At 60.0% G+C, this 115,343-nt stretch carries 99 protein-coding genes (2 of these 99 running past the window's edge); 45 read left to right on the top strand and 54 right to left on the bottom strand.

Annotated elements, in window-relative coordinates:
- On the top strand, positions 1–4,446 hold the 3' portion of the coding sequence (locus QYQ93_RS12990; protein ID WP_338477127.1) for a hypothetical protein. 345 nt of this gene lie to the left of the window's left edge; 4,446 of the gene's 4,791 nt are visible here — the last part of the coding sequence; its start codon lies beyond the left edge, outside the window; it ends in the stop codon at positions 4,444–4,446.
- A 125-nt stretch (positions 4,447–4,571) separates the two neighbouring features.
- Positions 4,572–4,790 (top strand): DUF2970 domain-containing protein, encoded by a 219-nt coding sequence (locus tag QYQ93_RS12985; RefSeq protein ID WP_043050272.1) that lies wholly within the window; start codon positions 4,572–4,574, stop codon positions 4,788–4,790.
- Here the strand turns inward: QYQ93_RS12985 and QYQ93_RS12980 are convergent.
- Positions 4,787–5,854, bottom strand: a complete 1,068-nt coding sequence (locus QYQ93_RS12980; RefSeq protein WP_338477126.1) for an ABC transporter substrate-binding protein — start codon at positions 5,852–5,854, stop codon at positions 4,787–4,789. The genes QYQ93_RS12985 and QYQ93_RS12980 overlap by 4 nt on opposite strands.
- 425 nt (positions 5,855–6,279) lie before the next feature.
- Between QYQ93_RS12980 and QYQ93_RS12975 the strand changes: the two genes are divergently transcribed.
- The 3 genes from QYQ93_RS12975 (at position 6,280) to poxB (ending at position 10,553) form a co-directional block, all read left to right on the top strand.
- Positions 6,280–7,938, top strand: coding sequence for a nitrite/sulfite reductase (locus tag QYQ93_RS12975; protein WP_043050274.1), 1,659 nt, complete (start codon positions 6,280–6,282; stop codon positions 7,936–7,938).
- Complete coding sequence (locus QYQ93_RS12970; protein WP_043050275.1) at positions 7,922–8,416, top strand: DUF934 domain-containing protein; 495 nt, start codon at positions 7,922–7,924, stop codon at positions 8,414–8,416. Before QYQ93_RS12975 ends, QYQ93_RS12970 begins: the two co-directional genes overlap by 17 nt.
- 412 nt (positions 8,417–8,828) lie before the next feature.
- A complete protein-coding gene (poxB, locus tag QYQ93_RS12965; RefSeq protein WP_338477125.1) occupies positions 8,829–10,553 on the top strand; it encodes a ubiquinone-dependent pyruvate dehydrogenase in 1,725 nt (574 codons plus the stop codon).
- Between the two features lie 113 nt (positions 10,554–10,666).
- Here poxB and QYQ93_RS12960 read toward each other — a convergent pair whose 3' ends face one another.
- Positions 10,667–11,224 (bottom strand): NAD(P)H-dependent oxidoreductase, encoded by a 558-nt coding sequence (locus tag QYQ93_RS12960; protein WP_338477124.1) that lies wholly within the window; start codon positions 11,222–11,224, stop codon positions 10,667–10,669.
- 228 nt (positions 11,225–11,452) lie between these two features.
- On the opposite strand from QYQ93_RS12960, the gene QYQ93_RS12955 reads away from it, so the two are divergent.
- Positions 11,453–11,689: a hypothetical protein gene (locus QYQ93_RS12955; RefSeq protein ID WP_338477123.1), complete on the top strand. Its 237-nt coding sequence runs from the start codon at positions 11,453–11,455 to the stop codon at positions 11,687–11,689.
- Between the two features lie 61 nt (positions 11,690–11,750).
- Here the strand turns inward: QYQ93_RS12955 and QYQ93_RS12950 are convergent, their stop codons facing one another.
- Complete coding sequence (locus QYQ93_RS12950; RefSeq protein ID WP_043050279.1) at positions 11,751–12,089, bottom strand: hypothetical protein; 339 nt, start codon at positions 12,087–12,089, stop codon at positions 11,751–11,753.
- Positions 12,090–12,273: 184 nt separating this feature from the next.
- Here QYQ93_RS12950 and QYQ93_RS12945 point away from each other — a divergent pair, with 184 nt between their 5' ends.
- Positions 12,274–13,191, top strand: coding sequence for a LysR substrate-binding domain-containing protein (locus tag QYQ93_RS12945; protein ID WP_043050280.1), 918 nt, complete (start codon positions 12,274–12,276; stop codon positions 13,189–13,191).
- Positions 13,192–13,346: 155 nt separating this feature from the next.
- Positions 13,347–17,582: a glycosyltransferase gene (locus QYQ93_RS12940; RefSeq protein WP_338477122.1), complete on the top strand. Its 4,236-nt coding sequence runs from the start codon at positions 13,347–13,349 to the stop codon at positions 17,580–17,582.
- Here QYQ93_RS12940 and QYQ93_RS12935 read toward each other — a convergent pair.
- The 5 genes from QYQ93_RS12935 to QYQ93_RS12915 form a co-directional block, all read right to left on the bottom strand.
- Positions 17,577–18,158 (bottom strand): GNAT family N-acetyltransferase, encoded by a 582-nt coding sequence (locus QYQ93_RS12935; RefSeq protein ID WP_043050282.1) that lies wholly within the window; start codon positions 18,156–18,158, stop codon positions 17,577–17,579. The two genes, QYQ93_RS12940 and QYQ93_RS12935, sit on opposite strands and share 6 nt — an antisense overlap.
- An 8-nt stretch (positions 18,159–18,166) precedes the next feature.
- Positions 18,167–20,422 (bottom strand): Orn/Lys/Arg decarboxylase N-terminal domain-containing protein, encoded by a 2,256-nt coding sequence (locus QYQ93_RS12930; protein WP_338477121.1) that lies wholly within the window; start codon positions 20,420–20,422, stop codon positions 18,167–18,169.
- Between the two features lie 138 nt (positions 20,423–20,560).
- Entirely contained in the window at positions 20,561–21,301 is a 741-nt protein-coding gene (gene dnaQ, locus QYQ93_RS12925; RefSeq protein ID WP_164484475.1) for a DNA polymerase III subunit epsilon, read from the bottom strand.
- A gap of 70 nt (positions 21,302–21,371) precedes the next feature.
- A complete protein-coding gene (gene rnhA, locus QYQ93_RS12920; RefSeq protein WP_003173571.1) occupies positions 21,372–21,824 on the bottom strand; it encodes a ribonuclease HI in 453 nt (150 codons plus the stop codon).
- Positions 21,825–21,910: 86 nt separating this feature from the next.
- Positions 21,911–22,669 carry a class I SAM-dependent methyltransferase gene (locus tag QYQ93_RS12915; RefSeq protein ID WP_043050285.1) on the bottom strand — a complete coding sequence of 253 codons (759 nt, stop codon included), beginning with the start codon at positions 22,667–22,669 and terminating at the stop codon, positions 21,911–21,913.
- A 65-nt stretch (positions 22,670–22,734) separates the two neighbouring features.
- Between QYQ93_RS12915 and gloB the strand changes: the two genes are divergently transcribed.
- The 9 genes from gloB (at position 22,735) to QYQ93_RS12870 (ending at position 37,396) form a co-directional block, all read left to right on the top strand.
- Positions 22,735–23,502: a hydroxyacylglutathione hydrolase gene (gene gloB / locus QYQ93_RS12910; RefSeq protein ID WP_043050286.1), complete on the top strand. Its 768-nt coding sequence runs from the start codon at positions 22,735–22,737 to the stop codon at positions 23,500–23,502.
- A 98-nt stretch (positions 23,503–23,600) separates the two neighbouring features.
- Positions 23,601–25,001, top strand: a complete 1,401-nt coding sequence (locus QYQ93_RS12905) for a transglycosylase SLT domain-containing protein (RefSeq protein WP_043050287.1) — start codon at positions 23,601–23,603, stop codon at positions 24,999–25,001.
- Between the two features lie 209 nt (positions 25,002–25,210).
- Complete coding sequence (locus QYQ93_RS12900) at positions 25,211–27,046, top strand: extracellular solute-binding protein (RefSeq protein ID WP_043050288.1); 1,836 nt, start codon at positions 25,211–25,213, stop codon at positions 27,044–27,046.
- The gene (locus tag QYQ93_RS12895) at positions 27,043–28,881 is read left to right on the top strand and encodes an extracellular solute-binding protein (RefSeq protein ID WP_338477120.1); all 1,839 of its coding nucleotides are present in this window, start codon (positions 27,043–27,045) and stop codon (positions 28,879–28,881) included. The genes QYQ93_RS12900 and QYQ93_RS12895 overlap by 4 nt, the downstream gene beginning before the upstream one ends.
- Positions 28,882–29,955, top strand: a complete 1,074-nt coding sequence (locus QYQ93_RS12890) for a microcin C ABC transporter permease YejB (protein WP_046072314.1) — start codon at positions 28,882–28,884, stop codon at positions 29,953–29,955.
- A 1-nt stretch (position 29,956) separates the two neighbouring features.
- Positions 29,957–30,976 (top strand): ABC transporter permease, encoded by a 1,020-nt coding sequence (locus tag QYQ93_RS12885; protein ID WP_043050291.1) that lies wholly within the window; start codon positions 29,957–29,959, stop codon positions 30,974–30,976.
- A 1-nt stretch (position 30,977) separates the two neighbouring features.
- On the top strand, positions 30,978–32,579 hold the full coding sequence (locus tag QYQ93_RS12880; RefSeq protein ID WP_217882876.1) for an ABC transporter ATP-binding protein: 1,602 nt from the start codon (positions 30,978–30,980) through the stop codon (positions 32,577–32,579).
- A 383-nt stretch (positions 32,580–32,962) separates the two neighbouring features.
- Positions 32,963–36,451, top strand: a complete 3,489-nt coding sequence (locus QYQ93_RS12875; protein ID WP_338477119.1) for a hypothetical protein — start codon at positions 32,963–32,965, stop codon at positions 36,449–36,451.
- A 69-nt stretch (positions 36,452–36,520) separates the two neighbouring features.
- Positions 36,521–37,396 carry an AraC family transcriptional regulator gene (locus QYQ93_RS12870; RefSeq protein WP_043050294.1) on the top strand — a complete coding sequence of 292 codons (876 nt, stop codon included), beginning with the start codon at positions 36,521–36,523 and terminating at the stop codon, positions 37,394–37,396.
- Here QYQ93_RS12870 and QYQ93_RS12865 read toward each other — a convergent pair.
- The 3 genes from QYQ93_RS12865 to QYQ93_RS12855 form a co-directional block, all read right to left on the bottom strand.
- A complete protein-coding gene (locus tag QYQ93_RS12865; RefSeq protein WP_043050295.1) occupies positions 37,338–37,925 on the bottom strand; it encodes a LysE family translocator in 588 nt (195 codons plus the stop codon). The two genes, QYQ93_RS12870 and QYQ93_RS12865, sit on opposite strands and share 59 nt — an antisense overlap.
- A 117-nt stretch (positions 37,926–38,042) precedes the next feature.
- Complete coding sequence (locus QYQ93_RS12860; RefSeq protein ID WP_338477118.1) at positions 38,043–38,672, bottom strand: ribonuclease T2; 630 nt, start codon at positions 38,670–38,672, stop codon at positions 38,043–38,045.
- Positions 38,673–38,718: 46 nt separating this feature from the next.
- Complete coding sequence (locus QYQ93_RS12855) at positions 38,719–39,696, bottom strand: Gfo/Idh/MocA family oxidoreductase (protein WP_338477117.1); 978 nt, start codon at positions 39,694–39,696, stop codon at positions 38,719–38,721.
- 128 nt (positions 39,697–39,824) lie between these two features.
- Between QYQ93_RS12855 and QYQ93_RS12850 the strand changes: the two genes are divergently transcribed.
- Complete coding sequence (locus QYQ93_RS12850) at positions 39,825–40,187, top strand: NUDIX hydrolase (protein ID WP_043050299.1); 363 nt, start codon at positions 39,825–39,827, stop codon at positions 40,185–40,187.
- Positions 40,188–40,491: 304 nt separating this feature from the next.
- Here the strand turns inward: QYQ93_RS12850 and QYQ93_RS12845 are convergent, their stop codons facing one another.
- Together QYQ93_RS12845 and QYQ93_RS12840 are read right to left on the bottom strand one after the other, a co-directional pair.
- Positions 40,492–40,749, bottom strand: a complete 258-nt coding sequence (locus tag QYQ93_RS12845; RefSeq protein ID WP_217882869.1) for a hypothetical protein — start codon at positions 40,747–40,749, stop codon at positions 40,492–40,494.
- A gap of 3 nt (positions 40,750–40,752) precedes the next feature.
- Entirely contained in the window at positions 40,753–41,199 is a 447-nt protein-coding gene (locus tag QYQ93_RS12840) for a GNAT family N-acetyltransferase (RefSeq protein WP_338477116.1), read from the bottom strand.
- Positions 41,200–41,415: 216 nt separating this feature from the next.
- Here QYQ93_RS12840 and QYQ93_RS12835 point away from each other — a divergent pair, with 216 nt between their 5' ends.
- The gene (locus tag QYQ93_RS12835) at positions 41,416–45,300 is read left to right on the top strand and encodes a hypothetical protein (protein ID WP_338477115.1); all 3,885 of its coding nucleotides are present in this window, start codon (positions 41,416–41,418) and stop codon (positions 45,298–45,300) included.
- Between the two features lie 95 nt (positions 45,301–45,395).
- Here QYQ93_RS12835 and QYQ93_RS12830 read toward each other — a convergent pair whose 3' ends face one another.
- The 11 genes from QYQ93_RS12830 to QYQ93_RS12780 all read right to left on the bottom strand — a co-directional run bounded on the left by QYQ93_RS12830 (position 45,396) and on the right by QYQ93_RS12780 (position 60,374).
- Complete coding sequence (locus tag QYQ93_RS12830; RefSeq protein ID WP_043051415.1) at positions 45,396–45,725, bottom strand: hypothetical protein; 330 nt, start codon at positions 45,723–45,725, stop codon at positions 45,396–45,398.
- Positions 45,726–45,845: 120 nt separating this feature from the next.
- A complete protein-coding gene (locus QYQ93_RS12825) occupies positions 45,846–46,919 on the bottom strand; it encodes a class I SAM-dependent methyltransferase (RefSeq protein WP_043051406.1) in 1,074 nt (357 codons plus the stop codon).
- A 37-nt stretch (positions 46,920–46,956) separates the two neighbouring features.
- Positions 46,957–48,405 (bottom strand): adenylosuccinate lyase family protein, encoded by a 1,449-nt coding sequence (locus QYQ93_RS12820; protein WP_338477114.1) that lies wholly within the window; start codon positions 48,403–48,405, stop codon positions 46,957–46,959.
- Entirely contained in the window at positions 48,405–49,820 is a 1,416-nt protein-coding gene (gene purB / locus QYQ93_RS12815) for an adenylosuccinate lyase (RefSeq protein WP_338477113.1), read from the bottom strand. The genes QYQ93_RS12820 and purB overlap by 1 nt, the downstream gene beginning before the upstream one ends.
- A gap of 30 nt (positions 49,821–49,850) precedes the next feature.
- Positions 49,851–50,837, bottom strand: a complete 987-nt coding sequence (locus QYQ93_RS12810; RefSeq protein WP_338477112.1) for an HOASN domain-containing protein — start codon at positions 50,835–50,837, stop codon at positions 49,851–49,853.
- Positions 50,838–50,877: 40 nt separating this feature from the next.
- Positions 50,878–51,873 carry an HOASN domain-containing protein gene (locus QYQ93_RS12805; protein ID WP_338477111.1) on the bottom strand — a complete coding sequence of 332 codons (996 nt, stop codon included), beginning with the start codon at positions 51,871–51,873 and terminating at the stop codon, positions 50,878–50,880.
- A gap of 258 nt (positions 51,874–52,131) precedes the next feature.
- Positions 52,132–53,583 carry an efflux transporter outer membrane subunit gene (locus tag QYQ93_RS12800; protein WP_338477110.1) on the bottom strand — a complete coding sequence of 484 codons (1,452 nt, stop codon included), beginning with the start codon at positions 53,581–53,583 and terminating at the stop codon, positions 52,132–52,134.
- Entirely contained in the window at positions 53,580–56,756 is a 3,177-nt protein-coding gene (locus QYQ93_RS12795; RefSeq protein WP_338477109.1) for an efflux RND transporter permease subunit, read from the bottom strand. The genes QYQ93_RS12800 and QYQ93_RS12795 overlap by 4 nt, the downstream gene beginning before the upstream one ends.
- Positions 56,753–57,919 carry an efflux RND transporter periplasmic adaptor subunit gene (locus QYQ93_RS12790; RefSeq protein ID WP_338477108.1) on the bottom strand — a complete coding sequence of 389 codons (1,167 nt, stop codon included), beginning with the start codon at positions 57,917–57,919 and terminating at the stop codon, positions 56,753–56,755. The genes QYQ93_RS12795 and QYQ93_RS12790 overlap by 4 nt, the downstream gene beginning before the upstream one ends.
- A gap of 503 nt (positions 57,920–58,422) precedes the next feature.
- Entirely contained in the window at positions 58,423–59,598 is a 1,176-nt protein-coding gene (locus QYQ93_RS12785) for an IS481 family transposase (protein ID WP_338474990.1), read from the bottom strand.
- A 338-nt stretch (positions 59,599–59,936) separates the two neighbouring features.
- Complete coding sequence (locus tag QYQ93_RS12780) at positions 59,937–60,374, bottom strand: DUF3995 domain-containing protein (protein ID WP_043050587.1); 438 nt, start codon at positions 60,372–60,374, stop codon at positions 59,937–59,939.
- A 93-nt stretch (positions 60,375–60,467) separates the two neighbouring features.
- On the opposite strand from QYQ93_RS12780, the gene QYQ93_RS12775 reads away from it, so the two are divergent.
- Together QYQ93_RS12775 and QYQ93_RS12770 are read left to right on the top strand one after the other, a co-directional pair.
- Complete coding sequence (locus QYQ93_RS12775) at positions 60,468–60,857, top strand: DUF2946 domain-containing protein (RefSeq protein ID WP_043050586.1); 390 nt, start codon at positions 60,468–60,470, stop codon at positions 60,855–60,857.
- Positions 60,858–60,951: 94 nt separating this feature from the next.
- A complete protein-coding gene (locus QYQ93_RS12770) occupies positions 60,952–63,078 on the top strand; it encodes a TonB-dependent receptor (protein ID WP_338477107.1) in 2,127 nt (708 codons plus the stop codon).
- Positions 63,079–63,157: 79 nt separating this feature from the next.
- Here the strand turns inward: QYQ93_RS12770 and QYQ93_RS12765 are convergent, their stop codons facing one another.
- Together QYQ93_RS12765 and QYQ93_RS12760 are read right to left on the bottom strand one after the other, a co-directional pair.
- Complete coding sequence (locus QYQ93_RS12765) at positions 63,158–64,165, bottom strand: ABC transporter substrate-binding protein (protein WP_043050584.1); 1,008 nt, start codon at positions 64,163–64,165, stop codon at positions 63,158–63,160.
- Positions 64,166–64,295: 130 nt separating this feature from the next.
- The gene (locus tag QYQ93_RS12760; protein ID WP_043050583.1) at positions 64,296–64,745 is read right to left on the bottom strand and encodes a hypothetical protein; all 450 of its coding nucleotides are present in this window, start codon (positions 64,743–64,745) and stop codon (positions 64,296–64,298) included.
- Positions 64,746–65,134: 389 nt separating this feature from the next.
- Between QYQ93_RS12760 and QYQ93_RS12755 the strand changes: the two genes are divergently transcribed.
- The 3 genes from QYQ93_RS12755 to QYQ93_RS12745 all read left to right on the top strand — a co-directional run bounded on the left by QYQ93_RS12755 (position 65,135) and on the right by QYQ93_RS12745 (position 66,063).
- Positions 65,135–65,410 (top strand): hypothetical protein, encoded by a 276-nt coding sequence (locus QYQ93_RS12755; RefSeq protein WP_052501165.1) that lies wholly within the window; start codon positions 65,135–65,137, stop codon positions 65,408–65,410.
- Between the two features lie 110 nt (positions 65,411–65,520).
- Positions 65,521–65,751 (top strand): hypothetical protein, encoded by a 231-nt coding sequence (locus QYQ93_RS12750; RefSeq protein WP_034120023.1) that lies wholly within the window; start codon positions 65,521–65,523, stop codon positions 65,749–65,751.
- Between the two features lie 69 nt (positions 65,752–65,820).
- Positions 65,821–66,063, top strand: a complete 243-nt coding sequence (locus QYQ93_RS12745) for a DUF2789 domain-containing protein (RefSeq protein WP_043050582.1) — start codon at positions 65,821–65,823, stop codon at positions 66,061–66,063.
- Position 66,064: 1 nt separating this feature from the next.
- Here the strand turns inward: QYQ93_RS12745 and QYQ93_RS12740 are convergent, their stop codons facing one another.
- The 13 genes from QYQ93_RS12740 to QYQ93_RS12680 form a co-directional block, all read right to left on the bottom strand.
- Positions 66,065–66,268, bottom strand: coding sequence for a hypothetical protein (locus QYQ93_RS12740; protein WP_338477106.1), 204 nt, complete (start codon positions 66,266–66,268; stop codon positions 66,065–66,067).
- Between the two features lie 199 nt (positions 66,269–66,467).
- The gene (locus QYQ93_RS12735; RefSeq protein WP_003191666.1) at positions 66,468–66,872 is read right to left on the bottom strand and encodes a TraR/DksA family transcriptional regulator; all 405 of its coding nucleotides are present in this window, start codon (positions 66,870–66,872) and stop codon (positions 66,468–66,470) included.
- Positions 66,873–67,295: 423 nt separating this feature from the next.
- Positions 67,296–68,318 carry an ABC transporter permease gene (locus QYQ93_RS12730; protein ID WP_003191668.1) on the bottom strand — a complete coding sequence of 341 codons (1,023 nt, stop codon included), beginning with the start codon at positions 68,316–68,318 and terminating at the stop codon, positions 67,296–67,298.
- A 26-nt stretch (positions 68,319–68,344) separates the two neighbouring features.
- The gene (locus tag QYQ93_RS12725; RefSeq protein ID WP_043050581.1) at positions 68,345–69,898 is read right to left on the bottom strand and encodes a sugar ABC transporter ATP-binding protein; all 1,554 of its coding nucleotides are present in this window, start codon (positions 69,896–69,898) and stop codon (positions 68,345–68,347) included.
- A gap of 65 nt (positions 69,899–69,963) precedes the next feature.
- Complete coding sequence (locus tag QYQ93_RS12720) at positions 69,964–70,899, bottom strand: sugar ABC transporter substrate-binding protein (RefSeq protein ID WP_043050580.1); 936 nt, start codon at positions 70,897–70,899, stop codon at positions 69,964–69,966.
- 49 nt (positions 70,900–70,948) lie between these two features.
- On the bottom strand, positions 70,949–71,125 hold the full coding sequence (locus QYQ93_RS12715) for a hypothetical protein (RefSeq protein ID WP_164484431.1): 177 nt from the start codon (positions 71,123–71,125) through the stop codon (positions 70,949–70,951).
- Positions 71,126–71,253: 128 nt separating this feature from the next.
- Positions 71,254–72,282, bottom strand: a complete 1,029-nt coding sequence (locus QYQ93_RS12710) for a Gfo/Idh/MocA family protein (RefSeq protein ID WP_338477105.1) — start codon at positions 72,280–72,282, stop codon at positions 71,254–71,256.
- A 155-nt stretch (positions 72,283–72,437) separates the two neighbouring features.
- Positions 72,438–73,463, bottom strand: a complete 1,026-nt coding sequence (locus QYQ93_RS12705; protein ID WP_043050578.1) for a Gfo/Idh/MocA family protein — start codon at positions 73,461–73,463, stop codon at positions 72,438–72,440.
- Between the two features lie 19 nt (positions 73,464–73,482).
- Complete coding sequence (gene iolD / locus QYQ93_RS12700) at positions 73,483–75,414, bottom strand: 3D-(3,5/4)-trihydroxycyclohexane-1,2-dione acylhydrolase (decyclizing) (protein ID WP_338477104.1); 1,932 nt, start codon at positions 75,412–75,414, stop codon at positions 73,483–73,485.
- A gap of 10 nt (positions 75,415–75,424) precedes the next feature.
- Complete coding sequence (locus tag QYQ93_RS12695) at positions 75,425–76,240, bottom strand: TIM barrel protein (protein WP_043050576.1); 816 nt, start codon at positions 76,238–76,240, stop codon at positions 75,425–75,427.
- Between the two features lie 25 nt (positions 76,241–76,265).
- Positions 76,266–77,054, bottom strand: coding sequence for a 5-deoxy-glucuronate isomerase (iolB, locus tag QYQ93_RS12690; RefSeq protein ID WP_338477103.1), 789 nt, complete (start codon positions 77,052–77,054; stop codon positions 76,266–76,268).
- Between the two features lie 3 nt (positions 77,055–77,057).
- Positions 77,058–77,945, bottom strand: coding sequence for a myo-inosose-2 dehydratase (gene iolE, locus QYQ93_RS12685; protein WP_043050574.1), 888 nt, complete (start codon positions 77,943–77,945; stop codon positions 77,058–77,060).
- A 165-nt stretch (positions 77,946–78,110) separates the two neighbouring features.
- Positions 78,111–80,048 (bottom strand): bifunctional 5-dehydro-2-deoxygluconokinase/5-dehydro-2-deoxyphosphogluconate aldolase, encoded by a 1,938-nt coding sequence (locus tag QYQ93_RS12680; protein WP_338477102.1) that lies wholly within the window; start codon positions 80,046–80,048, stop codon positions 78,111–78,113.
- Between the two features lie 284 nt (positions 80,049–80,332).
- Here QYQ93_RS12680 and QYQ93_RS12675 point away from each other — a divergent pair, with 284 nt between their 5' ends.
- A complete protein-coding gene (locus tag QYQ93_RS12675) occupies positions 80,333–81,241 on the top strand; it encodes a MurR/RpiR family transcriptional regulator (RefSeq protein ID WP_043050572.1) in 909 nt (302 codons plus the stop codon).
- A 106-nt stretch (positions 81,242–81,347) separates the two neighbouring features.
- On the opposite strand, the gene QYQ93_RS12670 is transcribed toward QYQ93_RS12675, so the two are convergent.
- On the bottom strand, positions 81,348–82,760 hold the full coding sequence (locus QYQ93_RS12670; RefSeq protein WP_338477101.1) for a PLP-dependent aminotransferase family protein: 1,413 nt from the start codon (positions 82,758–82,760) through the stop codon (positions 81,348–81,350).
- Positions 82,761–82,853: 93 nt separating this feature from the next.
- Here QYQ93_RS12670 and QYQ93_RS12665 point away from each other — a divergent pair, with 93 nt between their 5' ends.
- On the top strand, positions 82,854–84,089 hold the full coding sequence (locus QYQ93_RS12665; protein ID WP_338477100.1) for a multidrug effflux MFS transporter: 1,236 nt from the start codon (positions 82,854–82,856) through the stop codon (positions 84,087–84,089).
- A gap of 101 nt (positions 84,090–84,190) precedes the next feature.
- Here QYQ93_RS12665 and QYQ93_RS12660 read toward each other — a convergent pair whose 3' ends face one another.
- Entirely contained in the window at positions 84,191–85,096 is a 906-nt protein-coding gene (locus tag QYQ93_RS12660) for a hypothetical protein (protein WP_043050569.1), read from the bottom strand.
- A 410-nt stretch (positions 85,097–85,506) separates the two neighbouring features.
- Between QYQ93_RS12660 and QYQ93_RS12655 the strand changes: the two genes are divergently transcribed.
- Both QYQ93_RS12655 and QYQ93_RS12650 read left to right on the top strand, forming a co-directional pair.
- Entirely contained in the window at positions 85,507–86,190 is a 684-nt protein-coding gene (locus QYQ93_RS12655; protein ID WP_005787712.1) for a response regulator transcription factor, read from the top strand.
- A complete protein-coding gene (locus QYQ93_RS12650) occupies positions 86,168–87,559 on the top strand; it encodes a HAMP domain-containing sensor histidine kinase (RefSeq protein WP_338477099.1) in 1,392 nt (463 codons plus the stop codon). The genes QYQ93_RS12655 and QYQ93_RS12650 overlap by 23 nt, the downstream gene beginning before the upstream one ends.
- A gap of 123 nt (positions 87,560–87,682) precedes the next feature.
- On the opposite strand, the gene QYQ93_RS12645 is transcribed toward QYQ93_RS12650, so the two are convergent.
- Positions 87,683–89,284 (bottom strand): L,D-transpeptidase family protein, encoded by a 1,602-nt coding sequence (locus QYQ93_RS12645; RefSeq protein ID WP_338477098.1) that lies wholly within the window; start codon positions 89,282–89,284, stop codon positions 87,683–87,685.
- Positions 89,285–89,324: 40 nt separating this feature from the next.
- Here QYQ93_RS12645 and QYQ93_RS12640 point away from each other — a divergent pair, with 40 nt between their 5' ends.
- Together QYQ93_RS12640 and QYQ93_RS12635 are read left to right on the top strand one after the other, a co-directional pair.
- Positions 89,325–90,053, top strand: a complete 729-nt coding sequence (locus tag QYQ93_RS12640) for a murein L,D-transpeptidase catalytic domain family protein (RefSeq protein WP_338477097.1) — start codon at positions 89,325–89,327, stop codon at positions 90,051–90,053.
- A gap of 30 nt (positions 90,054–90,083) precedes the next feature.
- Positions 90,084–90,830 (top strand): creatininase family protein, encoded by a 747-nt coding sequence (locus QYQ93_RS12635; protein ID WP_043050566.1) that lies wholly within the window; start codon positions 90,084–90,086, stop codon positions 90,828–90,830.
- A gap of 137 nt (positions 90,831–90,967) precedes the next feature.
- On the opposite strand, the gene QYQ93_RS12630 is transcribed toward QYQ93_RS12635, so the two are convergent.
- Both QYQ93_RS12630 and QYQ93_RS12625 read right to left on the bottom strand, forming a co-directional pair.
- Positions 90,968–91,309: a hypothetical protein gene (locus QYQ93_RS12630; RefSeq protein WP_043050565.1), complete on the bottom strand. Its 342-nt coding sequence runs from the start codon at positions 91,307–91,309 to the stop codon at positions 90,968–90,970.
- Positions 91,310–91,354: 45 nt separating this feature from the next.
- On the bottom strand, positions 91,355–91,999 hold the full coding sequence (locus tag QYQ93_RS12625) for a hypothetical protein (RefSeq protein ID WP_043050564.1): 645 nt from the start codon (positions 91,997–91,999) through the stop codon (positions 91,355–91,357).
- Positions 92,000–92,136: 137 nt separating this feature from the next.
- On the opposite strand from QYQ93_RS12625, the gene QYQ93_RS12620 reads away from it, so the two are divergent.
- On the top strand, positions 92,137–92,421 hold the full coding sequence (locus QYQ93_RS12620; protein ID WP_043050563.1) for a hypothetical protein: 285 nt from the start codon (positions 92,137–92,139) through the stop codon (positions 92,419–92,421).
- On the opposite strand, the gene yfcF is transcribed toward QYQ93_RS12620, so the two are convergent.
- The 3 genes from yfcF to QYQ93_RS12605 all read right to left on the bottom strand — a co-directional run bounded on the left by yfcF (position 92,380) and on the right by QYQ93_RS12605 (position 95,019).
- On the bottom strand, positions 92,380–93,006 hold the full coding sequence (gene yfcF / locus QYQ93_RS12615) for a glutathione transferase (RefSeq protein ID WP_338477096.1): 627 nt from the start codon (positions 93,004–93,006) through the stop codon (positions 92,380–92,382). The two genes, QYQ93_RS12620 and yfcF, sit on opposite strands and share 42 nt — an antisense overlap.
- A 109-nt stretch (positions 93,007–93,115) precedes the next feature.
- Positions 93,116–94,234: an MFS transporter gene (locus tag QYQ93_RS12610; protein WP_338477095.1), complete on the bottom strand. Its 1,119-nt coding sequence runs from the start codon at positions 94,232–94,234 to the stop codon at positions 93,116–93,118.
- Positions 94,235–94,476: 242 nt separating this feature from the next.
- Positions 94,477–95,019, bottom strand: coding sequence for a DUF924 family protein (locus QYQ93_RS12605; RefSeq protein WP_043050588.1), 543 nt, complete (start codon positions 95,017–95,019; stop codon positions 94,477–94,479).
- Positions 95,020–95,091: 72 nt separating this feature from the next.
- Between QYQ93_RS12605 and QYQ93_RS12600 the strand changes: the two genes are divergently transcribed.
- Complete coding sequence (locus tag QYQ93_RS12600) at positions 95,092–96,246, top strand: DUF1624 domain-containing protein (RefSeq protein WP_338477094.1); 1,155 nt, start codon at positions 95,092–95,094, stop codon at positions 96,244–96,246.
- A 118-nt stretch (positions 96,247–96,364) separates the two neighbouring features.
- Here QYQ93_RS12600 and metE read toward each other — a convergent pair whose 3' ends face one another.
- Positions 96,365–98,653, bottom strand: coding sequence for a 5-methyltetrahydropteroyltriglutamate--homocysteine S-methyltransferase (metE, locus tag QYQ93_RS12595; protein ID WP_338477093.1), 2,289 nt, complete (start codon positions 98,651–98,653; stop codon positions 96,365–96,367).
- A gap of 252 nt (positions 98,654–98,905) precedes the next feature.
- On the opposite strand from metE, the gene QYQ93_RS12590 reads away from it, so the two are divergent.
- Entirely contained in the window at positions 98,906–100,003 is a 1,098-nt protein-coding gene (locus QYQ93_RS12590) for a carboxynorspermidine decarboxylase (protein ID WP_338477092.1), read from the top strand.
- A 28-nt stretch (positions 100,004–100,031) separates the two neighbouring features.
- Complete coding sequence (locus QYQ93_RS12585) at positions 100,032–101,276, top strand: saccharopine dehydrogenase family protein (RefSeq protein ID WP_338477091.1); 1,245 nt, start codon at positions 100,032–100,034, stop codon at positions 101,274–101,276.
- A 428-nt stretch (positions 101,277–101,704) separates the two neighbouring features.
- Here the strand turns inward: QYQ93_RS12585 and QYQ93_RS12580 are convergent, their stop codons facing one another.
- Positions 101,705–102,484, bottom strand: coding sequence for an IclR family transcriptional regulator (locus QYQ93_RS12580; RefSeq protein WP_043051691.1), 780 nt, complete (start codon positions 102,482–102,484; stop codon positions 101,705–101,707).
- A 214-nt stretch (positions 102,485–102,698) separates the two neighbouring features.
- Here QYQ93_RS12580 and QYQ93_RS12575 point away from each other — a divergent pair, with 214 nt between their 5' ends.
- The 7 genes from QYQ93_RS12575 to QYQ93_RS12540 all read left to right on the top strand — a co-directional run bounded on the left by QYQ93_RS12575 (position 102,699) and on the right by QYQ93_RS12540 (position 108,309).
- Positions 102,699–103,481, top strand: a complete 783-nt coding sequence (locus QYQ93_RS12575; protein ID WP_338477090.1) for an ABC transporter substrate-binding protein — start codon at positions 102,699–102,701, stop codon at positions 103,479–103,481.
- Positions 103,478–104,146, top strand: coding sequence for an amino acid ABC transporter permease (locus QYQ93_RS12570; protein WP_043051693.1), 669 nt, complete (start codon positions 103,478–103,480; stop codon positions 104,144–104,146). The genes QYQ93_RS12575 and QYQ93_RS12570 overlap by 4 nt, the downstream gene beginning before the upstream one ends.
- Complete coding sequence (locus QYQ93_RS12565) at positions 104,143–104,895, top strand: amino acid ABC transporter ATP-binding protein (RefSeq protein WP_338477089.1); 753 nt, start codon at positions 104,143–104,145, stop codon at positions 104,893–104,895. Before QYQ93_RS12570 ends, QYQ93_RS12565 begins: the two co-directional genes overlap by 4 nt.
- Positions 104,892–106,160 (top strand): FAD-binding oxidoreductase, encoded by a 1,269-nt coding sequence (locus tag QYQ93_RS12560; RefSeq protein WP_338477088.1) that lies wholly within the window; start codon positions 104,892–104,894, stop codon positions 106,158–106,160. Before QYQ93_RS12565 ends, QYQ93_RS12560 begins: the two co-directional genes overlap by 4 nt.
- 127 nt (positions 106,161–106,287) lie before the next feature.
- Positions 106,288–107,055 carry a methanethiol S-methyltransferase gene (mddA, locus tag QYQ93_RS12555; protein WP_338477253.1) on the top strand — a complete coding sequence of 256 codons (768 nt, stop codon included), beginning with the start codon at positions 106,288–106,290 and terminating at the stop codon, positions 107,053–107,055.
- Positions 107,056–107,485: 430 nt separating this feature from the next.
- Complete coding sequence (locus QYQ93_RS12545) at positions 107,486–107,725, top strand: DUF6124 family protein (protein ID WP_043051697.1); 240 nt, start codon at positions 107,486–107,488, stop codon at positions 107,723–107,725.
- Between the two features lie 209 nt (positions 107,726–107,934).
- Positions 107,935–108,309, top strand: a complete 375-nt coding sequence (locus QYQ93_RS12540) for a hypothetical protein (RefSeq protein ID WP_043051698.1) — start codon at positions 107,935–107,937, stop codon at positions 108,307–108,309.
- 48 nt (positions 108,310–108,357) lie between these two features.
- Here QYQ93_RS12540 and glsB read toward each other — a convergent pair whose 3' ends face one another.
- The 3 genes from glsB to QYQ93_RS12525 all read right to left on the bottom strand — a co-directional run bounded on the left by glsB (position 108,358) and on the right by QYQ93_RS12525 (position 110,150).
- The gene (gene glsB / locus QYQ93_RS12535; RefSeq protein ID WP_338477087.1) at positions 108,358–109,266 is read right to left on the bottom strand and encodes a glutaminase B; all 909 of its coding nucleotides are present in this window, start codon (positions 109,264–109,266) and stop codon (positions 108,358–108,360) included.
- Between the two features lie 55 nt (positions 109,267–109,321).
- Positions 109,322–109,666: a hypothetical protein gene (locus QYQ93_RS12530; RefSeq protein WP_338477086.1), complete on the bottom strand. Its 345-nt coding sequence runs from the start codon at positions 109,664–109,666 to the stop codon at positions 109,322–109,324.
- A 73-nt stretch (positions 109,667–109,739) separates the two neighbouring features.
- Positions 109,740–110,150 carry a hypothetical protein gene (locus QYQ93_RS12525; protein WP_043051701.1) on the bottom strand — a complete coding sequence of 137 codons (411 nt, stop codon included), beginning with the start codon at positions 110,148–110,150 and terminating at the stop codon, positions 109,740–109,742.
- 109 nt (positions 110,151–110,259) lie between these two features.
- On the opposite strand from QYQ93_RS12525, the gene QYQ93_RS12520 reads away from it, so the two are divergent.
- Together QYQ93_RS12520 and QYQ93_RS12515 are read left to right on the top strand one after the other, a co-directional pair.
- Positions 110,260–111,114, top strand: coding sequence for an AraC family transcriptional regulator (locus tag QYQ93_RS12520; protein ID WP_043051702.1), 855 nt, complete (start codon positions 110,260–110,262; stop codon positions 111,112–111,114).
- A 165-nt stretch (positions 111,115–111,279) separates the two neighbouring features.
- Positions 111,280–112,362, top strand: a complete 1,083-nt coding sequence (locus tag QYQ93_RS12515; RefSeq protein ID WP_338477085.1) for an LLM class flavin-dependent oxidoreductase — start codon at positions 111,280–111,282, stop codon at positions 112,360–112,362.
- A gap of 131 nt (positions 112,363–112,493) precedes the next feature.
- On the opposite strand, the gene QYQ93_RS12510 is transcribed toward QYQ93_RS12515, so the two are convergent.
- Together QYQ93_RS12510 and QYQ93_RS12505 are read right to left on the bottom strand one after the other, a co-directional pair.
- The gene (locus tag QYQ93_RS12510) at positions 112,494–113,288 is read right to left on the bottom strand and encodes a class II aldolase/adducin family protein (RefSeq protein ID WP_043051372.1); all 795 of its coding nucleotides are present in this window, start codon (positions 113,286–113,288) and stop codon (positions 112,494–112,496) included.
- Positions 113,289–113,394: 106 nt separating this feature from the next.
- Positions 113,395–114,300, bottom strand: a complete 906-nt coding sequence (locus QYQ93_RS12505; RefSeq protein WP_338477084.1) for a LysR family transcriptional regulator — start codon at positions 114,298–114,300, stop codon at positions 113,395–113,397.
- 212 nt (positions 114,301–114,512) lie between these two features.
- Here QYQ93_RS12505 and QYQ93_RS12500 point away from each other — a divergent pair, with 212 nt between their 5' ends.
- Together QYQ93_RS12500 and QYQ93_RS12495 are read left to right on the top strand one after the other, a co-directional pair.
- Positions 114,513–115,124, top strand: a complete 612-nt coding sequence (locus QYQ93_RS12500) for a cysteine dioxygenase (RefSeq protein ID WP_338477083.1) — start codon at positions 114,513–114,515, stop codon at positions 115,122–115,124.
- A protein-coding gene (locus tag QYQ93_RS12495; protein WP_338477082.1) for a rhodanese homology domain-containing protein crosses the window boundary here: on the top strand, positions 115,121–115,343 show its beginning. Its footprint extends 1,361 nt past the window's final position; only the first 223 of its 1,584 coding nucleotides appear in the window; the start codon lies at positions 115,121–115,123; its stop codon lies off the right edge, out of view. The genes QYQ93_RS12500 and QYQ93_RS12495 overlap by 4 nt, the downstream gene beginning before the upstream one ends.

The raw sequence follows: 115,343 nt of genomic DNA, 5'->3' as shown, positions 1-115,343 counted from the left end.
GAGCTGCGCGGCTCGCTGCATCTGTCTTTCCAGCAGGACCTGGTCGATTACTGGAGCCAGGCCGACAGCCATGGCCGCAGTCGTTGGCAATGGCTGGGGGAGTTTCTCCAAGGCCAGATGACCGCCGCAGCTGCGGCTGCCTCCACCCTTGGCGATACCCAGCGGGACATGCTGGCGGTCGCCGCAGCGTGGCCGGCGCGCAGTGAACGTCTGCCGCGCTCCACGCCTGCCACCTATGCGTATTTCATCGAAACCACACTGGCCAGGGCTACGCAGGAAGTACGCCTGCTGACGCCGGACCTCCTCCTGATACGCGACAAACAGGTGCTGCTGTGCAGCGTCGCCGGAGCGGTCGAGGCGTTTGACTCCCTGGATGCCTTTGGCCAGGCCTGGAGCCTGCGCCTGCAACGCCAGTACCAGTTCGACAGCCTGACCTGGCGGCGCAGTGAGCCGGACGGCAACCTGTTCGAACAACAGGCTGGGCTAATCCTCAATCAGCAACTTGAAGACCTGGCCGCCATGGACCTGCGCGGCCCCAGCGAAGCCGAGGTTGACCGGCGCCTGGACCGGCTCACGGATCCGGCGATGCTGTTCATACAAGCGCCCACAGGTGACCCGGTACTGCTGCAGAAAATTGAAGCGCAGTTGCCTGGCTGGCTCAGGCAGGCAACTGCCGATGACCGTTTTGCCTACCATCTGCACTTGCAGCAGGTGGCCACGGTACTGCGGGTGAACCAGGGGCGTTCCTACAATGAGGGCATAGAAAACCTGCATGATTTCAGCCGCGCTTCCCTGCGCAAGCAGATGCAGGCCGACCATGGCGACTACGACCCTGACGATGTGCTGCTGGACTTTGCCGTGGCCGCCGGTTACCCGGGTGGCGCGGGCATTATCGACCACGTCAGGATGTCGCTGACCGAGCTGGCGGTAAAAAACCTCGCCGGCAAACCCAAAGGTACGCTGACGCTGTCATCCAAAAGTGGCGGCACGCTGCCGCCGTGGCTAACTGACGATTACGTGTTGGGCTCCTCAGGCCTGATCCAGCGGGTCGACATCGGTACGGCCTATCCGCAAACGATCAAGGACCTGCTGCTTTCCGACAGTGTCGATGCCCGTCTCCGGGAACAACTCTTCACCCGCGAGCTGAAGGTGCACCTGCCGCGCATGGCGCTGGAATTCGCGATCAGGCAGCAATACGGTGTCACTACCCTGGGCTACCGCTATGTAAACGCCCTGATGGGCGAGACACCTACCGACCGAATTGTCGACGGCCAGGAAATTGTCCTGCGCCCCCTGGCGCTGTGCCGCAAGACCGGCGCCACCCCGGACGTCGTCAACAACTTCTTCATTATCGAGCCCCGGGACGCCAGCATCGGCCCGCACGTGCTGTACCGCCCCTTGTACGCCGATGCGTTGTATCAGTACCCAACGCGCGAAGCGCTGCTGGAGGCGCTGGCCGCCCCCGGTGACCTGCAGGCCAGCGTGCTCACCTGGCTGAGCGACAGGGCGCGGCCGATCTACGATCACGGCGGTATCAAGGAGCCGCACATCATTCGCTTTCTGGCCGGGGATGAGTTCGCCATTCCTGAAAAGCCCGCACCCGCGACCCTGGCGGTGGATGAAGGCGCCGAAGAATGGCTGCAATCGCAAGTCAATGGGCAACTGCTCAGTCACTTGTTCGGCAGTACCGCACGGGCCCTGGTGGAGCTGGCGGACCGTGAATCAGTGTCCAACAGCGAAAGCCGCTGGGCCATCGTGATGGAGGGCGCCTGGCTGCTGTTCAACACTCTGCTGTTGCCGTTGGCTCGTGGCCCGGCGATGCTGGCCGGCTGGTTCCTGGTGCTGGTCAGCAGCCTGGAGCAGGACCTGGCGGGACTGGACAGCAGCGACCCGACCACCCGCGAACTGGCCTTTATCGACCTGCTGCTCAACACCGCCATGGTGCTGTTGCATGCTGCCAGCCCGTCGCCGCGCACCCAACCGCAGGCTCACGAAGACGTCGCACCAGCGCTGACAGCCTGGCGCCGCCCTGCCCATTCGGCCCAGGAACCAACAGTGCCCCAGGTAAGTCATGGCGAGGTGGCGTTGCCTGGTGAACCGCCCGCCACAGGGCATACCCCGCTGGATTTCAGCCGCTCGCTTGCCAGCCCCAAGGCTGGTGCGAGGTTATTGAAATTATTGCTCGACCTGCATGTACCTTGGCCAGACTCGTTGCCCGTTGCGCAGGCCAGCGGCCCGTTCAAGGGGTTGTACCGGATTGGCGAAACCTGGCATGCCAGCCTTGCCGGGCTGCTGTTCCAGGTCAGCGTGGTGCAAGGCTTCGGCGAGGTCTACCTGGTGGATCCACAGCACCCGCTGCGGCCCGGCTTCAAACTGGCCAGCGACGGCCAGGGGCATTGGCAGCTGCAACGCCAGGCGCGGCTGGCGGGTGGTATGCCCAGGGAGCGCCGGGAACGTTGGCAGCGCCAGCATCGCGACCGTTTGAAGGCATTGGAGGCGGACCTTGCACGACTCAACCTGGAGTTCCTGCCCCAGGCGCTTGCCTCGCTACCGTTGAAGAGCGCGCTGGACAAAGCGCGCGTCGAACTGGTCGAGCAAAAACAAAAGCTGCGCGAGGACTGGCTGAGGCTGCGCACCGCGAGCGAAATTCCAGGTTTGCAAGACAAGCTCGCTGCCCGTCATGGGCAACGACGCGAGATCGTGGCCAGGGCCAGGGCAGAATGGGGTGTTGCCTTTGAGCGTTATCAGCAAAACGCCGAGATGAGCAATGCCGCCATGCAAAGGATCCAGGATAAGGCCAGTGAACTGATGGAGGCTGACAACGCCAACGCAAAACACAAGACCTCCCGCAATGTCGGGGCCAAGGCGATTTATGACTACTGGGGCTCGGTGTTCGAGGCCCTGATGCAAAAGTTTACCGATATCCTGGAAACCGACCAGGGCGAAAATGCCGATGAGCTGTTTGACCGAGTCAACCGTGAACTGCCCGAAGGCATCCCTTACGCCTACCAAACGTTCCTGGACACCCGCAAACGACAGATCGAAACATTGCGAGAGATGCACGATCCGATCGAAAAAATCCAGACCGCCCTCAAGCAGGCCGATCCGGAACTGCGCGAGTTCCTGCTCAAAGAGCACCCCGAGGATCAGTACCTCTCCGTGGTCACGGTCGAACAAAATATCCTGATGTTTCTTGCCGAGTTGGTGCTCGATCGCACCCATACTTCGCGAAGCCCGGCAGAATTGCCCTTTATCGTGGAACTCACCAACCCCGAGAACACCACCCGAATCCTGGCGCATACCGAGATGCGGACGACCAGCGGTTACTCCACCACCGAACAGATCGATGTACTCAAGGGCGCACTGGAACGCTATGAGCGCATGGAGAACGCCGTCAATTCACTTTCGGAAATGGGCTCAGGCTTTGTGCGCGAGGCCTATCGCACAGAGTTCCTCGACCAACTGGTGATCGCCCGTACCAGCCTGGAAGCGCAACTGGCCGATGTGCTTCTCACCGAGGAAGGCTTCGCCCACGTGCCCGGCGTGGCAGCGCCCACCCGCCCGAAACCCGCCAGCCGCAAGGTGATCAAGACACGCAAACAAGCGACTCTGGTGGGTGACTTGCGTCCACCAGACGCAGCGACACCGGGCAGTTTTGTCGATATCAAAGACCCGCTGACAGGCCAAACGGTCGCCACGTACCATGAACATGCCAATCAAAGCGAATGGGTCGAAGTCGAGGTGGCCAAACCCTCTACACCGACACCCGTAGCGAAAGCCCGCGCCCTCAAGATCATCAGGCAAAATGCCGACACCCTGATCGCCCAACGGGCCGGTATCGAACGCACGATTCGCGCCCAGCAGAAAAAACTTCAAGACCCCGCACGGCGCGAGACCCTCAGCCCGCTGGACTGGGATGACATGCTGAGCCAGCATGCGCGCAAACTCGAAGCCCTGGCCGATGAAATCCAGCGCGATCATCCAAGCCAGGCCAGCGCTGGCTCACTGGTCAAGCAGTACCGGGACGAGGCCGCTTCGGCGCAGACACTCGCCCGCCAGGTATGTGCCGAAGGCTACAAGCAACAGTTGCCCAAGGCGTCCAACGTTGCCTATCTGTGGCGTCACGGGTTTGTCGATATCAACCTGGCCAAGAGCCGAGAACCGCTGGCAGCCGGGGATTTTCTCAGCGAATACGCGGTGTACGAAAAAGGTACGGCCCATGTCTTGTGGTACGCGCATTTCCACTATCCCACCGTCGAGACGCCGGCCGCGCAGTACAGCTTCGGGCACCTGAAGCTTCCAGCAGATCAGCTGTTCACGCGCAGACAATTGATCGAAAAGGCCGCCGCCGAAAACCGCGCCGTGGTCAACCTGGATAAAGCCACGATCAGGCCGCCTTTGGACAAGCAACTGTTCCTTGACCTGGAACCTGCCCGGGCTGAATGACGCCACGACACTACCGTGCACCCACACCGCGATTATGCGGTGCGGGTGCACATCGATGAATCAATGACGCCCTGGGCCCGGACATTGTCTACGCTCTATAGAACGCTGCACCTGACGAGGTTCTCATGAGCGATCCAGTCGACAACAAACCACCGACGTTCTGGCAAATGTTGCACAGCGTCATGGCCGCCGCTTTCGGCGTGCAAAGCGGCAAGAACCGTGCGCGCGACTTTACCCACGGCAAGCCCAGCCATTTCGTAGTGCTGGGCATCCTGTTCACCGTGGTATTCGCCTTGACGCTGTTCGGCGTCGTCAAGCTGGTGCTGCACCTGGCCGGCGTCTAGCGCAGCAACAGTTGCAGGCTGAAGGGGTAACGGTAAGGTTGCTGCTTGCCGATTGCCGACAATGCGCGAAAATCCACCAACGGCGCAGGCGCCAACAAGCGTCGTGCCTGGTCGGCACCAATCAGCTGGAATAAGGCTTGCTGGCGGTCGCGCCCACCGTAAGCGTCAATATCGACGCCTTTGGCATCATCATGGATCAGCACCATGGCCCAGCCGCCAAGGGTGAAATGCCCGGCGACCAAGGTGGTGAGCCGCCCTTCCAGGCGTGCCCGCAAAATAGCCGGCGAGCTGTTGACCGCACTGAACAGCACAGCCTGGCCCGGCACCCGCCCGCTGTCCTGCAAAGCTTGCATGGCCCCCAACGCCATCTCATCGTTGGCCGACCACACCAGTGCCGCCTGCGGGTAGCGCTTGAACAACTGTGTGGCCTGCTCGAAAGCGCGCTGGCGGCTCCATTCGCCGTAGACCAGTTGGCGCAGACGGACTTCGGGGTGCTCGGCCAAGGCACGGCGCAAGCCTTGTTCACGCAACTGTGCAGCGGGGGTGTTCTTGGCGCCGGAGAAGGCCAGCAGATCCAGGGTTTTACCAGGCGACACAGGGCCGTATTGGCGCAGCAAGTCGGTAAGCATCAGGTAGCCGGCTTGCTCGTCGTCCGCCACCAGGCTGGCAACCCAATGGGCATCATCTCGCGCATCCAGCATTTGCTTCTGGCTGGCGGTCAACGCGTTATTCACGATCACCAACTTGACCCCGCTGCCCTGGGCCATACGCAAAATTTGTGGGGCAACGTATTGCTCGTTCACCAGCACCAGGTAGTCGGGTCGCTCGCTGCCATGCAACGCCTCGCGGGCGTGGAGCAAAGTGTTATGGGCGTCGCGCTCGGAATAACGCACGCGCAAATCCAGGCCGAGGTCCTTGGCAGCGGCCTGCATGAATTGCGCATAGCTGACCCAGAAAGTTTCGCTGGAGGTGCCTGGGTTGAGAAACACTACCGACGCGGCCTGGGCCATTGCCCCGTACGCCGATCCTGCTAACCACACACACGCAATCAAAACCTTCAACATGGTTGTTAGAGCCTGGAAAATTGATCGCCATGATAGTGGCAATCCAACATCCAATCGAGGCTCAATCAACGCATTCTTTTACTGGTGGCTGACCCAGAATACGGCGGTTCCAACCACAAGTATGATCAGGAACAGAATGGCCCAGGCATCCACGGTACTGTCAGGTTTACGGGCTTTGGTGGAATTGCTCATTGCATCGCCTCTTGTCGGTTTTATAGGTGACGGCACTAAGACTCGACCACAGTAAAGATCATGATTGCCCTCATGACAAATGTGGGTATCGCGATAACGGTTCTCATTAGTCAGTTTGGTTATTTACATATACCCAAACATCACTTTTGCGCATATACGCAAACTGGTATCGTGCGGCGGCTCCGTTGGGAGTGCGCGGCCGTGCGCGCAGATTTGCCGAGAACAGGACCTATATGTACGTATACGACGAATACGATCAGCGCATCATCGAGGACCGCGTCAAGCAGTTCCGTGATCAGACCCGACGCTACTTAGCAGGTGAACTGAGCGAAGAAGAGTTCCGCCCTCTGCGCCTGCAAAATGGCCTTTATGTACAGCGCTTTGCGCCGATGCTGCGGGTCGCCGTGCCCTATGGCCAGCTCACTTCGCGCCAGGCGCGGATGATGGCCAGGATCGCCCGCGACTTCGACAAAGGCTATGCCCACATCAGTACCCGCCAGAACGTGCAGTTCAACTGGCCGGCCCTGGAAGATGTGCCGGACATCCTGGCTGAACTGGCCACCGTGCAGATGCACGCCATTCAGACCAGCGGTAACTGCCTGCGCAACGTGACCACCGACCAATTTGCCGGCGTCGCTGCCGACGAGTTGATCGATCCGCGCCCCTGGTGTGAAATCGTCCGCCAGTGGACCACCTTCCACCCGGAATTCGCTTACCTGCCGCGCAAGTTCAAGATCGCCATCAACGGCTCCACGTCCGACCGCGCGGCCATCGAAGTGCACGATATCGGCCTGGAGCCGGTGCACAACGCCGCCGGCGAGCTGGGTTTCCGCGTGCTGGTGGGTGGCGGCCTCGGTCGTACCCCGGTGGTCGGCGCGTTTATCAACGAGTTCCTGCCGTGGCAGGACCTGTTGAGCTACCTCGATGCGATTCTGCGGGTCTATAACCGCTATGGCCGTCGCGACAACAAATACAAGGCCCGGATCAAGATCCTGGTCAAGGCGCTGACCCCTGAAGTATTCGCCCAGAAAGTCGACGCCGAGATGGAACACCTGCGCGGCGGCCAGACCACCCTGACCGAAGCCGAAGTGCACCGCGTGGCCAAGCATTTCGTCGACCCTGAGTACAAGGCCCTGAGCAACCAGGATGCCGAGCTGGCTGCACTCGACCAGCAGCACCCAGGCTTCGCCCGCTGGCGCACACGCAATACACTGGCGCACAAGAAGCCGGGCTACGTCGCCGTGACGCTGTCACTGAAACCCACCGGCGTTGCCCCCGGCGATATCACTGACAAGCAGCTGGACGCTGTCGCCGACCTGGCCGAGCGCTACAGCTTCGGCCAGTTGCGCACTTCCCACGAGCAAAACATCATTCTCGCGGACGTTGAGCAGAGCCAACTGTTCACCCTGTGGGGCGAGTTGCGCGAAGGCGGTTTCGCAACGCCGAATATTGGCCTGCTGACCGATATCATCTGCTGCCCGGGCGGCGACTTCTGCTCCCTGGCCAACGCCAAGTCGATCCCGATTGCCGAATCGATCCAGCGCCGTTTCGACGACCTGGACTACCTGTTCGATATCGGCGAGCTGGACCTGAACATTTCCGGTTGCATGAATGCCTGTGGTCACCACCATGTCGGCCATATCGGCATCCTGGGCGTGGACAAGAAAGGCGAAGAATTCTACCAAGTGTCCCTGGGTGGCAGCGCCAGCCGCGATGCGAGCCTGGGCAAGATCCTCGGCCCATCCTTCGCCCAGGAAGCCATGCCGGAGGTGATCGGCAAGCTGATCGACGTGTACATCGAACAGCGCACCGAAGATGAGCGTTTCATCGACACCTACCAGCGCATCGGCATCGACCTGTTCAAGGAGCGCGTCTATGCAGCGAATCATTAAGAACAACGAAGTCGTCGACGAAACCTGGCACCTGCTGCCCAAGGACGCGAGCTTCGACGGCATCTCCAACTGCGATGACCTGATCGTGCCGCTGGCCCTGTGGCGCGAACACGGCCACGCCCTCAAGGCCCGTGACGGTGGCCTGGGCGTGTGGCTGGACGCCGACGAAGAGGCCGAGGAAATCGGTGATGACGTGGAACATTTCCAGGTCATCGCCCTGAACTTCCCGGCCTTCACCGACGGACGCAACTACTCCAATGCCCGCCTGCTGCGTGACCGTTATGGCTACAAGGGTGAATTGCGTGCGATTGGCGATGTGTTGCGCGACCAGTTGTTCTACCTGCGCCGTTGCGGGTTCGATGCCTTCGCCTTGCGCGCCGACAAAGACCCATATGAAGCTTTGGAAAGCCTCAAGGACTTCTCGGTGACCTATCAGGCTGCGACGGACGAGCCGCTGCCGCTGTTCCGCCGACGCTGAGTATCAAAATGTGGGAGGGGGCTTGCCCCCGATGACGGAGTTCCAGTCAACAGATTCGTTGGCTGATCCACCGTTATCGGGAGCAAGCCCCCTCCCACATTGGGTCCTGCTTGGCTCTGCAAATTTTGGTGAGCCGGGCTTATTCCAATCGACGCCCTTCCCCTTCTGTCACATCGAACATAGCTCACCGACATTCATAAAAACAGCCTAGCCTGAACACTCCCCTGCCGACCAAAGCCAACGTCGCCCCTTGCATGGCGCTGGTACGCGGCCGGTGGGTCATCCCCCGGCGCCCCCGCCGATACCGCGTGGCCATGAAGCAATCTTCACATTAAAGGGTGAGCATTCGCCGTGATCGAACTGTCCTCTACTGATCAGCAGCTTTTCAACTCACTGACGATTGGAGTTCTTCATGGCGAAAATCAACCTGGCCCAGCAGCTGGCGACCACCCTTGAACAGGCGGGCATCAAGCGCATCTGGGGCCTGACCGGCGACAGCCTCAATGGCTTGACCGACGCGCTGCGCAGCATGGACAGCATTGAGTGGATGCACGTGCGCCACGAAGAAGTCGCGGCCTTTGCCGCTGGCGCCGAAGCCGCTGCTACCGGTGAGTTGACCGTGTGTGCCGGCAGCTGCGGGCCGGGCAACCTGCATTTGATCAATGGCTTGTTCGACTGCCATCGCAACCACGTGCCGGTGCTGGCGATTGCCGCGCAAATTCCATCGTCGGAGATCGGCCTGAATTATTTTCAGGAAACCCATCCCCAGGAGCTGTTCAAGGAGTGCAGCCACTTTATCGAGCTGGTCAGCAACCCCGAACAGATGCCCCAGGTGCTGCACCGGGCCATGCGCTCGGCGATCCTCAATCGCGGCGTGGCGGTGGTGGTGATTCCGGGGGATGTGTCGCTGCTGGAAGTCGAAGACACGCTCAAGCCCTGGCCGGCCCTGCATGCGCCGCGCACTTTGCCTGCTGAGCAGGACCTGCAACGCTTCAGCGAGATCCTGCAGGACAGCAAGAAAGTCACCCTGCTGTGCGGCAGCGGCTGTGCCGGCGCCCACGACCAGGTGGTGGCCTTGGCCGACGCCCTCGGGGCACCAGTGGTGCATGCGCTGCGGGGCAAGGAGCACGTGGAATGGGATAACCCGTTCGACGTCGGCATGACCGGCCTGATCGGTTTCAGCTCCGGTTACCACGCCATGCTCGATTGCGACACCTTGATCATGCTCGGCACAGACTTCCCCTACCGCCAGTTCTACCCGACCGACGCCAGGATCATCCAGGTCGACCGCGACCCTCAGGCCCTGGGACGCCGTGCGACGTTGGACCTGGGCATCGCCGCCGATGTCAGTGAAAGCATCGACGCGCTGCTGCCGCGCCTGACCCGCAAGACCGATCGCAGCTTCCTCGATACTTCGTTGAAGCACTACGAAAAAGCCCGCCAAGGTCTGGATGACCTGGCGCAACCGTCCAAGGCCAACCGACCGATCCATCCCCAGTACGTGGCGCGCGTGCTCAGCGAACTGGCCGACGATGATGCGATCTTTACCGCCGACGTCGGTTCACCCACGGTATGGGCTGCGCGCTATTTGAAGATGAACGGCAAGCGCCGGCTGATCGGCTCGTTCAACCATGGCTCGATGGCCAACGCCATGCCCCAGGCGATAGGCGCCCAGGCGGCATTCCCCGGGCGCCAGGTGATCTCGATGTCCGGCGACGGCGGGTTCACCATGCTGATGGGGGATTTCATTTCACTGGCGCAACTGAATCTGCCGGTGAAACTTATCGTGTTCAACAACTCGTCCCTGGGTTTTGTTGCCATGGAGATGAAAGCCGCTGGCTACCTGGACACCGGCACCGAGCTGAAAAACCCCGACTTCGCAGCCATGTCCAATGCCATGGGCATCCTGGGTATTCGTGTGGAGCAATCCGAAGACCTGGAACCGGCCTTGCGCCGCGCCCTGGCCCATGACGGCCCGGTGCTGGTGGACGTGGTGACCGCCACTCAAGAGTTGGTGATGCCGCCGAGCATCAAGCTGGAACAGGCCAAGGGGTTCAGCCTGTATATGCTCAAGGCGGTGATGAGCGGGCGTGGGGATGAGGTGATTGAGCTGGCGCGGACTAACTGGCTGCGATAGACAAAATGTGGGAGGGGGCTCGCTCCCGATAGCGGTGTGCCAGTTGACGTCCTCGTCACTGACACTCCGCCATCGGGGGCAAGCCCCCTCCCACACTTGAACTCATTGCCAAATCAGGCCTTCTGTTTTTCCACCCACTTGCCGTAGGCGTCAATAAAGGCCTGCAGGAATGGCCTGGACCTTTCCGACACTTTCCCCGCCTCGTCGAACACGCTGCCCGCCCCTCCGAGGTAGGCTTCCGGCTGCTGCATACACCACACGTCGAGGAATACCAGGGACTGGCGCAGGTGATGGTTGGCGCCAAAGCCGCCCATCGCACCCGGCGACACACTGATGATGGCCCCCGGCTTGCCGCCCCAGACACTTTGCCCATAAGGACGCGACCCCACGTCAATGGCGTTCTTCAATGGAGCGGGTACGGAGCGGTTGTATTCGGGGGTCACGAACAGCACTGCGTCGGATGAACTCACCTGTTTGCGGAAAGTACTGTAGGCTGCGGGCGGTGTTGCTCCCTCGAGGTCTTCGTTGTAGAGCGGCAAATCGCCGATTTCAATAATGTTCAACTTGAGATTCGCGGGGGCCAGCTCGGCCAGGGCCAGGGCGACCTTGCGGTTGATCGACTCTTTTCTCAAGCTGCCCACCAGGACGGCGATCGTGTAGACCTTGCTCATTGAGGTTTTCCCGACTTCTGAATAAAGGAGCTGGTAGTTATAGAGGCTTCCCGGCGTGTTCACCAGAGGTTCCCGGTGATTTTCCCGGCGTTTTCTTTGCAAGCGATTGCGTAGGAAGCGTCTGAAAACACCAGCGAATAGTATTTTTTTCTTATAGGTAAACTACCCCGCTCCTTGACGGTCTACAGAACCGCAAATCGAGTGTTTATCTCCAGAGGTTCTAAACAGATGGCAGCAGTACTAGTCGGACAGTTCCATGCCAGAGACGCGGAAGGTCGCGTTTATTCGGTGCATGAGTTCCAGGAATCCAACTCGGCGCAAGGCGACCTGGTTGGGTCGGCGCCCTCCACTACCTACAAGCTGGCCATTGGCGACCGTGTAGAAAAACTGGAAGGCGATGAATTCAAGTTGATCCAGTCGGGGACCATTATCGTCCGCGAATCGCAAACCACCCTCGCCTCATAAGTTCCAGCCCTTATCCACCTGCCCAGTCTCAGCGCGTGCTGGCGGCGACTGGGCTGGAGGATCAGGGCTTGCGGATATCCGTCACTTCAATTCCCTGCTCGCCTTGCTTGAGCGTCACGACGAGTCGCCCTCGCTCCCCCTCGACGGCGTACATGGAGCGCTTGTAGCCCGATGCGTTATAGGCGGGATAGGCCTCCACCTGCCGAATCAGGGTAATGCCCAGCACCGCGCCCACCTGTTCACCCACCTGTTCCTGGGAACGGATAAAAGTTTCCAGTGCGCGGTTGTCCGGCGTGGGTTCAGCGTAATCATTGAAGAGGTAAGCCGCCACGCATCCCAAGGTCACCAGGACCAGGAGTTGCTTGGCTGTCACCCCGAAGAATGTCGAGGGTAGAGGCATTTTGAGACCAGACCTGTTTATTGTTTTAAGTACCGGAACACCGGCATTGGTCGTTGCTGATCAGATGCGCCATTCTAGTGAGGTCGTGACCGAACGCCATAGGCCAGGGCGACCCGTGCAGTCTTTTTTGCGCACAAAGCCTTGCACCATTGAATCCCCATCGCGCTGCACATAGACTCCGGCCATGCGTTTACGTCATATCGAAGTGATTCAGGCCATCTTGCAGACCGGGCACCTCGGCACGGCCGCCGAGTGGTTGCAACTCCCTGTGGGCGAGGTAGACGCCACCCTCAAGGATGCCGAGTTGCAAATGGGGTTCATGTTGTTCGCCAGTGTACGCGGCCGCCTGCAAGCGACGCGCGAGACCCTGGAGTTGCAGGCACATATTGGCGCGCTGTACGAAGCGCTCGAGCCGCTACAACGCATGGCCAGCCGTTTGAAACACCATCACGCCCCGACACTGCGCGCGCTGTGCACCCCACCGCTGGCCAACCAACTGTTGCCGCAAAGCATTGCCATATTGCGCCGACGCTTCCAGGACACCCCGTGCAACCTGTCGAGCCAGCCGACCCGGGAGATCGTCAAGAGCCTGCTGCTGCACGAAGCCGATGTGGGCCTGAGCCTGCATGATCCGGACCATGCGCAAATCCAGAGCACCGTACTGGCCCAGGGCAAATTGCAATTGCTCGCGCCCCATGGCTGGCTCAAACCCAAGCAAAAGTACATTGCATTGCAGGACCTGGCCGGGCAGTCGCTGATCGGGCTTGAGGGGCATGACCCGCTCAGCCGCCTGCTGGACGCCAAGCTGCAAGCCCTGCGCCCGTTACCAGTGGTACAAACGCGGGTGCAGACCTACCAGATGATGCGCAGCATGGTGGAAGCCGGGGAAGGCCTGGCGATTGTCGACTCGTTCACCGCAGCTGGCGCGCGGGAATCCGGGCTGGATAGCTGCCCGTTATCTCCTCCCATCCCTGTCATCCTTTACGCACTGACTTTGAAGAACGCATCACCCACGCCGGCGCTAAACGCGCTGCTGGAGATTGTCATGCACAAAGCCGAAGCCTTGCTGACCGGCGCTTCGCTTGGCACGCCCGCACCCTGACGCGCCTCCCACACCTTCTTTTTCTCGTGCTGTACCCGACACATCCGGTAGAGGTGTGACGGGAACCTCGTCCGAAGTTTTTTACACCCAATCGCTGTAAGGAAGCGCCAATCCCGCTTTCTATCGGACGAATATGAAACTAAGGAACGGTTTCCATGAATGATCTTAACCCTGTGCTTACCCACCTGCCTGCCACAGCTCTGACCGGGCACAACTCTCCATCAGCCGCTACAGTTCTCACCGGCTTTCAGTCCAACCCCCTCAACAACCGGCCCGCTGTCGCGGCCAACGATCCAAGCCCTGACGAACTCGACAACCCCTCAGCCCTTAAAAAAGCCTTTGCTGAATACTGCAACTGGAAAGAGCTGGCTGCAAAACTGCTGCCGCTCCTTGAAGAACTGACCGGAGCCTTTCCAGGGGACTTGTCCAGCGCACAGCAAAGCCGGCTTGAAGCACAACTGGAAGCGCAGTTGAACAGCCTTTCACTGCCGATCTGTGAACTCTCCAGCTATTACGAGAAACACAACCTGACTCCAACCAGCGTCGTCAAGCTTCACACCTTCCTCAGCGGCAGCGGCTTGAACGTGCCGAAAACCCTGGCTGAGTTGATCGCGCTGTATCAGCGCGCTATCCAACAGGTGCACACCCACCCGTTGGGTAATTTCAGCGGGGCGCTGTCATGGCCGACGCCGCTGGCAATGCAGGACAAACAAACCATCATCGACCTGCTCAATGCACCCGAGTCGACGGTGCCCGGACTGCCATTGGCCGACAAACAAAAAGGGGTACTGGGCTATCTGCTGTCAGCCGCGAACCTCTCCAACGATGACTTCAAATACCCCAGCTCAGCGATGGAAACGCTACTGGGCTCGGCCAAGGCACAAGCATTGGGGCAGGCTATACAAACCCAGTTGGGAGGCATTGCGACAGAAGCCAGCAGCAATGACTACTTGCTGGCAGCGATCCATCTTGGCCTGGATCCGGAATCCCTGGGTACCCCGGCTCGCAATAGCGTTGCCGGCTTTGACCTGGGGCAGCGACAGTTCTGGCATAAGCCGGCTGCGCTGGTAATTGACGGCTTGAGCCGCTATCTGGTGACCAAGGGGCGAGCCACCCCGCAATCGGCCGACCTTGCAGCCCGCATGCTGCTGGCAAGGGTCGCACCTGAATACCGGATCAAGGACATCCCGGCCAACGTGACGTACGGCAGTATCCCATGGACACAACTGGCAATCGCGGCGGCCAAGCTGGAGGCCCACTCCCCAGGGCGCGTACTTACGATGAGCTACAGCCAGGTGCTTGCCGCCGCCGAGTCTATCGATGTTGGCGCACCGCTCACCCACCATATCCAGCATAAAGCCTTGAGCAATTGGGGAGTCGTCCATGGACTGTTGAGAGCCGGCGACATCGCGCCCACCCAGAGTGAAATGCAGGCAGTGCAAAACGCATTCAATGCCCAACAGAGCGCATTGCAAGCCACGTCCACAGCGCTTGCAACGCCCATCCCCAGCCGTGAAACGATGGCGCTGGAGCTGCTCCGCGCAGAGTTCCCGGGAGTCCCGGACAGCGTTTTCAAGGCAAGAAACATCCTCAAAGCCAACTTGACTCCAGGACGGCCCGGTCGCTTCCCTGGCAACCACTCAATGCTGGATATCGTCATGCAGGGCGACAAGGTCAAGCATGACGACAAAGAACATTGGCTGACTCAAGACAAGCGAATTCCCATTAATGAGTTCTGCGAAAAGTCCGCGAGCGGCAAACTGACGGTGGCAGATGCCTTTACCGAGCGTTACAACCAGACCATAACGGAACTGGAAAAAGGCCACACAGGCCTGACCCAGTACCTCATCTCGAACCTGCCGCCAGAGGACAAGCAGAACTTCGAGTACGGCCAGCTCGAGTTTTTCCATACCAATGAATATAAAATAGGCACCGACTTCAGCACGAAGACCCTGACCAAGCGGGGCCATACGCTGGATGTGAAAACCACCCGCGACGGCCAGGTCAACGTTTATCGCATTGACACCAGCGCAGGCACTGTTTCAAAGCAAAACCACCTCATCGACCAGTACTCCCCGCCTTACGGCAAGCTCGATAGAAGAGCCGCCAACAGGCTGTATAGAACCGTCCAGTTCAATCCGTTCGAAGACGAGCACGTTAAGCAGTCCACGGAAAAAGCGGCCGTCTCGCAAATACCGCAAGTATTCAATTCCGAACGCACGAACTACATCGCCAAAGTATTCGCCAAGTCCCTCGACCTGCACAACGATGATCTGCGTAAACATGCCAGCGGCATGACCTCCTATGACAAAAGCGCAGCTGCCGACGATGCCATCGGCGATTTTTTCCTCAACCTGATTCCGTTCAGGTCGGCGATTGTCAATTTCATGCAAGGTAACGTTGGCGAAGGCTTGTTCGACCTTGGCCTTGACGTGGTTGGGCTGGTCACGCTGGGCGCCGGCAAGGCCGCCCAGGCGGGCAAGGTATTGACCAAGGGCGTGACCAGCCTGAAGGCCGCATCGAAAACCGTGCGATTCCTTGGCGGCGCCGCGCTGGAGGCACTCAACCCACTGGGTGGCGCTGGCGACCTGCTCAAGGGCGCCAGCCGCCTTGTGTGGTCCAAGGGAAAGTCCGCGGTTAATTTTCTCCGGGGGGCCAGCGGCAGCTACGATGTACTCAAAGAAGCGGGCAAGCAGCATGCCGTGGTTGCCGTGGGTACCTACAAGCTCCTCGACCACACCGAGGAAACGGGAGCAGTGTTGCGCAACGGCAACTGGTACGACTATGACGTGGCGAAGGGGCAGCCCTATGGGACGCCGCTGAAGGATTTCAGACCTGGCATCGTGGCGGCTGCGGATGAGCTCAAAGTGCTCAACCCGCCCGCACTGCGGGACTACGCGGTGGACATCTCGCCCGACCGGCTGCAGGTGAAAGGCCTCCAATCAAATATCTACAAAGACCACAACGGTAAGGAATTCATAAAAATTGACCACCGGTTTTATCAGTCCAAACTCAAGGATGGTCAACGTGTTATCCAGCACCCCAACGCAGGCCATCCCGACCTTGCGGTCAGGGACTTGGGCGGCCGAGGATGGGAGCTTTCGGCAACAGCGAATCGTTTACTCGGTGGTGAGCCCTGGTCTGCCTGGAAGCTCAATGAGAACACCTACATCGTGCCGATAGACGACATAAAAATACTCACAGACTCTCCGTACCCCTACGTCATCAACTACCAAGGCATGAATTACGCCACCACCTTTGACACCAAGGTGGGCGCCTGGTCAGCCGGGGTGGGGAATACCAAAGGGACAACGCCTGAATATTTCTGGAGAAGCGCAAAAAATAAATGGCAGAGAGGCTCACTGGAAAACTATCAAAATGCCAAAAAGATAGCCGATCACAACTTCAGGTTTATCGAAGCACCCGCGCCGGCCATATTGCAGATGCCCAAGAACATCCGCCCCGTCCCCCAAGACATTCACTATTTCTGGGCCGGTGGCGAAATACCGGACAGGTTGATCAAGAATATCGCGGCCAACACCGACAAAATGCCTGGGTTCAAATCCATCGTGCATGTCGACGCCGACACCCCTGAGCTATTCCAGGCAATCAAGCTCAAGCTGGCAAAAGACGCCCCCGGTGTCACAGCCATGAACTTGCATGAAGAAGAGTTCTTCCAGTCATTGAAAAACACAGAGCTGTATTCATATTTCCGCAAGGGTCAGGGCAAGAACCTCGCTGCGACTTCCGATGTAGCCCGCTATCCGCTGATGAATAAATACGGAGGCATTTATCTCGACACCGATGATGCGATCAAAGGCGCGGTCGGATCGGCAGGCTTAAATGCGGGCGACTCGGATATCCTGGTCAGTCGACCTGTCGCCCATAAGCTGACTGACTACAAGCCATTTTTTAATACGAGTAACTTCGCCACGCAACCGAGTAATCCGGTCATAGCTGAAATGATCACCGAGATGAATCAACGCTTCACCAAAAACAAGGCCTATTTTGAAGCCAATCGCCCGACCATCGACAAAAATCCCAAGGGTGGGTTCGACTACACCTCGGACTTCCTGGAGTACGAAGGCAAGATTTTTGAAACCGTAGGCCCGAACATGTTTGACGATGTGCTGAAATCCAGGCGACCTGACATTTACGACGCAGGTTTTGATGGAATGAGCAAAGAAAAAATGCAGCAAGGCAAACACGGGTTCACGCCCGGAAAACCGTTCAACCTTGAGGACGACACCCGCCAGTATTACGCCAGCAAAGGTCTGACAGAGCCCGATGGGCTCCAACAAAGCGTACAGGAGGCCAGGAAGCACTATCGTGCTTACCGTGATCAACTACAGATCAGCGTCGGTGCCGAACATTCGTGGATCAATTCATAGACTGTCCCGCTCGGGCATGAACAACCGATACCAGAAAATCGCCACCTCGCGGGTTTGCGGATCAATGCCGCGATAACGCAGGTGGTCGATCCCGCCCAACACATAACCACAGCGCTCGTACAAACGACAGGCGCCCAGGTTATTGTTCTGGGTTTCCAGCATCATGCCCGGCAGGTTTTTCTTGCGAGCCCAGAACTGCGCCACATCCAGCAACGCCTTGGCCACGCCGTGGCGTCGCGCAGGCAACACCACGGCCAGCTCATCGACGTGGGCAAAACCGTTCCAGTTGGTGCTGACCACCACATGCCCCACCGCGCGATCATCCAGGTAGGCCATGAAGATCGCGCTGTCGGCGGCATTGCGAAAACTGGCGAACTCTTCTGGGTCAATACCGTAGCACTTGCGGTACGGCAGGACCCGCTCCACAGGCCATTGGTCGACACGCTGGCCCATCTGCGGCACACCATAGGCGCTGACCTCAAAGCTGAAGTCATTGCCCCATACATAGGGGTCGAAACCTTCATCGGCGACCCGCACACTGAGCCCTGGGTACTTCGGGTTCATTACAGCTTGCATAAACATCCTTAGCTCTTGATGCAATCGACGGTGTAACAACGGCCACTGCCGTCATCTTCGTGTTGCAGCCCATGAACATCCGCGACAAAACCGGGGAAGCTGCTATCGAACGTACGGGCAAACGCCAGGTAGTCGATGATTGAACGGGTTGACTCGGTAAAGCGTTCACCGGGCATGATCAACGGTATACCGGGCGGATAAGGCACCAGCATCACGGCCGCAACACGCCCTGGCAAGGCATCGATAGGAACTGCCTCCACCTCGCCCCTCACCAACTGGTCGTAGGCATCGGCGGGTTTCATCGCGATTTCCGGCAACACCGTATACATGCGTTTGAGATGCTTGGCGGTAGCGTTGCTACGGTAACAGCTGTGCAACTGGTCGCAAAGGTCGCGCAGCCCCATGCCCTGATAACGCGCGGGGCCTTGGGCATGCACCGACGGCAGACAACTGGCCAGGCTGGCATTGGCGTCGTAGCTGCGCTTGAACTCCAGCAGTTCGGTGAGCAAGGTGCTCCACTTGCCCTTGGTGATGCCCATGGAAAACAACACAAGGAATGAATACAACCCGGTTTTTTCCACCACCAGGCCGCGCTCCCAGAGAAACTTGCTGACTACCGCAGCGGGAATCCCGCAGTCGCTCAGGGCGCCCCCGGCATTGAGTCCGGGCATCACCAGCGTCACCTTGATCGGATCGAGTAATACGTAGTCTTCGGCAACGTCGCCAAAACCATGCCACTCATCCTGAGGGTGCAACAACCAATCCGCGGTGACGACCCGGTCGATACCGGTGACCGAGGGCGGCTGCCAGATGGAAAACCACCAGTCTTCGGCAGCGATATGCTGGCGAAGGTTGGCCAGGGCTCGCCTGAAACTCAGGGCCTCGTCGAACATTTCCTGCAACAGCGAACGCCCGGCCGGACCTTCCATCATCGCTGACGCCACGTCCAATGAAGCGATGATGCTGTATTGCGGCGAGGTCGAGATATGCATCATGAAGGCTTCGTTGAACCGGTCACGGTCCAGTTGCCGCGCACCACCGTCCTGCACATGGATCATCGACGCCTGACTGAAGGCCGCCAGCAGTTTGTGGGTGCTATGGGTGGTGAAGACCAAGGGGCTGTCCGGGGTGCGTGAGGTGCCCATGCCATAGCGCCCGGCGAAGAACTCGTGGAACGCGGCATAGGCGTACCAGGCCTCGTCAAAATGCAGCACCTCGACGCTGCTACCCAGTTGCTGCTTGATCAATTCGGCGTTGTAGCACAGGCCGTCGTAGGTGGAATTGGTCACTACCGCCAGCTTCACTTTCGCAGGCCGGCCACGGGTCAGGGGGCTGGCATCGATCTTGGCGCGGATCGACTCTGGACTGAACTCACTCAGGGGAATGGGGCCGATGATCCCCAGTTCGTTGCGCTCAGGGCACAGGTACAGCGGGATGGCACCGGTCATGATGATCGAGTGCAACACCGATTTGTGGCAATTGCGATCCACCAGTACCAGATCGTCGCGACCGACCATGGAATGCCAGACGATCTTGTTGGCGGTGGACGTGCCATTGATCACAAAGAACGTATGGTCAGCGCCAAAGTTGCGAGCGGCGCGGGCTTCGGCTTCGGCCAAGGGCCCGGTGTGATCAAGCAGCGAGCCCAGCTCGGGAACTGAAACAGACAAGTCCGAACGCAGGGTATTTTCCCCGAAGAACTGATGAAACGCCTGCCCTACCGGGCTTTTGCGATAGGCCACGCCGCCGCCGTGGCCGGGAGTGTGCCATGAGTAGTTGGAGTCGGCGGTGTGTTGCACCAGGGCCTTGAAGAACGGCGGCAGCAGGCCATCGAGATAACTGCGTGCAGCCCGGGCGACCTGGCGCGCCAGGAACGGCACGGTGTCTTCAAACAGATAGAGAATCCCGCGCAGTTGGTTGAGCTCGCTCATGGCATCGGCGGGGGCATTTTCCAGGGTGACTTGCTCGCCCAGGGCAAAGATCGGCAGGTTGGGCGCCCTCATCCGCGCCAGGCGGATCAGCTCGACCATGTTTTGCAGCAGATGGGTATTTTCCCCGGCACCCTCCGCGGCGATCAGCATGCACGCCAGGCCGTGGTGGGTGGAGGCCACGAGACGTCCCTCGGCATAGTCCACCGCACAAAAGATACTGAAGCCCTCCTGTTCCAACTCCCTGGCGATGCCTCGAACCCGATCACCGGCAACGGTGTCGACCTTGATGTCACGGTGCACGATCAGAATGGGGAACTTCAGGTCTTTGTACATGAGCGCTCTTACTTCTGAGGCTTTGCAATCAGAGTAGAAGCTGGACGCGAATGTGGCGAATGAAGATTTTGCAGGCGATGAAGATCAGCTGTGGGAGAGGGCTTGCCCCCTCCACATTTTTACTGCATTGAGCCTGGGTTATTGTTGGGTCAACTGGGTCCACAACGCCGGCGCACCCGCCGACTTGGCAATCGCTTCCAACCGCGCCGCATGCTCGGCCAAATCCTGCTCGCTGGCCCGGATAATCGGCGTAGGCCTGCGATCAGCCGGCAGACGGCGGATTTCCGAAGGGCGGTTGCCGGAGCCTTCCGCCGATCCGGCGCCATCTGAGGCATTGCCGGCCAGGGACAGGCTGGTCTGCCCGCCGGTCATGGTCAGGTAGACGTCGGCCAGGATCTCGGAGTCGAGCAAGGCGCCGTGCAGTTCACGCCCAGAGTTATCGACGCCGTAACGCTTGCACAAGGCATCGAGGCTGTTGCGTTGGCCCGGGTGACGCTCACGGGCCATCATCAGGGTATCGAGGATCGTGCAGTGCTGGGAGATGTCCGCACGGTCCATCTGCCCCATCAGGGCAAATTCGTTGTTGATAAAACCGATGTCGAACGCCGCGTTATGGATGATCAGTTGGGCGCCATTGATAAACTCGAAGAACTCATCGGCCACTTCGGCAAAACGCGGCTTGCCCTTGAGGAATTCGTCGGTGATGCCGTGGACGCCAATCGCGCCTTCGTCACTGTCGCGGTCCGGTTGCAGGTAGACGTGGAAGTGGCGGCCAGTCAGGCGGCGGCCCATCAGTTCGACACAGCCGATTTCGATGATCCGGTGACCATCGGTCACCGGCATGCCGGTGGTTTCGGTATCGAGTACAACAGATCGGATGGCCATCAGGGTTCAGCTCTCAACGGTGTGGTGTGAATCAAAGGGCGCGATGTTAACACGTGGGCTGGCTTCAGCTCTGCTTGTAGCCGCGCACTTCATCCACGCCACGGTTGGCCAACTGGTCGGCGCGCTCGTTGCCAGGGTGGCCGATGTGTCCACGCACCCACTTCCAGGTGATGTCGTGACGGTTGCATTGCTCGTCGAGCAATTGCCACAGGTCGGCGTTCTTGACCGGCTCCTTGGCTGCGGTCTTCCAGCCGCGCTTTTTCCAATTGACCATCCACTCGTTGATGCCCTTCATTACATATTGCGAGTCGGTCACCAGCAGGACGTTGCAGCGACGCTTGAGCTCTTCGAGGCCGCGAATGGCGCCCATCAGTTCCATGCGGTTATTGGTGGTGTTGGCTTCGCCGCCCCACAGTTCCTTCTCCACGCCCTTGCACACCAGCAGGGCACCCCAGCCGCCAGGGCCTGGGTTACCCTTGCAGGCGCCGTCGGTGAAGAGTTCTACGCTATCGGTCATCGGTTGCATCCATCAAGACGGGCTGGCGGTCGTTGACCGACAGTATCCCGAGGCCGGGCAGCCCGGCCTGAAATCAATAAAGAGGTTTAGGGTTCGCTTTGCTCGCGGTTGACCTTGGCCATTGGCATCGGTACCAGCTTGCCCATGGGTTGTCGCAGTACCTGGCGCACCGGCCGCAGCCCCACCACGATCTTGCGCGCCACCAATAAATAGAAGCCACCACCCGAGAGTTGCCAGGCACCCGCCCGGCGCTCCCAGCCGGCCAGGCGCCCCTGCCACTTGGCCGTCGCCAGCGGCGGACGATAGCACCCGAAGCGGCGTTTCTCCAGCGCGAAGCCCAGCAGGTTCAGCCAGTCCCCAACCCGCGATGGTGAGATGCAGCGCGCCTGGCGCAGGCCGTCATGAGCGAACACACGGCGCAGGCCCCAGCTGCTCCAGGGGTTGATGCCGACAATCAGCAAATGGCCACCAGGGCGCACGCTGCTCGCCGCTTCGCGCAGCAAGCCATGGGGCGACAGGCAGAAATCCAGGCCATGCTGCAACACCACCACATCGGCGGCGTGCTCGCTCAAGGGCCAGGCCTGCTCGTCACAGACGATTTCCACCCCCGGCAGCGGCGCGCCCAAGCGCACATTGCGTTGCACCTGGGGCGCCGACGGCGGGGTTTCGGCCGACGGCCCGTAATGCACCAGGTAGCCACCAAAGAACCGGCCCAGTTCGTCATCGAGCATGCGCCGTTCTTCATCCAGCAGAAATTGCCCAATCGGCCCGGACAACCATTCGCGGGCCGCACTGATCAGGGCCAGCCACTCAGGATCGGCCTGGGCGAACGCTTTATCGGTCATTGCATTCTCCAACTCGCCTAGACGTTCTAAGATGCACCAATGTGTTCAGCTTGGCGAATCGAAGAATGATACAGATCAGTGCCCTACCCGCCTTCACCGACAACTACATCTGGTTGTTGCAAGACCCTGCCACCCGGCGCTGCGTCGTGGTCGACCCGGGCGATGCCGCGCCAGTGCTGGCCTGGCTCCAGCAGAACACCGAGTGGACGCTCAGCGACATCCTGGTCACCCACCATCACCATGATCACGTGGGCGGTGTCGAGCAACTGAAACAGGTGACCGGCGCCAAGGTCTACGGCCCGGCCAACGAAAAAATCCCGGCGCGGGACGTGGCGCTGCAGGACAATGACCGTATCAACGTGCTGGGCTGGGACTTCGACGTCTACGCCGTGCCAGGGCATACCCTGGGCCATATCGCCTTTTATCACGAAGGGGTGCTGTTGTGTGGCGATACCTTGTTCGCCGCCGGTTGCGGGCGCCTGTTCGAAGGCACACCGGAGCAGATGCATGCCTCCCTTGAACGCCTGGCCGCCCTGCCCGCCGATACGCTGGTGTACTGCACCCATGAATACACACAAAGTAATCTCAAGTTTGCCCAGGCCGTGGAACCGCACAACGCCGACATCGCCGCACGGGTAGAAGACGTTGCCCGATTACGGGCTCGGGGCGAGATGACGCTGCCTTCCAATCTGGCCCTGGAAAAACGCACTAATCCTTTCCTGCGCACCGCTGAAACATCCGTTAAACAAAAAGCGGACGAACGGAATGGCCGCGACAACCGCTCTGGGGCCGAGGTGTTTGCTAGCTTGAGGGCTTGGAAAGATAAGTTCTAAGAGGAGCTATTCTGGTAGGTAATTTCTGAATGGTTGACCGGAACCGAAGCGCTTTCTAGAATCGCCCGACATTTTTGCCCGGAACTTACTTCCAGCCAATGTCGTCATCTATTCGTAAATCCATTTCTTCAGACGCATTGACCCGCCTGGCTCAAGCCGTGGCGGTGGCTGTTTCCGCGACTCTGGCGGGCTGCCAATCGACCCATTACGCTGCACAATCCACCGTGCAACCCAAACCCAATCTTGCTGCCAAGATCAAGCAAAAACCTATTTGGCTATCAGAGAAGCCTAGTCCCGAAGTGCCCCAGGATGTCTGGGAACGCATGCGTCGGGGCTTTCAATTGCAGGACGGCGTTGGCGTCAACCCGCGCATCGAGCAACAGCGCCTGTGGTTCGCCAGCAACCCGTCCTTCCTCGAGAACGCCGGCGAACGCGGCAGCCTCTACATTCATTACATCGTCGAACGCCTTGAAGAACGCAACATGCCCCTGGAGCTGGCGCTGCTGCCAGTGATTGAGAGTGCCTACAACCCAATGGCCTATTCGCGCAGCGATGCAGTCGGCTTGTGGCAGTTCATTCCCTCCACCGGGCGCTACTTCAACCTGCGCCAGACCCGTGCCTACGACGGCCGTCGCGACATTACCGCCTCCACCACCGCCGCCCTGGACTACCTGACGCGTCTGCATGACATGTTCAATGGCGACTGGCTGCTGGCCCTGGCGGCCTATAACGCCGGTGAAGGCACCGTCAGCCGGGCTATCGAGCGCAACGAAAAGCTCGGCCTGCCCACCGATTACTGGAACCTGCCCCTGCCCCAGGAAACCAAGGACTACGTACCCAAGTTCCTGGCCCTGTCCCAGGTGGTACTGGCGCCCGAGGCCTACGGTGTCAACCTGAACCCGATTGCCAACACGCCGTATTTCGAAGTGGTTGAAGTCAAGCAAAGCATGGACCTGTCACGGGTTGCCGCGCTGGCCGAGATCGACGAAGACGAACTGTTCCAGCTCAACCCGGCCTTGAAACAACGCACCACTCTGGATGGCCCCCAGCATCTGCTGGTACCAACCTCCAAGGCCCAACTGCTGACCAGCACTCTTTCGACGATGAAGCCGGAAGAATTGCTGAGCATGCGCCCCAAGAAGCCAGTGTTCGACGAAGTCGAGACCAAGGCAGTGGCCGGGCGTACCCGCAGCTACAAGGTGCGCAGTGGCGACAACCTCACCTTGATCGCCAAGGCCAACAAGGTCGACGTGCATGACCTGCAACGCTGGAACAAGCTCAACGGCCAGGCCCTCAAGGTCGGCCAGACCTTGGTGATGCAGGACACCCGTAAAGCTGCGGCGAAAAAACCGGTGCAGTACAAGGTCAAGAAAGGCGACTCGCTGTACATGGTCGCCAAGCGCTTCAACGTCGAGATGCAACATCTCAAGCGTTGGAACCCGCGCACCGGCCAGGCCTTGAAGCCCGGGCAGATGCTGGTGGTTTCCGGGCCAAGGTAAAGCCCCAAGAACACCCAGGAGCTAATGTGGGAGGGGGCTTGCCCCCGATAGCGGTGGGTCAGCCAATACACAGGCTAACTGACACACCGCAATCGGGGGCAAGCCCCCTCCCACATTGTTCTCCATCGTCCCAACTGGCTTTTTCCAACCGGAACAAGCTGTTACTGTACCGATCATAAAGCCCAAGCCGCCTGGATCGGATCTCTGACTTGAAGCGTCCTCTCCTTCTACTAATAAGTCTGGCCTTGAGCTTTGCCGCGAACGCGACGATTACCGAGAGCCACGGTTACGCGCAGTTCGGCTCACTCAAGTACCCGGCCAAATTCACCCATTACGATTGGGTAAATCCTGCAGCGCCCAAAGGCGGAACCCTGCGGATCATGGGATTTGGCACCTTCGACACCCTCAATCCTTATACTTTCAAGGGTACCAGCCCGGTGGCCACCGGCAACTTCCTGCAATACGGCGTCAATGAGCTGAACGAACCCTTAATGGTCGGCACCGGCCAATACGCGCCGTCCGGCGACGAGCCTACCTCCAGCTACGGCCTGATTGCCCAGTCAGTGGAATACAGCGAAGACCGCAGCTGGGTCGTCTTCAACTTGCGCCCCGAGGCGCGCTTTCACGATGGCAAGCCGATCACTGCCGATGACGTGGCATTTTCCTATCGCACCCTGCTGACCGAAGGCCACCCCCAATACCGCACCAACCTGCAGGAAGTGGCGCGGGTCGATATTCTCAACCGCCACCGCATCCGCTTCGTGTTCAAGCGCGCCGGCAACCCATTGCTGATCCTGCGCCTGGGCGAACTGCCGGTGCTGCCCATGCACTATTGGAAGAATCGCGATTTCAAGGCCACCACCTTCGAGCCACCGTTGGGTAGCGGGCCTTACCGCATCACCAAGGTCTCCCCTGGCCGGCAACTGGTATTCGAGCGGGTCAAGGATTACTGGGGTAAGGACCTGCCGGTCAACCGCGGCTTCTATAACTACGACAAAGTCGACGTGGAGTTCTACCGCGACAGCGACGTAGCCTTTGAAGCCTTCAAAGCCGGCGAATTCGACATCTATATCGAACACCAGGCCAAGAACTGGGCCACGGGCTACAACTTCCCGGCGGTCAATCGCGGTGACGTGATCAAGGCGCAGATTGCGCACCAGATTCCCACCCAGAGCCAGGGCCTGTTCATGAACAGCCGACGCCCAGCCTTCAGCCAGGCCAAGGTGCGCGAAGCCCTGGGGTTGATGTTCGATTTCGAATGGACCAACCGCACCCTGTTCAGCAACGCCTATAAGCGTTCGGTGAGCTATTACCCCAACAGCGAATTCTCGGCCAGCGGCCTGCCGACCGGGCATGAGTGGTTGATGCTTTCCCCTTACCGCGACCAATTGCCGTCCGCCCTCTTCACCCAGCCCTTCAGCCTGCCGCAAACCGACGGCCGCGGCATCCCCCGCGATACCCTGCGCCGTGCCCTGGGCTTGCTCGGCGACGCCGGCTGGAAGCTGTCGGGACAAGGGCAACGCCTGCTCAACAAGGACGGGCAACCGCTGCGCCTGGAGATCCTGCTGGTCAACCCGAACCTTGAGCGGATCCTGCAACCTTATGTCGAAAATCTGACCCGCATCGGTATCGACGCCCGCTTGCGCACGGTCGACCGTGCACAGTACAAACAGCGCCTCGATCAATTCGATTTCGACATGATTCTAATGACTCTCAACCAGACCTTAAGCCCCGGTCTTGAGCAGTGGCAGTACTTCCACTCCAGCCAGGCCGCGATCAAGGGCAGCAAGAATTACGCCGGCATCGCCAACCCGGTGGTCGATCACCTGCTGGACCAACTGCTGGCGGCGCAGACCCGCGAAGAACAACTGGCCGCCGGCCGTGCCCTGGACCGTGTGCTGCTGTGGCAGCACTACAGCATTCCCAACTGGTACCTCAACTATCATCGCCTGGCGTACCGCAACCGGTTCGCCTTCGTCACCACGCCGCCCTATAGCCTGGGCCTGAGCGCGTGGTGGCTGAAAGCTTCGGAGAAAGCCCAATGATATCTTTGCGTACTACCCTGCTCGCCAGCCTGTTGCTGTGCACCGCAGCGCAAGCCGCCCCGCAACATGCGCTGACCCTCTACAACGAGCCACCCAAGTACCCCGCCGACTTCAAGCATTTTGACTACGTAAACCCCGACGCCCCCAAGGGCGGCACCTTCCGTGAATCGGCCATGGGCGGTTTCGACAGCCTCAATCCCTACATCAGCAAGGGCGTGCCGGCGGACAACCTGCAGTTGATCTACGACACCCTGGCCGTGCAAAGCCTGGATGAGCCCATTACCGAATACGGCCTGGTAGCCGGCAAGATCGAAAAGGCCCCGGACAACAGCTGGGTGCGTTTTTACCTGCGCCCCGAGGCGCGCTTCCACGATGGCCACCCGATCCGCGCCGAAGACGTGGTCTTCACCTTCCAGACCCTGATCAAGGACGGTAACCCGCTATATCGCAACTACTACGCCGACGTCGATGAAGTGGTGGCCGAAGACCCACTGCGGGTGTTGTTCAAGTTCAAGCGCACCAACAACCGTGAGTTGCCGCTGATCCTCGGGCAGTTGCCGGTGCTGCCCAAGCACTGGTGGGCGACCCGCGATTTTTCCAAGGGCAACCTGGAAATCCCCCTGGGCAGCGGGCCGTACCAGGTGGCCGAGGTCAAGCCCGGACGCATGATCCGCTACGAGCGGGTCAAGGACTACTGGGCCAAGGACCTGCCGGTGACCAAGGGCTTCTACAATTTCGATACCCGCATCACCGACTACTACCGCGACAGCACCGTGTCCCTGGAGGCATTGAAGGCCGGGCAGTTCGACTATTGGCTGGAATTCAGCGCGAAGAACTGGGCCAATGCCTACAACATTCCGGCAGTAGCCCAGGGCCGCTTGATCAAGGAAGAAATTCCCAACGGCAACCCTACCGGGATGCAGGGCTTCGTGTTCAACACACGCAAGCCGATGTTCCAGGACGTGCGCGTGCGCAAGGCCATCAGCCTGTTGCTGGATTTCGAATGGAGCAACAAGCAGCTGTTCAATGGCGCCTACACCCGCACCCGCAGCTACTTCGAGAACTCGGAAATGGCCGCCACCGGCTTACCCGGCCCGGATGAGCTGGCGATCCTTGAACCGTTGCATGACAAGATCCCTGCCGAAGTCTTCACCCAGGCGTTCGAGCCGTCCAGAACCGACGGCAGCGGCATGATCCGCACCCAGCAGCGCGAGGCTTACCAACTGCTGCAAGAGGCCGGTTGGAAGATCGTCGACGACAAGATGGTCGACACCACCGGCAAGCCGGTGACCATCGAGTTCCTGCTGGCCCAGACCGAGTTCGAACGCATCCTGCTGCCGTTCAAGCGCAACCTGGCGGACCTGGGCATCAACCTGGTGATTCGTCGGGTGGATGTCTCGCAGTTCATCAACCGCCTGCGCTCGCGGGACTTCGACATGCTGGTGGGCAGCTTCCCGCAATCCACTTCGCCGGGTAACGAACAGCGCGAATTCTGGAAATCCTCCAGCGCCGACAAGCCGGGCAGCCGCAACTACATGGGCCTCAAGGACCCCGCCGTCGACCAACTGGTGGAAGAGCTGATCGACGCCGGCTCGCGCCAGAGCCTGATAGCCCACGCCAGGGCGCTGGATCGCGTACTCCAGTTTGGTTACTACGTGATCCCCAACTGGCACATCAAGACCTTCCGCGTGGCGTACTGGGACCATTTGGGCCATCCGAAGGTCTCTCCACGCTATGACGTGGGCACGGCCACCTGGTGGGCCAAGCCCGACGTCAAGCCGGCCGTCTCCCTGGACACCACGCAAAACGCCGATACGGCGAGCGGAGGCGATTGAATGCTGGCTTATATTGTTCGCCGCCTGTTGCTGATCATCCCCACGCTGTTCGGGATCCTGCTGATCAACTTCGTCATCATCCAGGCAGCCCCCGGTGGCCCGGTGGAGCAGATGATCGCCAAGCTCGAAGGCTTTGACGGCGCCACCAGCCGCATCGCCGGTGGCGGTGCCGAAGTCGCAGTGGCCGGTTCCAGCTACCGTGGCGCCCAGGGCCTGGACCCGGCGCTGATCCAGGAAATCGAAAAGATGTACGGCTTCGACAAGTCGGCGCCGGAACGTTTGTGGATCATGGTCAAGAACTACGCCCAGCTGGATTTCGGCGACAGCTTTTTTCGTGACGCCAAGGTCATCGATCTGATCAAGGAAAAGATGCCGGTGTCCATCTCCCTCGGGTTATGGAGCACCTTGATCATGTACCTGGTGTCGATCCCCCTGGGGATCGCCAAGGCTACGCGCCACGGCAGCCACTTCGATGTGTGGACCAGCTCGGCGATCATCGTCGGCTATGCGATCCCGGCGTTCCTGTTTGCGATCCTGCTGATTGTGGTGTTTGCCGGTGGCAGTTACCTGGACTGGTTCCCGTTGCGCGGCCTGACCTCCAACAACTTCGATGAGTTGAGTTGGAGCGGCAAGATCCTCGATTACTTCTGGCACCTGGCCCTGCCCGTCACCGCGCTGGTGATCGGTAACTTCGCGACCATGACCCTGCTGACCAAGAACAGCTTCCTCGACGAGATCAACAAACAGTACGTGGTCACCGCCAAGGCCAAGGGGCTGACCAACCATCGCGTGCTCTACGGTCACGTATTCCGCAACGCCATGCTGCTGGTGATCGCCGGTTTCCCTTCGGCCTTCATCGGCATCTTCTTTACCGGTTCGTTGCTGGTGGAAGTGATCTTCTCCCTCGACGGCCTGGGCCTGATGAGCTTTGAAGCGGCGATCAACCGTGATTACCCGGTGGTGTTCGGCACGCTGTTTATCTTCACCCTGCTGGGGCTGGTCGTGAAACTGATCGGTGACCTCACCTATACCCTGGTCGATCCGCGTATCGACTTCGCCAGCCGGGAGCATTGAGATGAACCTGTCCCCCCTCAATCGCCGCCGGTTCGAGCGGTTCAAGGCCAACAAGCGTGGCTGGTGGTCGCTGTGGCTGTTCCTGGTCCTGTTCGTGCTGAGCCTGGGCGCCGAGCTGATCGCTAACGACAAACCCCTGGCCGTGCACTTCGACGGCGGCTGGTACTTCCCGGCGCTCAAGCGCTACCCGGAGACCACCTTCGGCGGCGAGTTCCCCCTGGAAGCCAACTACAAGAGCCCGTACATCCAGGAGCTGCTCAAGGCCAAGGACGCCTGGACCCTCTGGGCGCCGATCCCGTTCAGCTACCAGAGCATCAACTACGACCTGAAGGTCCCTGCCCCCGCGCCCCCCTCGAGCGCCAACCTGCTGGGCACCGATGACCAGGGCCGTGATGTGCTGGCGCGAGTGATCTATGGCTTTCGCGTGTCGGTGCTGTTTGCCCTGACCCTGACCGTGCTGAGTTCGATCATCGGTGTGATTGCCGGCGCCTTGCAGGGTTTCTACGGCGGCTGGGTCGACCTGGCGGGGCAGCGCTTTCTGGAGATCTGGTCGGGGTTGCCGGTGCTCTACCTGCTGATCATCCTCGCCAGCTTCGTGCAGCCCAACTTCTGGTGGCTGCTGGGGATCATGCTGCTGTTTTCCTGGATGAGCCTTGTGGATGTGGTGCGCGCCGAGTTCCTGCGCGGGCGCAATCTTGAATACGTGCGCGCAGCACGGGCGCTGGGCATGCAGAACGGCGCGATCATGTTCCGGCATATCCTGCCCAATGCGATGGTCTCGACCATGACCTTCCTGCCCTTCATCCTCACCGGCGCCATTGGCACCCTCACCGCACTGGATTTTCTCGGCTTCGGGCTGCCGGCAGGTTCGCCGTCGCTGGGTGAACTGGTGGCCCAGGGCAAATCCAACCTGCAGGCGCCGTGGCTGGGCATGAGTGCCTTCGCGGTGCTGGCGATCATGTTGAGTTTGCTGGTATTTATCGGCGAGTCCGCTCGCGATGCGTTCGACCCGAGGAAATGAGATGACTCAGGACAATCTGCTCGAAATCCGCGACCTGAGTGTCGAGTTCGTCACGGGCGAGCATCACCATCGCGTGGTCAATCACGTCAGCTTCGACATCAAGCGTGGCGAAACCCTGGCGTTGGTAGGTGAAAGCGGATCCGGCAAATCAGTGACAGCCCATTCGATCCTGCGCCTGCTGCCCTATCCATTGGCAAGGCACCCCTCCGGCACCATCGAATATGCCGGGCAAGACCTGCTGACCCTGAAAGAAAAAACCCTGCGGCATATTCGCGGCAACCGTATCGCAATGATCTTCCAGGAGCCGATGACCTCGTTGAATCCGCTGCATTGCATCGAGAAGCAGATCAACGAAGTGCTCGGCCTGCACAAGGGCCTTACCGGCAAGGTCGCCACCCAGCGCACCCTGGAACTGCTGGAGCTGGTGGGCATTCCCGAGCCGCACAAGCGCCTCAAGGCCCTGCCCCACGAACTGTCCGGCGGCCAGCGCCAGCGGGTGATGATCGCCATGGCCCTGGCCAACGAGCCGGAACTGCTGATTGCCGATGAGCCGACCACGGCCCTCGACGTCACCGTGCAGTTGAAGATCCTCGAACTACTAAAGGAGTTGCAGGCCCGCCTGGGCATGGCACTGCTGCTGATCAGCCACGACCTCAACCTGGTGCGACGCATCGCCCACCGCGTGTGCGTGATGCAACAGGGCTGCATCGTCGAGCAGGCCGATTGCGAGACGCTGTTCCAGTCACCCCAGCATCCCTACACCCAGGAGTTGCTGGCGGCGGAGCCCAGCGGTGGGCCGGCCAACAACGCAGTGGGCCCAGCGCTGCTGGAAGTCGACGACCTGAAAGTCTGGTTTCCGATCAAGAAAGGTTTCTTGCGCAACACCGTCGACTACGTCAAGGCCGTGGACGGGATCAACTTCAGCCTGCCCCAAGGGCAGACCCTGGGCATTGTAGGTGAAAGCGGCTCGGGCAAATCCACCCTGGGTCTGGCCATCTTGCGTTTGATCGGCAGCCAAGGCGGTATTCGCTTCGAAGGCCAGCAACTGGACAAGCTCACCCAGCAACAGGTGCGCCCATTGCGCCGGGAAATGCAGGTGGTGTTCCAGGACCCGTTCGGCAGCCTGAGCCCGCGCATGTGCGTCAGCGAGATCGTCGGCGAGGGCTTGCGCATCCACAAGATGGGCACGCCTGCCGAGCAGGAAGCGGCGATCATCGCGGCGCTCAAGGAGGTGGGCCTGGACCCCGAGTCCCGCCATCGATACCCCCACGAATTCTCCGGCGGCCAGCGCCAGCGCATCGCCATCGCCCGCGCCCTGGTGCTCAAGCCGCGGCTGATCCTGCTCGACGAACCCACCTCGGCCCTGGACCGTACGGTACAACGCCAGGTGGTGGAATTGCTGCGCGGCCTGCAGGCCAAGTACAACCTGACCTACCTGTTTATCAGCCATGACCTGGCGGTGGTGAAGGCGCTGAGTCACCAGTTGATGGTGGTCAAGCAAGGTCAGGTGGTGGAACAGGGCGACGCGCAAAATATTTTTGCTGATCCGCAGCACGCCTACACCCGACAGTTGCTCAAGGCAGCCTTCCTGGTACCTGCCTGACGGAACGCGGGGCGGAATATGGCAGTAGCCTGCTCTTATGTGGGAGGGGGCTTGCCCTAATGCCAGTCAGTTAAGCGGTCATCGCCTTCTGTAGGAGCGAGCTTGCTCGCGAAAAACGTCAACGATAACGCGTGTTTGCTGAATGAACGCGGCGCCTGTAAGTTTTTCGCGAGCAAGCTCGCTCCTACAAAAAAGCTTTAACAGACTGGCATTAGGGCTTGCCCCCGTCAGCTGGACACTCAGCGGCTGCCAGGCCGCCCCAAGCCGCGATGACGGGCAGCCCTGGGTGATACAAGCCACGGCCTTACCGGAACCCCCTGCTACTGAGGCGCCGACCGTTCATGTGAACATCCGGGTTTACATTCAAATCCGGAACCGCACTCATGGAAGATTTTCGCACTCTCGCCCTGACCTGGGACGCCTTGCCCAGCGATACCGCCTTGCCGGTCACCCTCAAACCTACCGCCACCTTTGTGAGCGAACGCCAGGCCCTGCGCGTGGAGGGTGACCGCAACCTGATAGAGCAGTTGACCACCGTGCTTGCCATTGCGGCGAGCCAGGCCCTGGCACCACCTTCCCAGCCGCTGACGATTGCCGCTGGCTCATTGCTGGGCCAATGGAGTGCAGCCTTCGGCAAAGCCATCAACGGCAAGGCGTTCAGGGCCTGGGTCGACGCCCAGGAAGGTATTGATCACCAGAGCCTGCGAGTGCACAACAGCACCCTGAGTGCCACCGTGGGCGGTCAGCACAGGGGCTTCAAGCTGGCCGACGCGTCCGGTTGGTGGGCGCACGCCAACCCGATTATTTTCATCAGCCAGTTGATCGACCCGATGGAACTGGGCATGCCCCCTATCGACCCGCAATCGCCGACGACCGCCCTGACACTGCCGTTGAACCTGGCGCTGGCCTTCCATGGCTTGCCGATGCCGGCTAACCACTTGCAAGCGCGAACGATTGTCGAAGAACTGGAGACGTTGGGCGGCTTCCCCGGGTTTGACGACAACGGCCGCAGCAAGTCGATGATCTACGCTGAATTGACCGAGCAGGCCAGGGACCTCCAGCAACTGGCCGATGCGCTGGCCGTTCTTACCCAGGACAGCGAGGCATTTTCAGCCCTGGATATTTACCGTACCCGCCTGCACCTGGGATCCGATTCGCGGCTGGCCAGGACCTTAAAGGACGTCGCGGGCCTGCTGCAGGCGATCATGGATGAAAACGATCTGAGCGCATCCACGGACACATCGACCTCCCTGTACTTCGACTGCCAGCGCCGACAACTGGCGGTGCCCACACCGGGCAACGAGCAAGAGTTGGGCTTCCATATCCCGACCCATCGCGATGCGCGCTGGGACAAGCTGGTGGTATTCGGCAACCAACTGGGCATCAATCTTTACCCGGACCCCAGCCTCAGCATCGCCGCCGCCTTGCAGGCCTACTCCCTCGAGCGGCCCTGGAGCGTATCGGCTATCAACGCGCTGGTCAGGCGTTTGCGCCAACAACCCGCCCCGACAGTACCGGTAGTGCTCAATGCCAGGCGGTCGTTCGCCGAGCTGTACCGTTACCAGCAATTTGTCGGCCTGTTGAACGACCGTCACATATTGCGCACCGCGTTGGCCAAGGTCATCGACACCGGCACATTACAAGGGGCAGAAGGCCTCGAGATACCGTTCAACGGTGACCCGGATGCGCTCCAGGCCACCGTGAATAAAGCCTATGGGCAATTGCGCGTGCTGACCGACGACCCCGCCTTCGTGGCCCTGCGTCTTCGCGAACGCATTGATCCTGCCAGCCCAGTGGTACTGAGCGCCGCGGGCAGCCTCGGCGCCTCCGACCTGGACGGCAACTGGACATCCCTGACCGATGCCGTACTGGAGCAACCCAGGCTGGCGGCGCTGGTCAGCCAACTTCAGGAAGTGGCCGCCAAGACCGGTGGCTACCTGCGCACCGACACCACCGTCACCCTCGCCCAGGCGTTGAAACTATACCAATTCAGTTTGCCACGCTCATTGGAAGAAGCCCGCGTCACCCTGCAGCGCCTGGAAGTCAGCCAACCTCTGGCCGTCAGCGATCGTGCCTGGTGGCGGGCGCTGAAACCGTCGACCGGCTGGCAGCCGACGGCGTGGCAGTTGTCGAGGCTGGAACGCCAGCAGATCTTGAGCATCAGCCAAGCCTTCATGGCCGACAGGGACGGCCTGCTGTTTGAAGCACTGGGTGGAACCGGCCTGGCCGGTAAGTCGGTGGCCGACGTGCGCGCCGAAGCGGACTTCCTCCTGGTGCGCTTGCTGGCGTCCCCCCTGGCCCAGCAACTGGGCGAGAATCTCGCGAACACCTTGCACTGGCATGGAGGCCATGCGAGTGAGCGCACCGAGAGTGGCAGTCGCAACGCGCTGATCCTGGCGGCATTGATCTTGAGCCTGGATCCCGAGCCGCACGTGCACCCCACCCGTATCAGCCACATCGACTGGCACGATGCCTACTATTGGGGTGAATCCGTGTCTTTCGTCCGCCACCAGATTGAAGTCAGCTTGCACCAGCTCAGCGCACCGGTCGCCGCCCTCGCCGCCCACCTGCTGCTGTGCGCAAAAGGCCCGCACTTGCTGGTTCGCGACATCCCCGAATCCACCCCTTGCCTGAGTTCACAGGCCTGGGTGCTGTTCCGTCAGTACGTGAGTTATATGGAAAAGGTCGTGACAGGATCGTCCCGTCAGTTGAGCTACTCGCAGATCATGACCCTGGCCTACCTGAATCCGGAAGGTGGCTGGAAAAGCTTCCTGGCCAGCACCGAAGCGGCCGGCCCGATCCTGGACTGGGCCGAGGCCAACGGCGTACTGCCGAGCGAGAAACGCAGCGGTACGCAAGCGTTGAACAGCGCAAGCCAGGCGCTCAACTTCCAACGCGCACGCCTGGCCTCAACGCTGCAGGCGTTTGCCCAGCCCATCGTCACGTTGCGCCAGACCGCCCTGGAGGATCTGCGCAAGGTCTACCCTGACAATGTGTTGCTCGAGACGCGCGTGTTGATGTGGCTGCCGCAAGACTCGCCATTTTCCGAAGAGGGGCGCTTTGAGGATGTGCATACCGGCCCTAAGTATTCCTTCGTCGACCTGCACATGGCCGGCGCCCTGGACACCACCTCCAGCCGTTGGCATTCCTCGAACCCGGCGATCAAATACCGGGAAATGGCTAAGCACTTTCATCTGCTGGGGCGGATCAATACAGTATTTGCCATCGCCTTTGACCTCAAACTCCAACAGTTAAAGGCCGCTTATGGAGAGTCCATTCGTTATTGGCTGTCGCACCTGACTCTGCCGCGCCGTGAAGCCTTGGAATATGGCCGCGTACAGTTTTTCAGCGTGAATCGACGGCGACCAGGCACCCCCAGCGAGGTGGGTCGGCTGGGCGTGTTGGTGTATGTCACGTACTTTAGCAACCTGGACTTCTACGAACTCTTCCCCAAGCAGTTACTGATTCGGCCACGACGTGACTTGGATTACATCCAGGTCATGCAAGCGGTCGACAGCGCCAGCCACTCTGCCTGGATGCGCTTCGACTGGCCGGCGTATGCACGCGGAGCCGCACCTGTCGAGGTCGCCTTGACGCCGGTCGATACTGACCTGCGGCTCAACAAACTTGGTCATGAACTGCCCAGTGTGGACGACGTTCCCGCACCCGACAGCCTCGGTCGGCGGGTGCCCTCTACCCTGGATTCACCGCGCAGTTATGCACTCACGCGGGTCATTGTCGAACAACACCTGCTGCACGACAGCCAGGCCTTGCGTCAACAAGCCAGGTTGCCGATCAGCCTGCAGGCCGCCGCGAGCGGCAGCGACCCCTGGGCCGACTACCTGCGCGGCCTGGCGCTTGAACATCGCTGAGGCTTGAACAATCCCGGGTTTTGTATAAGGCTGCTTGCTCACTTGATCGACACCCGGGAGCGCCTGCCCATGACCGCCGCTACAGCACCGCTTTTCTGGCGTGATGAACGCTTGCCGTTCATCGAGGCGCGGACCATCGCCGACGGTCGCAAGGTCACTTACACCCGGCATGCCCACGAGCATTTTTCCATTGGCGCGATCACCACCGGGCGCAGTTATTACCACTACGGCGCCCAGACCTTCGAGATCAGCGCCGGCACGGTGGTGCTGATGAACCCGGGCGATGTGCATGCATGCAACCCAATTTATGACCAGCCCTGGTCCTATCACATGCTGTACCTCGACACGCCGTGGCTGACCGACCTGCAATACCAGCTGGGTTTCAGCACCGAGCAGGGTTACCGACCTTTCGATACGCCCCATACCCGTGACCCGCAGCTGTATCTCGGCTTGCTGGACCTGTACCGGATACTGCTGGACGAACAGGCCGATCTGCTGCAAAAACAGAGCGCGCTGGTGAGCTATTTTACCGAGGTGCAACAGCGCCTGAATCCGTCGCTGACGCCAGTGCGTGAGGTCAACCACAAGCTGGAACGCGCCGCCGACTACATCCGCACCCATTGTACCCAGGCGTTGAAGCTCGAAGACATTTGCCTGGCGGCCGAGCTGTCGCCGTCCTATCTGATCCGCGCATTCAAACAGTATTACGGGTTGACGCCCCACGCGTTCATGGTCAACCGACGCATCCAGTTTGCCCGCAGCCAATTGCGCAATGGAGCACTGATTGCCGACGTCGCCCTGGCCGCGGGCTTTGCCGACCAGGCCCATTTCCAGCGCACCTTCAAACAGCACTTCGCCGCCACGCCGGGGCAGTACCGCGAAAACCTCAAGCCATCAGCAAATAACCCACACTGGCCACCAGCAACGCGGCCATTGAGCGGTTGAACAGGCGCACGCCCTGGGGGTTGCTCAAGTAGCGGCGCAAAAATGTCCCGGCATACGCCCAGCACGCCACCGACAGGTAGCAGATCACCAGGTACAGCGCCGCAAACAACCACACCTGCCCAGCGTCGCCATCAGCCGCAAACAACCCCATGCCTGCCACACAGGCCAGCCAGGCCTTCGGGTTGAGCCACTGCATGATTGCGCCGTACAACATCGACGGCGCGGTTGCAGTACCGTCGGCGTCCAAGCGACCATCGTCCACCGCCAGCTTCCAGGCCATGTACAGCAGAAAGGCGATCCCACCCCACTGGATCAGTTGGGTCAGGATCGGCCAGCGCACCAGCACTTCATGCAGGCCCAGGCCGATCAGCACCAGCAACAAGGTGAAGCCGACAGCGGCGCCGAACACATGCTTCTGGCTGGCGGCGAAGCCAAAGCGCGCGCCACTGCTCAGGGCCACGACATTGACTGGCCCAGGGGTGATGGAAGTGGCCAGGGCAAAGGCGGCCATGGAAATGATCAAGCTCATTGCAGTTCCTTCTTGTGATGCCAAACGAGGTTGAGATCACGGTAACGCCCGGAACGCTCAAGGTATTGAACAAAATGCCCCTTTGCCCTGCTCCCTGCCCAGTGCTCGAATTGGCATTCAGCGCTGGGTTGGAATACGAATATCACCGTCTCGGCACTGGCTTTTCACGCTGCGCGGGCAACCGGCAAACGCCAGGTCTTTGGTCAGGCACACACGCACCTCCGAGAGCACCTTGCCTTTGCAGATCACCGCCAGCCCGTGGTTGCCCATGCGTGGGTTGCTCTCGCGAAACAGCGCCTCGATCTCCTGTGCCGGCAGCGATGGCGGTGTATTGAACGGCTGCAGCTGTTGCGGGATAACCACCACGCCAAGTGCCGTGTCGGTCCTTTGCAGATACTCCAGCGGCTCGAGCCCGCTGCAGGTGCCATGCTTGGCCCACTCATGCTTGAGCAACGCACGGGTCGGAAACAGCGCCGCGCCCTTGTCCATCTCCTCGTCACTCAGGCGCGACTGCGGCGCACACGAGGCCGGCCAACCACCCCGTGCGTATTGCGGCCACAAGCCGTGCAGCACAAAGCCATAGCCCTTGCCCGAACACTGCTCATTGCCTGGGTGCGTCAGGCAGAACGTCGGCGACCACGACAGTGACAGCACATAAAAATCAAACTCCCCCGCGTGCCCTTGGTTGCGCGAAGCCGCCGTTGCACCTGTAGCGATCAGCAGCCACAGCACCATCCAGTATTTCATCCCGGTATTCCTTTGAAAAAAATGAAGCCTCACGCTATTGCAACGGCTAGGGATGCTGGGAGTAACGCTGTAACACCTTGTCCAGGATGATATCGGTCTTCAACGCCTCGATCGCCAGCGACGGATGCTCGGCCTCCCCGCGGATATGGGCGTTCATGTTCAGTACGTGGTGCCACTGGATATGGGCATGGCATGGCACCTCCAATACTTCGGTGGTCTCACCTTCAAGGCGTAGTGGCTGGTCCTCGAACACTGAGAACTGGATGCGACCCTGGCTACCGATCAACTCGACACGATCCTCACGGCGGTCCGCCACGAAGTTCCAGCAGCCCATGCCCAACGCACCGCTGGCAAAGGTCCAGCAGGCGGTCACCGCATCTTCTGCTGCATAGCGTCCGGCCTGTCGCGCGGTGTAGCCCGAGACCTCGACAATATCGCCAGCCAGGTATTGGAAAAGATCGAAGCCATGGCTGGCCAGGTCAGCGAAATAGCCGCCACCGGCAATCGCAGGATCAGTGCGCCAATTGGCGGCGTTGCTGTCAGCGGCAGCGGCCGGCTTGCACAGAGTCCAGGTTAAATGGCGCAATGCACCGATACGGCCTTCCTGTAACCAGGTGCGCACTTGCTGGAAGCGCGGCAACGAGCGCCGGTAGTAGGAAACAAACAGATGCAGCCCGGCCCGTTCGAAGGTGCGCTGCATCAACGCACTCTGTTCGGCATTCAGCGACATGGGTTTTTCGACGCAACAATGCTTGCCCGCCGCCGCCACCATCAGGGCGTACTCAAGGTGACTGTCGGGCGGTGTGGCGATGTAGACGGCGTCCACCTCAGGGTCATTGATCAGTGCCTGGGCGTCGGTATAGAAACGGGCAATACCGTGCCGCGCCGCATAATCGCGCACTGCATCCAGACGCCGCCCCATCACCGCCACCAGTGCCGAACCTGGCGCTTTATAGAAAGCCGGTCCACTCTTCAACTCAGTGACATTGCCACAGCCGATCATGCCCCAGCGTATGGTCTTCATTGAATGTCCTCGCTCGTATTCGTCAAACCGGAAGTATCCACATACCGGCCCCGGCACGCCACAACCACTTAGCATGACAATTGCATTACACTTTTATGACATTGATCGCACTGTGGGAGGTACAGGCATTGAAAATACGTGCAACGGTCATTTGCGCACATGAGGAGCATATTCTCTTCGTGCGCAAGGCCCGGTCCAAATGGGCGTTGCCAGGCGGCAAGGTCGAGTCCGACGAGCGCCCGGTCGGCGCAGCGGAACGCGAGTTGGAAGAAGAAACCGGATTAAACGTGGACAGCTTGCTGTATTTACAGGAACTCAAGACCCGCGACACCCTGCACCATGTGTTCGAGGCCTCGGTGGTGAATATCGACCAGGCACGCCCCTGCAATGAGATCGTGGACTGTCAGTGGTATGCCTACGGTGCCCTGGACGAACTGGACACCACCGATGCCACCCGCCACATCGTAAAATCCTTCCTGCGTCGTCTCTGACGCCAGATGAAATATTCTGAAATTCGACCCCCAAGGTCAAATCGCAGGCAAAAAAAATCCCAAGTAGCTGATGGAAACTTGGGATTTAAAAATGCATAAACCGTGGGAGGTGAACGCCCGGCTATAGTAGCGACTGTAAAAACCTGTAACAACAATATTTTAATCCTTTCGTCGGATTACATATTGCGTAAGTCATTCAATAACCACATGTTTTTTAAGGTAACGAATAATACGAGTGCCACTTTTTGGTGCAAGTAGCGCAAATATTCCTGAAACAATTCCACTTATAAAAGAGGGTTATTAATCAATCTGACGGTGCCCGCTTGAATAACTGCTCGCTCAGTTGCGCGCACGTTCGACGAAGCTCCTCGTTACGGGTAGAGGTCGCCCCAGCGACCCGTTCCAGATGACGACACAGCGCAAGGCGTTCGGCGGTCTCTTCACGCTGGCGGTCTGCCTTGGCGTTGATTTGAACGAAATAGAACCCCAATAACACCGCGACACACAGCACGCCAACCGCGAGATAACGCAAGCTGTTGGACGCCGGCGGCGGCGCATTCATGGCCTACCCCGCCCTGCCCTTTTCATAACGAACGTCGTCGCCCTCGACACGGCCCACGACGGACCAGCCCAGGCGCTGGTAGAAGCCATTGGCGCGGATGTCATCGCGCCCGTCGGTGACCAGGTACAGCCTGTCGTGGTGTTCAAACAATGCCGCCTCGGCCAACGCCATCAACTGGCGCCCTAGCCCAAGGTTTTCATGGGTGGGCAACACGAACATCGCGAACACTTCGCCTTCGGCCAGGTCAACCATGGAAAAACCGACCGCCTGGCCATCGACTTCCGCGATCCAGGCGCAGGGCGCCGCACTCAGGGTATCGACCAGTACCTGTGGGGTAATGCCAAGTTCGGCCATCTGCTCAAGGCTCAGATGGTTTTGCACAACCGCGGTGCGGATAGCGCACAGCGTGTCAACGTCATCGGCTGTTGCCGCTCGAATAAGCACTTGCATACAGGCCTCCATGAAGAAGTGCGTGATTGTATGCAAATACTGACTTAGGGTTTGTCGTGGATTTGTAAGCATCTCTCTGGCAACGCCGTGACTTCAAAGTACAAGGCCGTTACCACTCGTCGCCACTGTCAATTCTCACAGCTAGACGCCCATCCTTTTCAAGCGTCTGATTTCCTTGTTCCACAGCCGTCCAGGCCGCAACCAGGGAGTTCAGTCATGTCCAAGTTACCAGCGCCCGATAAACATTTTCCGGTTGTGCAAAGCCCATCCGCCCCCCGCAATGATCTCGACCCACCGATCTACTCCAACCCGGTGCTCAACGTGGTGGGGGCTGACAGGGGCCTGGGCGTGCGGCATCTCGATACTTACCTATATGTAACCATTATGCGCTGGACTAATTTGCAAGCGGGTGATACTTGCGAGTACTTCCACGGCAGCCGTACGCTGCGCCTGGGATTTCACACCGTCAAACCAGAGGAAACAGGCAAAAGTTTTTTTCAACTGGCCATCAACGAGGAAAGTGTACCACGGGGTCTATCCTCTCCTGTGTTCGTACGTTTGGTGCGCAACGGCCCTGGCACGCCGAGTACATCAGATGACCTGACTGTCTTCGTCAAGGACACACGACCTGGCCTGGATGAACAGCCCGGGTTGGGTTACCACGACAAATTGCTGCTCAGCTTGCCGGACGACCTGGCAGCGCCCGGCGCAGTCTTGACACCGGAGCGCGCCGCCCAGGGCGTAGTGTTCACGCTCGATTACCCCGGTAAACGTGTGCGCGATAAGATTCTTTTGTATTGGGACACGATCACGCAGGTGGTGGTTTTCGAACTCGATGACGACCACGCCAGCGGGGCAAAGCCGATTGAAGTGGAAGTTCCGGCAAGTGTCATCGGCACCGGCAGCGGCCTCATACCGATACGCTATCAGGTGCTCGATGAAGTGGAAAACCGCTCCGGGCATGTCGAGCATTTTTCTCAGGCCGTGCATGTACAGGCCGAGCTTGACCCAAGCCTGCTCAGGCGGGCGCGTTTCCTTGTCGGCACTACCTCGGTCACCTCGGTCAACTATGATCAGGATGCCGGGAAGTTCTTTGCAGTTCAGGTTGTCACGCCTTTTCAGCTGCCGGATGGCCGTTTTGTCCCTGCGAATGCTCGCGTCATTGCGACCTTGGGCGGTACTCGCGTCGACGAGTCAACGTTTGAACTCGACCTGCCCGATCAGGGCGCGGACCCGGGTTGGCCGACTTCGTTTCCTGTCGATGACGGCATCATCAAACAATTGATCCAAGGCTCGATGAAGATCACCTGGCGGCTTGAGTTCCCGCTGGGCACCGTACTGGCCAAATCCCAATCCCTGACAATCCTGATCTCCGGCACGATTGCGGACATGCCGGCAGTCACGGTGGTGCAGGCCGATGCCGGCTTGATTGACCCCAACGAGCCTTTCATCACCATTAACTATCCGAACCCGGCCTATACGCCCTACGACCCTGACAGCCTGGTCAGGCTGCGGATGGAGGCCGTTCTACCGGGTGGCGGGCTCGTTGATTACGAACAACCCCATATCGCAGGCGCCCCACCACCGCCCACCCGTTTTCGTACCGTGACACAAGCCAACTTCACCCGATTTATCGGTTTGGGCGATGTACGGGTTTTCTACACGGTAGACGACGGCCTCATGCGGGCATTGGGTACAGGGACGCAGGCCATTCGCGAGTCAGAACCGACGTATGTGCGGTTCGGCGAGCGTATCGCCGAAATGCCAAGGCCGGAAATCGACCGGGTCGATGAGAACCACAACCTGGACCCAGATGACTTGCTTGGCCAGCTCGATATCACGCTGCCCTACGCTATGACCTTCGATGGCGACGTCTTTGCATGGCGCCTGTCAGGGACCGCTGCGGACGGTAGCACCCATGGGGACATCCGTCTGAATCGCGCCACCGCGGGAGCCCCCGTCCCCTTTTCGCTGTGCCGACACTACGCCGACACCAACCTGGGCGGCGTGATTCGCTTGAGCTATTCACTGATCCCCGCCAATGGTGGGCGCACCCTGCGCTCGGAAATACTCGAGGTGACTGTCGGCAAGGCGCTTGGCGACTTGCCTCGCCCGGAAGTCCTCGAAGCGTCCAAAGCCCCCGACCAATTGGCACCGGAAGCGGTCACCGCCGGTGCGACCATTCGAGTCACCCTCCCGCAAATGCTGCCCACCGACCGTATTCGAGCGTGCTGGACAGGCATACCCGACATCGGCAGCCACTGTGAGACCAAGGACGGCGACACCAGGAAGACCGTGGACTTTACCGTCCCGCCACAAGTGGTGGGCGCCAATATTGCGCCATTTGGCCAACGGATCAACGTGCAATACTTCCTCATACGTAACGGACGAGAAACGCCTTCTCCAATACTCGACCTGTTGCTGCTCAACCTCACCACCTTGCCGATCCCGACCATCGAAGGGATCGGGGATACGCCGGTGCTCGACACTTCCAGGCTGAATGGGACCGAGCGCACGATGATCAATATCTGGCACTTCATCCATCGGGCCCAGCGCATGTGGATGGAGTACAGCGGCACCTATGACACCGTTCCAGAGACGCCATACTTCGAGGCCACCTACACCAACAACCTGGTGACCCAAGAAGGCGAAGCCAGTGGAATCCAGCCACCGACCCCCGTGGACGAACTGCGCAAGCTCAAGGATGGAACGCCATTGACCATCCGTTTCTGGGTTTGCTTTGACCGCAGTTTCAACAAGGCCAATGCGGTGTTGTTCCGCGAGCGCCACTACATCGTACAAGGTCTGCCGGGAGTATTGCCTCATCCGTTGATCAATGGCACTACCGATACCGGGCCGAATGTGACGGTGGATCCGCTGCCGATTGAGCACAATACGACGGTGACTGTTCGCTACACCGGTATGAGTGGTCGAGATCGCATCACGTTTTGCTGGTATTTTGATGACGGCACCTGCCATTCTGTGATCGAGAGTGGGCTGGACGGCGGTACGGTGGTATTCAACCTGACCTCGGCCAAGGTCTTGCATCGTAGTGTGAACAGTACGGTGTGCTTGAAGTATTCGGTGGAGCGTGAGGGCGTTGATGAGCCGATTCCGTCAGAAGTGCAGACGGTGAAGGTCAATACAATACTTCCTGCCGATTTGCCGCAGCCACGAATCAACAATATTGCTCCTGGCGGTACGTTGGATCTGGAAACTTTTACCGGTAATGGCGTGTGTTCAGTCAATAAGTGGCCTTTGAGCGCGGTCGGACACCGTATATGGATAACCTGCGTCAGTGCCGGAGTGGCGCCGCTGCATGTACTCACGGCCGATGGTGCTCTGGTCAGCCCAACAGAAGCCGCTAACGGGTTAGCAAATAAGCCGGTACTGCGTAGTTGGCTCAATGAGCTGCCTAATAATTCTCAGATAATAGTCACAGTAGAAATTAAATTTAACGGCAGCTCAGATAAAATAAACTCAGTCCAATTCCCATCAACTACCTACACAGTCATACGCCCAGCATTATCGATAGACAAAACACCTATGCGGTTGAAAAATCTTCAAGTAATACAGAATTATGGCTGGCCTGTTCATCCGTACGCTCCGTCGACTAGACGTGCTGAGGGTGGAGTACCTCCATACACGTATAGTTCGAGTAACAGCCGATTTGCCCAGGTTTCCGAAACAGCTGGGGCCGTCATCGGAATCGCAAACGGCAACGCTATCATCACAGCCACTGACGCCACCGGCGAACAAGTAAGTTACCCTGTTACGGTTGAGAACATCTATCGGCTTCAGGTCAATAACACATTTATGGATCCAGTAGCTGCGAGGAATTGGATTGCTAGCGTCGGTGGTATCACATCACCAAATGATGGCGCATTAGTCGGATCACTTGTTAGTCGTTTAACATATCCCGGCCGCGACTTGTTCAACTCTCAAACTGGCTATAATAACGGCATTTACTGGGCCCACAACTCTCTCTATCCTCAATACATACTAAGTATAGCTATGACTACCCAAGGATGGATTGGAGGAGCAAACGTAGGCTATACCGACACCCTACGACTGAGAGCGATGGCAATCATATTAACTTAAAATGAAAAAGGGACGGATCTATTAATGGATCCGTTCCTGCTTCTTATAAAATCAAACTCAACCCCAAGAATTCCTGTCTACAGTTCTGGGCATTGTTATTTACGCGCCACCTTATACCGCAAACAATCCTGATAAAAGCTCTTGCGAATCGCCTCCGGCTTAAGCCGTGAACGACTGTCATAGGTCTGTTCGGTAATGCCCATGGCCATCATGTGCATCCACGATTTGTTGAACTTGATGCTTTGGATCTTCTGCCGAGCGGCGTACAGCGACACCCCGGAGAGCTTGAGTTCCTGGGCCCTGGCAGCAGTGCCCGCGCCCCAGCTGCACATGTACTTGTCGCCCTCGCGCAATTCCCGGGCCTGCACGGCCGCCGCGCCGCCGGCCAGGGAGCAGGCAATCAGCATCATTCCCACAGTGCGCATTTGCATCCTCGGCTAACCACCTGAAAATAAAAGCGATTTTGGCGAGGATTTGTTTACAAAGGGGCCACTAAATTGCCTTACTCAGCGAACTTCAGGCAGCCGTCGCAGGCATGGCCCAGGTCAGGGCTTGAGTTCGAATAACGCCGGCATCGGCGGCCACTCCGAAGGCACCTTGCGGAAGTGGCTGAACCCGGCGGCTTGCGCCATCTGGCGGGCACGCTTCTCACCCATGAACGCCCCCAGCCCTGCCCCGCCATGGGACAGCGAACAGGTCATGCAATAGAGGGTGCTCTGCGGGTACATCACCCGGCCGAACAGGTTCATGTTCTCGTGCAGCTCCTCGGACAGGTTGAGTTCGACCATCAGGTAGGTGCCGTCTGCGGCCGTGGCTGCGCGCAGGTCCTTGAGCATTTGCTGGGGGTCGGTGGCGTCGTGGATCACCACGAAGGTGGTCACGAAGTCGAATTGCTGGCCGCGCAGCGCATCGGAATCGTTCACTTCGAACTGCACACGGTCGCCCACGCCCGCCGCCTCGGCGTTGGCCCGCGCCAACTCGATGGAGGGCAAGTGGAAGTCGCAGCCGACAATCCGCGCCTCGGGGTAGGCCTTGGCCATGGTGATCGCCGCCAGACCGGCGCCGCAGCCGAAGTCAAGGACACTGCCGCCGGTCTTGAGCTTCTCTTCGACGCCGTCCAGGGAAGGGATCCAGTGCTGCACCAGATAGTGTTTGTACCAAGGCATGGTCATGCGCTCCATGCCTTTCCAGGTCTCCAGCGGGAACGCCTCTTCGGCGCAGCCGCCACCATTGCGGAACGCTTCGATGACCTTGGGTGCCATGCTCACGAACGGCACGCTCAACTGGATGATGCCGCCGGCGAAATACGGCGAGTCTTCATCGGCGAGCACCGGCACGAACTCCGCGGGCATCTGGTAACGGCGGGTGGGCGCGTCGTAGGTCACATAGCTGCCGGTGACCATGCTGCCCAGCCATTCACGCAGGTAGCGGGCGTTATAGCCGGTCTTCTGCGCCAGCTCCTCCAGGGTCACCGCCTCGCCGTCGGCCAGGGCCTTGAACAAGCCGAGCTGGTCGCCGATATAGAGCATGGCGCCACGCAGGGTGTTGCCGTAGTCCTCCATGATGCGCGCCGAAAACTGTTGCACCTTGGCTTTATCAACTGCCGTAACGTTTGACATGTGTCGCTCCTTGATAAGTCTGTTGGGTGATCACTGCTTAGCGGGCCGCCAGTTTGGACAGCACGTTGTCGACGATGCGGTCGGACATGCCCAGGTGGGTCCTGGGCTCGAACAGCCGAGCCAGTGCGCCGGTGTCCATGGCGGCGACCACCCGCGCATCGGCCTCGATGGCGGTGCGGATCGACACATGATTGCGCTGGCTCGCCTGGGACACTTCGAAGATGATTTCGTAGGCGCTGCTCTTGCCCAGCTTGCGCGCCATTTCGAACACCACCGCTTCGGTGCAGATGGCATCGCCGTAGGCGTGGGCGGTACATTCCATCTTCTGCACGTTCACAGTGAGCCCGTCGATGGTGTCGGTGAGGATCGACAGCGCCATCAGCGCATAGTGGGAAACGTCTGCGACCGCACACCACTCCAGGCGGGTGCCGCGGTAATCGCGCTCGTGTTCAAGAATCATCGCGTCCAGCGCGAGCATGACCTGGGCCTTGGCCAGCCGCGCCAGCACCACCACCTGCTCGCAGCCTTCCGGGTTGCGTTTGTGCGGCATGGTGCTGCTGCCGATCTGCTGATCGCTCCAGCCCACTTCCACTTCAGCGATTTCCCAGCGATTGAGCGTACGGATCTCATCGGCCACCCGAGCCAACGAGGCCGTGACCATCGCCAGGGTGCTGACAAACTCCGCGACCCGGTCACGGGACACGTGCCAGCCGGTCAAGGGCACCTGCAATGACAAGCGCTCGGCAAAACGCTCCAGCATCGGTATCGCCTCCGGACCGAACGCCGCCATGGTGCCGACCCCGCCGAACAGTTGCACCACCAGCACGCGCTGGCGTGCCTCGGCCAGGCGCTGGCGATGGCGCAGCAGCTCGTCGATCCAGCCGGCGACCTTCAGCCCGAAAGTGGTCGGCAACGCCGGGATCGAATGGGTCCTGGCGACCATCAGCGAGTCACGGTGTGTATCGGCCAGCGTCGACAGTTTGCCCAGCAAGGTTTCCAGGGCCTGGTCCATGGCGTCGAGGACGTCGCGCATTTCCAGGGACTGGGCGGTGTCCTGGATGTCCTGGGTGGTAGCACCGTAATGCACGTATTCACGGGCATTCGGGCTGCAGTTCTTTTGCAGGGCGCTGAGCAATGGCATCAGCGAATGACCGGTGGCCGCCACGCCCTCGGCCAGTTGGCGCACATTGATGCCCGACAGCAACGCGGCTTTTTCGATGTCCAGGGCCGCCTCACGCGGGATGATATTGACATCGGCCTGGGCCATGGCCAGTGCGGCTTCCACATCCAGCCAGCGTTGCAGGCGGCAATGGCTGCAAAAGATCTTGCGGCTCTGCGGGCCGGCATAGCCTGAACCGTGGGTTTTCGAGTCGAGGATGTGGCTGTGTTCATGCCGGCACTGTTCACCGTCATGACCCAGGCCCGGGTGTTCCGAACGTGCGGTGCAAGACGCACGGGCTGCCATTTCCAACGTTTGCGCATCCATCACATACCCTCCATTGCGTACTGGGACTGACCGGTATTGCCTTGGGTTTCTACCCCTTCAAGACGGGGTATCGCTTTATTCGCCACCAGGTCGACCATGTCTGCCGCCAGCCCGGTGTAGGCCGCCGGGTCAAGCAGGTCGTCCAGCACTTGGCGACTGAAACAGCCGTGCAGGCGCGGGTCGCCGAGCAGGGCTTCGCGAAAAGGACGACCCTCGACCTGGGCCCGCTGGGCTATTTCGTGGACCAGTTGATGAGCCGTCTGCTTGCCGAACCGTGGCGCCAGCACGAGCATGATGCGCTCCGACAGGATCAGCCCGCCGAGCATGTCGAGGTTGCTGCGCATGCGCGTTTCGCGCACGTCCAACCCGGCCAGCAGCACACCCTCCATACGGGCGAGCAAGGCACCGGCGTAGATAAACAGCTCCGGCAAGGCGGCCCATTCAATACGCCATGTGGTGCCGTCGCGCTCGTGCAACTGGAATGCCGCATCGGTCAGGGCAAGCATCTGCGCGCGTACCAGCCGCGAAAGTGCACTGATCAGATCCACCGTCGATGGGTTCTGCTTGTGGGGCATGGTGCTGCTTCCCACCTGCCCTGCCCGGCGGCCTTCACGCACTTCATCGATCTCGGTGCGCTGCAGATGGTAGATCTCATTGGCGACGCGGCCCAGGGTCGCCGACGTCTGGACCAGCAGCCACGCCGCCTCCAGAATGCGGTCACGGGCGCTGTGCCAACTGCTCAGCGGTGCCCCCAGGCCGAGACTTTCCAGGGTGCGGCGCTGCACCTCCAAACCCTGCGGGCCAAGCGCCGCCAGGGTGCCCACGGCGCCGGTCAGGTTGCCCACCATGACCCGGGCATACGCCTCGTCAAAGCGCTCGAGGTGGCGATCGATCTCATCGACCCACACCGCGACCTTGTAGCCAAACGTGGTGGGCAATGCTTGTTGCCCATGGGTGCGGGCGACCATCGGCGTGTGCTTATGTCGCAGGGCGAGCGTGAGCAAATGCCCACGGATCGCGTGCAAGCGCTGCAACACCAGGCCCCAGGCATCGCGCACTTGCAGGATCAGCCCAGTGTCGAGGATGTCCTGGGTGGTCACGCCGTAATGCACGTACTCACCCCAGCCATCGGCACACAAGGCTTCCAGGGCACGAAGCGTCGGCACCAGGATATGCCCGGTCTCCATGCTCTGGCGCCCCAGGGCGTCGAGATCCAGCAGCTCCACACTGGCCACCCGGGCGATTTCCCGTGCAGCCTCTTGTGGAATGATGCCCATCTGCGCCTGGGTCGCCGCCAGCGCTGTTTCTACATCGAGCCACTTCTGCACCTGATTGGCATCAGAGAAGATCGCGGCAAATTCCGGGGACGAGTAAGCGCCCCCGTGGATACGGGATTCAGTGATATGACTCGGCATGTCGGGTTACTCGCGTTGTCCTAAGGAGGGCTACTTCACGCGCTGCATTGCTTCCCAGACCGCGTCGTAATAGGCCCGCTCCAGCCGGAAGTGCTCGGCCAGGGACGTGAGGAATGCATTTTGGAAACCCAGGCCCGGGATACGCCGTGCAATCAGTGCCCATTCACGCTTGGCCCGTGGAGGCACCAGGCTGATATGCACTTCGTAGTACTCCGCGTCGTCCTGGCTCAAGCCCGCATTGCGCAAGGCGTTGTACAACTTGCCGTGGTTGCCGGGCACCACCAGCTCGGTGATGTAGAACACCGCCAGGCCCCAGCCGACATCGGGGTTGCGGAAACAGCGGGCACGGTTGTTCAGGTAGGCGATTTCCTCGGGCATCGTCGAGATGGCTTCGAAATCCGCAGTCAGACCTATGGCGGCCAGAAGCTTGGCCAATAGCCGGGGATGGGAGCGCTGTTCGTCCTCTTCGCCCAGCTCGCCGTAGAGATAACGGCCAAGGGCGGCCGCCTCGTCAACATCGGTCAGGTTGACCAACAGATCGGCGGCATCCCGGTACAGCCGGTAGGTGCGGAACCACTGGTGGCGCAGGAACACCTGCAGTTGCTCGCGGGACGCCTTGCCCTCGAACACATACTGCGACATCGGGTGGTTTTCCCGTGACTGCGCAGCAATCTGCTCTTCCAGGCGTTGCTGGAACGCGGCCTCGGACAACGGCGAGGCCAGGTCCGCAGACGGCATGAAACGCTCTTGCACGCTATAGATGGCATTGGCCAGCCAGCGTCGGGTCGAGGCGGTGGCGACGTCATCGCTCAGCGACAGGATGTACAGCAATTGCTGGCACTGCGCCGCGTTCGCGGCATCGCCGCGCTGGCCAGACTCACACAGGGCACGCAGCATATTGGCGGCAATTTCGATGCGATTGAATGTCGCATCCGGCTTCAGCGCTTCTGCCAACAGGCGGGCTTCGGCGGTGTGGATATTCTGCAATTGCGGCTGCGAGAAATTACGTGGGCTCATCATGTGCTCCATTATTGTTGTTCTGGGATCGCTGGATGGTTCAGGCGGGCAAGCGCTGTGCCTGCATCTGCTGCCACAAGCTGTCGAAATAGGCCTTGTTGATTTCGAAGTGACGCTTGAGCGCGCGCATGAACGTGCGCTGAAAGCCCTCATCGCCGGCGAACTTGGCAATCAGCGCCCACATTTCCTCGGTGTCGATCTCATCCTGGGTGCCGTGCAGGCGGTGGAATTCGCTGGGCTGCTCTGGAACGTCGAGGCGCTGCAACAGCTCGTAGATGCGCCGGTGGTTGACGCAACTGACAGACTCCACCGCATAGAGCAGCGCAAGGCCCCAGGCGACATCGGTGTGGCGCACGCAGCGAATGCGATTATTCAGGTAGGCTTTTTCCAGGGGATGCAACGCAGGAAAATCGATGGCCAGCGGAATATCGAAATACTCCATCAGATGGGCCAGCATCGCCGGGTGCGAACGCTGCGGAGTCTCGGCCCCCGCTTCACCGTAAAGGTTGCGGTAGAACACCGAGGCATCCTCGATGGCCTCGAAGCGAAACGCCAGCTCGGCCAGCAGGCTGTAGAAGTTGTATGAGCGGGTCCAGTGGTGTTCCAGGAAGAAACGTACGTCTTGCACAGGCGGCGTACCTTGGAACAGGTGCACCGACATGGGGTGGTTGACCCGGCTGCGAGCGGCGATTTCAGCGTCAACCAACTGTCGGAACTCATCCACCGGCAACGCGGTGAAGCCCGGCCGGTCGGTGGCGAACTCATCTTCGACGCGGTAGACCTCACTGGCCATCCAACGGCGGGTCGGCTCAGTACGTGGATCGCCCGGAATGTGCAGCTGCAGCAGGGCTGCCTGGTAGTGGGCGTAGGCATCGGCATCCCCCGACAAGCCTTGCCGGGTCAGCGCGAGCAGTGCTTCCAGCGCGCGGGTGACCTGGGCGTAATGGGCGCCGGGTTCCAGGGCATTGACCATCAGCGTCGAGGCCGTGGTGAACAGATCGGAATTCGGGCGTTGTTGCAGGGCAGCAGTATCCATTGATAACCCCTTGATTCTTGTTTTTGTGATTTGGCGTACTCGAAGAAAAGGCTAAAGGTTCCTCTAGTGGCAAGGTCAATACCTGTAGGAAATTTCTTTTCGATGGTCATTTTCCTTATGTGTGGAGATCAAAATGTGGGAGGGGGCTGCTCCCGATGGCGGTGGGTCAATGCCAGATGTACTGACTGACCCGCCGCCATCGGGAGCAAGCCCCCTCCCACATTTGCACTGCCGTGCTGTGTTTTTGCTCGGCTGTGGCTAACGCAGCGCCGCAGCCCCACTGCAAGCCTGCCCCGCCTGCTCACAAATCTGCCAGCCACCGCCCAGCGCCTTGTAGATCCCGACCACCGCCAAGCGCTGCTGGGTGCGCGCCGCCGTTAACGCACGGCGGCTGGTGAAGTCGGCACGTTCGGCCTCAAGCACATCCAGATACATGCCCTCGCCTTCGGCAAATCGCGTGCGCGCAAACCTGGCCGCTTCGCGGTTGGCCGCAGCCTCCAGCAGCCGCAGGCCCAGGGTGCTGCCTGCGGCATTGTTGGCCTGGAACGCATCGTCGGTTTCCTGCAGGGCACGCAATACGGTCTGGTCGTAGGCGATCAACGCCGCCTGGGCACGCGCCTCGCTGGCGGCGATCCGCGCGCGCACGCGCCCTGTGTCCAGCAGCGACCAGCGAATCACCGGGGCGATAAAGTTCGACTGCATGCCTGCATCGCCCAGGGAGCCGAGGCTTCCGGCCAATAGCCCGATGGAGCCCTGCACCTGAATATCTGGATACAAACCAGCGGTTTCCACGCCTATTTGCGCGGTTTCAGCCGCCAGAGTGCGTTCGGCCGCGGCAATATCGGCGCGCCGGGCCAACAAGCCAGCCGGGTCGCCCACTTGCAGGGTGCGCAGGCTCAAAGTCTCACGACCGGGCCTGGCCAGCGGGGGCTTGAACCCTTGTGGCGCCTGCCCCAGCAGCACCGCCAACGCGTTAGTGGAGGTTGCGCGACGCCGCTCAAGGTCGGGCGCTACCGCTTCGACATTGCGCAGCAAAGCCTCGGCACGCAGCCGGTCGAACTCGGTCGCAGCGCCGACACTGACCAGATGCTGCACCAGGTCCAGGCTGTCGCGCTGGCTCTGGCTGATGTCAGCGACCACCGCTTGTTCGGCTTCGATTCCTTGCAGTTCGAACCAGGTGGCGGCAACGGTGGCCGCAACGCTCGCCTGTACACTGCGCAGCAGCGCCTGGCGTGACCCGGCCTGGGCCTGCGCGACCTCGACCGAGCGTCGCACGCGGCCAAACAGGTCGATTTCCCAGGCCGCATCCAGGGCCGCACGGGTGGTTTCAATGGAGCGCTGCTCGCCGTATGGCGTCTGGACCTCACTGCGCCGTCGGTGCTCATAACCGAGGGCGGCACCGCCGCTGGGCAAGAACCCTTGGCGGCTTTCGCGCAGCATCGCCTTGGCTTCGTCCAGGCGCGCGGCGGCGATGCCGATATCGTGGTTGGCCGCCAACGCCTGCCGGATCAACTGGCTGAGTGCCGGCTCGTCGAACACCTGCCACCACTGCGCCTCGACCTCGGCTGTACCGAGACCGGCGACGGGCGCACCGAAGCTCGCCGGGCGCTGCGCGGCAGGCAACACAGGGGCGGAATAATCAGGCCCCACCGAGACGCAGCCGGCCACCATCAGCAACGGCAACAGAAACGCTGGATAAGACAGTCTCATGATGCACGCTCCCCCAACTGCAACTTCGGACTCGAACCCTGACGCTCCACGCGCAGCGCCAGGCTGCGCATCACCACGTAGAACACCGGGGTGAGGAACAGCCCGAACAGCGTCACCCCGAGCATGCCGGCAAACACCGCGACCCCCATGGCATGGCGCATCTCGGCCCCGGCACCGCTGGCAAATACCAGCGGCACCACGCCGGCGATAAACGCCAGGGACGTCATCAGGATCGGCCGCAAGCGCAGTTGGCAGGCGTGGATAACCGCCTCCAACGGGCTGGCGCCCTCGGCTTCGAGACTGCGGGCAAACTCGACAATCAGGATGGCATTCTTCGCCGCCAGCCCGACCAGCACCACCAGCCCGATCTGCACGAACACGTTGTTGTCGCCATCCACCAGCCATACGCCGATGATCGCGCTGAGCAGGCACATGGGCACGATCAGCAAGACCGCCAGCGGCAGCAGCCAGCTGTTGTACTGCGCCGCGAGGATCAGATAAGCGAGCAATACACACAGCGGGAAAATAAACAGCGCCGATGACCCGGCGAGCTTTTGCTGGTAGGTCAAGTCCGTCCATTCATAGGTCACACCTTCGGGCAGCACCTCCTGCGCCAGGCGCTCCATCAGCGCCACGGCCTGGCCGGAGCTGACGCCCGGCATCGCCCCACCGGAGATATCCGCCGAGGGATAGCCGTTGTAGTGAATCACACGGTCAGGGCCGGAACCCGGGGTGACGGTGACAAACGCCGACAACGGCAGCATGTCCCCGGCGGCATTGCGCACTTGCAGGCGGCCAATGGCTTCGGCCTGCATGCGGTGGTCCGCATCGGCCTGGGCGGTGACCTTGTAGGTGCGGCCGAAACGATTGAAGTCGTTGACATACAGCGACCCGAGATAGACCTGCAGTGACTCGAATACATCCGCCAGGCGCACACCCTGGCTCTTGACCTGGGTGCGGTCGATATCCACATTCAGCTGCGGCGCATTGACGTCCAGGCTGGTCATCAAGCCGGCGACCTGGCCCGACTCGGTGGCTTTGGTCATCAGCACCTGGGTCTGCTGCACCAACGCCTCAAGCCCTACTCCGCCACGGTCCTCGACTTGCAGCTTGAAACCACCTGTGACACCAAGGCCAGGCACCGGCGGCGGCGGGAACACACCGAGGAAACCGTCGGGAATGCTCGCGAACTTGGCTTGCAGGCGCCCGGCGATGGCGACTGCGGCCATGTCCGGCGAGGTTCGCTCCTTGAACGGATCGAGCATCACGAACATCACCGCCGCATTCGGTACGTTGACGAAGCCGTTGACCGACAGTCCCGGGAACGCCACCACGCTTTCCACTCCCGGTTCGTCCAGGGCGATTTTCGACATTTGCCGCACCACCGCATCGGTACGATCCAGCGAGGCCGAGTTGGGCAATTGGGCAATGCCGACCAGGTAATATTTGTCTTGCATCGGCACAAAACCCGCCGGCACAGCGTTGAAGCCGAACCAGGTCAGCGCGAGTAATCCGCAATAGGCAACCAGCGCCACGCCACGACGACCGACAACCTTGCGCACTGTGTTGCCGTACGCCTGCGGCGCCCGCTGGAACGGCCGGCCCAACAGCTCCAGCAGGTGCGCGGCACGACCGCGCAGGCTGCGCCGGTCATGCACCACGGGGGCACCTCGTGGGCGCAGCAACAGGCCGGCCAGCGCCGGGCTGAGGGTCAACGAGTTGACCGCCGAGAGGATCGTCGAAATTGCGATGGTCAGCGCAAATTGCCGGTAGAACTCACCTTGCAATCCACTGAGGAACGCCGTGGGGATGAACACTGCAGCCAGCACCGAGGTAATCGCAATGATGGGGCCGGTGACCTCGCCCATCGCACGCCGCGCAGCTTGCGTGGGCTCCTCGCCGTTTTCGATATGCCGCTCGACGTTCTCGACCACCACGATGGCATCGTCGACCACAATGCCGATCGACAGCACCAGGCCGAACAACGACAAGGTATTCAGGGAAAAGCCCATCAGGTGCATGACCGCGAAAGTGCCGATAATCGATACCGGCACGGCCATCAACGGGATCAGCGACGCGCGCCAGTTACGCAGGAACACCACCACCACGATGACCACCAGCAGGATCGCTTCCATCAGGGTGATCGCGACTGACTCCAGCGAAGCGCGCACAAACACCGTCGGGTCATAGGCAATCCGCGACTCCAGCCCTTCCGGGAAGTTGGCCTGCAGGCGCTGCATGGTATCGCGCACCGCCTGGGCCACATCGAGGGCGTTGGCCCCCGGGCTCTGGATGATCTGCAAGGCCACCGCCGGCTCGCCGTCCAACAGGCTGCGCAGTGCGTAGGCATCGGCGCCCATTTCGATACGGGCCACATCACGCAGGCGCGTAACCTGGCCGTTATCGCCGGTGCGAATGATGATGTCGCCAAATTGCTCTTCGTCCGTCAGGCGCCCGAGGGTATTGACCGTGACTTGGAAGGCCGCGCTGGAATCCGGTGCCTGGCCGACGGAGCCGGCCGCCACTTGCACGTTCTGCTCGCGTACCGCAGCAATCACATCGCCGGCAGTCAAGCCACGGGCGGCGATCAGGTCCGGGTCGAGCCACAAGCGCATGCTGTATTCGCCCGCGCCCCATACCAGCACGTCGTTGATCCCCGGCAGGCGCGACAGCTCGTCACGCACCTGGAGGTAGGCATAGTTGGAAATGTACAGCGGGTCATAACGTTTGTCGGGGGACAGCAGGTGGACCACCATGAGGATGTCGGGCGAGGTCTTTTGCGTGACGACGCCGAGGCGCTGCACCTCCTCGGGCAAGCGCGGCAAGGCCCGCGACACACGGTTCTGCACCTGGATCTGCGCCATATCGGCGTTGGTGCCCTGGGCGAAGGTCGCGGTCAGGATCATGCGGCCATCGGTGGCCGACTGCGAAGTCATGTACAGCATGCCCTCGACCCCGGTGATCACCTGTTCCAATGGCGCCGCTACCGTCTCGGCGATCACCTGCGGGTTGGCCCCGGGATAGGACGCGGTGACCTGCACCGTGGGCGGCGTGACCGCGGGGTATTCGCTCAACGGCAGATGAAAGAAGGCCACGATGCCGCCGATCATCATCAACACCGACAGGACAATGGCGAAGATCGGTCGATCAATGAAAAAGCGTGGAAAGCTCATTGCACGCCCCCCACGGTCAACGGTGCTTCAAGCGGCTTGCCCTCGATGCTGGCGGCCAGTGGCGTCACCTGCATGCCGGGGCGCACCAGGCCCTTGACGACAATACGCTCGCCCGCTTGCAGGCCCTGCTCGATGACGCGCAGGCCGTCGACCACCGGGCCCAATTCCACCGGGCGGTATTCGGTTTTGTCGCCCTCACCGACCACCAGCACATAGCGGCGGCCCTGGTCGGTGCCGATGGAATGGTCGGCGATCAACACGCGCGGTTGGGCGGTGCCGGTGTCCAGCTTGACCTTGGCAAACAGCCCGGGAGTCAGGCGCCCATCCGGGTTGTCAACCACCGCACGCACGCGCACAGTGCCGGTCTTGCGGTCGGCCGCATTGGCCAGGAAGTCCACCCGCCCGGCCCGTGCATAGGTCGTATCGTTGAGCATGGCCACCATGACCTTGGCGGCTTTTTCGCCCTTGGACCCGGCATGGTCCCGCGTCGCGGCAAGCGAATGCAGATACGTGCGCTCGTCGACATCGAAATACACATGCAACGGGTCGATGGAGACGATAGTCGTCAACGCCGTCACCCCTTGCGTCACGTAGTTGCCTTCGGTAACGAGGGCGCGGTCGATGCGGCCGCTGATGGGCGCGGCGACGCGGGTATAGCTCAGATCCAGTTGTGCCGCATCCAGTGCCGCCCTCGCCGCCTCGACCTGGGCCCTGCCGGCATTCAACGAAGCAATGGCGGTATCAAGACGATCACGCGCCACCACCTTCTTGGCGAACAGTTGCTCGGCTCGCCCGTGCTCGGCCTGGGCCAGCACCGCATTGGCCTCGGCCTCGCGCAAACGTGCCTTGGCCGCATTCAACGCCGCCTGGAACACCCGCGGGTCAATCACAAACAACGGACTGCCCTTGGCCACGAACTGGCCCTCGGGCACGCTGACACTTTGCAGATAGCCGCTGACACGCGGGCGCAGTTCCACCTGATCGATGGCGGTCAACGAACCGGTGTACTCGACAAACGGCGTCACCGCCCGTGCAACCACCTCGGCCACCGGCACACCGGGCGGCTTGGCGGCCGCAGCCGGCGGCGCGTTGTCTGTGCATCCGCCCAGCGTCAACACCACGGCCATTGCCCCGGTGATCAGGCTTATTGGTTTGGCGTACATCGTTCACCCTCCTTGGAATTTTCAAGACAAATCGACACTGGAGGTTTTTATCGGGCTTGCCACATTGGGAAGGTCAAGCGCTATAAAACCGACAGGTGTGTTTTTGTCTGGAGGGTTTTTGGAGGGAGGGCTGGGTGTGCTGTTTGGGAGATCTCGGCCTTTAGGCGCTTTGTTGTGGAAGGGGGCGGTGCGACGATTCGACTTGCCCTCGGTAGCGGAGGGTCAATCACAAGCGACCGTCAGTAACCACGATGCGAAGCGAGCCGCTCTTGATCTTGCTCTGCTTTTGATCTCAGGCGCCCCGTCAAACCACGCTGGCCGGAATTTGACAGGGGTTTGGGGGCTAAACCGGCAGGGATGCCGGTTTAGCCGCCCCGCGCCAGGGATGGCGCGTGGCGGCGGCCCCCCAAATCCCTGTCGAATTACGGGCACACCGAGCCCAAGCGAGGTGCCGAGTGGTGGGGCATGTACGGGACAACCACATGGGTTACAAAAAAGTATCTCTACATAGGTGACACTTTTATCGAAACGTACCCGTTCTTTGCCTCTCTAGCATAGACCCGGCCTAGGATCACCGGACCGAAGATCACCTCCCATATATCCTCACCAATCATCTCCATTCCAATGGTCTGATGCTTAAGCACATTAGCGATGTAAATCCGCAGACCTGATCGATTGATAATTCCATTGCTGTCAGCCAGGTAACACTCTATGTGACTTGGATAACTCATTTCGGGTAGCTTTTCTGGGTAAGCCCGGGTCGAGGGCGAATAGCAGGAAGCAGGCGTTTTTTGATCAAGCGCCTCGTGCCCTCGCTCGTAATTGTAGTGCTGCATAAAACGGTTAAAGTGTTTCTGCTGAGCCTCCCAAGGAATCGCTGGCGGTTGTGGCAGGGTGCTTTTCAGCGTTCGGTGCATGCGTTCGTGACGCCCATTCTGATCTGGTCTGCCGGGTTCAATTCGCTCAGGAATAATCCCTAACCGCAGCCACCAGATCGACAGCTGCGATAAGCCGGCCTGGCCCGTACTAGCAAATGGCACGCCGTTGTCTGTCCTGATGCGTTCCGGTAAACCGTACTCGCGAAAAACCCGTTCAAAGGTCTGTTGAGTTTCCTTAAGGTTAGTGCTGGGCATGCTCTGACAGGCCAGTAGGAAACGGCTGGCGTGATCCATGATCGTCAGCGGATAGCACCACACCCCCGCGCCTGTCAGAAACTGGCCTTTATAGTCAGCGCTGAAAAGCTGATTGGGCGTTTCCGCCTTGCTCAAGGGTTTGGGGTAGACCGCTACACGCCGCCGAATGCGTTGGGGCGTAATCAGGTCAGCAGCTTTGAGGATGTTGTAGATGGTCGTTTTTGACGGTGGATCCTGATCCGGAAAACGCTTGAGCAAGTCATTCTGGATTTTCTTCGGTCCTGGAGTCGTTTCTCCGATAGAGCGAAGCTCAATGATTGCCTGCCTGACGGCGACGGGCACTACATAGCTCTGATTGTGTCGACAACGACTGCGCTCCTCAAGCCCGCCTGGCCCCTCAGATTCGTATCGTTCGACCCATTTGTAGCCAGTCTTTCGACTGATTTCATAGTCGCTGCACAGTTTACTAAAGGTGTGTTTGCCCTCCAGATAGGAGGCTATGAACATCACTTTAAGATCCATTGGTTTCAGCTCTTTCCAGGGCACGGTCAGATCCTCTCGAAGTCAACCGTGCTAGTTAATAACTGTTACCTATGTGCGTGAACTGATTTGTAACCCATGTGGGTGAGTCATACCGGCAAGAGCGTTTTGGTTACTTTTGCGCTTTTCAAAAGTGACCCGCCGTAAGGGCGGAACCAATAGCGGCCGTCACCCAAACAATGGATATGTACTCGATCCAACCGAACATCCTGGTCGGCTGTGAGGCCGCCATCGGGGCAAGCCCCCTCCCACATGGGCCGGCGGCGTACCAGAAGCTGTGTAGATACCCATGCTCATCGGGGGCAAGTCGAATCGTCGCACCACCGACATTGGAGCTGAGACGATCAGGTCCAGGCCACCACCAACAACCCGGCACCCAACACCAGGCACAGCGGCGAGTAGACGTACGTATCCAGGCGCGCAAACCGGGAGCCGCCGACCTTCTTGAAAAAACCCACCAGCTCCGAATCCCCTATCGCCCGGGCAAAGAACAGCACCGCAATGGCACTGATGCCCCACTGCAACGCCCCATGGGACACCGGCGTGAAATACAACCCGGCGCGCAGGCAAACGAGCAAGGCAATTGCCACCAACCCCATAGCGACCAGAAAGGTGCCCAGCGCCGAGGGCTTGAACGCCGGCCGTGGCCCGCTGGCAAATTCGCCGGGCAGTTGCGGAATCGCCGCCAGGCTGCCGAATTTGCCGCCAGCGGCCCAGTAAAGATGCAGCATGCTGATAAAGGTAAAAACCCCGACAATCCATCGCGCAATGACAAAACTCATGGCGCACGCTCCCGAAAAATGTGGGAATCAGGATAGTCGCCCTGAGATTTTTTGCAGGCATTTCGTCGGCGGCTGATGGTAAAGTGCCGCCCCATGAAACTCGCCCGTGCCGACCGCTCGCTCATTGCCTGGATGCTTTACTGCTGCGTCCTGTTCAATGTGTTCGCCTGCAGTATTGGCCATGGGCAGATGGTGGGCATGCAGCTCAACGGCATCAGCGGCCAGTTCTGCACCGTGGATCCGCGTACCCAGGCGCCCCTGCAAAACAACTCTACGGATGAGAACCTGCCAACGCTGTCGAAGGCGTTCGGTTGCCCGTTGTGTTCGACCGGCGGCATGGGCCCCGCGCTCAACAGCCACCTGAACGTGACAGTTTTGCCACAACCCCACGCGCCGCCTGCGGCGGTCGTGCTCGCCGCTGACATTCCTGCCCGCTTCACCTGGCCCACCGCTAACCCGCGCGCGCCACCTGCCCTCGCCTGATCCCTGCGCTTCTGATCTGCATTGCCGACCGTTTCCGTGAGGAAGAACGGGCGGCCGTGCGTGTGTTTTCAAGCCAAGTTTTCAGGATTCAACCATGAAACATCTACCTCTGCTGGCAGGCCTGTTCGGCTGCCTGCCTGTCTGCGCCCCGGCCCTTGAGCTGGCACCGACCACCATTGAAGGCGAGCAAAGCGTTGAGCCCGGGCTGGCCCTGGACCAATCCAGCGGTATGGCCTCGCGGCTGGGACTGAGCGTGCGGGAAACCCCGGCCTCGGTCGCCATCGCTAATCGCAACGATATCGAGCGCCATGGCGCCAAGACCTTCCGCGATGCGGCCAATACCCTGCCCGGCGTCAATGCCAGCGCGCCGCCCGGGTTTGGCGGGTTTGTCTCGTACCGAGGGTTTACCAGCAGCCAGATTACCCAGATGTTCAACGGTATCAACGTTGCCACGGGCCTGGCGCGGCCAGTGGATGCGTGGGTCTATGACCGCGTCGAGCTGGTGGGCGGCCCTTCCTCCTTGATCAACGGCGCAGGCTCCGTGGGCGGCTCGCTGAACTACGTGACCAAGCTGGCGAGCCGTGACGAACAGGCTGTCGAAGGCCAGTTGACCTATGGCAGCTACGACACCGCGGGCATGGCGTTCGGCCTCAATCATGCGCTGACCGAGCCCGGTGCCGAGGTGCAGCACTACGCACGCCTGGACGTGAGCCGCAACACCAACCACAGTTACATCGACCGCGATCAACGAGATGCCTGGAGCTTGGCGTTTTCGCTGCTCAGCGACTTGACCCCCGACCTGTCCCATACCCTGGCCCTGGAATATCAGGACGAGCATGAAGACAGCCCCTATTGGGGCACACCGGTGCTCAACCCCAAGGCCGGCGAACTGAAAATCGACAAGCACAACCGCTTCAACAACTACAACGTCGCCGACGGACGTTACGAACAGCGCACTATCTGGGCCCGGTCGATCATCGACTACCGGATAAACGACAGCACCACACTGAAAAACACCCTCTATCACCTCGACAGCCAGCGCGACTACCGGAACCTGGAGACCTACCAGTACAACGCCGATAACAGCGCGGTGAACCGCTCGACCGCCTATCAGGTACGGCATCAGGGCCAACAGAACGGCAACCAGTTCGAACTGCGCCATGACAACAGGATTTTCGGCCTCTCCACCACCTGGTCCGGCGGTTTTGAGTACAAGGTCAACAGCACCACCAACAGCCCCTTGAACGTGCCGGGAAAAAGTACCGTGGACCCGAACAACTATGACCCGGGACACTTCTATGACATCCCCGGCACCCGCCCGGGTTTCGTCAAGGACAAGACCAACCAGGTGACCACCAAGGCGCTGTTCGTGGAAAACCGCCTGGGACTGACGGATAAGCTCTCGCTGCTGACCGGCCTGCGATATGACGCCATCGACATGGACGTGACCAACCACCGCACGGTCACCGCCACTATCCCACGGCACTTCAAGCGCAGCTGGGAACCACTGACGGGGCGTGTGGGCCTGACTTATCAATTCATCCCGTCGGCCAATGTTTACGTGCAATACAGCACCGCCGTGGAACAGCCCAATACCACCACCCAGGTGTTCGATGTGTCCACCGGCAAGCAATGGGAGATCGGCAGCAAGTTCGACTACCTGGACGGTCGCGGTTCCGCCACGGTCGCGGCCTACAAGATCGAACGCAAAGACTTTGCCGTCACCGACCCGCTGGATCCGACCAACAGCATCCCGGTGGGCGCGCAGTCGTCCAAGGGCATCGAATTGGCCAGCTCACTGCGTATCACGCCAAGGTTGCTGGCTGAAGGCAACTTCGCCTGGGTCGACGCCGAGTACGATGAGTTCAATGAGAAAATGGCCAGTGGCGCGGTGGTGTCGCGTAAAGGCAATACGCCAACCAACGTGCCCAGGCGCGTGGGCAACCTGTGGTTGACCTATGATTTTTCCGAGGATTGGCAAGGGGGTGTGGATGCGCGGTATGTCGCCCAGGTGTATGCGGACAATGCCAATACCCAGACGGTGCCGGCCTACACGCTGTTTGGCACCTTCCTGCGCTACAGGCTGGACGCCCACACCTCGGTGACCGGACGCGTGCGCAACTTGACCAATGAGGTGTATGCCGAGTTTGCCCATGTGTCGCCGGCGTATTACCTGGGATCGCCGAGAACGTTTGAGGTCGCAATACAAACCCGATTCTAAATCTGGAATGCAAAAAAAATGTGGGAGGGGGCAAGCCCCCTCCCACATTTTGATCTCCATCAAGTAGAGACACTGTCTATTACTTGAGGGCCGACTCAACTTTTTGCGCAACATCATCGGTCAACCACGCCTTCCACACCTCAGGATGCTCCTTGAGGAACACCTGGGCCACTTCCCGTGGTGCCGTGTGGTTTTCGCTCATCTTCGCCAGGGCTTTGTTAAGCGGTTCAATGGGAAACTCGACCTTCTCGAAGAACTGGGCAATCTGCGGATGTTCCTGCTGGAACGGCGTCGATACGCCAATGCTCAATTTGGATGCCAACGAGCGCGTGGGCTTGGGGTCAGGGTTGTCCGCGTCGGTCAGGGTCTTCCACGCATCGGCATCGAACGGCGGTTCTTCCAGCTGGATCAATTTATAACGCCCCATCAATGGGGTGGGTGACCAGTAATAGAACAGCACTGGCTTGCCCCGGCGGATCGAAGACGCAATTTCCGCATCCAACGCCGCGCCCGAACCGCTGCGGAAGTTCACGTAGCTATCGTCGAGGCCATAGGCCTTCAGCTTCTGCTTGTTGACCACTTCGGAGGTCCAGCCGATGGGGCTGTTAAGAAAGCGACCTTTGCCTGGTGATTCCGGATCTTTGAACACATCCTTGTAGCGCGCCAGGTCCTTGACACTTTTCAGGTCCGGAGCCAGCGGCTTGAGGTTTTTCGATGGGTCACCCTTGACCACGTACTCCGGCACCCACCAGCCTTCAGTGGCGCCTTTGACTGTATCTCCAAGGCCTACCACTTTGCCTTCGGCTTCGGCCTTGACCCACACCGGACTGCGGCCAGCCCATTCCTCCCCTATCACCTGGATATCGTTCTTGGCCAGGGCGGTTTCCAGGGTGATGGTGGTACCGGGCAAGGTGTCGGTAGGCAGGTCATAACCCTTCTCGACGATAAAGCGCAGTACTTCAGTGATCAAGCTGCCGCTTTCCCAGTTCAGGTCGGCAAAATGCACCGGTGCCTGGGCAGCCGAGACCGGCAATGACAAGCTCAAGGCCGTCAAGGACGCCGCCAACAGTGATTTCAATCCCTTCATGCGTTGCACCTCGCGTCTTCACAGTCATGGCGAACGGCTTTGCCGCCAATGCGCGAAGCCTCTGAATAGTTAAGTCAACGCAACTGTAGTAGAGGTTCCGGAACAGATCGGTACACGAAGTGTTTATCAGTTATTCGCTGGCCTTGAAGGTAACCAGTTCGCCCTTGCGCCATTTGGCGGCCTTGCCGGTCACGGCCTTGAGCGTCTTGGTCAGGCCTTCCTGCAATTGTTCATGGGCGGCAAATACCAGCATTACGCTATGGCCTTCCTTGAACACGATGCCCTGGCCCTCAGCCGAGGAAACAAAGGCGTAATCGCCCAGCCCATACACGGTCAACTTGATATCGCGAAACTTGAGTTCGAACTTACCGCCTTCGCGGCTGGGCAACACCGCCGCACGGAAATGGTCACCCACCTTGAGTTCCAGGCGTGGTTTGTCATCCACGACCAACGCCGTTTCGGTATCGATCTCGGCGATATAGATACCTTCTGGCGTTTGTTCGGTGACGTAGACAAACCGCGATTGAAACTGCTTGACCAACTTTGCGCGCAAATCACCCAGCACGAATAACGCGTGCATATCCAGATTACTGACTGCCAAGGAAACGTCCCCACATCAAAAAAGCGCTGGCCGCTGAAGCGGGCAACACAAAAAACGGCCGTTACGGCACGATCACCCATTCGTTAAAAACTGAAGATAACCTACAAGGCTGGTACATACAGCCGCGGTGGCCCTCAATCAAGGTCATCCGGCAGCACAGCAAATCACAGGTTTAGCGACCCGAGAATACAAGTCGAGCAACTTCAGAGAATAACCCAATCGAAAATGCAGTTTTCCGACGTCCAGAGCAAAAAAATAACCGCGCATGGAACCAGTCGCGAACTGCCGACGACAATACTAAAACAGCAACCCAGCTTAAACCACCCGAAACGCCACTGACAGGTCAACAAGATCGACAGGAGCTGAGCATGCAACGACGTCAACACGATGCTGCGTCTTTCCACAAGCGTTCATCATGGTCAGAGGAACGCCAATATTACTGCTTGCATAACGCTGATGGGTACTCGAACTCGGTCATTTATCAAGTTGTACCGGCTGGGAAGAACTTTTTCCACATCCTTGAAGTACCCAGTGGCCGGATCAAGGGGTTTCGCACCGATCATAACAAGGCCTGCGAACTGGCCAAGACCCTGGAGGCCAAGTTGCAAGCCCTGTGTGACACACTCGTTTCGTCACCTGGATGACTTTACCGCGCCGTCGCCCTTCAACAACTGCCATACTGGCCCGTCCATTGAAGTTTGCCCCCTGCGGGTCAGGTTTCATCAGTGCAGTTACCTTGAAGGGAAGGCTATACGTGACGGAATTTGATATTGGCGAATTTTTTATCCACGGCGATGCCAGGGAAGTAGACGGAGAGTTTCAAGCAGTTATCGTAATGCGTGCCAAACCACCCTTGACCACCGTCACTACGCATCAGGTAGAAAAGGACCGCTGGTTCAAAACCGTGGACGCCGCTGCCAGCGCCGCGAAGGATGCCGCCAAGGCGCTCAAGGCAGCCGTGGATTCAGGGGCGCTCACTTCCTGACAATCTGATAGAACTCTGCCGCGCCCCAAGCCTCCCATGCATACACATCTGAACTGCATGGAGTACGACATGGATACCACCACCCCCACGCTCGAAACCTTGTTCGATCAACTGGGCCTTGACTCGAGCCAGGAGGCCATCGAGCGCTTTACCGCCGAGCATCGCCTGCCGGATGATGTCAAACTCATCGACGCGCCGTTCTGGAGCGAACAACAGGCGAGATTCCTCAAGGAACAATTGCATGTAGATGCCGAATGGGCGCCTGCGGTGGATGACCTCAACGCACTGTTGCACGAATCGCCCAAGGAATAATTCAATGCAGGCTGTCTGACTGTTCCATGCGCACCAGCGCTTGCCAGGCAGTCCTGCACTCCTCGGCCTCATCGCGGCTGGCGAAGGCGGTACCGCGCTGCTCACCATTGAGCAATACCACCCAGCAGGCTCTCTGGCCCAAGGCACGCAGGGTCTCAGGTACGCCACTGCCGATCATTACGGCCACATCGACTTTGTTTTGCATGGAGCTTCTCCGCAGCATTAGTTAGCTTGCTAACAATGTTGGCCATGCTACGGTTTTATTCCAGTTGGAAAAAGCTATCTTCGGAATAGCTTCATTGCATAAACAGCAACAATCCACGCGCTGGACGCGGCCGGATGCTCTCGCGATGCTGTTGCAGGCGGGGCGGCCGGCTCACTGGCAGGCGCCCCCCTCACCCGTGTCAGGCTTGACGCTGGTGCTTGTCGATCTGCTCGTGGCGCTCTTGCGCTTCGATGCAGTACTTGGTGGTAGGGCTGATCAGCAGACGCTTGAGGCCGATAGGCTCGCCGCTGTCATCGCACCAGCCAAAGGAATCTTCCTTGATACGCTCCAGGGCGCGCTCAAGCTGCGGCAGCATGCGCTGGTCGCGATCGATGGCATTTACCAGCCAGGTACGCTCTTCTTCCACGGAAGCGGCGTCAGCCGGGTCGGCCGGGGTGTCCAGGCTTTCAATGGCGATGCGGTTCTGTTCAATGCGCTCGTGGTGTTCCACTTTCATGTCTTGCAGCAACTTCTCGAAAAAAGCGTGCTGTTCGGCATTCATGTAGTCATCCGCCGGCATGGCCAGCAACTTTTCCTTTGTCATTGATTTCTCTATAAAAAATACGTGCATTAAGGCGAATAAGGGAGCGTTCCGGCAGGCCTCTGCAGGTCTCGGAAGGGCGCCGTCCATTTCAAGCGCCACCCGGCACTCAATTTACGAGGGGCGGCAGTCTAAGGCCGACTTGAGGGCGCAGCAACTGAAAAGACAGGCATTTTTTCCCAATTAACCCCCAAAGGCACCAGGACGGGCTTGGCGAACGGTCATCGGAGTGCGTTTATAGCAAGAAATTCAAGTTTGTGGAGCTATATAGAAGACAAACGGTTGAAAGTGGCTGCTCCCGGACTAAATGTGGGAGGGGGCTTGCTCCCGATAGCGGTGTATCAGCTTGCATATGCATTGACTGAACCCGCGCTATCGGGAGCAAGCCCCCTCCCACATTTGATCTGATTCGGCCCTTGGATTCACTCAGCGCTTGAGCTTGCGCTTGTTGCGGTACTGGTCGATCACCACCGCCACCACGATGATCAGGCCTTTGATGATGTCCTGGATATACGCGTCAACGCCGACGAAGGTAAACCCACTGGCCATCACGCCGAGGATCAGCGCGCCGATCACGGTGCCGGTGATGCGCCCTACCCCGCCCGCCAGGCTGGTGCCGCCGATCACCGCTGCGGCGATCGCATCCAGCTCATAGGACATGCCCATGCCCGCCTGGCCGGTAGCCGCACGTGCCGAAGCCACCACGCCGGCCAGGCCCGCCAGCAGGCCGGCGATGCTGTAGACGATGATCAAGTGGCGCTTGACGTTGATCCCTGAGGTGCGTGCCGCCTGCATGTTGCCGCCGATGGCGTAGGTATACTTGCCGTACTTGGTGTAGCGCAGGGCGATATGGAAGATCACTGCCACCACCAGGAAGATAATCACCGGCATCGCGCCATGGCCGATAGCCGTGTAGGAATCCGAGAGCATGCTCACCGGCTGGCCTTCGGTGTAATAACGCGCCAGGCCACGGGCCGAGACCATCATGCCCAGGGTTGCGATAAACGGCGGGATGCCGGTGACCGCGATGATGCTGCCGTTGATTGCCCCGGCCAGCAGCCCCACGCCCAAGCCCATCGCCACCGGGATCCACACCGGCAAATCGGTGAGGGACGGAAACACCGCCCGGGAAAAGTCGGAGGTCTGCGCCAGGCTCGCGGCGATCATTGCTGACAAGGCCAGTACCGAGCCGGAAGACAGGTCGATCCCCGTGGTGATGATCACCTGGGTCACACCGATGGCCAGCAGGCCGATGATCGATACTTGCAGGATCATCAGCACCAGGCGCTGGGAGTTCATCAAGAAGCTCTGGTCGCGCACGATCCAGCCAAACAGTTCAAACACCAGGCCGATGCCGATCAGCACCAGGAAGATGCTCAGCTCGGTAGGCATGCGTCGACGGTTCTTGACCGGTGCCGTCGCCGGCTTGTTGTCTGTTATTGCGTTCATAACCCATCACCTTCTTATTCTGTAGATCAGTGGACCGCGGTCATGCCGGAAGCCAGCTGCATGACTTTTTCCTGGGTGGCCTCAGCGCGATCCAGGGTGCCCATCAGTTCGCCTTCGTGCATGACCATCACCCGGTCGCTCATGCCGAGTACTTCGGGCAGTTCGGAAGAAATCATGATCACCGCCATGCCTTCGCTGGCGAGGAAAGCGATCAAGCGATAGATCTCGGCCTTGGCGCCCACATCGATGCCGCGGGTCGGCTCGTCGAGGATCAGCAGACGTGGGTTGGTCATCAGCCAGCGCGCCAGCAAGGCCTTTTGCTGGTTGCCGCCGGACAAGGTGTCTATGCATTGTTCCAGGGACGGAGTTTTCACCCGCAGCTTCTTGCACATGTCTTCACACAACGCACGCAGGGCTTTCTGCTGGATGAAGCCGTTGCCCGAATAGTGCGGCAACACCGCCATTTCCATGTTCTCCAGTACCGACAGGCACGGGAACAGGCCACTGAGCTTGCGGTCCTCGGTCAACAGCGCAAAGCCTTTCTCGATGGCCATGTGCGGGTCGGTTATACGCACCGCCTGGCCGTCAAGGGTGATTTGCCCACTGGTGCTTGGGGTGATGCCAAAAATGGTTTCTGCCACATTGGTGCGTCCGGAGCCCATCAGCCCGGCGATGCCGAGGATTTCCCCGGCGTGCAGGTCGAACGATACATCCTTGAACACACCGTCCAGGCTCAGGTCGCGCACCGACAGCAGCAGCTCACCAATGGGCGTCTCGCGCACCGGGAACAACTGGCTCAACTCACGCCCTACCATCATTGAGATCAGGCTGTCGCTGTTCATGCTGTCGGCACGTTGCAAGCCGATGTACTGGCCGTCGCGGAACACCGCCACTTCATCGGCGATGGCGAACACTTCGTTCATCTTGTGCGTGATATAGACGATGCCTTTGCCCTGGGACTTGAGGTCGGCAATGATCGAAAACAGGTGGGCCACCTCCTTTTCGGTGATCGCCGAGGTGGGCTCATCCATGATCAGGATGTCGGAGTCATAGGACACTGCCTTGGCAATCTCGACCATCTGCCGCTCGGCGATGCTCAAGTTGCCGACCTGTTCTTCCGGGTCGAGGTTGATGCGCAGGCGCGCCAGCAACTCGGCGGTGCAGCGGTGCATTTCGCGGTGGTTGACCATGTGCAGGCTGTTGAGCTGCTCGCGGCCGATCCAGATGTTCTCGGCGATGCTCATGTGCGGCATCAGGTTGAGTTCCTGGTGGATCATCGCGATCCCGGCCTTCTGTGCCGCCAGCGGTGTTTCAAACACGATAGGCTTGCCGCGCAGGCGGATTTCCCCAGCGTCGGGCTGATAGATACCGGCGATGATTTTCATCAAGGTCGACTTGCCCGCACCGTTCTCGCCCATCAGCGCCAGCACCGTGCCAGGACGCACACGCAGTTGTACGTCGGCCAGGGCCACGACGCCGGGAAAGCCTTTGCTGATGTTGACGATTTCCAACAGGTAGGGTTCGTCCGGCGGCAACGGCTGGATACCGGGAGGCTGCGAAACAGCGGCATGAGCGAGCATAAGGCGGTACTCCATCAGCAGGGCGGGCACGACCGCCCTGCCGGTTCATTGTTGTGATGTGAGGACTACTTGAACTGGGCGACGTTTTCCGGAGTAATCAGCTGGAACGGAATGATCACGTTCTGCTCGACCGGCTCGTTCCTGGCCATCTTGCGCGCCGCCTCCACCGAACCCACGGCCTGACCCTTGGCGTCCTGGAACGCGGAGGCGGCCATGTCGCCCTTGGTGATTGCATTCAAGCCGTCCGGCGTACCGTCGACACCCGCGATCAGCACGCTGCCCTTTTCCTTGCCGGCCGATCTCAGCGCCATGGATGCGCCAATGGCCATCTCATCGTTGTTGGCCAGCACTGCATTGAACTCGCGGCCCTGGGTCAGCCAGTCGTTGACCAGGGTCATGCCCTTGTCCCGCAGCCAGATACCGGTCTGTTCCTGTTCGATCTTGATGTCCGGGTACTTGGCGAGTACTTCCTTCACGCCCTTGGTGCGGTTGGTGGTGGAGTTGTTCGCCAGGTCGCCGAGCAGGATCACGATCTTGCCCTTGCCACCGAGTTTCTCAGCGATGTACTGCATTTGCAGGCGGCCGGCCTCAACGTCATCGGACGTCACCGCCACCACGTCCTTGGGCAGGTCTTTCTGGTCGGGCCGGCGGTTGACGAACACCAGCGGAATGCCCGCCTTGGTCGCGGCACTGATGATGTTCTTGGTCGAGGCGGTATCGACCGGGTTGACGATAATGGCGTCGACTTTCTGGCTGATGAAGTTCTCGACCTGGCTCAGTTGCTTGACCACATCGGCACGGGCATCTTCGAACTGCAGTTGCACGCCATCGCCCTTGGGGTAGGACTTGGCTTGCTTGTCCATGTCTTCGCGCAGGTAAGTAAGGAAGGTGTCATCGAACGCGGACATCGTGACGCCCACCTTGAGATCGGCGGCGCCGGCAACACCACTGGCCAGCAGCATGGACAGGGCCAGCGCGGTAAAACGGATCGGGGTCTTCATGAACGGTCTGTCTCCACTTTCTTGTTGGTTTTTTTGGACGTTGCGTTGATCAGGCCTCGGCCGGCACTCGCACCACCGGCGCGCCTGGAATGCAGCAGAGCAGCGCGCCCTGGTTTTCGACGCACAGCACATTGAGGAAGGAGAAGTAGAACGGCCGGGCGCGGGGCAGGCCGCGAGGCGTTTGGGCGGGGCGTAAAACTCGCAGTACAGCGTTGAAGATTTTCATCTGACGGTACCTGGTTGTTTTTGATCTTGTTTTTGTTGAGTCGCCCCAAACGTGTGCGGGACGGACTTTATGCAACCTGGAAAAGACTTTATTGGAAAATAATTTCCATATCAACCTGTTTTAGAATTTTATTCTATTTTTGTCGAAACCACCTGCTGGCGCTCGGCACTCAGGCGCGCGGCGTCCAATATACGGGTGGTTTCCAGCGCATCATAGGCGCTTACCGGCAGTGGCCCCTGGCCCTGCACAGCTGCTTGCAATTGGCGATAGAACTGGGTCCAGCAGCCCTTCTCCGACGGCACCCGCTCACGTTCCGGCCCCTGCTCGAACCAGCCCCAGCGTCGATGTTCCTCGGCGCCCCAGTGCTCGCCTTCGGTCTTCGGTGATTTGCCGGACAGCAGCGCGTCTTCCTGGCCGTCCAAGCCTTCGACGGTATAGCAACCCAAGCTGCCACTGACCCGAAAGCGTGGCGCCTGGCTGTTCTGCAAGGCGTTGCCCCACAGGTGTGAAATCACACCGTTGGCGTGGGTCAGGGAAACAAAAAAACCGTAATCCACGCTGGGGTGTTCAGGGGTGTAGTGCAGTTGGGCGAACACCCGATCCACCGGGCCGAACAGTTGCAGCGCCTGGTCCACCAGATGGCTGCCCAGGTCACGCAGCCATCCGCCGCCACTGGCATTGCCCACAGCCTCCGGGCTGTAGCGCTCCACGCGGGATTCAAACCGGGTGATGCTGCCCAGGGCGCCGGCATCGATAAGTTTGCGCAGGGTCAGGTAATCCGAGTCCCAGCGCCGGTTCTGGTAGACGCTGAGCAGCGAGCCCTGGCGCTCGGCGGCGATGATCAAGGCTTGGGCTTGTTCGGCGTTGGCCGCAAAGGGTTTATCGCTGACCACGGTTACACCGTGTTCGATGGCTTCCAGAACCAGTGCAGGGCGGCCTTTGAGGGTGGTGGAGATGACCAGGGCGTCGACGCCGGCCTCGACGATCTGGCCGATGGAGCCGAAGGCCTGGATGCCGGGGTGGTCGGTTGCCAATTGCTGGCGACGTTCGGGTGATCGTGTGACCACGCCGACAAACGTGGCGCCTGGCAATGTCGCAATCAGCGGCGCATGAAAGAAGCGCCCTCCATGGCCGTAGCCGACTAGTCCGATTCGCATGCATCAACTCCTTCTTGAACTGAAAACCCGGTCCAAATGTGGGAGGGGGCTTGCTCCCGATAGCGGTAGATCAGATACATACTGGGTGACTGACCCACCGATATCGGGAGCAAGCCCCCTCCCACTTTGACCAGGATCCACCTGTGAGATTGGGGTTAGCCGTAGAAGTGTGGGCGAACCGGCAAGCTCACCGGCACAATCTGCCCGCTGCCCTGGGCTTCAATGCAGGCATCCGCCGCCACCGCCGCCGCATACCCATCCCAGGCCGACGGCCCACCTAGCTTTCCAGCGCGCACGCTGTCTATGAAGGCCTGCAACTCCACGTCATAGGCGCCGATAAAGCGGTCCTTCCAGTCCATCAGGATCGCGTTGGACAGCTTCGCACCACTGCGCAGTTGCACCTGGGACGGCTCCGGCAGCTTGGCGATACCGGTCTCGCCCACCACTTCGCACTGGATGTCGTAGCCATATTGGCAGTTCACAAACACTTCCACGTCGATACGCGTGCCCTTGGCGGTTTCCAGCAGTACGATCTGCGGGTCGCGCAGGTGGGCCAGGGCCTTGCTGGTCTTGCGCGGGAACACTACCTGCACGGAAACGTAGTCGTCGTCGAGCAGCCAGCGCAACACATCCAGCTCATGAATCAGGGTGTCGGTGATCGCCATGCCGGTGTTGTAGTTCTCGCCCACCGTGGGGTTACGGTGCGCGCAGTGCAGCATCAGCGGCTCGCCGATCTGGCCGCTGTCGATCACCGCTTTCAAGGCACGATAGCCTTCGTCATACGGACGCATGAACCCCACTTGCACCAGGCGTTTGCCATGGGCCACTTCGGCTTCGACGATCTTGCGACAGCCTTCGGCGGTCACCGCCAGCGGCTTTTCACAGAACACCGGTTTGCCGGCGGCGATGGCAGCCAGTACGAAGTCTTCGTGGCTTGGGCCCCAGGACGTCACCAGTACCGCTTCGACCTGCGGCGAGCTGATCAGTGCATGGCCGTCCGGGTACACCTCTGCGTCCAGCTTCAAGTCCGCGACCACCTTGGCGGCCTGCTCAAGGTTGATGTCCGTGACCGCCACCACCTGGCTGTTGAGCAGGGTCTGGCTGCAACGACGGATATGGTCACGGCCGATGGCGCCTGTGCCGATTACACCTAACCGCAGTGAATTAGAAAGCAAAGACATGCAAACACTCCTCTTGTTATTAGTACTGCCGGGCTTTTGCCAGGTGTTCATTGAGTTTTTTCGCAGCGGCATTGGTGCGTTCGCTGGTAGACACCTGTGCCACGCCCACCCGCCACCACGACAGGTAGCCGTGGATCATGGTCTTGGGCAGCACCTTGATATCGATCAGGGTCGAGACGCTTTGCGTGCGCGCATCCGCCAGGGCCGCGTCGAGCTGCTCCACCGTGCTGACCTTGTAGGTCTTGCAGCCATAGGCCGCCGCACTCATGGCGAAGTCCACCGGCACCAGGCCACCGTCGAGCTTGCCGCTCTCGGGGTTGCGGTAGCGGAACTCGGTGCCGAAGCTGTCCATGCCATTGCCGATCTGCAGGTTGTTGATACAGCCGAAAGCCATGTTGTCGAGCAGCACCACGTTGATCTTGCGCCGTTCCTGGATCGAGGTGGCCAATTCCGAGTGCAGCATCATGTAGGAGCCATCACCGACCAACGCATAGACCTCCTTGGTCGGCTCGGCCAGCTTCACGCCAAGGGCCGCGTTGATCTCATAGCCCATGCACGAATAGCCGTATTCGACGTGGTAGGTGTTGACGCCCTTGCTGCGCCAGGCCCGTTGCAAATCGCCGGGCAGGCTGCCGGCGGCGGCGACGATGATCGCGTCGTCGGCCAGGCTCTGGTTGAGCACGCCAAGCACACGGCTTTGGGTCAGGCATGAGCCGGTCAGCTCGATAAATTCACGCAAGACTCCAGGGTCCAGGTGGTCGTTGACTTCGGGGACGAACCCAGCGCCCTGGTATTCCACCTGATGCACACGGTCCACTTCGGCATCGAGTTGCGCCTTGGCGTCAGCGATTTGCTCCCCCCAGCCGGAACGGTAATCGCCCAGGGCATCGGCCAGCGCTTGAAGGGCGACCTTGGCATCCGCCAGCACTTGCACGCCGTCGAGTTTCAAGGCGTCGCACGGGCTGATATTGAGGTTGAGAAACTTCACCTCGGCGTGCTTGAACAGCGATTTGGATGAGGTGGTGAAGTCGGTATAGCGGGTGCCGATACCGATGATCAGGTCGGCTTCGGGCGCCAGCAGGTTGGCCGCCAGGCAGCCGGTTTCGCCGATGCCGCCGACGTTCAGCGGGTGGCTGGAAACCACTGCGCTTTTGCCCGCCTGGGTTTCCGCGAAGGGAATCGCAAAGCGCTCAGCGAAGGCTTGCAGCGCGGCATTGGCGCCGGAGTACTTCACCCCGCCACCGCAGATGATCAGCGGCTTGCGCTTGCCGTGAAACGCGGCCAGCGCATCGTCGATCATCGCGGCGGTGGCCGGGCGCCGGTCGATGCGGTGCACGCGTTTTTGCAGGAAGTAGTCGGGGTAGTCCCAGGCTTCGGCCTGTACGTCCTGAGGCAAGGCCAGGGTCACCGCGCCGGTTTCCGCAGGATCTGTGAGCACGCGCATGGCCTGGATCGCCGCCGTCATCAATTGCTCAGGGCGGTTGATGCGGTCCCAGTATTTGCTCACGGAGCGAAACGCGTCGTTGGTGCTGATGCTCAGGTCGTGGAACTGCTCGATCTGCTGCAGCACCGGATCCGGCTGGCGGCTGGCGTAGACATCGCCGGGCAACAGCAACAACGGGATGCGGTTGGCCGTGGCGGTGGCTGCGGCGGTGAGCATATTCGCAGCGCCAGGCCCGACCGAAGCCGTGCACGCATAGATCTTGCGCCGCAGGTGCTGCTTGGCAAAGCCGATGGCGGCATGGGCCATGCCCTGTTCGTTGCGGCCCTGATGCACCACCAAGTCGCCGCTGTCCTGCTCCAGGGCCTGGCCGAGGCCCAATACATTGCCATGGCCGAAAATGGTAAATACGCCGGCAACAAACTTGCTCTGTACGCCGTCGACTTCGATGTATTGGTTATCCAGGAACTTCACCAGGGCCTGGGCCATGGTCAATCGTGTGGTGGTCATGACGCGCCCCTTATGGTTTTTGCAGGTGGGCGATGCTTGCCCCCAAGGCCTGCTGGATATCCGCCAACCCATGCACGCTTTCGGCAAACGGTTCGAACGACAGATAGCCGCTGTAGCCGGTACTCAACAGGGTGTCGATCTGCGCCGCATTGCCGAGGATATCGCCCTCGCCTACCAGTACGCGGTGGCCGTCGCTGATCGCGTTGAGCGGCGCCTCGCGATCTTCCACCCCGGAGATATGTACCAGGCCGGTCAGTTCGGGAAAGAACTCATGCTCGCCGGCCAGGTGATGGTGGAAGGTGTCATGCACCACGCGGAACACATCCAGGCCACCGATGGACTTGATCGCCTCCACCGCCACGCGCTTGCGACGCAGGGCGGATACTTCAAAGCCCAGGGGTTCGACGAAACCGAGAATCCCGTACTCGCGCAGGATGGGCGCCAGTTCGCTCAAGGCGGTGCGCAAAGCGGCGGCGCGCTGCGCGTCGGTGCGCGTATCGCCGGGCTCATTGAACGGGCACATCACCAGACCCTGGGCACCGCATTCGCGGGCGTAGGTGGCAAGCTCCAACGCTTGGGCGCGACGCTCGTCGTTCCACACATCAAAGGGGTACAGCGCGTTGATCGACAGCACCGTAATACCCTGCGCCGCGCACAACTCACGCACGCGAGTGGCGGGCATGCCGTATTCGATTTCGCGGTTCTTGAGGTCGTTGCGGATCTCGATGGCATCACACTTGAGGGCCTTGGCCATCTGGATGAAATCCGCCAGGGCCAGGTCAGGCGCGACCATGCGGTTAAGGGCAAAACGTAGCGGCGACTTCATTGTTGTTGTTCTCCGTCCAAACCGTTTAAAGGTCCAGCAGCCAGCTGTGCTGCGGGTCGTTATGGAAATGCCAGGCGCGCTTGGGGCCGGCCATCACGTTGAGGTAATACGACTCGTAGCCGTACGGCACGCTGACCGGGTGATAACCCTTGGGCACCACCACCAGGTCGCTGTTTTCCACGGCCATGGCCTGGTCGATGCTGCGGTCATCGGTGTACACGCGCTGGAATACAAAGCCCTGGGGCGGGTTGATCTGGTGGTAATAGGTCTCTTCCAGGAAGCTTTGGTGCGGCAGGTCGTCGGTGTCATGCTTGTGCGGCGGGTAGCTCGAGGAATGCCCCGACGGTGTGCGCACTTCCACCACCAGCAGCGAATGGGCCGGCTCGCTGTCGGGCAGGATGTCGCACACGTAGCGGGTGTTGGCGCCTTTGCCGCGCACACTGCGTTTGCACTGCTCGGGGCGGATCAGGCGCGGAGCAAAACCCTGGGCACCCGGGGCGGCGCAGACAGCGATCTGCACATCGCTCAAGGCGTTGACCTGGGCGTCGGTGCCGGGCGGCAGGTAGGCGGCGAACGGTGACTTGTCTTCGAACACCGACTGGCGATCACCGAGGTTCTGCCAACTGAAACCTTCGCCTTCGATGTTAACCCGACCGCTGAGCAACACCAGGCACAACTCCTGATCGCCCGCGCTGACCGGCAGGCTTTCGCCCTGGCTCAGCCGGTAGGCGGCAAAGCCTACGTATTCCAGGCGCCCGGGCTCCAGGGCGACCATGGTTTGCCCGCGTTTGCTGCTTTTGACCAACAAGCTCATCACTCAAGTCCTCTGGTTGAGAAGCGCACGCAAGGTGTCATAACCCTTTTTGGCGTAGATATAGCTGGGCGCCACGGCCGGGTCCTGCTCGGCTTCCACCACCAGCCAGCCCTCGTAGTTCGCCGCCAGCAGTACGTCCAGCAACGGTGCAAAATCGATGTCGCCATCGCCGGGCACGGTGAAAGTGCCGTTGACGATGCAATCGGGAAAGCTCCACATCTGGTTGCGCGCCAGTTGCACCACGGGTTTGCGCACATCCTTGAAATGCACGTGGCAAACGCGGTCGATGTGCTTGCGCAACACCTCGATGGGTTCGCCGCCGCCCATGTAGCAGTGGCCCGAATCGAACAGCAGGCCGACTTCCGGCCCGGTGCGCTGCATCAGCTGGTCGATGTCTTCGGGGGACTCGACGTAGGCGCCCATATGGTGGTGGTAGGCCAGGCGCACGCCTTGAGACAAGGTGAAACGCGCCAGCTCGGTGAGCTTGTCGGCGTACGCCTGCCAGGCCTGTTCGCTGTGAAAACGCGGACGTTCTATCAGGCGAATGCGTGAACCCTGGATCGAATCGGCGACTTCGCCGTATACCAGTACGTTGGCGCCGTTTTGTTTGAGCAGTTCGACATGACCGGCAATGGCCTCGATTTCCTCGGCCACCGAACGACGGGCCAGGCGGCTGGAGTACCAGCCCGAGACCAGCGCCAGGTGATAGGGACGCAGCACGTCGCCGACGCCCTTGGCATCCTTGGGAAACTTGCCATTGAGCTCAAAACCTTCGTAGCCGATGTCCTTGCCTTCACTCAAGGCCGTGCTCAGCGGCGTTTCACCGCCAAGGGCCGGGAGGTCATCGTTGCTCCAAGAGATCGGGTTGATGCCAATTCGGATTGCGGGCATGGCTGCACCTTTATTGTTTTAGCCTGAGATCACTGGGATCAGCCTGTGTGGAAGGGGGCTTGCTCCCGATGGCAGTGGGTCAGTTGATAAATAGGTACCTGATACACCGCTATCGGGAGCAAGCCCCCTCCCACATTTGATTGCATTGCACCTTTAGAACTGTGATTAAGCTCTGGAACTGCGCCAGGCATTGATGAGTTGTTCGAAGGTAGCCTGTACCTGCTGGATCAAGGTCTCATCATTGATCTCCCCCGCCATCCACGCCCGGCTCGGCTCCTGGAAGATCGTGCGGCCTACGGCAAACCCACGGCAGGTGGTGCTCAGGCGTGCTTGCTGGAAACCATCGGCGAGGCATTCGGCGGACGCGTTCAGACCCAGCAGCACCACGCCCCGGCAGTACGGGTCACGCTCCTGGATCAGTTCGTCGAGTTTCTTCCAATCCTCGGCCGACTGCGCCTCGATCTTCCACCAGGCCGGGTAGATGCCCAGGTTGTACAGGCGCTTGAGGCTGCGATACAGCACATCTGGGTAAGTGGACGGGTGATCCTTGGGCGGGATGACTTCCAGCAGCAGCTCATGCCCGCTTACGATGGAGGCCTCGTACACCGCCTTGAGTTGCGCTTCCTGCTCCAGGCGCAGCATCGGTTCGTCATCGGGATGAAATTGCACCAGGCACTTGATGATCTGTTCCTGGGGCCAGGCAATCAGGTTGCTGCCCACCGAGCGGCCGTGTTCGAACGCCAGAGGCCGCGAGTTCTGCACTTCCACCGGGCGTGCGATCCACCAGCCGCGACCGCTGGCGGCGTTGAGGGCATCCTGGCCGAAACGTTGGTCGGCGAGCAGGCCCACGTCGGCCTCGATGCCCTGCTCGCTGAGTTTGCGCTCCACACGTTCGATGGCCTGGATAAACAGCTGCTTGATCGCGCTGATGCGCACCGGTTCCTGGCCGCCCTTTTGCGCCAGGTCCACCAGTTGCCAGCGGTGGTCGAAGGCAAACACGAACAATTGCTTCCAGGCCTTGCGCGGCACCGTTACGCGGTGCAGGCGTTGCAGGGTCACGTCCTGGTCCGGGCGGGTAATGGGCACCGGGCTGCTGAACAGGTACTCGAGCTCGGCGGGTGTCGGCATGGCCGGTGCACAGGCATGGCGCGAAACCACCAGGCCACCGCAGGCATTGGCCAACTGGCTGCAACGTTCATCGCTGGCGTCATTGATCCAGCCGCTGAGAAAGCCCGACATAAAGGCATCGCCGGCCCCCAGCACATTGAGCACTTCCACGCGCACGCCGGGGTAGATCGCCCCGTCTTCCAGCCGCGCAGGAATCGCGCCGTGGATGACCGTGCAACCCTGGGGACCCAGCTTGACTACCAGGGTCGCAGGTGTCAGTTCGCGTACGGTGCGCAACGCGGTGAGCAGGTCGTCACTGCCACCGGCGATGAGGAATTCTTCTTCAGTGCCGACGATCAGGTCGAAACGCGGCAGGATCCTCTGCACATGCTGGCTGACATTCTGGTCGGCAACAAAACGGGTTTCGCCATCAGCCTTGCCCGCCAGGCCCCACAGCACCGGGCGGTAGTCGATGTCCAGCACGCGTTTGACGTTGTGCCTGGCGGCGTAATCCAGGGCCTGGATGCTCGCTTTGTACACGCCGTCGGTGGAGAAGTGCGTGCCGGTGATCAACAGCGCTTTGCTGGAGGCAATAAAGGCCTCGCTGATGTCTTCGGCGCGCAGGGCCATGTCCGCGCAGTTTTCGCGGTAGAACACCAGAGGGAAGGTTTCACGATCCTTGAGGCCCAGCAGCACCAGGGCGGTGAGGCGCTCCGGGTCAATCTTGATAGCGCTGACATCGCAGCCTTCACGGGCCAGGGATTCCACCAGAAAACGGCCCATATGGTCGTCGCCCACGCGGCTCAGCATCGCTGACTTGAGACCCAGCCTGGCGGTGCCGAAGGCGATGTTGGCGGAAGAACCGCCGAGGTACTTGGCGAAGCTGGTCACGTCCTCAAGCCGCGCACCGACTTGCTGCGCATAGAGGTCGACGCCCAGGCGCCCGAGGCAAATCAGATCCAATTGACGCCCACTGGCAAAACGAGTCTGGCCCATGCTGGCTCCTGTTATTTTTATCAGCCTGCGTTGTGCCGCCGTGGCGACGGCAAACGCTCTTGGTGGGAGCAGACTAGAACGTCCAGCGGCGGCAATCAATATTTATTCCATAATTATTTTTAGTGGAATATTTTTTCCAATACGTCAGCATAGCGGCACACCAGCGCCCGTGCATCGTTTCAGCAGGCCACGCGGGCCGTGATGCCGAGGTATTTTTTTGCGCCTACCCTGTAGACTTGCGCCACCCATCAGCGCATCAGACGAACACGCCAGAAGGATTGCCCATGTCCCGCACCGATCCCGAGACCACTCTGGAAGAAACTGTCGCCAGCCCTCCGATCAATGCCGAACGCCTGTTGCAGCTGATCACCGACGAATACGAGAGCCTGCCCCGTCAACTCAAGCGGATCGCCAGCTACATGAGCCAGCAGAGTGACCGGATCATGGTCGACCGCATCAGCGACATTGCCCGTGAATGCGAAGTGCACCCCTCGGCCATCGTGAGGTTCTCCCAGCGTTTCGGCTTCAGCGGGTTCAGCGAGATGCAGGCGCTGTTTCGCGAGGCGTATACCCACAAGACCACGCCGGTGCAGAACTACCAGCAGCGCATCCGCAGCATGATCGCCAACAAGTCGCAAAAGGCCAGCGGTGGCGACCTCGCGCGCGAATGCGTCAACGCGACCCTCTCGGGCATCGAGCGCCTGGGCCTGGAGCTGGACGATACCGCCTTCGAAAAAGCCGTGGACCTGGTGGTCAATGCCGACAACATCTACGTGGTCGGTGTGCGCCGCTCCTTTGCGGTGGCCGACTACCTGGTCTACAACCTGCAGCACACCAACAAGCGCATCCACCTGATTTCCGGCCTGGGCGGCAGTTATCGCGAGCAGATGCGCAGTGTGCGTGCCAATGACCTGGTGATTGCGATCAGCTTCACGCCCTACGGCAAGGAAACCCAGCACTGCCTGCGCATCGCCCAGCATCATCAGGCCAAGACCCTGATCATCACCGACAGCAACCTGTCACCGCTGGCCAAGCGCGCGAACGCGGTGCTTCTGGTCAATGAAGGTTCCTCGTTCGCCTTCCGCTCGTTGAGCGCCACCTTGTGCCTGTGCCAGGCGCTGTTTATTGCGGTGGCGTATCGGTTGGAATTGAAGGTGGACGAGATTCATGAGCAGGTCGGGTTCGACGACTGACGCGCACTACCTGTAGGAGCGAGCTTGCTCGCGAAAAACCCATAGGCATTGCGGCCATCCAGGATGCCCGCGTTATCGTTAACGATCTTCGCGAGCAAGCTCGCTCCTACAGTAATTGCGCCAGGGCCCGGCCGTGGAAGCGGATCTGCGCGAGGGTCAACGCGGTGTAGCCGATAATCACGGCGGGCGGCAACGTCACATCGACACAAAATTTGCCCAACGGCTGCAAGCTCAGCCCGGCGTTGGCGGCGCGGTCACAGAAGTCCGCCTCTTGCACCCCGGCCGGCAACCACAGCACGAAATGCAGCCCGGCCTGCTGGCCACTGACCGTGACGCCCTCCGGCAGGCAGGCAAGCAAGGCATCCCGCCGCGCCTGATACGCCTGGCGCGAAGCCCGCAGATGCCGCACGAAGGCACCACTGCCAAGAAACTCCACCAAGCCCAGCTGGTCGGTTGCGCCCACTGAATGCCCGGTCAGTTGCAAGGTGCGCAGCAGTGGCGAGCGCAGGATCTTGGGCACCACCATGAAGCCGACCCGCAAGCCGGGAAACAGGTTTTTGTTGAAGCTGCCGCAATAGAGCACGCGGTTGTTCGAATCCAGGGACTTGAGCGCCGCCAGAGGTGCGCTGTTGTAGTTGTACTCACTGTCGTAGTCATCCTCCACCACCCAGGCATCCGCCCGGTTCGCCCAGTCCAGCAGTGCCAGCCGACGTGACACCGACAGGGTCACGCCCAGCGGCGCCTGGTGCGCCGGGCTGACATAGGCCAGCCGTGCGTGCTCGGGGAGCTGGTCGGTGTCGAGCCCTTCGGTGGTGACCGCGATCGCCTGGACCCGCGCCCCGGCGAGGCCGAACAAACGCCGCGCCGGTGTGTAGCCGGGGTCTTCGACGCAGGCGGTGTCACCTGGCTGGAGCAGCGTGCGCGCAATCAGGTCAAGACCATGGCGAATGCCCGTGGTGACGATCACTTCATCTGCCTCGCACTGCATGCCGCGATAGCGACGCAGGTAATCCGCGATCAGTTCGCGCAAGGCCGGCAACCCGCCGGGGTGCGCAGCCTCCAGCACGCCGGGACCTGCCGCCAGCAACCCGCGGGAGAGGCAGCGCGCCCAGGTTTTCAGGTCGAACAGGCTGGCATCCGGGCGTCGTGCGACAAAGGGCACGTGGCTCTGCACGCCGGCGTGAGGTAAGTCGGGCTCAACCGGTCGGCGCTGGTTTTGCCTGGCCACCGGGGCGGCGATGAACTGCTCCGGAATCACCGCACACACCCGCGTGCCGGAGCCGGCCACACGCTGCACATAGCCTTCGCTGTGCAAACGGTCAAAAGCGGCCTCAAGGGTGCCACGTGAGACCTGCCAGCGCTCGGCCAGGCTGCGGGTCGACGGCAAACGACTGCCGGCCGGCAACTGTCGAGCCAGGATCGCCTCGCGCAACGCTTCGTAGGCGCCCTGCTGCTTGCCTGCATCCAGCGTATCGGGGCGCGGCAGGTCAAGGTCGGAGGCAGCTTTTCCGCGGCTCATAGTGGTCCAGTCATCCATGGCATAAGTGGTACTGAGGATTAAACCACAAAGTCGCTAGAGTCCGGGCTCTACCCATTGCGAAGAAACCCGCCCATGACTCAACGCCTTCTCGCTCCCTGGTTCTGGCTGACGTTGCTGACGGTCCTGGTGGGCCTGCCGCGCCTCACCCTGGATTTGCATTTGCCCGCCCTGCCCGCCATGGCCGACTACTTCCACACCCAGGACAGCCAGTTGCAACTGGTCCTGACCCTGTACACCCTCGGCTCGGCGATTTCCCTGCTGGTCAGCGGCCCGCTCACCGACCGCTTCGGCCGACGCCCGGTGCTGTTGGCCGGGTTGATGCTGTATGTGCTGGCGACAGTGACCTGCGCCCTGGCCGATAGCCTCGGCGTGCTGGTCATTGCGCGGCTGTTCCAGGCGCTTGGCGGGTGCTGCACCACGGTGATTGGCCGAGTGATCGTGCGCGATTATTTTGACCGCGATGAGCAGGCGCGCCTGCTGGGGTTGATCTCCATGGCGATGGCCGTATCGCCCATGGCCGCGCCGGTGCTCGGCAGCCTGTTATTGCCGCTTTTGGGCTGGCGTGGCTTGTTTGTATTGCTCGGGGGGATCGGTTGCGCGCTGTGCCTGGTGGTCCAGCGCCGCCTGCCTGAGACCCGCCCACCGCAAGTGGCCGCTGCACCGCCCAGCCACTTGCTGCGCACCTATAGCCAATTGCTGCGCGACCGCTACTTCCTGCGTTATGCCTTGGCGATCGGCTGCGCGTACAGCACGTACTTTCCGTTTATCAGCGAGTCTTCGGCATTGCTGCAACGAAGCTTCGATTTGTCGCCGAGCGCCTACGCCCTGGTGTTTGCCGCGACAATCAGTGGCTATATGCTTGGTGCCAACCTGTTCCGGCGCCTGGTGCAGCGGTTCGGGGCCGACCGCTTGATCAGCGTCGCCATCGGCTTGAATGTGCTGGGCAGCATCTTGCTCGCGCTGGCCACGGCACTGCTGCCACAGGCATGGCTGGCCATTGTGGTGCCGATGGTGGTGATCATGGTGTCGGTGGGCCTGACGATGCCTGCTTGCCAGCTCTCTGTGTTGCAGCCGTATGGGGCAATTGCCGGCACGGCGTCGGGGCTGTTCTTTTTCATCCAGATGTTTGTCACGGCGCTGAGCAGTTGGGCCACCGGACTGCTATCGGACGGTACTTCACAGCCGTTGGTGATCATGACCTCGCTTGCCAGTGCATTACTGGTTACAAGCTGGCTGATCCTGCGCAAAACGCAAAGTGGGAGGGAACAAAGTCCCTCCCACCCTTCACCGAGCCAGGCTCGGGTTTAGTGCATGAAGATCGCGATCAGGATGATCAGCGGAATCGGCACGCCGAGGAACCACAGCAATAATGAGCGCATCATATTCTCCTTGAGTGAACGGGCCTTGAATCAACGAACGTAGTTTTCGGTTTCGACATACACCACGGCATCCCGACGGCGACCGCCGAAGGTAGCGGCGAAGCTGGCAAAGAACGCACCGATCAACAACGCCACGAAGGTCCACAGCGAGGTATAGGCAGCGACTTTCGCAGCGGTATCAGCGGCTTGCTTGGCCTTGAGCTTGGCGTCTTCGATGGCTTTACGGGCATCGCCGTAGACTTTGTCGATACGCGCTTCGGCATCGGCCTGGCTGAGGTTGGTGCGCTGGCTGATCAACTGGGCCAGGTAGGCACGGTCTTCGGCGGCCAGTTGGCCGTCGTTGCTCAGGGTGCGGGCGAAAATGCGACCGACCACGGCGTGAGCGGCGTCATCGCTGACTGCGGCTGGGCGGTCATCGCGAAACAGGCTGTCGACGTAGTAGCCGAAGTCACCGCTGTCGGCACCCTGTGCTGCGCTGCCGGCCGCTTGGGTCATGCCACTGGCGGCGCCCGACGCGACGCTGGCACCGGCTTGCACACCACCGCTGACGACGCTGCTGACGGAGCCGACCACCAACATCGCGGTGATCAGTGTCGCCACTGCCCAGGCCAGGAAGCCATGGGCGGTATCGCGAAAGTACACCTCATCGCCATGCATATTGGCCCACTTTACCCGCAACCGACCGGCGATGTAGCCGCCCAGGCCCGACGCAACAATCTGGGTAAAGGCCAGCCAGACAATCGTGGAAATGCCAAGGCCCTTGGCACTGATGCCACTGTCGGCCCACGGCGAAACCGCCGAAAAGCCCAGGCCGAAGCCCAGCAGCACCAGTATCAATGACAAGGCAGCCGCCGCAGCGGCCCCGGCGAAGATCGCCCCCCAGGAAACCCCGGAGAGCGTGCTTGACTCTTGCAGCGTGGATGAGGATGTGATCATTGTTGTTTTGCTCCAGGCATGAAAAATAGTGTTACAAGTCTCAAAAGGGACAGTGCAGGCACCATGCCAGTCGTGCACAAAATTAAAATCCTTATATTTCAAAAGCTTAGGAAGTTTGAACTTATTCAAACCATGCAAGTTGCAATAAATGACTGTTCTGAACGGGCGTTATGCATTCTTCCGCCGAGCACATTTCCCTGTGGGTGGGGGCTTGCTCCCGATAGCGGTGTTTCAGTCGATGAAACCTTGGCTGACACACCGCTATCGGGAGCAAGCCCCCTCCCACATCGAATCCGTGCCAGTCATGAATAAATGGCCTTTCTACTAGATGAAGTTTTATTTAGGAAACATTCAGCAACTTCTTGGCAAAATACCCGCACTTCTAGTGTGAACGCTCACCAGGTAATCCTATGACCCGCATTTTGACCATCGAGGATGACGCCGTAACGGCCCGCGAGATCGTCGCCGAGCTGAGTAGCCATGGACTGGACGTAGATTGGGTGGACAATGGCCGCGAAGGCCTGGTCCGTGCCGTCAGTGGTGATTATGACCTGATCACCCTCGACCGCATGTTGCCCGAACTGGATGGCCTGGCCATCGTCACCACCTTGCGCACCATCGGGGTGTCGACGCCGATCCTGATGATCAGCGCGCTCTCTGATGTCGACGAGCGCGTACGCGGCCTGCGTGCCGGGGGCGATGACTACCTGACCAAACCGTTCGCCTCCGACGAAATGGCCGCCCGCGTCGAGGTGTTGCTGCGGCGCAAAAGCACGGTCAAGGAGTTCGAGACCGCCCTGCGCGTGGCTGACCTGGAACTGAACCTGATCAGCCGCGAAGCCAGCCGTGCCGAGCAACCGCTGACCCTGTTGCCTACCGAATACAAGCTGCTGGAATTCCTGATGCGCAACACTGGGCAGATTCTCTCGCGGATGATGATCTTCGAAGAAGTCTGGGGTTATCACTTCGACCCAGGCACCAACCTGATCGATGTGCACATCGGTCGCCTGCGCAAAAAGATCGACCCACCGGGCCTTACGCCGTTGATCCGCACGGTACGAGGTTCCGGTTATGTCATTGCTGAACCCCTCTAAAGGCTGGCGCTCTTCCAGCAGCCGCTTGCTGGCGCTGTACAGTTCGTTGTTCGTGGCCTGGAGCTGCATCCTCATGGGGGTGCTGTACTACGAGGTATCAGGTTACCTGGGCGATTTGTCGCGCCACTCCCTACTGCAGCGCCAGCATTTATTCCAGCGCTTCGACGGCGAAGAACTGGTGGAAGCCTTGACCACCAGCATGACCTTCGACATGAAGGGCGTGGACGCCTATGGTCTGTTCGATGAGCAATTTCGCCCCCTGAGCGGGCCAATCCGTAAGGTGCCGGCCGACCTGCCTCTGGATGGCAAGATCCATGCGCTGGCCAATTGCGTCGAATCCGACGACCCGAAACTGCCCAAGGACAGCTGCGACGCCGTGGCTACCCGCACCGGCGACGGGCGCTGGCTGGTGCTGGTGCGCGCCAACGGTTCGCTGTTCGGCGTAACCCGGATCATCTGGCACGCCTTGCTGTGGGCCCTATCGTTGACCATCATCCCTGGCGCTGCCGGCTGGCACCTGCTGCGCCGCCGCCCGCTGCGGCGGATCCGCGGGATCCAGGCCAGCGCCGAAGCCATCGTCGCCGGCGACCTGACGCACCGCTTGCCGCTGTCCAACCGCCGTGACGAGTTGGACATGCTCGCCGCCATCGTCAATGCCATGCTCGACCGCATCGAGAAGCTGATGAACGAGGTCAAGGGTGTGTGCGACGCCATCGCCCACGACTTGCGTACCCCGCTCACACGCCTGCGTGCACAGCTTTACCGCATCAAACAGCAAGCCGAGGAAGACTCCGCCCACGCGGTAAAACTCGATGATGCGATAGCCGAAACCGACACGCTGATGGCGCGCTTTCGCGGGCTGCTGCGCATTTCGGAACTTGAGGACCACCAGCGCCGCTCGGGTTTCCTGGTACTCGACCCGTTGCCGTTGCTGCGCGAATTGCACGACTTCTATCTGCCCCTGGCTGAAGAAGGTGAAATGGAACTGGTGCTGCAGGCGCCCGAATCACTGCCGTGGGTGACCGGCGACCGCGCGCTGTTGTTTGAAGCCTTGGCCAACCTGTTGAGCAACTCGATCAAGTTCACCCCGCCCACTGGCAAGGTCATCCTGCGGGCGGTCAATGATATGGGCAGCACCCGCATTGAAGTGCTCGACTCGGGACCCGGAATTCCGGCGGCTGAACGCGCTTCGGTATTCCAGCGTTTCTATCGGGTGGATGAAAACGATCAACAAGGTGGTTTTGGCTTGGGGCTGTCGATTGTGGCGGCGATCATCAACTTGCACGGCTTCAAGCTCGACGTCGGCACCAGCGAACTGGGCGGTGCCCGGCTTGTACTGGAGTGCCGCCAGCAATTGATACCTGACTGAGAACCCGCTTAGGGCTCTTGTAGGAGCGAGCTTGCTCGCGAAAAACCCATAGGCGCCGCGTTTATTCAGGAGAAACGCGTTATCGTTGACGTTTTCGCGAGCAAGCTCGCTCCAACATTCTGCCTAGAGCACACTCCCCATGGCCTTGATCAACACCGGATCAAATGCATAGATATCCGGCGCGTAGACCAGGCTCCCCTGGCGATCCACCTCCACGGTCCAATACCCCAACAACACCGGCACTGGCGTGGCCAGCCTGAATTCATGGGTCACGCCGGTGGCCAGCAATTCATCGGTGCGGGTGCGCTCGGCCGGGGTCACCAGCAGGTCGCGCAGCAACAGCGGCTGCTCGACCCGCACGCAGCCGGAACTGAACGCCCGCGGCCCCTTGGTGAACAGCGGTTGGCTGGGGGTGTCGTGCAGGTACACGGAATACGGGTTGGGGAAACGCATCACGATCTTGCCCAGCGGGTTACGCGGGCCGGCCTGCTGACGCAGCAGGATGTTGCCGGGGCGTGCCCAATCAACTTGCTCGGGCGCCAGCGGGTGGCCTTCGGCGTCGAGCACCTGCAGGTTTTGCTGGCGCAGGTATTCGGGGTTGAGGCGGATGGCCGGGAGCTTGTCCTCGCGCATGATGGTCGGCGGGATGGTCCAGGTGGGGTTGAGGGTCAACCGTGTGATGCGCGACTTGAGCAACGGTGTCTGGCGTTCCGCGCGCCCGACCTGCAGGCGGGTTTGCCACACCGGGATACCGCTCTGGTACACGCTCAGTTGCGCGGCCGCCACATTGACCACGACGCCTTCGGGCTCCAGGTCCTGGGCCATCCAGCGGAAACGTTCCAGGTTGATGCGCAGTTGTTCACGGCGCACCGCCGGGCTGATATTGAGTTCGGCCACGGTGCCCGCACCGATCACACCGTCGGCTTGCAAGGAGTGGCTGAGCTGGAACGCCTTCACCGCCTTGACCAACTCACCTTGGTATTGCTTGCCATTGCCGCCGGGCAACTTGACCAGATAGCCGCCACTGTGCAGGCGCCGCGCCAGTTCCGGCACGCGCGGATCTTCCATGCCGGGGCGTAATAACGGGCCACTGCCCACCGCGTCCCAGTGCGGTAAAGGCTGTTGGCGCACGTTGGAATAGGCATTGCGCAGGCTGCGATACAAATCCGCACTGGGGCGCGCCTGGTCGAACGCCTTGACCATGTCCTGCAAGCCGGTAGCGGCAAATGCCAATACTGCAGTGTTCGGGTCTGTTGTGGGCGGTTGAGAATGCCAGAGCGGTTCATAACGCGATTGCAGCAGGCGCCCGTAATGCAAATCGTGCAAGGCCTGCAGGTATTGCTGGCTGGTCGCGATATCGCTGCACAGCACGTTGGACGTAGCATCCACCGTGGGCAAGCTATAGTGGGTGGGGTCCAGGCCGTCGTCGGCGAGCATCAGCAGCTGGGCTTGCAAGGCTTTGCGGGGCTCGTCGTTCGACCACAGCGAGGCATTGCCCTGCTGTTGGTAAAAGGCTTGCAGGCGCACCAACGCGGTGGCGTCGATCCGCGGAGCCAACTGGGGGCAGACGCTGGGCAATTGCGCCAAAGCCTGTTGAACGGGCGCCAGGTCGATCGGCGCCGGCGTGGTCACCGGCAACGGCTCCAGCGGCGGTGCATCGGCCATGGCGACCAATGGTGCAACGAGCAGGCAAATGCTCAAGTAACATGCGTGTTTTTTGAACAATTGACTGAGCTCCACTCCACAGCCTGGGGATCGACTGTAGATGCTGACTTTTATGCGCCGCCTCGGCATAACCACCGTGGGCTTGATCACCGGGAGCCTGGCTTTACTGAGCAATGTTGCGCTCGCCGCCAATGGCACCCCTCCTTCCTTGTATAGCAGCCTGGCGCGCTCGGCTCCAGAACTCAATCCCGCCGTGCTGAAAAGCGCCTTGAGCGCGATGCAGTGCGCGGTCAATAACGGCGAGGAACGTTCCGATCGCCTAGCGGTTATTGACTACTCCCAGCCCTCGACCGCTCGTCGGCTGTGGATCTTCGATCTGCGCAAACAGACCCTGGTGCTGCGTGACCTGGTGGCCCATGGAGCCAAGTCCGGGGAAAACTTCGCCACCCAGTTCTCCAACCTCGAGGGCAGCCACCAGTCCAGCCTGGGCTTGTTCCGCACCCAGGAAAGCTACCTCGGCACCCACGGCTATTCGCTGCGCATGGATGGCCTGGAACCCGGCTTCAATGACTTGGCACGCGACCGTGCCATCGTGATCCATGCCGCCGACTACGTCAGCCCCTTGTGGAGCAAGCGCGAAGGCCGCATAGGCCGCAGCCAGGGCTGCCCGGCGGTGCGCCCACAGGTGGCGCGCCAGGTAGTGGACAAGCTCAAGGGTGGGCAGTTCATGTTCTCCTGGTACCCGGACCAGCGCTGGTTGAAGTCCTCGACCTACCTCAATTGCAAACCCCAACAGGTGGCGAGTAGTCGTACAATCCGTGGCGGATAGCCTGTCCCCACAGATAAAAGAGAGCGTCGCATGCTTCTACACACCTCCACCTGGATCGAAATCGGGCAGTTTCTGGAACGCAGTCGCACGGTGGTGATTCCCATCGGCTCCAACGAACAACATGGCCCTACCGGCCTGCTGGGCACTGACTGGATGTGCCCGGAGATCATCGCCCACGAGGCACAGAAAAACGCCGACATCCTCATCGGCCCGACCTTCAATATCGGCATGGCCCAACATCACCTGGGCTTTCCCGGCACCATCTCCCTGCGCCCTTCCACCTTTATCGCCGCGATTGGCGACTGGGTGCGCTCGCTGGCCGGGCATGGTTTCGAGAAGATCCTGTTTTTGAACGGCCACGGCGGCAATATCGCCACAATCGAAGCAGCGTTCTCCGAGCTGTACGCCGAAGCCAGCTTCGCCCGCCGCCCGGCCGGCTTCGCGCTGAAGCTGGTCAATTGGTGGGACCTGGAAGGCGTAACGGACCTGGCCCACCGCCAATTCCCGGTCGGCCACGGCAGCCACGCCACGCCGTCGGAGATTGCGGTGACACAATGGGCGTACCCGCAGTCGATCAAGTCGGCCGAGTACTCGCCGCAAATTGCCAACACCGGCCCGATTCGCGAAGCCCTGGACTTCCGCGCACGCTTCCCCGATGGGCGCATGGGCTCGGACCCGGCGCTGGCGACGGTGGAGAAAGGCGGCGAGCTGGTAGCGTTGGCGGCGCAGGGGTTGATCAAGACGGTCGATAGTTTCAGCAACGAAGCCAAACCCTGAGCCGAATGATGGTCCAAATGTGGGAGGGGGCTTGCTCCCGATAGCAGTGTGTCAGTCAGCTTATCTGTAGCTGACCCACCGTCATCGGGAGCAAGCCCCCTCCCACATTTTGAAATGCATTGCCTTTCAGAGGGGGCTTACTTGCAGTCCTGGGCCGCCTGCTCGAGCCGCGACGGCTTTATCGCCGAGGCCAGCGGTTTGCGCTCATACAGGAACACCTTGGTGCCGTCCTGGGACTTGTAGGCCTCCAGCACATCATCGGCAGCAATCTTGCTGGTCAACAACACCTTGGCGTGGCGCGAGTTCTGCGTCACGGTCGAGGTGATGCCGTGTTTTTCCAGCTTGGGCAATACGCACTGCACATAGCCTTCAGGGGTCTTGGCGGTTTGCAGAGTCAGTGAGGGAGCATTTGGGGCAGTGATACATCCGGTCAGCGACAAAGCAGCGAAGGCCAGGGCCGGGGCAAAAAAAGAGCGCATACAGATTCCTGAAAATAACCAATAGGGTTTACATCCATTCGCGGGTCAACCTGCGCGAACCAGAGCCTTGAGCGACATATCGAACTGCTTCAGGGCGTCTTGCTGGACATCGCGTTGTTGCTCGATCAGCGCGGCGATCTCAGGCGCGGCCTTATCGTGCACCCACACCGACGGCACATGCTTGTCCACCGAGCCTTCAGCCTTGGCGATGTACTGCAGGTTCGCGTCATAGAAGCGTGCGGCAAAGCGCGCCTCGACCCGGTCGTTACGCTGGGTCAGCAATTGGTTATGGGCATCGAGCACCACCACCACGTCCGGATGTGCCCGCACGAGAGCATCCAGGCTGCTATAGACCGTCACCGAAAGAAAAGTGCCCTGTAGCGAATTCATCAACCAGTCGATCGCCAGTTGCGGATCGGAGCTGTTGACGAACGCTTCACGAATACGCCCATCCAACGCGTCCTTGGCGCCGTTCAGCGCCATGGCGTGGTAGCGTTCAAGGTAATTAAGGTTCTCGCGAGTATTTTCGCTGAACAATACCCCCACCGACTGGGCGCGCTGCAGGGAGTCTACGCCAGCGGCAAGCGGGAGCAAATGGCCTGTACGCAGTTCATCGGCTATCGCCGGGGTGGTCATGGCCGCCGTGCCCAGCATCAGGGCCATTAGTGCAAACTGGATAATCGTCCTCATCGCGCATTTCCTTGAACCGCGTTTCGATGTGCAGATTCTGCGCGATTGGCGAAAAAACAGAACTTGTGATCCTTGATGGTGACTATCATTTGAACCGATAGTGTCAGGCAGCCGATAAAATCTATAAGGACCCCGCCATGAAGCCCTACCAGAAAACCTTCGACCGCATCCGCGATGCCGTACTGCCGGAATTTCGCGAGCGGGTCGCCGATTACCTGGTCGATTATGAAAACGTGTTGCTGGACCCAAGCGCCGATGCTGAACAACGCTCGGCCAGCGCCCAACAACTACGCGGCTACCTGCGGGGCTTGAACACCACACGGGTGCTGGGCATGGCCCACTGGGAGGACCTCGACCGACGTATCGAGGAAGAGTGGCAGCTAGAGCACAGGCCGCTGCAGGTTGACCCACTCCCGAACTGACGGGCGTTGCCACTGGCGCTGCGCGTACGCTACCAGCTCGGCCGGTACACTGTCGCCGTTGAGGATCAGGCGATTGAGCATCACCGCCAGGTCCACATCGGCGATCGACCACTCGCCAAACAAATACTCAGAGTTGCCTGCCAGAAGTGCCTGAGCAGCAGTGATCAACTTGCCCGCAGCGGCCTGAGCCACCGGCGATAAAGGCGGCATCTTCTGCCCGTAGAACACCACCAGCGTCGAACGTTCCTGGCGAATCGGCAGCAAGTCGCTGCGCAGCCACGCCTGAACCTGCCGCGCCCTCGCCCGCTGCTGCAGATCAGTTGGGTAAACGCAGATCTGAGGGTACGCCTGGTCCAAGTACTCAGTAATTGCCGAAGATTCCGACAGCGTGAAATTACCGTGCTCCAGAGTGGGTACCCGTTGGGTCAGGGAGCGTTGGGCGTAATCTGCCGACTGGTTTTGTCCAGCATGCAGATCAAGGGAAACCGTTTCGAACGTCAAGCCTTTTTCCCGCAGCGCGACGAACACCGACATGGCGTAGGGGCTGGTGAACAGCGAATCAACGTAGAGGCGCAGTTGGCTCATAGGCTATCTCCGGTGGATGAGCCTCTAAGCTACGAGATTCGGGTCGATAAGGACAATGCAGGGTTTTTATGGGGGCATTCCTGATGGGAATACAAAAGCCGCCCGGTGCCTAGCTGCTACTGTTATTTGACAGTAAAACTGTCACCAGCGCTCCCAAGACGCCTAAACCAAGGGTTAGTAATGCCACGCCATGCATGCCAACGGCAATGAGCAGTGATGCTAATGCTCCGAATAACAGAGCAACTAGCTGTTGCAAGAAGCTAAACAGCATCATTGCCTCAATACCTGGGTATTTTTTTACCGCCATGGACGCGACACAGGGGTAGATCATTGCCTGGGCATACCAGACTGCTAGATATGCCAAGAACACAGAGTGGCGATCCAAGTGCTTTGAGGTTGTTAACAAAAATACCGACACCGCAAAAAGCAGCACACTGCCGGCCATTATTGAAAGTGCAGAAATGCTAACCGACCTCAATGCATACCTTACAGACAGCGCCCCGCCGAAATAGGCAAGCCCCAGCCATACCCCAAACATCCCGTATTGCGCGCTATCCCACTCCAATAGCGCGTCAAAGACGTAGACACCTACACCTTGGTACACAACAAACACCCCATAACCACACCCGCCTAGTATGACCGGCAAATAAAAGCTGGGATGACTGACCATAGCTGCATACCTTGGACGTCCGACTCGCTGCTGACTGTCGATATCCAGAGCAGACAGAATCTCTCTTACAGGCAGTACCAGGATAGCGCAGATGATTGAGCCGCACGCCATGACCACTGCCACCACTTCCCAGCGAAAAAAAGAAACTAAAAAACCGCTTGCGACTTGTCCCGCCACCAACGCAAAAACAAATGAATAGGATAAAAGGGATAAATTCCTCGCTAAGTGAGCTCCCGAGAAAACCTGCGATAACAATGCGCGTCCCAGCAACGCCGCCCCGCCGCCACCCAAGCCTTGCAGCAGCCTTGAAAGATAAAAGCTTTTATCGTCATAAGCCCACACGGATAAAAAACTTCCACTAAAGAAAATGCAGCAGAACATCCACAGAACTGCTGAACGACCAAATAACCTAATAAGGTGGACGGCGAAAATCAATGGAACTGCGGCACCGCTTAAATACATCAGTAAGGCGTTGTAGCCTTCAGCCGCACTCATACCGAGTGCATCAACGATATAAGGCGTGACTGGAAGATAAAGCGTCACGCCTAGCTGGGCCATTACGGTGGTGCTGCAAGCTAGAATCAGTATCCGCACATTTGGCTGCAAGTCATGCGTCTCAAGTTAGTTATCCTGATAATAATGTTTGAGCACGCAAGAAACCTTTACAAGCACGCAAAGTATGGGATTTAACCTAAAACTTTGTAGGCGAACTCTTCAGGTGATTCAGGTTTCCTCCAAGCTAACCGACGCACAGCGCTGTTGGATCAGCTAGAGGCGATGAGCACGCCCCCTCCTACGCCCTACCCCGCAAATCCACCCTCATCCAAAAAAACCTGTTCCGCTGGTGTCGTAGCCCTGCCCAACACCGCATTACGATGAGGAAAGCGCCCGAACCGCTCAATGATAACGGCGTGTTCCTTGGCCCAGTGGTAAGTATTGGCATCCAACTGCTGGTTAAGCGTCAGCGAGCGTTGCTGGTCCTGCGGATCTTCCGAGTGTTCAAACGGCAGATAACAGAACGCTCGCAACTGGGGTTCGATCTGTTGATCCAGCCCGGCGTCCACCATCTGGTGCGCATACAGGCGTGCCAGCGGATCGGTGGCGAACATATGCGCGGTGCCGCGAAAGGCGTTACGCGGGTATTGGTCCAGCAGGATCAATAACGCGAGCGCACCGTCGGCGCAGGTCAGCCAATCTTCCAGTTCGCGCCTTGCGGCCTGCATATGGGTGGCGTAGAAGGTGTCGCGAAAAACTGTGTCGAAGCCATCGTCCTTGGCGAACCAACGCTTGGGCCCCGCCTGTTTCCAGAATTCGATTACGGCCTCGGCTGATTGCGTTTTCATGCTGATCATCATGCGCCTCAATTAATGTTATAGGATAACGTCAATTATTTGCCCGCTTGCGATTCCCTACTTATGACTGACGCTACTACCTTACGCCAACGCCTGCAGTCCATCGACGCCCTGCGCGGCCTGGTGATCCTGTTCATGCTACTGGACCATGTGCGCGAAACCTTCCTGCTGCATCGCCAGGTCAGCGACCCGATGAGCATCGACAGCACCGAGCCTGCGCTGTTTGTCAGCCGCACCCTGGCCCATCTATGCGCGCCGGTGTTTGTGCTGCTCACCGGCTTGTCGGCCTGGCTGTATGGCCAAAAATACCAAGGCCGGCGCGACGTGTCGGCGTTTTTGTTCAAGCGCGGGCTGTTTTTGGTGGTGCTGGAGTTCACCCTGGTCAACTTCGCCTGGACGTTCCAGTTGCCGCCCACAGTGATCTATATGCAGGTGATCTGGGCGATCGGCGTGAGCATGATCGCCCTCGCCGCCCTGGTGTGGTTGCCGCGTGCGTTGCTGATCAGCTTGGCCCTGGTGATGATTGCCGGGCATAACCTGCTCGATGCAGTGCACTTGGCCCCGGGATCGACGTCGCAGGTGGTGTGGTCGATCCTGCATGAACGCAGTTGGATCCAGGTGTCTGAAAACCTGCGGCTGCGCGTAACCTACCCGGTGTTGCCGTGGATCGGCGTGATTGCCCTGGGCTACGGTCTTGGACCCTGGTTTGCCAATGTCACATCGCCGGCCACACGTCAGCGTTATTTGTTGATGGCGGGGTTGGGCGCGCTGGTGGGTTTTGTGTTGTTGCGGGCGGTCAACGGGTACGGCGACAAGCCTTGGCAGGCGTATGACAGCGGCGTGCAGACACTGATGAGCTTCTTCAACATTACCAAGTACCCGCCTTCACTGTTGTTCCTGGCGCTGACGCTGGGCATTGGCTTGTTGGTACTGCTGGCGTTCGAACGTGTCGGGCATAAACGCTGGATCGGGATACTGGCCGTGTTTGGCGCCGCGCCGATGTTCTTCTACCTGTTGCACCTGTATGTGCTGAAAATACTGTATGTGGCCTGTGCTGCGTTGTTTGGCCTCAATCGAGGCAATTATTTCGGCTTCGACAGCATCGGCGCGGTGTGGCTGGCCGCGCTGTTGCTGCCGCTGGCGTTGTATCCGCCCGTGCGTTGGTTTGCCGGGCTCAAGGCGCGTCGGCGCGACATCGCCTGGCTCAAATATCTCTGACTATCGCCACTCCAAATGTGGGAGGGGGCTTGCCCCCGATAGCGGTGGGTCAGCCAATGGATTTGGTACTGAAACTCCGCCATCGGGGGCAAGCCCCCTCCCACATTTTTAATCCGTATCAGGCCAATTCGGCGCGCAGTTGGCGGGCGGCGGTGACCATGTGAATAAGCGCCGCTTCGGTCTCAGGCCAGCCCCGCGTCTTCAACCCACAATCGGGGTTGACCCACAGGCGCTCTGCCGGAATCCGCTTGGCGGCCTTGCGCAATAAGTTGGCCATCTCCGAGGCATCCGGCACCCGTGGCGAGTGGATGTCATAGACCCCCGGGCCGATTTCATTCGGGTAAGCAAAGGCTTCGAATGCGTGGAGCAGCTCCATGTCCGAACGCGAGGTTTCGATGGTAATCACGTCGGCATCCATCGCCGCGATGGACTCGATCACATCGTTGAACTCGCTGTAGCACATGTGGGTGTGGATCTGGGTTTCGTCTCGCACACCACAGGCGCACAGGCGGAACACCTCGGTGGCCCAGTCAAGGTAGTGCTGCCACTGCGCCTGGCGCAACGGCAAGCCTTCACGGAATGCGGCTTCATCGATCTGCACGATCTTGATCCCTGCGGCTTCCAGGTCCACCACTTCGTCACGAATCGCCAGGGCCAGTTGCCGGGCTTGCACTTCGCGGCTCACGTCTTCCCGTGGGAACGACCATATCAGCATGGTCACAGGCCCCGTCAGCATGCCCTTCATCACTTTGTCGGTCAGGCCCTGGGCGTAGCGGATCCACTCCACGGTCATGGCTTTCGGGCGGCTCAGATCACCCACAATCACCGCCGGTTTCACACAGCGCGAACCATAGCTCTGCACCCAGCCGAAACGGGTGAACACGTAGCCATCCAGTTGTTCGGCAAAGTACTCGACCATGTCGTTACGCTCGGCTTCACCGTGTACCAGCACGTCCAGCCCGAGGTTTTCCTGGACCTCGACGGCGTGCTTGATCTCACTGTGCATGGCCTCGACGTATTCGGCTTCGCTCAATTTGCCGGCCTTGTAAGACTGGCGTGCCAGGCGGATCGACGTAGTTTGCGGGAATGAACCGATGGTGGTGGTCGGGAACAGCGGCAGGTCCAGGCCGGCCCGCTGTTTCGCGATGCGTTGGGCAAACGGCGACTGACGCTGGCTGTCCTGTGCAGAAATAGCAGCCGCACGGGCTTGAACGGCAGGTTTGTGGATGCGTGGCGAAGTCGCGCGAGCCGCTTGAATGGTGCGGCTCTGCGCCAAGGCGGCAACTACGTTGGGCGCCTCGGGCTGGTCGACGGCCTGGGCGAGCACCGCCACTTCCGCACACTTCTGAACAGCAAAGGCCAACCAGCTTTTCAGCTCCGCATCCAGCTGGTCTTCACGGCCAACGTCCACAGGGCTGTGCAGCAGCGAACAGGACGGCGCAACCCACAGGCGATCACCCAATTTCTCGTGGGCATGCTGCAAGGTGGCCAGGGCTTTTTCCAGGTCGCAGCGCCACACGTTGCGGCCATTGACCACGCCCAGGGACAACACTTTATAAGCCGGTAGGCGGTCGAGGATGGTCGGGTACTGGTCCGGCGCTCGCACCAGGTCGATGTGCAGCCCATCCACTGGCAGGTTGGCGGCCAAACCGAGGTTCTCTTCCAGGCCACCGAAGTAAGTCGCCACCAGCTTTTTCAGCGGATCACGCTGGATCAGGTTATAGGCACGCTCAAACGCGTTCTTCCACTCCTGGGGCAAATCGAGCACCAGGATCGGCTCGTCGATCTGCACCCACTCCACGCCCAGGTCCGCCAGGCGCTGGAAGATCTGGCCGTACAGCGGCAGCAGGCGCTCGAGCAGATCGAGTTTGTCGAAATCGCCGCCCTTGGCCTTGCCCAACCACAGGTAGGTCAGCGGGCCGATGACGACCGGCTTGACGGCGTGGCCGAGGTCACGGGCTTGCTTGACCTCTTCGAACAGCTGATCCCAACCCAGGTGGAACTGCTGGTCGACGCTGAACTCTGGCACCAGGTAGTGATAGTTGGTGTCGAACCACTTGGTCATCTCCTGGGCGTGGGCACCGCCGCAGCAGCTGTCACTGACCCCACGGGCCATGGCGAACAAGGTATGCAACGTGGCCTGGCCGTCGGCCGGGCGGAAGCGCTCGGGGATCACGCCGAACATCAGCGAGTGGGTGAGCACCTGGTCGTACCAGGCGAAATCACCGGCGGGCAGCAGTTCGATGCCGGCCTGTTTTTGCAGCTCCCAATGGATCTTGCGCAAGTCACGGCCCACGGCACGCAGGCCGGCCTCGTCGAGCTCGCCCTTCCAGAACGCTTCCTGCGCTTTTTTCAGTTCACGATCGCGTCCAATGCGCGGAAATCCCAGGGAATGAGCGACTGCCATGACTTACAACTCCAATGTCGGTATTTATGGCAGCCATTGTCGGCAGGCGGTAATAGTGAGACAAACTCATTTTATTCTAGATCATCACAAGATCTGCTCATGTTTGCAGCGCGGTCATCCTAACGAACCGTAACACTCAAGCCTTATGCTCAGGCACGGCGCGCAAAAACCGCCCGCTAACCTTTCGATCTGTTCCAAGTGCGGGCACAATGCGTGTCCTTTTTTGGCAGGCACCGCCGCAGGCTCTCAAAAATGATCAAAACGCCGTATTACCTCATCGATAAACAGAAGCTTCTGGTCAACATGCAGAAGATTGCCTACGTGCGGGAGCAGTCCGGCGCCAAGGCTCTGCTGGCGCTCAAGTGCTTTGCCACCTGGTCGGTGTTCGACCTGATGCAGCAATACATGGACGGCACCACCTCGTCGTCGCTGTATGAGTTGAAGCTCGGCCGCCAGAAGTTCGAAGGTGAAACGCACGCCTACAGCGTGGCCTGGGCCGACGATGAAATCGAAGAGATGCTGGAGAACTGCGACAAGATCATCTTCAACTCCATCAGCCAGTTGCAGCGGTTTGCCGAGCGTTCCGAGGGCAAGACCCGTGGCCTGCGCGTAAACCCGCAGGTGAGCAGCTCCGACTACCTGCTGGCCGACCCGGCGCGCCCGTTCAGCCGCCTGGGCGAATGGGACCCGGTAAAGATCGACGGTGTGATCGAGCAGATCTCCGGCTTCATGTTCCACAACAACTGCGAGAACGGCGACTTCAGCCTGTTCGACAAAATGCTTGGCACCATCGAGGAACGTTTCGGTGAGCTGCTGCACAAGGTCAAGTGGGTCAGCCTCGGCGGCGGCATCCACTTTACCGGTGAAGGCTATGCGCTGGATGCGTTCTGCGCGCGCTTGAAAGCGTTCTCCGAGAAGTACGGCGTGCAGGTGTACCTGGAACCGGGCGAAGCTGCGATCACCAACAGCGCCTCCCTGGAAGTCACCGTGCTCGACACTCTCTACAACGGCAAGCACCTCGCGGTAGTAGACAGCTCCATCGAAGCCCACCTGCTGGACCTGCTGATCTATCGCCTCAATGCCAAGCTGGCGCCAAGCGAGGGTGAACACACCTACATGGTGTGCGGCAAATCCTGCCTGGCCGGGGACATCTTCGGCGAGTATCAATTCGATCGTCCGCTGGCCATCGGCGATCGGCTGTCGTTCATCGACACCGCGGGCTACACCATGGTCAAGAAAAATTGGTTCAACGGCCTGAAAATGCCGTCCATCGTAGTGAAACAACTCGACGGTACAGTCGAGGTGGTTCGTGAATTTGGTTACGACGACTACCTGTCCAGCCTTTCCTAAGCTGGCGGATATAGGAGAAATAAAGCAATTGAAAAAGAACGTTCTTATCATTGGTGCAGGAGGTGTCGCCAAGGTGGTGGCCCACAAGTGCGCGCAGCACAACGACGAACTCGGTCGTATTGCTATCGCGTCGCGCAACATCTCCAAATGCCAGGCCATCATCGACAGCGTCAAGGCCAAAGGTAGCCTCAAGGTACCCGCCGATATCCAAGCCTTTGCGCTGAACGCCCTGGACGTGGAAGCGACCAAGGCCCTGATCCGCGAGACTGAATCGCAGATCGTTATCAACGTCGGTTCCGCGTTCCTTAACATGTCGGTACTGCGCGCCTGCATCGATACCGGCGTGGCCTACCTCGACACCGCCATCCACGAAGAGCCGGGCAAGGTCTGCGAGACCCCGCCGTGGTACGGCAACTACGAATGGAATCACCTGGAAGAATGCAAACAGAAGAACATCACCGCCATCCTTGGCGTGGGCTTCGACCCAGGTGTCGTCAACGCGTACGCCGCGCTGGCGCAGCAACAGCATTTCGACCGCATTGATTCGATCGACATTCTCGACGTCAATGCCGGCTCCCATGGCAAATACTTCGCCACCAATTTCGATCCGGAAATCAACTTCCGCGAATTCACCGGGCAGGTGTGGAGCTGGCAGAACAGCCAGTGGACCAGCAACACCATGTTCGAAGTCAAACGCACCGACGACCTGCCGGTAGTTGGCTCGCAGAACCTCTACCTCACCGGCCACGATGAAGTGCACTCGCTGTCGAAAAACCTCGACGTGCCCAACGTGCGTTTCTGGATGAGCTTCGGCGAACACTACATCAACGTGTTCACCGTACTGAAAAACCTCGGCCTGCTCTCCGAGAAGCCGGTCAAGACCGCCGAAGGCCTGGAAGTGGTGCCGTTGAAAGTGGTCAAGGCCGTACTGCCCGACCCGTCTTCGCTCGCCCCGGGCTACACCGGCAAGACCTGCATCGGCGACCTGGTCAAAGGCACCAAGGATGGCCAGCCGCGTGAAATGTTCATCTACAACGTGGCTGATCACGAAGAGGCGTATGCCGAGACCGACAGCCAGGGCATCTCCTACACCGCAGGCGTTCCACCGGTCGCTGCTGCGCTGCTGGTTGCCCGTGGCGAGTGGGATGTGAGGCACATGGCCAACGTCGAGGAACTGCCGGCTGAGCCGTTCCTCAAGGCGCTGGATGTGATGGGCTTGCCGACTCGGATCAAAGACGAGAACGGTGATCGCGCTTGGGATGCGATTGCCTGATAGGCGATAGCTGACCACACAAAAAAATGCGCCCGACCGGGCGCATTTTTTGTCTGGGTGTCATAGATATTCACAGAACGCTGGAGAACCAAATGTGGGAGGGGGCTTGCTCCCGATAGCGGTGTGTCAGCCAGCCTATTCTTTACTGACCCACCGCTATCGGGAGCAAGCCCCCTCCCACACTTTGATCTGCTTTGCCTGTTATTCCAGGTTACGCGCCGAGTTGCTCAGCGCTCTTGAGCGCTTCAAAGAGCTTGTGCCAACTCCCACTATATTTTTGCTTGGGTGGTACACAGATACTTAAACCACCGAACATCCAATGTGGGAGGGGGCTTGCCCCCGATGGCTGTGTATCTGCCAGCCTGTTCTTTACTGACCCACCGCTATCGGGAGCAAGCCCCCTCCCACATTTTGATCTGCTTTGCCTGTTATTCCAGGTTCCGCGCCGAGTTACTCAGCGCTCTTGAGCACTGCAAAAGCGCCGGCGCCAACTGCCGCTCCGCTTCCGCCTGGCTCCAGCGACTGGTCGGCGCCACCACATGCACCGCCGCCACCGGTCGACCGTTGGCGCCCAGCACGGGCGCACCGATGGTCATGTCGCCCAGAAACAGTTCCTGGCCATTTACCGCATACCCCTGCTGGCGTACTTGCTGCAGCGATTCCAGAATTCGGTCGACATCTGTCACGGTATGGCTGGTGTGCGCCACTCGCTGACTGTTCTCGATCAGTGCCAGCGCTTCATCCTGCGGCAAGGCGCTCAAATAAGCCCGCCCCGACGCGGTGCAGTACATCGGCACCCGCGAACCGATCGGCATGTGCACCGGCACAAACCCGGCGCTGACAAACCGCGCAATGTAGGTCATGTCATGGCCCGCTGGCTCGGTCAGGCACGACGTCTCACCGGTTAGCCGTGTCAACTCGGACAGGAACGGGTTGGCCACTTCAATCAGCGAATGCGCATCCAGGTAACTGAACCCCAACTCCAGCACCCGAGGTGTGAGTTGGTAATGCCGTGTGCGCGAGTGTTTCCTAAGGTAACCCAGGCTTTCGAGGGTAAACACCATGCGTTGGGCCGAGCTTTTGGTCATGCCGGCGGCCTCGGCCACCTCTGCAAGGCTCATGCTGCGGCGCTGGGCGCTGAATGCCTTGAGCACCGACAGGCCTTTTTCCAGGGATTGGTTGTGCAAACTGTTGCGGTCTTCGGGCATGGCGAACTCGCGGGCTGGTCAATCAGGCGTGGCGATATTTCTACCTTAAAAGCTATGCAATGACCATCAAATATCGCATAGCGATACGATAAGTTCATTTTTCAAACTTTATTAGGTCATTTACGATTTTTCCGATTCAAAATGGCATAGAGCTTGCGGTTTTATCGGCAGTCGCTTGCGCTACTGACTTCTGTTTTCCTTATGGAGTAACCCGATGAACAGTCTTTCGCCCTTGTTTCGCCGCCTTGCCTTCGGTGTATGTGCCGCGCTTTGTATCAGCGTTGCGCACGCAGAAAGTGCGTCCTCGTACAAAGTCGGGGCAACGGCCAGTGGTTCGCCGTTTACCTTCCTCGATATCAAGAGCAATAGCATTCAGGGTGTGATGGTCGACGTGGCCGAAGCCGTGGGTAAAGCCGGTGGGTTCAGCAGCCAGATCGAACAGACCAACTTTGCCGCGCTGATCCCGTCGCTGACCTCCGGCAAGCTGGACTTTATTTCCGCCGGCATGCTCAAGACCGAAGAACGCACCAAGGTGGTCGACTTCAGCGCGCCGGTGTATGCCTACGGTGAAGGCCTGATCGTCAGCGCCGACGACAATGGCGCTTATCCCGACCTCACCCCGCTGAAAGACCAGGTGGTCGGCGTGCAAGCCGGGACAATCTTCTACGACCAATTGAACAAGCTGGGCATTTTCAAGGAAATCCGCACCTACGACTCCATCGGCGAGATGGTCCGCGACCTCTCCCTGGGCCGCATCAAGGCCGCCGTCGGCGACCAGCCGGTGGTGGCTTACCAGATCCGCCAGAAGCTGTTCAAAGGCGTGAAACTGGCGCCTGACTACCAGCCCACCAATGTCGGCGAAGTGTGCCTGGTGGTGCGCAAGGGCGATGCCGCAACCCTGGAACGCCTGAACAAAGCCATCGCCAGCATCAAGGCCGATGGCACCCTGGACAGTATTCTCAAGAAATGGGGGCTGGATACCCAGGCGCGCCCATGAACTTGGCCGAGTTCCTGCAAAACGCCCAGGACTTCCTGCCGATCCTGCTGCAAGGCGCCTGGGTGACGATCCAGATCACGGTGCTGTCGTTCCTGCTCAGCAGTGCCATCGGCCTGGTGCTGGCGTTGCTCAAGCTGTCGCCGATCCGTGCGCTGTCGTGGGCGGCCAGTACCATCATCAATGTGATCCGTGGCCTGCCGATCATCGTGCAGCTGTTCTACATCTACTTCGTGCTGCCGGACATGGGCATCCACCTCACCGCGTTCTACGCCGGGGTGATCGGCATGGGCATCGCCTACTCGGCGTACCAGGCCGAGAACTTCCGCACCGGCATCATTGCCGTCGAACAGGGCCAGCGTGAAGCCGCCGAGGCCCTGGGCATGCGCCCGATGCTGATGATGCGCCGGGTGATCCTGCCCCAGGCATTTCGCATCGCCCTGCCGCCCTACGGCAACACTTTGGTGATGATGCTCAAGGACTCGTCCCTGGTGTCCACCATCACAGTGGCGGAGATGACCCGCCAGGGCCAACTGATCGCCTCGTCGACCTTCCAGAACATGACCGTCTACACCCTGGTCGCCCTGCTCTACCTGCTGATGAGCTTGCCGCTGGTATATGGCCTGCGCCGCATGGAGCAGTACCTGGGCCGGAGGAAAAAAGCATGATCGAGATTCGTCAGCTGCAAAAACACTACGGCGACCACCGCGTGCTGCACGGCGTCGACCTCGACGTGGCCAAGGGCGAAGTGGTGTGCCTGGTCGGCCCCTCGGGCTCGGGCAAATCCACCCTGCTGCGCTGCATCAATGCACTGGAAGCTTACGACGGCGGCCACATCAAGGTGTTCGGTGAAACCGTGCAGCGCACCAGCAAGACCGTGCACACCCTGCGCAGCCGTATGGGCATGGTGTTCCAGCGCTTCAATCTGTTCCCCCACCGCACCGTGCTGGAAAACGTGATGGAAGGCCCGGTATACGTCAAAGGTGAGCCGCCGCGGCAAGTGCGCGAGGAAGCCCTGATACTGCTGGAGAAGGTCGGCCTGAGCGCCAAGGCCGACGCCTACCCGGAACAACTCTCCGGCGGCCAGCAGCAGCGCGTGGCCATCGCCCGCGCCCTGGCGATGAAACCCGAGGCCATGCTGTTCGACGAACCCACCTCGGCCCTCGACCCCGAGCTGGTCGGCGATGTGCTGGCGGTGATGCGCACGCTCGCCGATGAAGGCATGACCATGATCGTGGTCACCCACGAAATGGGCTTCGCCCGTGAAGTAGCCGATCGTGTGTGCTTCCTGCATGGAGGGTACATCGTCGAAAGCGGCCCCGCCGAGCAGGTGCTGGGCAACCCACAGCATGCGCGCACCCAGGACTTCCTGCGGCGCGTGCTGCACCCCACCGGCAACACGCGGAGCCTGTCATGAAGTCGTTGTGGTCGGCAACTGCACCGTCGGTAGTGCCCACGCCCGCGCTGAACGAGTCAGTGAAGGTCGATGTGGCGATTGTCGGCGCTGGCTATACCGGCTTGTCGACGGCGCTGCATCTGGCTGAGCGTGGCGTGCGTGTATGTGTACTGGAAGCCCATGAGCCAGGCTGGGGCGCATCGGGACGTAACGGTGGGCAGGTCAACCCCACGCTCAAATATGACCCGGAGCAACTGGTAAGGATGTACGGGCCGGAACGCGCCGAGACGCTGATCGCCACGGTGTCGGGCTCGGCAGACCTGGTTTTCAAGCTGATCGAGCGACATGGCATCGATTGCGCCCCGGTGCGCAAGGGTTGGATGCAGGTGTCTTATAGCGAAAAAGGCGTGACCGGGTTGCATGCGCGGGCGGACCAATGGGCTCGGCGCGGCGTGCCGGTGCAACATCTGGATGCCAGTGCAGTGGCGGCGCGCATAGGCAGCTCGGCGTTTGCCGGCGGCTGGCTGGATGGGCGTGCCGGCGCGATCCAGCCCTTGGCATACGCCCGTGGCTTGGTCGCAGCAGCATTGGCGGCCGGTGCGCGGGTGCATGGCCACAGCGCGGTGACAGGGTTGCAGCGCCAGGGTTCGGCTTGGCAGTTGCAGACAGCGGGTGGCACGCAGGTCACGGCCGATCAAGTGGTACTGGCGACCAATGGCTACAGCAGTAACCTGTGGCCCGGCATGGCTCAGAGCGTGCTGGCGGCCAACAGTTTTATCGTCGCCACCAAGCCATTGAAGGGGCACGCGGCCGAGAGCATCTTGCCCGGCCAGGAAACCGTGTCTACCGCACAGAGGTTGCTGCTGTATTTTCGTAAAGATGCCTATGGGCGTCTGCTGATGGGTGGCCGTGGTTTGTTCCACGACCCCACCGGGCCAGAGGACTTTGCCCACCTGGAACGCTCACTGGCACTGCTGTTTCCGCAGTTGGGACCGCTGCAATTCGACTACCGCTGGGCCGGGCGCATCGCGATCACGCGGGACTTCATGCCCCATGTCCACGAACCGGCGCCGGGGTTGACCTTGGCACTGGGCTGCAATGGGCGTGGGATCGCGCTGTGTACCAGCCTGGGCCAGCAACTGGCCGGCCGGCTATGCGACAGCCATGCAGAGTTTGCCTACCCGGTGACGCCGTTGCAGCGGTTGCCGTTGCATGGGTTGCAGCGGTTTTATATTGGGGCTGGGGTGGCTTGGTACAGCTTGTTGGATCGGCTCAATATCGGTTGATCACATTCCAGGCACTGTCAATTTTCACAGGTTACCGCACGAGCAATACCCGCTAGGCTCACGCATCGGAGTTCAGGATGAGCTGGCTGAGTTGCAGGGCGATGAGCCGATGGAAAGGGGCAAGTTTATGAACATTAAAAATAATCCAGACCGTCGCGCCGCCCGAGTCATCGGGCTGGCGTACAGTACCTGCTGTTATTTGGCGTTTTTGTTTACCTGTTTATATTTGATCGGTTTCGTTGGCAGTGTGGTGGTGCCTAAAAACATCAACGATGGGCCATTGGTTGCGTGGCCCACCGCCGTCTTGATCGATGGCGTACTGATCATTTTATTCGGCGTGCAGCACTCGCTGATGGCGCGCAAAGGCTTCAAGCGCTGGTTGGCCGCATTCATTCCCGCGCCAGCTGAACGTTCCACTTATGTTCTGCTCAGCAGCCTGGTGCTCGGGGTGATGTTCTGGTTGTGGCAACCCATTCCCGACACCTTCTGGGAGGTTGAAACCGTGTGGGCCAAGGCACTCCTGGCCGGCCTGTTCTGGCTGGGCTGGAGTATCGTTTTGCTGGCAACCTTCTTGATCAGCCACTTCGAATTGTTCGGGTTGAAGCAGGCGATTGACCGATGGCGCAACACGCCGCAGCAGGCCCCGATATTCCGGACCCCGTTGCTTTACAAACTCGTGCGTCACCCGCTGTACCTGGGCTTTTTGATCGCGTTCTGGGCAACGCCGCATATGACGGTGGGTCATCTGGTGTTTGCGCTGGGGATGTCGGTTTATCTGTTCATAGGCGCCCGCTTCGAAGAAAGGGATTTGGTGGTGCTGTTTGGCGAGCGGTATCGGCGTTACCAGAGTGAAGTAGGCATGGTTGTGCCGCGCCTCAACAGGCCCCGCCGCTAACCCACTGCCGCCTACACACTGTAGGAGCGAGCTTGCTCGCGAAGATCGTCAACGATAACGCGGGTAACCTGGATGACCGTAGGGCCAGTAAGTTTTTCGCGAGCAAGCTCGCTCCTACGGGGGTATGGTCTCGGACGTTTCCCACAGCTGTTTCAGGTTGTCGCTCGGAACTTCGCTGACTAACCTCTGGCCGTCGCTGCCAATTCAGCGACCGGATTTGACCGTCCGATTAATTGAAGTACTGTCACCCCGATACCTATTTCAGGCGTTTTTTTTGTGTCTGAGGTATCGTGTCGCGGCGGCTGTACGCGGGATACCTTCGGGTATGCCGGATTTCCTTTGATTGCCGGTCGGTCAACCTGCGTACAGCTGCCACCCTCTTTGCTTGACCGCGAATGTTGGCAGTTCCACTAATCTTAGGACCTTCAACATGATCAAAGACACTCCCAATCCCCCAGAAAAACTCTTTACCGTGCGCCCCAACCTCGGCACGGAAACCCTGCTGATCAACGCCTCCCAAGACCTAGCCTCGATTACCGACATCGCCACCCAACTCGCTTTCGAAATCGACGGCCCCCAACGCAATATAGCGCTGGGCATCTGCCGAATGCTCGAAGGCGTGCAGTTGCTTGTGGACAAAGTCTTGGATACCGCTCATCCAGTCGCCTAGAAAGTGATCGTTCCTGCGTTCACTGCGCGGGAACGATCAAACTGCGTAGGGCAGTGTGTGCAGACGCAGTAACAATGCATGAGTTGAAGCGCTATCGCTAAATCGCCTAAAAAACTGTCAATTCTCACAGGCTATTAGTAAACAAAAAACCGTCATCATAGCCGCGTCGAAGTGCTGCTTTGGGCAAAAACAGCGAAAGGAGACCTATCATGACCTACCCACTTCAAGGCAATTATGATGGCGGTGCCGGAAACGTATACCGTCTGGTAGTTAAAGACTTCAACGAACCATCTGGTAGCTTCAATGGTGACTTTCATGACACGCGTACTAACAAATGGGAGACCTTAAAAGGGACGTATCATTTCAACCGCGATGAACGCCAAGAGACCGTACTCGAATTCCAAACCGAGACTGGCTCTTGGCGCTGGGAGGCGGACTTCGTTGACAAAACGCCTTCCTTTAAGAAATGGGTGGCTCACTTTACGCCCGCAACAAGTACCGTCAAAGAGCCAACCGAGTTTATTAAGGAGTCCGACACACCTAGACCCCGCCCCACGGCAGACGAAGTGCAACTTGAACCTTGAATCGACACTTGATGATTGATCCCACGCGCTGCGTGGGATCGATGTCAGTTAAAACACCGACCACCCAATCCGCTCACTCAACAATTCCAACGCCTTCATCCCCGCCAGCGAGTTCCCCGCCGCGTTCAATTCCGGCGACCACACGCACACCGTGAACTGCCCCGGCACCACCGCGACGATCCCGCCACCTACCCCACTCTTGCCCGGCAACCCGACGCGGTAGGCAAAATTGCCCGCCTCGTCATACAGCCCGCTGGTGGCCATGATCGAGTTGACCTGCTTGGTCTGGCGCGCTGTCAAAATCTGTTCGCCACTGTGGGCGCTCACGCCTTCATTGGCCAGGAAGCTGAACGCCCGGGCCAGGTCCAGGCAGCTCATCTGCAAGGCGCAGTAGTTGAAGTAGCTGTGCAGCACCGCGTCCACATCGTTGTGAAAGTTGCCGAAGGATTTCATCAGGTAGGCCATGGCCGCATTACGTGCGCCATGTTGGGCTTCGGACTCGGCAACCAGGCTATTGACCAGGATCTGCGGGTTGCCCGACAGGCGCCGCACAAAGTCACGCATCGACAGGATCGGCACGGCGAAGCGCGATTGGTTGATGTCGCAGATCACCAGGGCGCCGGCATTGATAAACGGGTTGCGCGGGCGGCCGCGTTCGAATTCCAGTTGCACCATGGAGTTGAATGGCTGGCCCGACGGTTCGTGGCCCAGGCGTTCCCAGATGCTCTCGCCGCCGTGATCAATGGCCTGCACCAGGCTGAACACCTTGGAGATGCTCTGCATCGAGAACAGGGTATCGGCGTCACCGGCGCAATAAGCTGCGCCGTCATTACCGTATACCGCGATGCCGAGCTGCTGGGCCGGCACATCGGCCAGTGCGGGAATGTAGTCGGCCACTTTGCCGAGGCCGATCAGGGGGCGCACTTCGTCGAGAATCGACTCGAGCAGCGCCTGCATATCTTGTCCTGTCATCTTTGTTTGAATCAGTAAAAAACCAGGCGCGCAGGATACGTTAATGGGCGCGGAAGCCCCACACAATCTCTACCACCCGCTCGGCAACCACCACGTACACCAGAATCAACAACAGTTGCAGCGCCAAGTGATAGCGCAACTTGGCCAGCCTTCGAATGCCATCACTGACGTTCAGCAACATCAACAGCGTCGACAGGATAATCAGCCCCCAACCGGCGACGTTGGAGGCGAACACCCCGATAAACAACTCACGCTGCCCCACCAGCGTATTGGTCCCCGCCGCGAACAACAGTGCGCACACCAGCAGGTTCTTTACGTTGTCGAAGATCTGTGTGCTCAGGTCGTTGTCCAGCAACGCCAGATACCGCGTCCATAACGTGCGCATGCTTGAGTACCGAGTGGGAAGGCTCGTCAATCAAGGTAGTTCAATTGTGGGCGCTGTCGAGGGTTGGCCAGGCTTAGAAATGCGCCACATCCGAGACCTGCTCATCGAGCACATCGCGGGCCAATGCCCAGGCGCGGTCCTTGGACTCCACCACCAGCAACGGATAGCCCCAGGCCTTGCCGAATGTCACGGCAAAGGGCTTGAGGGCCAGGCGCTTGGCGGCGCTGGGTTCGACCTGGATCATGCCTCTGACGTAAGCGCGTAACGCCGCCTTGTGCTTCTTCATCCAGATCGAGGCCTGTTTGCGTTCTTCATGGGAGTGCGCGTGATTGTTTTCATCCACGGCTTTTTCATGCAACAACACGAAAGGCTGCTTGCGGGCCAGCAGGCGTTCGAAGATCAGGAAGGCATCTTCGGGCCCGCCTTGATTGGACGCGTCGAACACGATTTTCACCACGGGGAAAGTAGAACTGTCGAGTCGCATGGCAAAGCTCCTTGGATGAGATTGGTTCTCATCATAAGCACCAAGGTGCTGGACGGCATTACACACAATAGCCAGAATGTTTCGCAAACCAGCCAAGGTAGCCAGCACCATGGTCCATCACCGCCTCGATCACTACGACCCCTGCCGGGTACGCGATGCCGCTGCCATCCCGCGCCCGATAGTTGCCGTGGGCGCATCCAGTACTTCCGAGCGCTGGGAACATACCCCCCACCACCATCAGCACGGGCAACTGATCTACACCTTGCGCGGCGTGGTGCATTGCGTGATCGAGGCCGGTATCTGGATCGTGCCGCCACAGTGCGCACTGTGGATACCCGGCGGTGTGACCCACGCAGCGCGAGGGGCCGGGGAAGCCGATGTGTACTGCCTGCTGATCGACCCCGGCGCTGCCAGCGCCTTGCCCCAACAATGTTGCACCCTGGCGGTGTCGCCGCTGCTGCACGCGTTGATCGGCAAGGCGGTCAGTTTCCCGCCGCTCTACGACGAAGACGGTGCCCAGGGCCGGCTGGTGGCGACCTTGCTGGATGAGCTGGCCGAGGCCCCCATCGAGGCCCTGCATTTGCCGATGCCCCAAGACCCACGCTTGACGCGATTGGCCAATAGCTTGCTGACCAACCCCGGCGACAAATCCACCTTGGGCGAGTGGGCCATGCGCATAGGCATGAGCGAGCGCAGCATGACGCGCCTGTTGCTGGAGCAGATCGGTTTGAGTTTTGGCCGCTGGCGCCGCCAACTGCACGTGATCCTCTCGCTGCAACGCCTGGCCAACGGCGACAGTGTGCAGAGCGTGGCCCTGGACCTGGGTTACGAAAATGCCAGCGGCTTTATCACCATGTTCCGCAAGGCGATGGGCCAGCCGCCGGCGCGCTATCTGGCGGATCGCATGGGTGCGACGAGTCAGGGCGCGCAACCCGGCATCGCGATGCGCGAGGCTGCGAATTAAATGCATTTTTCTGATATTGAATAAATCTCAACATTTTATATTTTAATAATTAGGTTAGAACCAAACGGCATTTTACAGGCTCGGCCGCTGGCCCTACTTTCACGTCTACGGACCGACCCCCTGCCCGGTGGAGGCTTGTTTACCGACCTCGACAAGGACCTGACCATGAGCATCGAATTCATCGGCTATATCGGCGGCCACCACGCCTCGGAAATCCACCCGCGCAGCGGCCCGACCCTGCAACCGGACTATGTCGAAAGCGTGGCCCGCGCCCATGAAGCGGCGGCCTTCGACCGCGCCCTGATAGCCTTCCACTCCAACAGCCCGGACAGCACGCTGATCGCCGCCCATGCGGCCAGCGTCACCACCAGGCTGCAATTGCTGATCGCACACCGCCCGGGTTTTGCCCAACCCACATTGGCTGCACGCCAGTTCGCCACGCTGGATGTGTTCAACGGTGGGCGTACTGCCGTGCACATCATCACCGGCGGCGATGACAACGAGCTGCGTGCCGATGGCAGCCATATCGGCAAGGACGAACGCTATGCGCGCACCGACGAGTACCTGAGCGTGGTGCGCCAGGAGTGGACCAGCGAGCAGCCCTTCGACTTCACCGGCACTTACTACCAAGTGCAAGGCGCGCACTCCACGGTGAAGTCGCCACAACAACCGCATATCCCGCTGTATTTCGGCGGCTCTTCAGCGGCGGCGATTGCCGTGGCCGGCAAGCATGCGGATGTGTATGCGCTGTGGGGCGAAACCTATGAGCAGGTGCGCGAAGTGGTGACCCAGGTGCGCGCCGAAGCGGCCAAGCATGGCCGTACGATTCGCTTCAGTTTGTCTCTGCGGCCGATCCTCGCCGACACCGAGGAACTGGCGTGGCAGCGCGCCGAGCAGATTCTGCAGCAGGCCACGGCGCTGGCCGAAAAGAATGGCTTTGTGCGCCGCGAGCCGCCGAATGAAGGCTCGCGGCGGTTGCTGGCGGCGGCGGCGCAGGGGTCGCGGTTGGATAAGCGTTTGTGGACCGGGATTGCCGGGTTGCTCGGGGCGCAAGGCAACTCCACGTCGTTGGTGGGCACTGCCGAGCAAGTCGCAGAGGCGCTGCTGGATTACTACGACTTGGGGATTACCACCTTCCTGATTCGTGGGTTTGACCCGCTCAATGATGCGATTGACTATGGCAAGCAGTTGATTCCCCTCACCCGCCAGCTGGTCGCCGAGCGGGAACAGGCGCAGCAAGTGGCTTAAGCACAATGTGGGAGGGGGCTTGCTCCCGATGGCGGTGGGTCAGTCAATTCATCTATGACTGACCCACCGCCATCGGGAGCAAGCCGCCTCCCACATTTGGATTTTCACTGTGTTCAATAAACTGTTCCAACTCAGTTTTTGTAGTCGGTATCAGTGCGCTCCAACTGCCGCACCAGCGCATTCCAATGCCGCGCCACGCCAGGCCCTTGCCCATTGCTGAACACCTTGGCCTGTTCCTCGACCTTGGCCACCACCTCTGCCGGCGGGAAGATCAATTCGGCATTCCCCGCCGCCTGCGCGGCGATCTGGATATTGCACGCGCGCTCCAGGCTTTGCAGTTGCTGGAAGGCGTGCTCGACGCTGACGCCCGCCGTCAACAAGCCATGGTTGCGCAGAATCATCACGCTTTTGTCGCCCAGGTCCGCCACCAGCCGCTCACGCTCATCCAGGTCCAGGGCCACGCCCTCGTAACCGTGGTAAGCCACGCGCCCGGAGAACGCAATGGAGTGCTGGGAGATCGGCAGCAAGCCGCCCTTCTGCGCCGACACCGCAATACCGTCGCGGGTATGGGTGTGCAGCACTGCTTGCAGGTCATGGCGCGCGCCGTGGATGGCGCTGTGGATCACGTAGCCGGCGTAGTTGATCCCCAGGCCAGTGGGGTCGTCGACGAGGGTGCCATCGAGGTCGACCTTGACCAGGTTGGAGGCGCTGATTTCATCGAATAGCAACCCGAAGGCGTTGATCAGGAAATGCTCGTCGGGCCCCGGTACACGGGCCGAGAAGTGCGTGTAGATATGGTCGGTCCACTTGTACAAGGCCGCCAGGCGATAGGCGGCGGCCAGTTTGACGCGCACCTCCCATTCCTCTGGCGTGACGCGCTGGCGGACGGTATTGGAAACACTGGAAAGCGAGGTGACGCTGCGCATGGCAAAACTTCCTGGATGGCCTTAAGGACTCAAGGCCAGCCTAGGGGAAGCAAAAAAATAATAAAAAGCACATTTTAATCTAAGCTAATTATTAGTTTTTTTCATATCACGCGACGTTGCGGATCTTGTGCAGGGAGTCTGCCACCCACTGGCCAAACGCATCCACCGGCCCCTGCAGGTTGCCAAGGAAATGCGGGTAGATCAGCCACAGGTCCATCACCGGCTTGAAGTCCTTGAGCGGCATCACCGCCAGATGCTCGCGATGGGCACTGCGCTCCAGTAACGGACGCGGTACCAGGCCAAGGCCGAGGCCGTCGGCCACCAAACCCAATTGCAGTTCGGTGCCGAAGGTTTCCAGGTTGACCCGCAGCGCCAGGCCCTGGTCAGACAAGGTGCGTTGCAAGCCGGCTCGGAAGCCGCAGCCATCCGGGTTGAGAATCCAGCCGTTCTGGTACACATCCGCCAGCTTGCACGGCTTTTTCGGCAACTGCGCCTTGGCGCAGACCACCACCAGCTCCATCTTGCCAATGGACTCACCGACGATGTTGTCCGGAAAGATCTTGCCCGCCGGGAACAACGCCACCGCCGCATCCAGCTCGCCGCGTTCGATCTTGCCGACCAATTGGCTGCCCCAGCCGGTGGCGACCTGGGCGCGCAGGTCGGTGTATTCAGTGCGCAGGTGCTTAAGCGCGTCCAGCAACACCACGTCGCCGATGGTCTGCGGTACACCCAGGCGCAACACGCCGGTGGGCGGCGCATCGGTGGCTACCAGTTCGCGCAGGGCGTCCATCTCGCGCAGGATCAGCCGGCATTGTTCATAGACGCGGGTGCCGATCAGCGTCGGCTTGAGGGGCTTGGTGTTACGGTCGAACAGCTCCACGCCCAAGGCCTGCTCGAAGTTCTGCACACGGCGGGTAATGGCCGGCTGGGTCAATTGCAACGACTCGGCGGCATGGCTGATGGACTGGCAACGAATCACTTCGACAAAGGCATCGATATCGTCAATTTTCATTTGGGCCGCACATAGAGATCAGTCGTTAAGATGTGCGTGAAGCATAGTTGCCGCCAACCAGTCTGGATAGCCCACGCGGTGATCGATAACGTCTAACGCTATTCACCCCTGTTCTAAATTACCTTCAGCTATAAGCTAATCATTAAAAAATAGCATATTAACTTAAAACATTATGCTTATATAAACCCATCAGCACAGCCGATGGAATGGTCATGACCCAGGCCCGACACCCCGAGAGACTCAGAGCCTTCATAGGCGCCCTGGCGGAATTGATCGACGCCAACCCGCGTGAAGGCGACCTGCTGCACCGTGGCGGCAAGCTGCTGGCGCAACTGGTCAGCCATGATGACTGGCTCCCCGACGAATTCGCCCAGCCCGACCCCGAGCGCTACCAGCAATTCTTGCTGCATGCCGATTCGCGCCAGCGTTTCAGCCTTGTGAGCTTCGTGTGGGGCCCTGGGCAACGCACACCGATTCATGACCATCGGGTGTGGGGCCTGATCGGCATGTTGCGCGGCTCGGAGTTTTCCCAGGGCTTTGCCCGTGCCCCCGATGGCAGCCTGATGGTTGAAGGCAAGCCGATCCAGCTGCTGCCGGGCCAGGTCGAAGCGGTGTCGCCCAAAATTGGCGATATCCATCAGGTCAGCAATGCCCACGCCGACCAGGTGTCCATCAGCATCCATGTGTACGGCGCCAATATCGGTGCGGTGCGCCGTGCGGTGTATCAGCCTGACGGCAGCGAGAAACTATTTATCTCTGGTTATTCCAACGCCTATCTCCCGAATATCTGGGACCTGTCCAAAGAAAAGAGCCCTGCCCTATGACCACCGTATCGACCCGCAGCTATGCGCAGATTCGCCAGGCCCTGTTGGACCGTGAAGAAGTCGCGCTGATCGACGTGCGCGAGGAAGCGCCGTTTGCCGAGGCCCACCCGCTGTTCGCCGCGAATATCCCGCTGTCCAAGCTGGAACTGGAGGCGTACTCGCGCATTCCACGCCGCGATACCCAGGTCACCCTGTATGACAACGGTGAAGGGCTGGCCA

The sequence above is a fragment of the Pseudomonas khavaziana genome (genome assembly GCF_036704165.1).
Taxonomy (GTDB): Bacteria; Pseudomonadota; Gammaproteobacteria; order Pseudomonadales; family Pseudomonadaceae; genus Aquipseudomonas; species Aquipseudomonas khavaziana.
The sequence above is the reverse complement of the archived record's forward strand: the minus strand, read 5'-3'. Positions and strand labels throughout refer to the sequence as shown.

Excerpts from the sequence above, each read along its gene's own strand:
- QYQ93_RS12825 (WP_043051406.1), bottom strand. The coding sequence starts at position 46,919 with ATGTCAAACGTTACGGCAGTTGATAAAGCCAAGGTGCAACAGTTTTCG.
- gloB (WP_043050286.1), top strand. The coding sequence starts at position 22,735 with ATGATACAGATCAGTGCCCTACCCGCCTTCACCGACAACTACATCTGG.
- glsB (WP_338477087.1), bottom strand. The coding sequence starts at position 109,266 with ATGCAGGCGCTGCTCGAGTCGATTCTCGACGAAGTGCGCCCCCTGATC.
- QYQ93_RS12780 (WP_043050587.1), bottom strand. The coding sequence starts at position 60,374 with ATGAGTTTTGTCATTGCGCGATGGATTGTCGGGGTTTTTACCTTTATC.
- iolB (WP_338477103.1), bottom strand. The coding sequence starts at position 77,054 with ATGAGCTTGTTGGTCAAAAGCAGCAAACGCGGGCAAACCATGGTCGCC.
- yfcF (WP_338477096.1), bottom strand. The coding sequence starts at position 93,006 with ATGAGCCAACTGCGCCTCTACGTTGATTCGCTGTTCACCAGCCCCTAC.
- QYQ93_RS12855 (WP_338477117.1), bottom strand. The coding sequence starts at position 39,696 with ATGAAGACCATACGCTGGGGCATGATCGGCTGTGGCAATGTCACTGAG.
- QYQ93_RS12710 (WP_338477105.1), bottom strand. The coding sequence starts at position 72,282 with ATGCGAATCGGACTAGTCGGCTACGGCCATGGAGGGCGCTTCTTTCAT.
- QYQ93_RS12970 (WP_043050275.1), top strand. The coding sequence starts at position 7,922 with ATGCAGCGAATCATTAAGAACAACGAAGTCGTCGACGAAACCTGGCAC.
- QYQ93_RS12660 (WP_043050569.1), bottom strand. The coding sequence starts at position 85,096 with ATGATCACATCCTCATCCACGCTGCAAGAGTCAAGCACGCTCTCCGGG.
- QYQ93_RS12865 (WP_043050295.1), bottom strand. The coding sequence starts at position 37,925 with ATGAGCTTGATCATTTCCATGGCCGCCTTTGCCCTGGCCACTTCCATC.
- QYQ93_RS12540 (WP_043051698.1), top strand. The coding sequence starts at position 107,935 with ATGACCTACCCACTTCAAGGCAATTATGATGGCGGTGCCGGAAACGTA.
- QYQ93_RS12655 (WP_005787712.1), top strand. The coding sequence starts at position 85,507 with ATGACCCGCATTTTGACCATCGAGGATGACGCCGTAACGGCCCGCGAG.
- QYQ93_RS12790 (WP_338477108.1), bottom strand. The coding sequence starts at position 57,919 with ATGTACGCCAAACCAATAAGCCTGATCACCGGGGCAATGGCCGTGGTG.
- QYQ93_RS12605 (WP_043050588.1), bottom strand. The coding sequence starts at position 95,019 with ATGAAAACGCAATCAGCCGAGGCCGTAATCGAATTCTGGAAACAGGCG.
- QYQ93_RS12630 (WP_043050565.1), bottom strand. The coding sequence starts at position 91,309 with ATGCGCTCTTTTTTTGCCCCGGCCCTGGCCTTCGCTGCTTTGTCGCTG.
- QYQ93_RS12885 (WP_043050291.1), top strand. The coding sequence starts at position 29,957 with ATGAACCTGTCCCCCCTCAATCGCCGCCGGTTCGAGCGGTTCAAGGCC.
- QYQ93_RS12820 (WP_338477114.1), bottom strand. The coding sequence starts at position 48,405 with ATGGATGCGCAAACGTTGGAAATGGCAGCCCGTGCGTCTTGCACCGCA.
- QYQ93_RS12915 (WP_043050285.1), bottom strand. The coding sequence starts at position 22,669 with ATGACCGATAAAGCGTTCGCCCAGGCCGATCCTGAGTGGCTGGCCCTG.
- QYQ93_RS12795 (WP_338477109.1), bottom strand. The coding sequence starts at position 56,756 with ATGAGCTTTCCACGCTTTTTCATTGATCGACCGATCTTCGCCATTGTC.
- rnhA (WP_003173571.1), bottom strand. The coding sequence starts at position 21,824 with ATGACCGATAGCGTAGAACTCTTCACCGACGGCGCCTGCAAGGGTAAC.
- QYQ93_RS12580 (WP_043051691.1), bottom strand. The coding sequence starts at position 102,484 with ATGCCCGAAGACCGCAACAGTTTGCACAACCAATCCCTGGAAAAAGGC.
- QYQ93_RS12895 (WP_338477120.1), top strand. The coding sequence starts at position 27,043 with ATGATATCTTTGCGTACTACCCTGCTCGCCAGCCTGTTGCTGTGCACC.
- QYQ93_RS12835 (WP_338477115.1), top strand. The coding sequence starts at position 41,416 with ATGTCCAAGTTACCAGCGCCCGATAAACATTTTCCGGTTGTGCAAAGC.
- QYQ93_RS12810 (WP_338477112.1), bottom strand. The coding sequence starts at position 50,837 with ATGAGCCCACGTAATTTCTCGCAGCCGCAATTGCAGAATATCCACACC.
- QYQ93_RS12620 (WP_043050563.1), top strand. The coding sequence starts at position 92,137 with ATGAAGCCCTACCAGAAAACCTTCGACCGCATCCGCGATGCCGTACTG.
- QYQ93_RS12640 (WP_338477097.1), top strand. The coding sequence starts at position 89,325 with ATGCTGACTTTTATGCGCCGCCTCGGCATAACCACCGTGGGCTTGATC.
- QYQ93_RS12735 (WP_003191666.1), bottom strand. The coding sequence starts at position 66,872 with ATGACAAAGGAAAAGTTGCTGGCCATGCCGGCGGATGACTACATGAAT.
- QYQ93_RS12600 (WP_338477094.1), top strand. The coding sequence starts at position 95,092 with ATGACTGACGCTACTACCTTACGCCAACGCCTGCAGTCCATCGACGCC.
- QYQ93_RS12590 (WP_338477092.1), top strand. The coding sequence starts at position 98,906 with ATGATCAAAACGCCGTATTACCTCATCGATAAACAGAAGCTTCTGGTC.
- QYQ93_RS12980 (WP_338477126.1), bottom strand. The coding sequence starts at position 5,854 with ATGTTGAAGGTTTTGATTGCGTGTGTGTGGTTAGCAGGATCGGCGTAC.
- poxB (WP_338477125.1), top strand. The coding sequence starts at position 8,829 with ATGGCGAAAATCAACCTGGCCCAGCAGCTGGCGACCACCCTTGAACAG.
- QYQ93_RS12665 (WP_338477100.1), top strand. The coding sequence starts at position 82,854 with ATGACTCAACGCCTTCTCGCTCCCTGGTTCTGGCTGACGTTGCTGACG.
- QYQ93_RS12775 (WP_043050586.1), top strand. The coding sequence starts at position 60,468 with ATGAAACTCGCCCGTGCCGACCGCTCGCTCATTGCCTGGATGCTTTAC.
- QYQ93_RS12745 (WP_043050582.1), top strand. The coding sequence starts at position 65,821 with ATGGATACCACCACCCCCACGCTCGAAACCTTGTTCGATCAACTGGGC.
- QYQ93_RS12830 (WP_043051415.1), bottom strand. The coding sequence starts at position 45,725 with ATGCGCACTGTGGGAATGATGCTGATTGCCTGCTCCCTGGCCGGCGGC.
- QYQ93_RS12870 (WP_043050294.1), top strand. The coding sequence starts at position 36,521 with ATGACCGCCGCTACAGCACCGCTTTTCTGGCGTGATGAACGCTTGCCG.
- QYQ93_RS12880 (WP_217882876.1), top strand. The coding sequence starts at position 30,978 with ATGACTCAGGACAATCTGCTCGAAATCCGCGACCTGAGTGTCGAGTTC.
- QYQ93_RS12510 (WP_043051372.1), bottom strand. The coding sequence starts at position 113,288 with ATGCGCAGCGTCACCTCGCTTTCCAGTGTTTCCAATACCGTCCGCCAG.
- QYQ93_RS12650 (WP_338477099.1), top strand. The coding sequence starts at position 86,168 with ATGTCATTGCTGAACCCCTCTAAAGGCTGGCGCTCTTCCAGCAGCCGC.
- QYQ93_RS12520 (WP_043051702.1), top strand. The coding sequence starts at position 110,260 with ATGGTCCATCACCGCCTCGATCACTACGACCCCTGCCGGGTACGCGAT.
- QYQ93_RS12800 (WP_338477110.1), bottom strand. The coding sequence starts at position 53,583 with ATGAGACTGTCTTATCCAGCGTTTCTGTTGCCGTTGCTGATGGTGGCC.
- QYQ93_RS12725 (WP_043050581.1), bottom strand. The coding sequence starts at position 69,898 with ATGCTCGCTCATGCCGCTGTTTCGCAGCCTCCCGGTATCCAGCCGTTG.
- QYQ93_RS12845 (WP_217882869.1), bottom strand. The coding sequence starts at position 40,749 with ATGAATGCGCCGCCGCCGGCGTCCAACAGCTTGCGTTATCTCGCGGTT.
- QYQ93_RS12715 (WP_164484431.1), bottom strand. The coding sequence starts at position 71,125 with ATGAAAATCTTCAACGCTGTACTGCGAGTTTTACGCCCCGCCCAAACG.
- QYQ93_RS12625 (WP_043050564.1), bottom strand. The coding sequence starts at position 91,999 with ATGAGGACGATTATCCAGTTTGCACTAATGGCCCTGATGCTGGGCACG.
- QYQ93_RS12875 (WP_338477119.1), top strand. The coding sequence starts at position 32,963 with ATGGAAGATTTTCGCACTCTCGCCCTGACCTGGGACGCCTTGCCCAGC.
- QYQ93_RS12935 (WP_043050282.1), bottom strand. The coding sequence starts at position 18,158 with ATGCAAGCTGTAATGAACCCGAAGTACCCAGGGCTCAGTGTGCGGGTC.
- QYQ93_RS12525 (WP_043051701.1), bottom strand. The coding sequence starts at position 110,150 with ATGCGACTCGACAGTTCTACTTTCCCCGTGGTGAAAATCGTGTTCGAC.
- mddA (WP_338477253.1), top strand. The coding sequence starts at position 106,288 with ATGAACATTAAAAATAATCCAGACCGTCGCGCCGCCCGAGTCATCGGG.
- iolE (WP_043050574.1), bottom strand. The coding sequence starts at position 77,945 with ATGCCCGCAATCCGAATTGGCATCAACCCGATCTCTTGGAGCAACGAT.
- QYQ93_RS12565 (WP_338477089.1), top strand. The coding sequence starts at position 104,143 with ATGATCGAGATTCGTCAGCTGCAAAAACACTACGGCGACCACCGCGTG.
- QYQ93_RS12610 (WP_338477095.1), bottom strand. The coding sequence starts at position 94,234 with ATGGCCCAGCTAGGCGTGACGCTTTATCTTCCAGTCACGCCTTATATC.
- QYQ93_RS12680 (WP_338477102.1), bottom strand. The coding sequence starts at position 80,048 with ATGGGCCAGACTCGTTTTGCCAGTGGGCGTCAATTGGATCTGATTTGC.
- QYQ93_RS12720 (WP_043050580.1), bottom strand. The coding sequence starts at position 70,899 with ATGAAGACCCCGATCCGTTTTACCGCGCTGGCCCTGTCCATGCTGCTG.
- QYQ93_RS12740 (WP_338477106.1), bottom strand. The coding sequence starts at position 66,268 with ATGCAAAACAAAGTCGATGTGGCCGTAATGATCGGCAGTGGCGTACCT.
- QYQ93_RS12905 (WP_043050287.1), top strand. The coding sequence starts at position 23,601 with ATGTCGTCATCTATTCGTAAATCCATTTCTTCAGACGCATTGACCCGC.
- QYQ93_RS12975 (WP_043050274.1), top strand. The coding sequence starts at position 6,280 with ATGTACGTATACGACGAATACGATCAGCGCATCATCGAGGACCGCGTC.
- QYQ93_RS12545 (WP_043051697.1), top strand. The coding sequence starts at position 107,486 with ATGATCAAAGACACTCCCAATCCCCCAGAAAAACTCTTTACCGTGCGC.
- purB (WP_338477113.1), bottom strand. The coding sequence starts at position 49,820 with ATGCCGAGTCATATCACTGAATCCCGTATCCACGGGGGCGCTTACTCG.
- QYQ93_RS12755 (WP_052501165.1), top strand. The coding sequence starts at position 65,135 with ATGCAACGACGTCAACACGATGCTGCGTCTTTCCACAAGCGTTCATCA.
- QYQ93_RS12860 (WP_338477118.1), bottom strand. The coding sequence starts at position 38,672 with ATGAAATACTGGATGGTGCTGTGGCTGCTGATCGCTACAGGTGCAACG.
- QYQ93_RS12635 (WP_043050566.1), top strand. The coding sequence starts at position 90,084 with ATGCTTCTACACACCTCCACCTGGATCGAAATCGGGCAGTTTCTGGAA.
- QYQ93_RS12840 (WP_338477116.1), bottom strand. The coding sequence starts at position 41,199 with ATGCAAGTGCTTATTCGAGCGGCAACAGCCGATGACGTTGACACGCTG.
- QYQ93_RS12930 (WP_338477121.1), bottom strand. The coding sequence starts at position 20,422 with ATGTACAAAGACCTGAAGTTCCCCATTCTGATCGTGCACCGTGACATC.
- QYQ93_RS12985 (WP_043050272.1), top strand. The coding sequence starts at position 4,572 with ATGAGCGATCCAGTCGACAACAAACCACCGACGTTCTGGCAAATGTTG.
- QYQ93_RS12760 (WP_043050583.1), bottom strand. The coding sequence starts at position 64,745 with ATGCACGCGTTATTCGTGCTGGGTGATTTGCGCGCAAAGTTGGTCAAG.
- QYQ93_RS12730 (WP_003191668.1), bottom strand. The coding sequence starts at position 68,318 with ATGAACGCAATAACAGACAACAAGCCGGCGACGGCACCGGTCAAGAAC.
- QYQ93_RS12770 (WP_338477107.1), top strand. The coding sequence starts at position 60,952 with ATGAAACATCTACCTCTGCTGGCAGGCCTGTTCGGCTGCCTGCCTGTC.
- QYQ93_RS12575 (WP_338477090.1), top strand. The coding sequence starts at position 102,699 with ATGAACAGTCTTTCGCCCTTGTTTCGCCGCCTTGCCTTCGGTGTATGT.
- QYQ93_RS12945 (WP_043050280.1), top strand. The coding sequence starts at position 12,274 with ATGCGTTTACGTCATATCGAAGTGATTCAGGCCATCTTGCAGACCGGG.
- QYQ93_RS12765 (WP_043050584.1), bottom strand. The coding sequence starts at position 64,165 with ATGAAGGGATTGAAATCACTGTTGGCGGCGTCCTTGACGGCCTTGAGC.
- iolD (WP_338477104.1), bottom strand. The coding sequence starts at position 75,414 with ATGACCACCACACGATTGACCATGGCCCAGGCCCTGGTGAAGTTCCTG.
- QYQ93_RS12675 (WP_043050572.1), top strand. The coding sequence starts at position 80,333 with ATGTCCCGCACCGATCCCGAGACCACTCTGGAAGAAACTGTCGCCAGC.
- QYQ93_RS12570 (WP_043051693.1), top strand. The coding sequence starts at position 103,478 with ATGAACTTGGCCGAGTTCCTGCAAAACGCCCAGGACTTCCTGCCGATC.
- QYQ93_RS12950 (WP_043050279.1), bottom strand. The coding sequence starts at position 12,089 with ATGCCTCTACCCTCGACATTCTTCGGGGTGACAGCCAAGCAACTCCTG.
- QYQ93_RS12695 (WP_043050576.1), bottom strand. The coding sequence starts at position 76,240 with ATGAAGTCGCCGCTACGTTTTGCCCTTAACCGCATGGTCGCGCCTGAC.
- QYQ93_RS12560 (WP_338477088.1), top strand. The coding sequence starts at position 104,892 with ATGAAGTCGTTGTGGTCGGCAACTGCACCGTCGGTAGTGCCCACGCCC.
- QYQ93_RS12940 (WP_338477122.1), top strand. The coding sequence starts at position 13,347 with ATGAATGATCTTAACCCTGTGCTTACCCACCTGCCTGCCACAGCTCTG.
- QYQ93_RS12955 (WP_338477123.1), top strand. The coding sequence starts at position 11,453 with ATGGCAGCAGTACTAGTCGGACAGTTCCATGCCAGAGACGCGGAAGGT.
- QYQ93_RS12500 (WP_338477083.1), top strand. The coding sequence starts at position 114,513 with ATGACCCAGGCCCGACACCCCGAGAGACTCAGAGCCTTCATAGGCGCC.
- QYQ93_RS12530 (WP_338477086.1), bottom strand. The coding sequence starts at position 109,666 with ATGCGCACGTTATGGACGCGGTATCTGGCGTTGCTGGACAACGACCTG.
- QYQ93_RS12890 (WP_046072314.1), top strand. The coding sequence starts at position 28,882 with ATGCTGGCTTATATTGTTCGCCGCCTGTTGCTGATCATCCCCACGCTG.
- QYQ93_RS12505 (WP_338477084.1), bottom strand. The coding sequence starts at position 114,300 with ATGAAAATTGACGATATCGATGCCTTTGTCGAAGTGATTCGTTGCCAG.
- QYQ93_RS12805 (WP_338477111.1), bottom strand. The coding sequence starts at position 51,873 with ATGGATACTGCTGCCCTGCAACAACGCCCGAATTCCGATCTGTTCACC.
- QYQ93_RS12960 (WP_338477124.1), bottom strand. The coding sequence starts at position 11,224 with ATGAGCAAGGTCTACACGATCGCCGTCCTGGTGGGCAGCTTGAGAAAA.
- QYQ93_RS12515 (WP_338477085.1), top strand. The coding sequence starts at position 111,280 with ATGAGCATCGAATTCATCGGCTATATCGGCGGCCACCACGCCTCGGAA.
- QYQ93_RS12705 (WP_043050578.1), bottom strand. The coding sequence starts at position 73,463 with ATGTCTTTGCTTTCTAATTCACTGCGGTTAGGTGTAATCGGCACAGGC.
- QYQ93_RS12670 (WP_338477101.1), bottom strand. The coding sequence starts at position 82,760 with ATGAGCCGCGGAAAAGCTGCCTCCGACCTTGACCTGCCGCGCCCCGAT.
- metE (WP_338477093.1), bottom strand. The coding sequence starts at position 98,653 with ATGGCAGTCGCTCATTCCCTGGGATTTCCGCGCATTGGACGCGATCGT.